At 59.6% G+C, this 115,343-nt stretch carries 81 protein-coding genes; 29 read left to right on the top strand and 52 right to left on the bottom strand.

From position 1 onward, the window contains the following. Positions 1-4: 4 nt before the first annotated feature. On the bottom strand, positions 5-277 hold the full coding sequence (locus tag K8U03_10390) for a WXG100 family type VII secretion target (GenBank protein ID MCE9605297.1): 273 nt from the start codon (positions 275-277) through the stop codon (positions 5-7). Between the two features lie 135 nt (positions 278-412). Continuing rightward, positions 413-787 carry a hypothetical protein gene (locus K8U03_10385; GenBank protein MCE9605296.1) on the bottom strand — a complete coding sequence of 125 codons (375 nt, stop codon included), beginning with the start codon at positions 785-787 and terminating at the stop codon, positions 413-415. Positions 788-1,231: 444 nt separating this feature from the next. On the opposite strand from K8U03_10385, the gene K8U03_10380 reads away from it, so the two are divergent. The 4 genes from K8U03_10380 to K8U03_10365 all read left to right on the top strand — a co-directional run bounded on the left by K8U03_10380 (position 1,232) and on the right by K8U03_10365 (position 5,263). After that, positions 1,232-2,434, top strand: a complete 1,203-nt coding sequence (locus K8U03_10380) for a PAS domain-containing protein (GenBank protein MCE9605295.1) — start codon at positions 1,232-1,234, stop codon at positions 2,432-2,434. A gap of 2 nt (positions 2,435-2,436) precedes the next feature. Beyond that, positions 2,437-3,069 carry a response regulator transcription factor gene (locus K8U03_10375; protein MCE9605294.1) on the top strand — a complete coding sequence of 211 codons (633 nt, stop codon included), beginning with the start codon at positions 2,437-2,439 and terminating at the stop codon, positions 3,067-3,069. Between the two features lie 151 nt (positions 3,070-3,220). Then, positions 3,221-4,585, top strand: a complete 1,365-nt coding sequence (locus K8U03_10370; protein MCE9605293.1) for a hypothetical protein — start codon at positions 3,221-3,223, stop codon at positions 4,583-4,585. A 405-nt stretch (positions 4,586-4,990) separates the two neighbouring features. Next, positions 4,991-5,263, top strand: a complete 273-nt coding sequence (locus K8U03_10365) for a BON domain-containing protein (protein ID MCE9605292.1) — start codon at positions 4,991-4,993, stop codon at positions 5,261-5,263. A gap of 153 nt (positions 5,264-5,416) precedes the next feature. Here K8U03_10365 and K8U03_10360 read toward each other — a convergent pair whose 3' ends face one another. The 4 genes from K8U03_10360 to K8U03_10345 form a co-directional block, all read right to left on the bottom strand. After that, positions 5,417-6,619, bottom strand: coding sequence for an amidohydrolase family protein (locus tag K8U03_10360; GenBank protein MCE9605291.1), 1,203 nt, complete (start codon positions 6,617-6,619; stop codon positions 5,417-5,419). Between the two features lie 94 nt (positions 6,620-6,713). After that, a complete protein-coding gene (locus tag K8U03_10355) occupies positions 6,714-7,457 on the bottom strand; it encodes a hypothetical protein (protein MCE9605290.1) in 744 nt (247 codons plus the stop codon). 211 nt (positions 7,458-7,668) lie between these two features. Further along, positions 7,669-8,601: a hypothetical protein gene (locus K8U03_10350; GenBank protein ID MCE9605289.1), complete on the bottom strand. Its 933-nt coding sequence runs from the start codon at positions 8,599-8,601 to the stop codon at positions 7,669-7,671. 70 nt (positions 8,602-8,671) lie between these two features. Further along, the gene (locus K8U03_10345) at positions 8,672-9,250 is read right to left on the bottom strand and encodes a sigma-70 family RNA polymerase sigma factor (GenBank protein MCE9605288.1); all 579 of its coding nucleotides are present in this window, start codon (positions 9,248-9,250) and stop codon (positions 8,672-8,674) included. A gap of 699 nt (positions 9,251-9,949) precedes the next feature. Between K8U03_10345 and K8U03_10340 the strand changes: the two genes are divergently transcribed. Next, positions 9,950-10,174, top strand: a complete 225-nt coding sequence (locus tag K8U03_10340) for a hypothetical protein (protein ID MCE9605287.1) — start codon at positions 9,950-9,952, stop codon at positions 10,172-10,174. 110 nt (positions 10,175-10,284) lie between these two features. Here the strand turns inward: K8U03_10340 and K8U03_10335 are convergent, their stop codons facing one another. Together K8U03_10335 and K8U03_10330 are read right to left on the bottom strand one after the other, a co-directional pair. Continuing rightward, positions 10,285-10,593, bottom strand: coding sequence for a hypothetical protein (locus tag K8U03_10335; GenBank protein MCE9605286.1), 309 nt, complete (start codon positions 10,591-10,593; stop codon positions 10,285-10,287). 286 nt (positions 10,594-10,879) lie between these two features. Beyond that, on the bottom strand, positions 10,880-11,179 hold the full coding sequence (locus K8U03_10330) for a hypothetical protein (protein MCE9605285.1): 300 nt from the start codon (positions 11,177-11,179) through the stop codon (positions 10,880-10,882). Positions 11,180-11,597: 418 nt separating this feature from the next. On the opposite strand from K8U03_10330, the gene rpsU reads away from it, so the two are divergent. Further along, the gene (rpsU, locus tag K8U03_10325) at positions 11,598-11,786 is read left to right on the top strand and encodes a 30S ribosomal protein S21 (protein ID MCE9605284.1); all 189 of its coding nucleotides are present in this window, start codon (positions 11,598-11,600) and stop codon (positions 11,784-11,786) included. Positions 11,787-11,885: 99 nt separating this feature from the next. Here the strand turns inward: rpsU and K8U03_10320 are convergent, their stop codons facing one another. The 17 genes from K8U03_10320 to K8U03_10240 all read right to left on the bottom strand — a co-directional run bounded on the left by K8U03_10320 (position 11,886) and on the right by K8U03_10240 (position 30,103). Further along, positions 11,886-13,082 carry a type II secretion system F family protein gene (locus tag K8U03_10320; protein ID MCE9605283.1) on the bottom strand — a complete coding sequence of 399 codons (1,197 nt, stop codon included), beginning with the start codon at positions 13,080-13,082 and terminating at the stop codon, positions 11,886-11,888. A 51-nt stretch (positions 13,083-13,133) separates the two neighbouring features. Next, positions 13,134-14,885, bottom strand: coding sequence for a Flp pilus assembly complex ATPase component TadA (gene tadA / locus K8U03_10315; protein ID MCE9605282.1), 1,752 nt, complete (start codon positions 14,883-14,885; stop codon positions 13,134-13,136). 67 nt (positions 14,886-14,952) lie between these two features. Then, positions 14,953-15,279 (bottom strand): STAS domain-containing protein, encoded by a 327-nt coding sequence (locus K8U03_10310; GenBank protein MCE9605281.1) that lies wholly within the window; start codon positions 15,277-15,279, stop codon positions 14,953-14,955. Further along, complete coding sequence (locus K8U03_10305) at positions 15,276-15,656, bottom strand: response regulator (GenBank protein MCE9605280.1); 381 nt, start codon at positions 15,654-15,656, stop codon at positions 15,276-15,278. The genes K8U03_10310 and K8U03_10305 overlap by 4 nt, the downstream gene beginning before the upstream one ends. 39 nt (positions 15,657-15,695) lie before the next feature. Continuing rightward, entirely contained in the window at positions 15,696-17,168 is a 1,473-nt protein-coding gene (locus K8U03_10300) for a cell wall metabolism sensor histidine kinase WalK (GenBank protein ID MCE9605279.1), read from the bottom strand. Positions 17,169-17,309: 141 nt separating this feature from the next. Next, a complete protein-coding gene (locus K8U03_10295; GenBank protein ID MCE9605278.1) occupies positions 17,310-19,082 on the bottom strand; it encodes a tetratricopeptide repeat protein in 1,773 nt (590 codons plus the stop codon). Further along, positions 19,066-21,519: a hypothetical protein gene (locus K8U03_10290; GenBank protein ID MCE9605277.1), complete on the bottom strand. Its 2,454-nt coding sequence runs from the start codon at positions 21,517-21,519 to the stop codon at positions 19,066-19,068. Before K8U03_10290 ends, K8U03_10295 begins: the two co-directional genes overlap by 17 nt. A gap of 41 nt (positions 21,520-21,560) precedes the next feature. Then, positions 21,561-22,391: a hypothetical protein gene (locus tag K8U03_10285; GenBank protein ID MCE9605276.1), complete on the bottom strand. Its 831-nt coding sequence runs from the start codon at positions 22,389-22,391 to the stop codon at positions 21,561-21,563. Between the two features lie 68 nt (positions 22,392-22,459). Further along, positions 22,460-23,008 (bottom strand): type II secretion system protein M, encoded by a 549-nt coding sequence (locus tag K8U03_10280; protein MCE9605275.1) that lies wholly within the window; start codon positions 23,006-23,008, stop codon positions 22,460-22,462. Beyond that, the gene (locus K8U03_10275; protein MCE9605274.1) at positions 23,005-23,826 is read right to left on the bottom strand and encodes a PilN domain-containing protein; all 822 of its coding nucleotides are present in this window, start codon (positions 23,824-23,826) and stop codon (positions 23,005-23,007) included. Before K8U03_10275 ends, K8U03_10280 begins: the two co-directional genes overlap by 4 nt. Before the next feature lie 11 nt (positions 23,827-23,837). After that, a complete protein-coding gene (gene pilM / locus K8U03_10270) occupies positions 23,838-24,902 on the bottom strand; it encodes a pilus assembly protein PilM (GenBank protein MCE9605273.1) in 1,065 nt (354 codons plus the stop codon). Between the two features lie 81 nt (positions 24,903-24,983). After that, entirely contained in the window at positions 24,984-25,577 is a 594-nt protein-coding gene (locus K8U03_10265; protein MCE9605272.1) for a type II secretion system GspH family protein, read from the bottom strand. 2 nt (positions 25,578-25,579) lie between these two features. Then, positions 25,580-25,831, bottom strand: coding sequence for a hypothetical protein (locus K8U03_10260; protein MCE9605271.1), 252 nt, complete (start codon positions 25,829-25,831; stop codon positions 25,580-25,582). A 15-nt stretch (positions 25,832-25,846) separates the two neighbouring features. Then, positions 25,847-27,397 (bottom strand): hypothetical protein, encoded by a 1,551-nt coding sequence (locus tag K8U03_10255; GenBank protein ID MCE9605270.1) that lies wholly within the window; start codon positions 27,395-27,397, stop codon positions 25,847-25,849. A 27-nt stretch (positions 27,398-27,424) separates the two neighbouring features. Further along, positions 27,425-28,228 carry a hypothetical protein gene (locus K8U03_10250; protein ID MCE9605269.1) on the bottom strand — a complete coding sequence of 268 codons (804 nt, stop codon included), beginning with the start codon at positions 28,226-28,228 and terminating at the stop codon, positions 27,425-27,427. A 64-nt stretch (positions 28,229-28,292) separates the two neighbouring features. Further along, positions 28,293-28,886 (bottom strand): hypothetical protein, encoded by a 594-nt coding sequence (locus tag K8U03_10245; protein ID MCE9605268.1) that lies wholly within the window; start codon positions 28,884-28,886, stop codon positions 28,293-28,295. A 257-nt stretch (positions 28,887-29,143) separates the two neighbouring features. After that, the gene (locus K8U03_10240; protein ID MCE9605267.1) at positions 29,144-30,103 is read right to left on the bottom strand and encodes a nicotinate-nucleotide diphosphorylase; all 960 of its coding nucleotides are present in this window, start codon (positions 30,101-30,103) and stop codon (positions 29,144-29,146) included. Positions 30,104-30,186: 83 nt separating this feature from the next. On the opposite strand from K8U03_10240, the gene K8U03_10235 reads away from it, so the two are divergent. Both K8U03_10235 and uvrB read left to right on the top strand, forming a co-directional pair. Next, positions 30,187-30,576, top strand: a complete 390-nt coding sequence (locus K8U03_10235) for a helix-hairpin-helix domain-containing protein (GenBank protein ID MCE9605266.1) — start codon at positions 30,187-30,189, stop codon at positions 30,574-30,576. Between the two features lie 101 nt (positions 30,577-30,677). Further along, positions 30,678-32,840 (top strand): excinuclease ABC subunit UvrB, encoded by a 2,163-nt coding sequence (gene uvrB, locus K8U03_10230; GenBank protein MCE9605265.1) that lies wholly within the window; start codon positions 30,678-30,680, stop codon positions 32,838-32,840. 33 nt (positions 32,841-32,873) lie between these two features. Here uvrB and K8U03_10225 read toward each other — a convergent pair whose 3' ends face one another. From K8U03_10225 to K8U03_10205, 5 genes are all read right to left on the bottom strand, one after another. Then, positions 32,874-35,075: a hypothetical protein gene (locus K8U03_10225; protein ID MCE9605264.1), complete on the bottom strand. Its 2,202-nt coding sequence runs from the start codon at positions 35,073-35,075 to the stop codon at positions 32,874-32,876. Position 35,076: 1 nt separating this feature from the next. Beyond that, positions 35,077-35,955, bottom strand: a complete 879-nt coding sequence (locus K8U03_10220; GenBank protein MCE9605263.1) for an efflux RND transporter periplasmic adaptor subunit — start codon at positions 35,953-35,955, stop codon at positions 35,077-35,079. A gap of 517 nt (positions 35,956-36,472) precedes the next feature. Beyond that, the gene (locus K8U03_10215) at positions 36,473-37,318 is read right to left on the bottom strand and encodes an efflux RND transporter periplasmic adaptor subunit (GenBank protein ID MCE9605262.1); all 846 of its coding nucleotides are present in this window, start codon (positions 37,316-37,318) and stop codon (positions 36,473-36,475) included. A gap of 40 nt (positions 37,319-37,358) precedes the next feature. Beyond that, the gene (locus K8U03_10210) at positions 37,359-39,149 is read right to left on the bottom strand and encodes a preprotein translocase subunit SecA (GenBank protein MCE9605261.1); all 1,791 of its coding nucleotides are present in this window, start codon (positions 39,147-39,149) and stop codon (positions 37,359-37,361) included. Next, positions 39,146-40,930, bottom strand: a complete 1,785-nt coding sequence (locus K8U03_10205; protein ID MCE9605260.1) for a TolC family protein — start codon at positions 40,928-40,930, stop codon at positions 39,146-39,148. The genes K8U03_10210 and K8U03_10205 overlap by 4 nt, the downstream gene beginning before the upstream one ends. A 275-nt stretch (positions 40,931-41,205) precedes the next feature. Here K8U03_10205 and K8U03_10200 point away from each other — a divergent pair, with 275 nt between their 5' ends. Then, entirely contained in the window at positions 41,206-45,147 is a 3,942-nt protein-coding gene (locus K8U03_10200; GenBank protein MCE9605259.1) for a cadherin repeat domain-containing protein, read from the top strand. 87 nt (positions 45,148-45,234) lie between these two features. Then, complete coding sequence (locus K8U03_10195) at positions 45,235-46,740, top strand: diguanylate cyclase (GenBank protein MCE9605258.1); 1,506 nt, start codon at positions 45,235-45,237, stop codon at positions 46,738-46,740. Positions 46,741-46,851: 111 nt separating this feature from the next. Here the strand turns inward: K8U03_10195 and K8U03_10190 are convergent, their stop codons facing one another. The 7 genes from K8U03_10190 to K8U03_10160 form a co-directional block, all read right to left on the bottom strand. Beyond that, positions 46,852-47,787: a GyrI-like domain-containing protein gene (locus tag K8U03_10190; GenBank protein ID MCE9605257.1), complete on the bottom strand. Its 936-nt coding sequence runs from the start codon at positions 47,785-47,787 to the stop codon at positions 46,852-46,854. Positions 47,788-47,886: 99 nt separating this feature from the next. After that, positions 47,887-48,294 (bottom strand): DoxX family protein, encoded by a 408-nt coding sequence (locus K8U03_10185; GenBank protein MCE9605256.1) that lies wholly within the window; start codon positions 48,292-48,294, stop codon positions 47,887-47,889. Between the two features lie 45 nt (positions 48,295-48,339). Then, positions 48,340-48,699: a YciI family protein gene (locus K8U03_10180; protein ID MCE9605255.1), complete on the bottom strand. Its 360-nt coding sequence runs from the start codon at positions 48,697-48,699 to the stop codon at positions 48,340-48,342. A 51-nt stretch (positions 48,700-48,750) separates the two neighbouring features. Further along, positions 48,751-49,230 carry a DUF1579 domain-containing protein gene (locus K8U03_10175; protein MCE9605254.1) on the bottom strand — a complete coding sequence of 160 codons (480 nt, stop codon included), beginning with the start codon at positions 49,228-49,230 and terminating at the stop codon, positions 48,751-48,753. 50 nt (positions 49,231-49,280) lie between these two features. After that, entirely contained in the window at positions 49,281-50,018 is a 738-nt protein-coding gene (locus K8U03_10170; protein ID MCE9605253.1) for a DUF899 domain-containing protein, read from the bottom strand. Between the two features lie 378 nt (positions 50,019-50,396). Continuing rightward, positions 50,397-51,641, bottom strand: coding sequence for an RNA polymerase sigma factor (locus K8U03_10165; protein MCE9605252.1), 1,245 nt, complete (start codon positions 51,639-51,641; stop codon positions 50,397-50,399). A 164-nt stretch (positions 51,642-51,805) separates the two neighbouring features. Continuing rightward, positions 51,806-53,989 carry a TolC family protein gene (locus K8U03_10160; GenBank protein MCE9605251.1) on the bottom strand — a complete coding sequence of 728 codons (2,184 nt, stop codon included), beginning with the start codon at positions 53,987-53,989 and terminating at the stop codon, positions 51,806-51,808. A 255-nt stretch (positions 53,990-54,244) separates the two neighbouring features. On the opposite strand from K8U03_10160, the gene K8U03_10155 reads away from it, so the two are divergent. Genes K8U03_10155 through K8U03_10145 form a run of 3 tightly spaced genes read left to right on the top strand, consistent with a single transcriptional unit; the run spans position 54,245 to position 59,504 of the window. Beyond that, positions 54,245-56,311: an efflux RND transporter periplasmic adaptor subunit gene (locus tag K8U03_10155; protein MCE9605250.1), complete on the top strand. Its 2,067-nt coding sequence runs from the start codon at positions 54,245-54,247 to the stop codon at positions 56,309-56,311. A 17-nt stretch (positions 56,312-56,328) separates the two neighbouring features. Next, positions 56,329-57,258 (top strand): efflux RND transporter periplasmic adaptor subunit, encoded by a 930-nt coding sequence (locus K8U03_10150; protein MCE9605249.1) that lies wholly within the window; start codon positions 56,329-56,331, stop codon positions 57,256-57,258. After that, entirely contained in the window at positions 57,255-59,504 is a 2,250-nt protein-coding gene (locus tag K8U03_10145; GenBank protein ID MCE9605248.1) for an HlyD family efflux transporter periplasmic adaptor subunit, read from the top strand. The genes K8U03_10150 and K8U03_10145 overlap by 4 nt, the downstream gene beginning before the upstream one ends. Here K8U03_10145 and K8U03_10140 read toward each other — a convergent pair. After that, a complete protein-coding gene (locus K8U03_10140) occupies positions 59,501-60,100 on the bottom strand; it encodes a hypothetical protein (GenBank protein MCE9605247.1) in 600 nt (199 codons plus the stop codon). The two genes, K8U03_10145 and K8U03_10140, sit on opposite strands and share 4 nt — an antisense overlap. A gap of 479 nt (positions 60,101-60,579) precedes the next feature. Here K8U03_10140 and K8U03_10135 point away from each other — a divergent pair, with 479 nt between their 5' ends. Further along, positions 60,580-67,230 (top strand): hypothetical protein, encoded by a 6,651-nt coding sequence (locus K8U03_10135; protein MCE9605246.1) that lies wholly within the window; start codon positions 60,580-60,582, stop codon positions 67,228-67,230. 54 nt (positions 67,231-67,284) lie between these two features. Beyond that, on the top strand, positions 67,285-72,387 hold the full coding sequence (locus K8U03_10130; protein ID MCE9605245.1) for a protein kinase: 5,103 nt from the start codon (positions 67,285-67,287) through the stop codon (positions 72,385-72,387). A 3-nt stretch (positions 72,388-72,390) separates the two neighbouring features. On the opposite strand, the gene K8U03_10125 is transcribed toward K8U03_10130, so the two are convergent. The 6 genes from K8U03_10125 to K8U03_10100 all read right to left on the bottom strand — a co-directional run bounded on the left by K8U03_10125 (position 72,391) and on the right by K8U03_10100 (position 83,353). Beyond that, positions 72,391-73,755 carry a DUF1501 domain-containing protein gene (locus tag K8U03_10125; GenBank protein ID MCE9605244.1) on the bottom strand — a complete coding sequence of 455 codons (1,365 nt, stop codon included), beginning with the start codon at positions 73,753-73,755 and terminating at the stop codon, positions 72,391-72,393. 78 nt (positions 73,756-73,833) lie between these two features. Then, positions 73,834-76,626 (bottom strand): PSD1 and planctomycete cytochrome C domain-containing protein, encoded by a 2,793-nt coding sequence (locus K8U03_10120; GenBank protein MCE9605243.1) that lies wholly within the window; start codon positions 76,624-76,626, stop codon positions 73,834-73,836. A 170-nt stretch (positions 76,627-76,796) separates the two neighbouring features. Next, on the bottom strand, positions 76,797-78,302 hold the full coding sequence (locus tag K8U03_10115) for a M81 family metallopeptidase (protein MCE9605242.1): 1,506 nt from the start codon (positions 78,300-78,302) through the stop codon (positions 76,797-76,799). An 18-nt stretch (positions 78,303-78,320) separates the two neighbouring features. Then, on the bottom strand, positions 78,321-79,655 hold the full coding sequence (locus K8U03_10110; protein MCE9605241.1) for an aspartate aminotransferase family protein: 1,335 nt from the start codon (positions 79,653-79,655) through the stop codon (positions 78,321-78,323). 45 nt (positions 79,656-79,700) lie between these two features. Further along, positions 79,701-81,041, bottom strand: coding sequence for a DUF1501 domain-containing protein (locus K8U03_10105; GenBank protein ID MCE9605240.1), 1,341 nt, complete (start codon positions 81,039-81,041; stop codon positions 79,701-79,703). Positions 81,042-81,100: 59 nt separating this feature from the next. Continuing rightward, positions 81,101-83,353, bottom strand: a complete 2,253-nt coding sequence (locus tag K8U03_10100) for a PSD1 and planctomycete cytochrome C domain-containing protein (protein ID MCE9605239.1) — start codon at positions 83,351-83,353, stop codon at positions 81,101-81,103. A 404-nt stretch (positions 83,354-83,757) separates the two neighbouring features. Here K8U03_10100 and K8U03_10095 point away from each other — a divergent pair, with 404 nt between their 5' ends. The 7 genes from K8U03_10095 to K8U03_10065 all read left to right on the top strand — a co-directional run bounded on the left by K8U03_10095 (position 83,758) and on the right by K8U03_10065 (position 95,134). Beyond that, positions 83,758-84,699: a LysR family transcriptional regulator gene (locus tag K8U03_10095; protein ID MCE9605238.1), complete on the top strand. Its 942-nt coding sequence runs from the start codon at positions 83,758-83,760 to the stop codon at positions 84,697-84,699. 69 nt (positions 84,700-84,768) lie between these two features. Further along, positions 84,769-86,964, top strand: a complete 2,196-nt coding sequence (locus K8U03_10090) for a caspase family protein (protein MCE9605237.1) — start codon at positions 84,769-84,771, stop codon at positions 86,962-86,964. Positions 86,965-87,169: 205 nt separating this feature from the next. After that, complete coding sequence (locus tag K8U03_10085; protein MCE9605236.1) at positions 87,170-89,080, top strand: hypothetical protein; 1,911 nt, start codon at positions 87,170-87,172, stop codon at positions 89,078-89,080. A 5-nt stretch (positions 89,081-89,085) separates the two neighbouring features. Continuing rightward, positions 89,086-90,567 carry a hypothetical protein gene (locus K8U03_10080; GenBank protein ID MCE9605235.1) on the top strand — a complete coding sequence of 494 codons (1,482 nt, stop codon included), beginning with the start codon at positions 89,086-89,088 and terminating at the stop codon, positions 90,565-90,567. Positions 90,568-90,630: 63 nt separating this feature from the next. Then, positions 90,631-91,755 carry a caspase family protein gene (locus tag K8U03_10075; GenBank protein ID MCE9605234.1) on the top strand — a complete coding sequence of 375 codons (1,125 nt, stop codon included), beginning with the start codon at positions 90,631-90,633 and terminating at the stop codon, positions 91,753-91,755. 13 nt (positions 91,756-91,768) lie between these two features. After that, complete coding sequence (locus K8U03_10070) at positions 91,769-93,886, top strand: alpha/beta hydrolase (GenBank protein MCE9605233.1); 2,118 nt, start codon at positions 91,769-91,771, stop codon at positions 93,884-93,886. 48 nt (positions 93,887-93,934) lie between these two features. Then, a complete protein-coding gene (locus K8U03_10065) occupies positions 93,935-95,134 on the top strand; it encodes a G protein-coupled receptor LGR4 (GenBank protein MCE9605232.1) in 1,200 nt (399 codons plus the stop codon). A gap of 49 nt (positions 95,135-95,183) precedes the next feature. Here K8U03_10065 and K8U03_10060 read toward each other — a convergent pair whose 3' ends face one another. Then, positions 95,184-95,675, bottom strand: a complete 492-nt coding sequence (locus K8U03_10060; GenBank protein MCE9605231.1) for a hypothetical protein — start codon at positions 95,673-95,675, stop codon at positions 95,184-95,186. 180 nt (positions 95,676-95,855) lie between these two features. Here K8U03_10060 and tgt point away from each other — a divergent pair, with 180 nt between their 5' ends. Beyond that, on the top strand, positions 95,856-97,040 hold the full coding sequence (gene tgt / locus K8U03_10055; GenBank protein ID MCE9605230.1) for a tRNA guanosine(34) transglycosylase Tgt: 1,185 nt from the start codon (positions 95,856-95,858) through the stop codon (positions 97,038-97,040). 282 nt (positions 97,041-97,322) lie between these two features. After that, complete coding sequence (gene yajC, locus K8U03_10050) at positions 97,323-97,697, top strand: preprotein translocase subunit YajC (protein MCE9605229.1); 375 nt, start codon at positions 97,323-97,325, stop codon at positions 97,695-97,697. A 192-nt stretch (positions 97,698-97,889) separates the two neighbouring features. On the opposite strand, the gene K8U03_10045 is transcribed toward yajC, so the two are convergent. Next, positions 97,890-98,651, bottom strand: coding sequence for a hypothetical protein (locus K8U03_10045; protein MCE9605228.1), 762 nt, complete (start codon positions 98,649-98,651; stop codon positions 97,890-97,892). A gap of 46 nt (positions 98,652-98,697) precedes the next feature. On the opposite strand from K8U03_10045, the gene secD reads away from it, so the two are divergent. Continuing rightward, the gene (gene secD / locus K8U03_10040) at positions 98,698-101,868 is read left to right on the top strand and encodes a protein translocase subunit SecD (protein ID MCE9605227.1); all 3,171 of its coding nucleotides are present in this window, start codon (positions 98,698-98,700) and stop codon (positions 101,866-101,868) included. Between the two features lie 249 nt (positions 101,869-102,117). Further along, complete coding sequence (locus K8U03_10035) at positions 102,118-103,188, top strand: tail protein X (GenBank protein MCE9605226.1); 1,071 nt, start codon at positions 102,118-102,120, stop codon at positions 103,186-103,188. Positions 103,189-103,255: 67 nt separating this feature from the next. Here K8U03_10035 and K8U03_10030 read toward each other — a convergent pair whose 3' ends face one another. Continuing rightward, on the bottom strand, positions 103,256-104,194 hold the full coding sequence (locus K8U03_10030) for a hypothetical protein (GenBank protein MCE9605225.1): 939 nt from the start codon (positions 104,192-104,194) through the stop codon (positions 103,256-103,258). A 276-nt stretch (positions 104,195-104,470) separates the two neighbouring features. Here K8U03_10030 and K8U03_10025 point away from each other — a divergent pair, with 276 nt between their 5' ends. Continuing rightward, entirely contained in the window at positions 104,471-106,492 is a 2,022-nt protein-coding gene (locus K8U03_10025) for a VWA domain-containing protein (protein MCE9605224.1), read from the top strand. A 78-nt stretch (positions 106,493-106,570) separates the two neighbouring features. Here the strand turns inward: K8U03_10025 and K8U03_10020 are convergent, their stop codons facing one another. The 3 genes from K8U03_10020 to rny all read right to left on the bottom strand — a co-directional run bounded on the left by K8U03_10020 (position 106,571) and on the right by rny (position 109,873). Then, positions 106,571-107,230 (bottom strand): hypothetical protein, encoded by a 660-nt coding sequence (locus K8U03_10020; protein ID MCE9605223.1) that lies wholly within the window; start codon positions 107,228-107,230, stop codon positions 106,571-106,573. A gap of 173 nt (positions 107,231-107,403) precedes the next feature. Further along, positions 107,404-108,243 (bottom strand): TIGR00282 family metallophosphoesterase, encoded by an 840-nt coding sequence (locus tag K8U03_10015; GenBank protein MCE9605222.1) that lies wholly within the window; start codon positions 108,241-108,243, stop codon positions 107,404-107,406. Between the two features lie 58 nt (positions 108,244-108,301). Continuing rightward, positions 108,302-109,873, bottom strand: a complete 1,572-nt coding sequence (rny, locus tag K8U03_10010) for a ribonuclease Y (protein ID MCE9605221.1) — start codon at positions 109,871-109,873, stop codon at positions 108,302-108,304. Positions 109,874-110,611: 738 nt separating this feature from the next. On the opposite strand from rny, the gene tilS reads away from it, so the two are divergent. Beyond that, a complete protein-coding gene (gene tilS, locus K8U03_10005; protein MCE9605220.1) occupies positions 110,612-111,622 on the top strand; it encodes a tRNA lysidine(34) synthetase TilS in 1,011 nt (336 codons plus the stop codon). A gap of 121 nt (positions 111,623-111,743) precedes the next feature. Here the strand turns inward: tilS and tnpA are convergent, their stop codons facing one another. After that, a complete protein-coding gene (gene tnpA, locus K8U03_10000) occupies positions 111,744-112,196 on the bottom strand; it encodes an IS200/IS605 family transposase (protein ID MCE9605219.1) in 453 nt (150 codons plus the stop codon). 157 nt (positions 112,197-112,353) lie between these two features. Next, complete coding sequence (locus K8U03_09995; GenBank protein MCE9605218.1) at positions 112,354-113,955, bottom strand: MFS transporter; 1,602 nt, start codon at positions 113,953-113,955, stop codon at positions 112,354-112,356. A gap of 274 nt (positions 113,956-114,229) precedes the next feature. On the opposite strand from K8U03_09995, the gene K8U03_09990 reads away from it, so the two are divergent. Further along, a partial coding sequence (locus tag K8U03_09990; protein ID MCE9605217.1) for a hypothetical protein occupies positions 114,230-115,343 on the top strand: 1,114 nt, incomplete at its 3' end.

Here is a 115,343-nt window from a genome sequence, read left to right as displayed (position 1 = left end):
GCGTCTACCGCTGTTGGAGATATTCTTCGACGCGCTCGGCTTTGCGGAGCAAAAACGGAATGTGTTGACTCGAAGACTCGAGGAAACGTCCGACGACCTGCATCGTCTGATCGAATTCCTGCACGAACTTTTCGTGCTCCTGGTCGCGCCACGTTTGCCCGAGGCTGCCCATTTGTGCTCGCAGCAACGAGGTTTGCGATTGGAGTTCGCTACAGAACACCTTCAAGTTATTGGCAAACCGGCGAACATCGGCCGGATTGACGATGGCTTGCGACATAAGCGCCTCGGTACCTAGTGGATTGTGTGAACGGCACGGATGACTAAGACGTGACCATTACGCACTCTATCCACATTCTATCGTAAGACTTGCGTCTGACGAAACGGGATCGTTGCTTTCGCCTTGGAGGTTGGCTTACGAGCCGAACTGCGAGCGAAGCTTGAAGTAATAACGCTGGATGTCGGCAGCGCAATTTCGCCCTTTGGCCGACATGGTGAGGCAGTGCGTATTCGCTGAATTCGCTTTGGCAACAGCGGCTTTCACTCGAGCAACGGTCCCTTCGCGGACGTCGTCGGCCACGTCGTCGGCGCTAAGTCCGAAGCAGCCACAGAGCGGGGCGTCGGAGTCTTTCGGCCACACCGAGCGCAGTAAATCGGTTGAGACGAGGAATCGCTCGAAGTCATCGAAATAGATCACTTCGCAGCGCGGAAACTCGCAGAAGTAGGCTGTTTCGGAGATTTCATGTCGCCTTTCAGTCTGAACGAATGCCGCGAGGGTAACTGCGGGCACACCTAACCCCAAGCTTCCGCAGCGAGGACAACGCCCCCCATTTCCTTCTGCCTCTTTAACGAATGCCTTATTCATCGTTCTCCGGACTTGACGGGGTGTTCCCCTCTAAGTGAGGGAGTGCATCGATATACCAATGGGCTATAATCTGACCGGGGGAGTAGAAGAGATCGATCCTATCCCGCGAGATATGGGGAAATCCACTTTTATAGGGCGTTGAATTATTGCTAAATCATAACCTATTTGAGCGGCCTAAAATGCGTTCACTTGGGTTCAATAGCAGCAACAAGGCGTAGTGTTTTTATACCATTGCTGTTTACTGCACTTTTCGGCGAGGGCGATGTCGCACAAGGCACTACCAATGACATCGTCGTCTAGCACGGCTTGCCCATGCCTGCCAACGGAACGAACGACCTGTCGAAATCTTCGATCGTGCGGAGCGCGAGCGTGAGTAGCACGTTGCCCACCGATTCTACGAAGCTTCATTCTCCGCCCATCGGCACGGCGTCCGTTTCGAGCGAAATAAAGCAGCTTAGCGACGCGAAGCAAGCCGACGATTCGCATTCTTCGGCAGCCCTGCAACGAAAAGCAGACCTGCTTCAATCGATCCTCGACAGTCTAGCCGATGGACTTGCGGCAGTCGATCAAACGGGTCGTTTCACGCAATTCAATCCGGCGGGCGAGCAGATTCTCGGCCGAGGAATTGCCGAAGGACAAGTCCCCGACCTTTCCGAGGCCTACGGCCTTTTCCTACCCGACGGTCAGACGCAGTTTCCGCACGACGAACTTCCGCTCATCCGCGCTATGTGGGGCTTCCGTTCGCGCGATGTCGAGATGATCGTCCGAAATGAAAGCATTCCCGAAGGGCGCTGGCTCAAGGTAACTGCCGCGCCCGTGAAGGATGAACGAGGCGGCTTGGCTGGTGGAGTCGTGTTGTTTCGCGACAACACGGCGACGAAGCAGATGCAACAAACGTTGGCTGCCGAACGGCTTTATTTACGCCACCTCATCGCCGTGCAAGATCGCGATCGAACACTCACGGCCTACGATCTGCACGACGGCATCGTGCAACTCATGACCGGAGCGCTCTTGCGGCTCGAAGCTTGCAACGCCCGCGACGTCGCTCAAGCCGACGCGAAACACGAAGACGTAACAACCGCCACGCAGCTATTGCGCGACGCTCTTGAAGAAGCCCGACGTCTCGTAGGCGGCTTAAGCCCTCCCGTGATCGATGAGTTGGGGGTCGTCGGTGCGATCGACTATTTGGTCGCGAATCACGAGGCCAAGGACGGTCTAGAGATCGAATTCACGCATCAACTCGAAGCCCGTCGTTTCCCGGCGGTGGTCGAATCGACGATTTTCCGCATCGTGCAGGAAGCTCTGAACAACGTCGTGCGACACGCGGCGACGAAGCGAGCCGCGGTGAAGCTCGAACAACGAGATCAGCAGTTGAGTTTGACGGTTCGCGACTGGGGTTGCGGTTTCGAAATCGGGAACCGGAAGGCGAAACGCTACGGTCTGCGAGGAATCGAAGAACGAACGCGACTATTGAACGGAACGATTCGCATCGAGAGCGAGACGGGACGGGGGACGTCGATCGACATCGTGTTGCCGACCAACCCCACGCCGTATGACACCAACGAAACGTAATCATGAGCATCAAAGTTCTCATCGTCGATGACCACGAAGTGGTTCGTTTAGGAATCGCCGGCTTGTTATCCCAATCGGATATCTCCGTCGTCGCCGATGTCGGCACCGGCGAACAAGCGATCGCCGCGGTGAAGAAATGGAAGCCGAACGTCGTGTTGCTCGACGTCCGCATTCCGGAAATGGACGGGCTCACCGTGCTGAGCCGGCTGCGGATCGACGACTCGCAAGTGAAGATCGTGATGCTCTCGACCTATGATAATCCGACCTATGTGGCTCGGGCCGTGGCATTGGGAGCGAACGGGTATCTCTTGAAATCAACCTCACGTCACGACCTGATCGCGGCCATTCGCAAGACTGCCGCCGGCGAAGACGTTTGGACGCGCGAAGAGTTGCGCCGAGTTACCGGCGCGCTTGCGACGCCGCGTATGGCTGGCGAAATCGAAGTGCCGCTGACGCAACGCGAATCGGAAGTGCTTCGGCAATTGGCGCATGGCCTCACGAACAAAGAAATCGGCCAAGCGCTCGGGATCAGCTACGAGACCGTGAAGGAACACGTGCAGCACATCCTGCGCAAGATCGGCGTGAACGATCGGACGCAAGCTGCGGTTTGGGCCGTGCGCAAAAATCTAGTTTAAGCGAATCGTTCGCTCCCTTTACGTTTTAACAAGGGCGCGGCATCGCCGGTTTCGCCGGCCTCTGCGATCGGCTAGAATTCGCGCCTCTTAAGCGTCGCACTTTTCGACGACGCTCCGAGTCGTCGTCTTTTTCCGAGTGCGGAGTGCAACCGTGTCGAAGCCTGCCGATATTCGCCTACTTTCCCTCGAGACGAAGGTAGAGCGATTTGCGTATCGTTCGCCGATCAAATTCGGCGGACGAGTCGTTACCGACGTGACATTATTCCACACGTTCGTCGATGTCGAGACGCGAGCCGGTAAGCGCGGTCGAGGGTTCGGCTCCATGCCGATGGGAAACGTATGGGCTTGGCCCGGCGCGGTTCCGGCACCGGACACCGAACGGGCGCTCGTCGAATTCGCGGAGCGGTTCGCGAAGCAGGCCGGCGGTTATCGCGAATTCGGCCATCCGCTCGATATCACGGTCGCTCTTAGTGAGTTGCATGCAAAGATCGCCGTAGAGGTCGTCAAAGATCTCGGACTCGCTGCACCGATGCCTCGCCTTGCGCAACTCGTCGCCGCAAGTCCGCTCGAAGCGGCGATCCACGATGCACAAGGCCGCACGCTCGGCGCGAATTCCTATAACCTGCTTGGGCCTGAGTTCATGTCGCACGACTTGGCGCATTATCTCACGCCTGAATTCGCCGGCGAGTATCTCGATCGCTATACGCTGCGCACGCCGAAACCGCAGATGCCGCTGTATCACTTGGTCGGCGCGTTGGATCCGTTGGCCGATTCCGACGTCGTGAATCGCCTCGACGACGGCTTGCCGAACTCGTTGCCGGAGTGGATCGCGTTCAACGGGTTGACGCACTTAAAGATCAAGCTCAACGGCGACGACTTGGATTGGGACGTAAGGCGAGTCGTTGAAGTCGAGAAGGTCTCAACTCCGGCACAAGCGGCACGGGGCTGCGATACTTGGCATTATTCTTTAGATTTCAACGAAAAGTGCGGCAACGTGCAATACATTCTCGACTTCCTGGCGCGAGTCGAAGCGGAGTCGCCGGCAGCTTTTCGTCGAGTGCATTACATCGAGCAACCGACGCACCGCGATCTTAAGGCGCATCCCGAAAATAAGATGCACGCGGCCGCGAAGATCAAGCCGGTCGTCATCGATGAGTCGCTACTCGATCTCGAAAGCTTGATGCTCTGTCGCGAACTCGGCTATTCCGGCGTGGCGCTCAAGGCGTGTAAGGGGCATACCGAAGCTCTGCTCATGGGAGCGGCTGCGCAGAAATACGGGATGTTTCTTTGCGTGCAAGATCTCTCTTGTCCCGGCGCTTCGTTCTTGCACTCGGCGAGCCTCTCGGCACGTATTCCATCCGTGCAAGCGATCGAGGGGAACGGCCGGCAATACTGCCCTAAGGCCAACGAAGGGTGGCGCGATCGCTATCCGTCGATGTTCAAGGTCACCGACGGGATGGTCGGTACGTCGTGTCTCACCGAGTCGGGACTGGGTTTTTCGTGGAGCGGCTCCTAAGAATTTTCCCGACGCACGGTGGTCGATTTCAAGCCGGCGATGGTTAATCGTCGATCGGTGAAGTCGTCCTCGGTAGTGGCGACGAAGACGACGTGAAATGTTTCGTCTGCGTAAGGTTTTACGGCAGACCCTCTTTCAATGCCGGCTGCCTCGCGCTCAGGCGGCCGATGCACTGGAATGGCGCAAACCCATGTCACCAAGAACTATTCATTTCCTAAGGTGAATTCAACAATCGGTTCCTAAGATGTTCGCTCGGCTTGCGATGCGAATAGGGCTTAAAAGGCCTGGATGGAAAACACCGCTTGCCCTCTCGGCTTGGTATGCACTTTGCATTTGACTAGGGCTCGCGTCTGCGGCACCGACGCCGGGACCGTTCGGTTCTTCGAGAATTAGGGAGTGTGAAAAGTGGTTTCATCAGACAGCAGTTCGATCGCCGGGGTGATTGCCGTAGCAGCAAACGAATCGGATCGTGACGTCGATCTGCGACGTCGAGTCGTCTCGTTTCTCACCGATAGCAATATGCCGGGGCTTCGCCAATTGCGAGTCGATGCGGTCGATGGAATCGTCACGCTCCGCGGCACCGTGCGGACTTATTACGAAAAGCAACTTTCGCAACAACGCTGCAAGCGGGTCGCCGGAGTCGTTCGGCTGATCGACCGTGTAGAAGTTGCAAACTAAGGTCGCAGTTTACAATTTTATAGAAATAGGCTGCTCGAATCGCTCATAGGATTTCGTTCGCTGAACTTGCGTCATCGTTTTCAAGAACGAAGTTGCAATAGATCACGACGAGGCCAAGAGCAGGTTCGAGCAGTTTTTTCGTTTACTGAGTTTTCAGCTTACTGAGCCGAAGAGAAGCTCTCCGCCGGCGATCGTCGCTTGCACCTTAAGCGAAAGGTTTGCTCCGGTCGTGCTTCCGCCGTCCAACGTGAAGAGCGCGAGATCGGCTCGATCGCCGGGGCGCAGTCCGCCGTGCGGAGCGTCGATGAGGCGGGCCGGACCTGTCGAGGCCATCGTCACCGCCGTCTGCAGATCTACTCCTGCGAACCGCATGACGTTCGCAATGCCGAACCCGATCGGAAGCGATGCGCCGGCCAGTAGTTGATCTTGCCCGGCGATGACGAGCCGGCCGTCGGCGAGAATCTCAAGCTCGCAGCCGCTTGATTGGTAGCGACCGGCTGGAAGCCCTGCGAGCCCTGAAACGTCGCTGACAAGAATGACGCGCTCGGGCGTCTTCGCGCGCACCATCGACTTCACGACCTCGCCCGGCAGGTGATGCCCATCGACGATAAGGCTCGCCGTCAGGCGATCTTCCGCGAGTTGGTCCCAGAGATAGTTGGGATGTCGTCGGAGCATGCGATGTGCGCCGTTTCCGAGATGCGTGCTGAGCTTCGCTCCCGCATCGACGGCGGCGCGGATCTGCGCCCCATCGGCGCCCGTATGGCCGATCGCCACGCAAACGCCGGTCTCGCTTACGCGCGCGATGAACTCTGCCGAGTCGGGGAACTCGCACGACATCGTGAGAATCCGAATCCGCCCGCCGGCCGCATCTTGCAGCCGACGAAAAGCGTCGAAGTCGGGATCGCGGCAATGTTCCTTCGGATGCGCGCCGCGCGGGCCGTCTTCGGTACAGAAGAACGGCCCTTCGAGATGGATGCCGACGACGTACCGAGCCACTTCCGGAATCGTTTCGCAGGCGGAATGGATCGTGCTTAGCCCATGCGCGAGGCAAGCGTAGCTTTGCGTCGTGAGTGTCGGGCAGTAGCCCGTAACGCCGAACGGATAATGCTCGCGCGTGACTGCGGCAACACGCTCCGGAGTGAGCTCGAAAGAGCTGAACTCTTGCCCTCCCCAACCGTTCACCTGCACGTCGACGAACCCGGGAGCGACCCACGGCAATCGTGCGGCTCGCGGCCCGAGGTTCGCAATTTGCTCGACAGTGAGCGGACGAACGCGGCTGATGCGGCCTCGATCGATCGAGACGGTGACGAACTCAAGCGTGTCGTAGCGACGAGCGGAGAATTCTAGCGGCGGCATAATCATCTCGACGTTGCGATGCGGCGAAAAGAATCGCCGAAGCGGAAACGCTTAAGATGAACTACCGACGCTCGGCCGGCAACTCCCGACGACTCTACCAAGTACCGATTCCGGAAACGCCCATGGCCGGAACTTGCCGAGCATCGATCGAGATGGCCGTCGTCGGCGTGCCGCCCCAGTAATAAGGGCGGCGCGAATTCGAAGCCCAGGTCGGCGAGTAGTGGTACATGTGCGGCGTCGTATACGCCATCGGACGCGAAGGGCTTACGCCGTACCATTCGCAGGAAGCGATACGCGCCTTGCGCTCTGCGGCGGCTCGCTCGGAGTTGCGGCGTACCTGTAGTTGCGGATTGTTATAATCTTGCCGCATTTGTTCGTAGAACCACATCTCAGGGGTCGGCGTCAGCGCCCCGAGCGACAACGGCACATGCTGTGTCGGCCCGAGGACGATCGGCGTCGTGGCCGTCTCGTGTGGTGGAAGCGTGTAAGTGTTCGTCGGAAGCGTCGTCGTTGGGCGCGTCTCGGTTACGATCCGTGAATTACTTACCGGAGTGCTCGGAGTCGGAGAACTTGGTGCCGGGGTGCTCACTACCGGGATGCTCGGCGCAGTGATCGTGGTCGGCGTCCCAGTAGGTAGAGTGCCCTTACTCGCCGTTCCCGTGCTCGCAGGCTTTGGGGTCGGCGTGGGAGCGGCCGAGCGGGCCGTCTTCACCTCGATCGTCGACTGCGCCATCGAAGGATAGCGGAGAGGTGTCGTGTTTGGGGTTTGCGCCAGCGACATCGGAAGCACGATCGCACCGACGACAAGCGACGCGAACAACGAGTAGACGACTTTCATCTGAGTTTCCCCCGAGATCGACCTGCCGACGTAAAGCTCTTTCGGCGCGGCCGTCGGTCGACGGGATACTCGCGCCTACAATCCGATTCGGCCGGCGCACCCGACAGGGTTGAGAAACTTTTCCGTTTATACCGGAAGTAACGAAGACGCGAGCCTTGCCGGCAAGGCCGTGCAACTAAGCCGCGGGCACGCGCGAAGCGTGCTTGCTACGTTAGGCGACGTCGCGGGGATGCGTGAGGAAGCCGCGGTAGCGTTCCGCGTCTCCTTCGACGACCAGCAGTTGGATCCGCTCCGCTTCGCGCCAGCCGGCCAACGTGAAGCCGCCGGTCGTGATAGGGTTTAACGGCTGATCCGGAAGAGACGGGATGTCGGGCGAGCCGCGTCGGCCTTCCGCAGCCAAGACGTAGAGCGTCGCCGACTTTTCATTCGGGCCCGCCAGTTCGTAAGCGACACCGGCGCGGCCCAGGAAACGGCCGTCAAGCTTCCGCCACCGCTGCACGCTTCTAAGACCGACGAGCAATCGGCTCATCGGAAATTCGGCCGGAGCGGGAACACGAGAAACGGGAACGGCCTCGCGGGGCTGTGCGTCGCTCGATTGATGGTAGGCAAGCGTCTGATCGAGTACATCTTCCAGCGTGAGGTCGGGCCGCTCCGTCGCTTGCCGCCACCACAAGAAACTTAGTCCGGCCGCGGTCGACGCGAGGGCGCCGCCGGCAATTCGTAGCCAACGACGTCGCGAAAGTTGCCGGTCGCCGTTCTCGGCAAGTTCTAGCGGTGCGGCAATTTCCCCAGCACCGATTTCAGCGGTACTACGCGCGGCGACCTGCTCGAACTCTTGCTCGGCTTGCTGCTGCGCGATTGCGGCGGTGAGCCGGTTCAACAAATTCGTGGGAACGGAGACGGCGCTGAATGCGGTAGCGACGACGTGGTCGAATTGCTGCAGCGAACGGTATTGCGCGGCTAGCTGTTCGTCCGCTCGCATCGCGGCTCGCACCGCTGCGGAAGTTTCCGGCGGTAGCTCGCGATCAAGATCTTCGGAGCCGGGACGACAAGCATCTAACGCTAGGTAAGCGGCGGCCGGCGACAACGATGGTGCCGACGTCAGCGGCGTATCGGAAGCGGATTGTTCGGGTCGGTCAGCCATCGTGCCCTTCGCGTTGCCTTAAGTATCGCGCGCTCTGGAGATCGTCGCTTAGTTCGCCATCGTTGGGTCGCTATCGTCGGGTCGTCAGTTCGTCTTCCACAAAGCGATCGGGGAGCCGGGGTTCGCTTGCTTTCAAGTTGCTTCGTTCGGTGGTTTCTTTCTCGCTCAGTTTTCGCCGCAGTTGCTCTTTCGCTCGGGAGAGCCGACTCATGACGGTGCCGATCGGCGTGTCGGTCGCTGCTGCAATCTCGCGATAGGAAAGATCCTCGAAGTAGAACATCGTCAGCATCAAACGCGCGTCGGCGGAAAGTTCGTTGAGCGCATTTTGCAATTGCTCGGCATCGATCTCGCTCTCCGGCGGAATGCTTGCCGCGCAAAGCTCGAGATCCAGATCGCAATGGTCGGCCGAAAGGGGACGACGTTTGCGATACGCCTTCAAAAAACAGCTGCGAAGAATCGCCATCAACCAACCGAGAGCGGCTCGCTGGTCGCGAAGCTGCCCTAGGCTGCGGTGAGCCGTGAGGAACGTCTGCTGCGTTAGGTCTTCCGCATCGGCAGTCGACCCTGAAAGTCGAAAAGCCGCGCGGTAGACCGCCGCATGATGTTCCGCGACCAGACGCGTGATATCGGCGCTCGTCGAACCGTCCAAAATGGCGATCCCTAAGGTAAGAGACTCGAGCGGGCTCGGTTATTCCGTAAGCCGGAATAATCGAACGAAATCATATTGGCAGACTGGATAAGGAAGAATTTCGGGAGGAATCGACTCCCCATACTTTGCGCGGGGTGCCGGCATCGCTAGACTGATGCCCATTGCTTGGCGGTCTTTAATACGTTCGCTACGCATCATAATTTATTTTGATTCTTCAGGGAATAATTCCCCGTACCTCGGGGATCATGTATTACGGCTTCCGCTAGCAGGATGGACCTGTCGGGCGAGCAGAGCCGTAGGGTCGATTAGGCGAAAGGTTAATTACTATGAAGAAGCTTGCCATGATTGCGTTGTTGGTTTGTCTCGGTGTCGCCGGTTGCAGCGAGCCTGCCAGGCCGACCGGTTCGGCTGCTGGTGGTAGCGCCGGTTCGGCCGCTGCTAAGCACTAGTCGTTGGAAGTCGCCGTTGATTTCATACACGCGGGGGATGCAGCATTTCAGCTTCATCCCCCGCTGTTTTTTTATCAGGGAATAAAACCGGGGCCATCTCGGCTCTTAATTCTAGATCGACGGATCTTCGACCTCGAGCGATGAACACGGTTACGGCGCTTTGACGCACTCCATCGTGTAGATCTTTCTCGACTTCAAGAAAACGATTTCAGCCGTCGCATCGCCCACTCTTTTCGAAAAGGATTTTAAGATGAAGAAGTTTGCTCTACTCGCCGCGTTGCTGTGCCTCGGGTTCACCGGTTGCGACGACAAGGCTGGAAAGCCGACCGGTACGGCCGCCAGCGCGACCACGAAGACGACCGAAACCAAGACCTCGACGAGCACGCCGGACGGCGGCTCTTCGAAGACGGAAGTCAAGACCGAGACCACGAAGCCTGCCGCCGTCGCTCCTTCGGCGACCGGAACCGGCAGCTAAGCTCAACACCTAAGCAAAGTGCTTTGGTTCGTTAAACGAAAACAGGGTGCGCGACATTCAAGTCGCGCACCCTGTTTCATTTACCGAATACTTCGTATCGAAGTCGGCGGCTACTTTTTCTTCTTCGTGATCGTCGGCTTCACGGCCGTATTCCTGACGCCCGTCGTTCTCGTCGCATCCGTGTTGTTCTTATTCTTGTTCATCCGGTCGTAGTATTGCTGTTCTTGTCGGCGGTAGGCTTCGAGCGTGCCCGGCATCAGGATCATGTCTTGATAGAAAACCGACTTCGGAATTAGGCCGTCGGGGGTCATCACGAACGGGCTTGGCGCCCCGCGCCCGCGAGCTTCCGCGGCTTGCGGTGCAATGAGCGAGAGCGCGATGGCCGAGACGATGAGCGAGCAAACGATGCGACTTTTCATGGGACGCTGTTCCTTTTGCGAATCCATCTTTTCGTGAGGCGATAATCGCGGCCTTCACGGTGCGGCGCGGTATTCGGCGGCACACGCTTTAGCTTCCCGCTAGAAGCAGAACGCCGAAAGCGCAATCCAGCGACGTTAACGCTTAGTAACCTCGAAAACGGCGACAGTCTTACGAACCTGAAAGAAGACCGAGCGCTGCGGATGCTACCGCAAATTTTCAGGTCAAAAAGCGGGCGATGAGTAGCCGCGCGCCACCGGATGAATGCTCGGCAAACGCTCGCGGCCGTTAAGCCGCTTTTTTCCGCCGCGAGCGCGCGATCTTCGGCTCTTCTTTCGAGGCCGCGTTTTCCGCGACGACTACGCGCGGTTCCGTCGCCGCGACATCGCCTTTGCCGAGTGGCGGGGCGACGAGCTGCTGCGCGACATGTTGCAGCGTACCTGATGCGATCGCCGGCTTGGCGGGAGCCAGCAGGTTTGCCAAGGCCTGCTTCGTCCGCTGCTCAAGTTCATCGAGTAGTCGCAATAATTCGTCTTGGCGTGTTTCTAAGTCGGCCAGAAGATTCGCGGAGTTCGATTCTTGCGTCACGAGGGAACCTCTGCCAAGGCGATGATGGAAGAGCGTCGCATGACCTGCCGATCAGCAGGAAGTGCGACACTCCGCGCGGGGTCTCTCTGAAAACCATCGACCGGATATTGCGGATTCTTCGCCCTGTTTCTCGTCTCCGGCGTTCGGCCCGTCGGGGGCTCGACGCCGCGTCATGCCGGCAGCCGGCAATGCAGAATTCCGACCTAGGGAGCTTGGCACCCCCTGCTCGGACCGAGAACGTCTCTTTTTCGGGGTTCGCCGGGGCATTCTCTAAGCGGTGGACACGGAACTGCCGAAGCGATAGACTGGCGAGTTCTTTCGGCTGATCTTGTTTTTACATAAGGTGTTTACCGACACATACTAGAATCGTTCCTAGTCGAGTGTGGGTGGCGTTTCGATCCGAGGCAAAGGAGGATTTGTGGTAAAGCTGACTGTTCGGGACAAAGAATCGATCCAGGAAGCGGTCCGTCGTTTCCGTAAGTTGGTAGAGCGCAGCGGGATCAAGAAGGAAATGCGCCGTAAGGAATATTACGAGAAGCCGAGCGAGACACGTCGCCGTGCCCGCCTCCGTTCGGAACGACGTGCGCGTCGTGCGATCACCGGATAAGCAGCGTCCGGTATCGAGAATTCAAGTGCGCGGCATCGCATGCGCTAGCCGTCGCACTTGAAAGCAGAGATCATCTCCAAACGCGTTCGCCGCGTTCGATTACGGCGCCTTGCTTAGCGAGAAGACAGGGAGCAAGAGCGCCAGGCCGATCGTGCCGACGACGACCCCCATGACGCTGATGAGAATCGGCTCGATCATGCCGGTGGCCGTCTTGATCGACGATTCCACTTCATGATCGTAGTAGTTGCTCACCTTTTCGAGCACCTGGCCGAGTTGCGCCGTTTGCTCGCCGGCCGAGATCATTTGCACGATCATCGGCGGGAAGAGGCTGCTAGTCCGAAGCGATTCGCAGATCTCGTTTCCTTGCGTTACTTCGTCGAGCACCTTCAGCCAGAGTTGTTCGTAGTAGTAATTGCCTGAAACTTCGGCCGTGAGCTTGAGTGCCTCGAGCATCGAGAGCCCGCTGTTGAGCATGGTGCCGAGCGTTCGCAACGACCGGCTGATGACGACTTTTCGCGTCACGCTACCGATGAGCGGCGCACTGATGACGAACGAGTCCCAAATCTTGCGGCCTTGCGGCGTGCGTCGTCCCCACACGTAGCAGACGATAAGTCCGACGATCCCGGCGATCCACCAATACCAATGGTGAATTAGCGCGTCGGAAAGAGCCATGCTGATCTTCGTCGGTCCGGGAAGCTTCATTCCCTTCTTCGCGAACAGCGGCGAGAACTGCGGCAAGATGTAGGTCAACAAAAAGATCGTCACGCTGATCGCAATGAACGCCATGATGGCGGGATATGCCATCGCCGACTTTACTTTGCTGCGCATCTCCATCTCTTTGCGAAGATAGAGCGCGACCCGTTCGAGCATTTCGGCCAGCGTTCCGGTCGCCTCGCCGACTTTGATCATCGAGACGTACGTCTTGTCGAAATACTTGGGATGCTTCGCGAGTGCCTCGGAGAAGTCACCGCCGGATTCGACCGACTTACGCATCTCGACGAGAATTTTACGCAGCGTCAGGTTTTTCTCTTGCTCGAGAATTCCTTGCAGTGCGGTCGATAGCGTGATGCCGGTGTCGACCATGATCGCGAGTTGGCACGTGAGATAGATGATGTCGGTGCGCTTGATGCCCGGCGCGAGGATACCTCCGCCGCCACCTTCCTCGATCTCGATCACTTGAAAACCGTCGCGTCGCAAAATCTGCACGGCGTCTTCTTGATTCTGCGCGTCGACGGTCCCTTCGTGCTCTTTGCCGAGGGCATCGCGAACGCGGTATTCAAATGTTGCAGCCGACACGAGCCATCTCCGAAACCAGCACTCTGAAAATCTTCACACGCCCCGCGATGATTACGTCGTGCCGCTCATGATTTCTCCGGCGTCGCGAATATCGCCGGCGATGTGCAACACCTCTTCGATCGTGGTAATTCCTTCGCGCACCTTGCGGAATCCGTCTTGCTTGAGCGTGACCATGCCCTTGCGGTTGGCGGCGGCTTGCACGGCCGCGACCGTGGGGTTCGTCACGACGATGTCGCGAATCTCGTCGTCGACCACGAGCAACTCATGCACGCCGATACGGCCGCTGTAACCGGTGTTGCGGCAGTTCTTGCAGCCGACCCCTTTGTAAAATTCGTCGATCTCGAAGCCCATCTTTTCGATCGCTTTGCGCATGGTGCGAGGCGGCTCGTACGCGGCTTTGCATTTCGGACAAATTCTCCGGAGCAGCCGTTGAGCCAGCACCATGTTTAATGCCGCACCGATCAAATACGATTCGACCCCCATGTTGATGAGCCGTGTGATCGACGAGCAGGCATCGTTCGTATGCAGCGTGCTGAACACCAAGTGGCCCGTTAGGGCGGCTTGAATTGCGGTTCGCGCGGTTTCCTCGTCGCGCACTTCACCGACCATGATCACATCCGGGTCTTGCCGCAACAGCGTACGCAAGGCCTTCGAGAACGTCAGCCCGACGCGCTCTTGAATCTGAAATTGATTGATCAGCGGCAAGTTGTATTCGATTGGGTCTTCGACCGTGCAGACGTTGTTCTCCATCGAGCTGATGTTGTTCAGCATCGCGTAGAGCGTCGTCGATTTTCCGCTGCCGGTCGGGCCGGTTACGAGGCCGATGCCGTTCGGCGCTTTGATCAATTGCGTCAGGCCTGAGAGAATGTCTTCCGAGAAGCCGAGGTCTTCGAGCACGAGCGACACGCTGCGCGTATCGAGCACGCGAATTACCGTCTTTTCGCCTCGATTCATCGGAAACGTACTGCAACGCAAGTCGATCTTTCGACCGTCGAGCATGACGTGGATCCGACCGTCTTGCGGAAGCCGACGTTCGCTGATGTCGAGCCCCGCCATGATTTTGATGCGACTCGTGAGCGCGCTGAGCAGCGTCACCGGCACTTCGAGCGACTTATACAGTCGGCCGTCGATCCGGTAGCGCACGCGCACACACTTTTCGGCCGGCTCGATATGAATATCGCTGGCACCTTCCCTCACCGCGTTGTAGATCACGTAGTTCACGAGCCGAATGACCGGCGATTGACCGGCCACTTCGGCCATATCGCTGATATCTTCGACGGCGTCTTCGATCAGCGTGACGTCGCCCGACTGGGATTCTTCGATGATGTCGTCGATGACGAACACCTTCGAGTTCGGCAGCGACGTAATCATTCGGCGAATGTCTTTCGCCGTCGCCACGACGGTCTGCACTCGCAAGCCGGTCAGCTTCTCGACTTCTTCAATCAAGAACAAGTTCGACGGTTCGGAGAGCGCGAGCGTGAGGATGTTCCGCACGACGAACAGCGGCATCACCAAGTTGTTTTCGATGAATTCGCGAGGCAACACTTCCACGATCTTCTGATCGCAAAGTCGAAGCTCGAGCTTCGCAAACGGCACTCCGTATTCCGCCGCGATGCATTCGGCGATCTGATCTTCCGAGCAAGCCGAGATATCGACGAGGATTTCGCCGAGCAACTTTCCTCGCCCATCCTTCTTCTGCTGATCGAGGGCTGCGCGCAGCCCGTCTTCGGTCAGATACCCGTGGCGCAGCAGCAAGTCGCCGAGCTTGACAGGAGCGGCACCGGGATGAAGAGAAGAACTCATAGGTTATGCCGTGCGAGCGTGGAGCGTGCGAACGTGGTTGCGAGGCGCGTCTGAACGATATCGGGGGTTAGCGGTAGCTCTTCACTGCGTCGATCACGCTCTCGAAGACTTCCAATTGCCGGTCGATACGCGTGATTTCCAATATCTTCCGATTCACGGCGCTGTCCGTCGCAATCTTCAAGTCGCCGCCGAGCGTACGAAGATGCTCCTGCGTCTCGACGAGTGCAGTGAGCCCGGAGCTGTCGATTTGCTCGACGTCGTCGATGTCGAGAATGATCTGAATTCGCTCGAGCGAGTGCAGGAAGTTCTGAAATCGTTCGGCTTGCTCGCGTCCCAGGTCTTGGGGCGCGTGAACGACCATGCAAGCGCCGAAAATTTCCGTCGTAAGGTTCATGTCGAGCTCGCAACGAAAAGGTTCTCGACGATTTTCAATACGTCGCGTGGGCTGAACGGCTTTGCGATGATTTCGATCACGCCGTACTTCGTCTGCAATTCTTCACGCGGTAATTCGTAGCCCTTGCCCGTGAGCATCATGATCGGCAAGTCGCACGTCGCTTCGTCTGCTCGCAGTCGGCGAATAAGCTCCAGCCCTCCCATGCGAGGCATTTGGCAATCCGAGATCAGCAAGTCGGGCTTGTCTCGTTGAATCGTCTCGAACGCCTCTTGGCCGTCGGAGCAGCAGGTGACGCGAAAGCCGGCACGTGTGAGTTTGATTTCCGCTGCGCGAATAATCGCGATCTCGTCGTCGCAAAGTAAAACGTGTCTGCTCATGACTTATCTCCTCTTGAAGATCGCTTCGGCAAACGGAAACTAAACGCTTCGTCCCACATTCGGAATCGCGATGCTGAACGTGCTTCCCACGCCGACCTTGCTGCGAACGGTAAGATGCCCGCTATGGACGTCTTCGACGATATGGCGTGCGAGCGGCAGACCGAGCCCCGTCCCTGCGGCCATGTTTTTGTCTTTGTCGACCCGATAGAACTTATCGAACACCTTCACACAATCTTCTTCGTTCAGGCCGACGCCGGTATCTTCGACTTCGATATGGATCTCTTGGTCGGCGAGTCGGCTGCGGAGCGTTACGCGACCTTTGCACGGCGTGTACTTCACGGCGTTCGACAGCAAGTTAATTACCGCTTGCATGAGCATGTCTCGATCGACGAGCGCTCCGAGATATAACGGGCTGAGGTCGGAGACCAGCGTAATATGCTTTGCATCGGCCGAGGGTTGTACGACGCCGATCGCTTCGTTCAGGATCTCGTTCACTCCCCGGCTTTGCTTGCTGACCTTCACGACCCCTGCTTCGATTCTGGCGATGTTCAGCAAGTTTTCGATCAAGCGTTGCAGGCGATCGGCTTGGTTGTTGATGACGCCGAGAAATTCTTCGCGCGAGCTTTCGTCTTCGGCATCGCCGTCGGCAAGGAGTTCGACGTAAGCCTTGATGCCGGCGAGCGGTGTTTTCATTTCATGGCTGGCGGCCGAAACGAACTCGGCGTGCTGTTGCTGCATGCCTCGCTGCACGCTGATGTCTCGCAGCAATACGACGACGCCCGAGCCTTGTTCGCTTGCCGTGACATCGGCCAGCAAGTTCGAGGCGGTCGCGCGATACCAGCGTTTGTTTCCATCGGCATCGTCGAGCTCGAAATCGTCGCAGCGTTGCGTCGGCACGTTGCGACGACGCACGTCGTTCACCATCGAGGTGAGCTTGCCGCACGGCAGGATCTTCGAGAGGGGGCGCTTCTCATCGCCGTCCGATAAATGCAGGAGCTTCTTCGCATGCTCGTTGGCGAGTTCGATTTCCTCGTAGGCGTTCATCGCGAACACTGGCTCGCCGATATTCGCCAGGACGGTCGACATGAGTTCGGCCTGCGCCGTGGTCCGTTGTAGACGGACTTCCAACGCCGAGCGAGTTGCATCCCAACCGGCTTGGCGTTCGTGAAACGAGGCGAGATAGTCGCGAATCTGCGTCAACGGCCGCATCCAGGTCGAATGTTCATCGACGGCCGGCAGCGCTTCCAGATTAATGATCGAGGCCAGAGCCGGATCGTCGCTGTGGACGAGAAGTTCCAGATAGCGGCGGGCGATCGCTTGCTCGCGACAGATGCGCCGAATCGTCCAGATGCAGATGCCGCCCGATGCCGCCGCGGCGATGACTGCGATCATCGAGAGGAGCAAGCCTGCTTGCGAATTCCTGAGCGTGCATGCCATTGCCACGGTCAGGCATGCAATCAGCGTAAAGCACGCGATAAGCCAAGCATACGGCGAGATGCGATTCTTATTCATAGTCGACGACGGTAGTGAAGGTTCCCTGGAAACCGCCGCTCGTTTCGCTCCGTTCCCAAGTCTTAAGCGATCAACCCCTCGGGTTCATCGCCCAGCTTCGGAAGCAAGCGCTTCGAGTTCGGCAGGGAATCTCCGTCGCGACTATTTTCGCACAGCGTATCGACGATCAAGTCGCGCCGCTTGGCGTAAATGCCGGTCCGCCGCCTCTTGGTTTCCCAGGCGGTCGTAGACGGAGCCCAGCAAAAAATAGGTCAGTGCTTGCGAGTTGTCCAAAGACAACGATTGTCGCAAAGCCGCCTCCGCCTCCAGGTGCCGCCCCAAGCGGAGCGCCGCGGTCCCCTCAATCCGGTGTAGACCCGCAGAATCGGGGAATTTCTTAACACCCTCCCGCGCAAGATCGAGCGCGAGCGCCGATTGTTCGTATCTTAACGGTGCTAGGGCCGCGGCCGATGCGGTTTTAACTACGCAAGAATTCGCGGAAATCGCCGCGGAGAGTTCTCGTTGGGCGTCGTCGAAGCGTCCGGCCTTAAGAAATACTTCTCCCTTGTCGAGTAATTGCTGAGCGCTCCGGCGCGGCACCGCACCGGTGTTGGTTAACCGATCGACGACCGAGTTGCGAACCGTTGATACCGTGGAAACGGTCGCTTTCACGGGCGCTTCGGGCTCATCTACTTCCAGACCCAAGATCGGCAGCGCCGGTGCGAGGGTGTCGGCGGCCAGGAGATTCGGCGGTTCGATGGTCGATGATTCCGATTGCAACGATTCCGTCGGCATCGGCGTCGCTTGCTGTAAGGTCTCGGAGATCGATACCACTTTGATGGAAGCGGGCTCGATGGAAGTCGGCTTGATTCGTTTTGCACGAGCCGAGATCGCGACCCTGGGAGCGTCTTCGATCGCGCCGAGTTCCAGAGTTTCCGCCGCTGCAAACGATGTGGCGGCACGTGCCGCGTCGCCCAACGCTTCATAGGCTAACGCGCAGGCTCGTCGGACTTGGGCATTTTGCGGATTGCGAATGGCGAGTCGTTCGATGCGCGCTCGGGCCTCGTCGCTGCGGCCGGCGTCGAGATCGAGTTCGACTTGCAAGATGTTCGCATCGATGTGCTTGGGATCGTGGGCGAGGATTTCGCCGACGGTTTTAGCGCAAGCTTCTTTGCGTCCCGCTTCCCAGTCGGCAACGGCCAACTCGATCGGCGACGACACGCTCGACGATGGTTTTGTCGAGCTTTGCGGATCGACCTCCAGCGGTGATTGGTTGGCGGTCAGCTGAATCGTCGGCTCGCTACCGGAATTGTCGGAAGTCTCGTTGTCGTCCGGCGTCGCCGGGGCTACTTTGCCGTCGGCGACTTGTTCGCCATCCTGAGCGGCTGATTGTTTGGCGTGCTCTTCCGCATGTTTGAAGACATCGGCGAATTTTTTTTCTTGCGGGGCGAGTTGAACCGCCATGTGGAAATGATGAAGCGCTTCCGAACTTTCTCCGGCCGATTCCAGCGCAAGGCCGAGCTTGTAGCTCATTTCTCCATCTTTCGGGTGCGCAGCAATTCCGCGCCGTAAGATGTCGACGGCGAGTTCCGGCTGGTCATGCTCGAGTTCCAACTCGGCGAGCAGAATGAGAGAGTCGCGATGCGCCGGATCGCGATACAGAATCTTGTCGATACCGTCGCGGCAAGCTTTGAAATTCCCCTGGCGCCATTCAGCCGCGGCGGCTTGATATTCGGCGGCGTTCCGTTCGACGTCGAACTTCTTCGCTGCCAACGATGCCCGCTCTTTGCGAATCGGATGCACGTCGGGAAGCGCCTCTTCGGTCTTCTCCGACTTCTTAAAAAGCGGCACGCCGCCGACCGCGCAGCCGCCGACGACAAGCGCCACGGCACCGCAGGCAAAGGTTCGTACGAAGCGATTATTTGCGCTTTTCATTTCGAAACACCTCGGGACGAACGACATCCGTGCGACGGCCGGGAACGCCCGGATCGCCTGGATGCTCGGGCAAGACGACACCTTCGCTACGACCTAAATCTTCCAACATCCACGCCGGCATCTCACCGTCGATCACGGGCTCTTCGCCCTCGCCGATCACGGCTTGGACGCCGAACCCTTGCGAGACGGCAGTCGCGCCCCCGGCCGTGTTGACGTCGTGCAACACACGGATCGCATCTCGATTGAGCGGATCGTAGTGCACGGCGAGTTTCGCATAGCGGAGTGCGAGGGCTCGGTTATTGTTCGCGAGCGCCGTGCGAGCACGATCGGTATAGTCGCGACCTAGGTGGGCTTGGCCGAGCGGTGTCATGCGATGGAACTTCGCGGTCTCCATGTTCTTGGCATCGGCCTCGAACTTGGCCCCTTCGGCTGCGATTTGCCCGTCGTTGACGATGCGCGGCGTAAGCAAGATAAGAATCTCGACTCGTTCGACGTTTTCCGTCTTACTGCGAAACAACGGCCCGACGCCGGGCAAGCTCCCCATGAACGGCACTTGCGTCGTCGTCGAACGAAGGTTCTCGCGCATCAAGCCGCCGAGGATTACGGTGCAACCGTCGGGACACATGACGTTGGTCGTTACTTCGGTCAACGTCTTTTGCGGCAACGTGAACCCGCCGTTGACGACGACCGAGCCTTCGGAAAGTTCCGGATGGACTTCGAGGCGGATCAGGCCGTCGCTGGAGATGAACGGTCGCAGACGCAGCTGAGCTCCGACTTCGAGAAACTCGACGTTCTGCGTGGAGAAGTTTTGCGTGACGGTGGTGCTGATGTAGCCGAGCTTTTGGCCGATCAAGATTTCCGCTTTCTGCTTATTCAAGCAAAGCAGCTTCGGCGACGCGATGACGTTGGCATCGCCGACCGTTTCGAGCGCGTTAAGAAACACGCCGAGGCTGTCGTCGAGAAACGCGAATTTAAGGCCGCCGGTGTCGAACTGGAACGAGCCGACTTGGCCGCCGGTCGTCGGATCGACCGTTCCGCCACCTTCGAGCGGAGCCTGTCGCGGACTTCCCCAACCGAAGCGGACGTTCTGCTTGTCGCGCAACACTTGGAAGTCGACCCCGAAGCTGTTGGCGTCGTTGAGCGTTACGCTGACGATCATCGCTTCGATCGAAACCTGAGCGGGCCGACGATCAAGATCCTTCACGACTTGGTCGATTTGCCCCAAAACGTTGTCGTAGTCTTGAATGACCAAGGCATCTTGTTGCGACATGGAATCGCCGCCGGCTTGTGCGGTATCGGAAGCGATGCCGATATGGGCCGGGGCCGTGATGCTGATCTTGCCGGTGACCGGAGTCAGTAGCGGAGTGAGCACCGTCGCCAATTCCTTCGCATTGATATAGTTGGGCCGATAGACGCGCGTGCTGATGCGGTCTTGCGCCTTCTCCATCGCCACGAAATCTTCCGAGGTGCCGATGTAGTAGAACTCACCGTCGCGGCGAGCAACGAAGCGAGTGAGCTTGAGAATGGCGTCGAGTGCATCTTCGACGCCGACATGCTGCAGATTAAGACTCACCGCACCAACCACGCTTTGACCGGCCAAGATGTTCAGGCCCGCTTGTTCGGCAAGTTGCTCAAGCAAAATCCGAATGTCGACGTCGCGGGCATTGATCGTGAGCCGGCCGTCTCCTTCGGAAGCGACCGCGCCGGGGGCATCGACCATCTCCCCCTTCGGACCTGGCGAGACGGTAATTTCGGCCGCTCGGCCTGTTGCATCGAGTTTGTTTTCAACGGTTTTGCTATCGGTCGGCAAAGCTTCTTCCAGCCGTGCCGGTGCGGGGGCCGCTGGTGGCGCGATCGGGGCACCCAATGCAGGCCCGTTGGCAGGCGGAGTCGCGGCCGGTGGTTTCAACCCTGCGGCTTGTGCCTGGAGCGCTTGGATTTCTTGGTTGTGTTGCTCGCTCCGATTCTGGATCATCTTCAACAGATCGAGAGTCTGTGTCGGCGAGATGCCCGGGCCGGCTTGGTTCTGGGGATTGGCTTGGCTCTGCTGGAGTACGTTAAGCAAGGCACCAAGGCCGGCGTTCGGATCCGTCGCCGGAGCTTGTGCTACATACTGCGGCGCTCGGGCTTCCGTCGGATTGCGTGTGTTGCGCGTCTCGGGCTGATACTCGGCAGCGACTCGAGGCTGGATCAACTCGAACCGTGGAACGCGTGCCGCTAAGCGCTGTGCGTTGGCCACGGCCTTGATGCGTTGCGATTCGGAGGCGCTCGGTGCCGTCGTCTCGATGTCGGTGGGCTTTTCAGTCGGCTGAGGCGCCGTAGAAGGAGCGGCGACGGCAGCGACTTCGGCTGGTCGCTTCGTAGCGAGATGGATGGCGATCAATACGCCGCCCGAGGCGCACAACGACAACAGTGCTAAGCGTAGTAGTGTCTTCATACGTCTTCCTTGACGTTGCTGTCGCTTCGAAAATGCCGACGCTACTGCGTCGGATTCACTACTTGATTCGAGCCGGTATCTTTCACGCCTGAATTCGAAAGGATGGCGCGAAACACATCTTCGCTCGTTTCCGTTTCACTCGACGAATCGCCGTTTTCTTCCGTGGCCTTCGTTTTCGCGTCATTTGTTTCGGAGTCGTCGCCGGCCACTCTTTCTCCCGGGCGTGGAATGCGTAGCTCGCGTCGAGCTCCGTTCCAAGCGACCGTTGCAGAGCGTGGGTCGACCGTTTCCAAAACCAGTTCTACCTCGTTGATTTGTCCGATCGCCGCTCCTTGCACGTAAGCCTTGCCGTTGATAACCGCGGTTCGAGCTCTCGGCCCGACCAACGTACTCGTCAGCGTCAAGGGATAGGTGTTCAAAGCGGCGGCACTCATCTTGATCGACGGAGCGGGTTTTTCCTCGTCGAAGAGTCCCGCAGCTGCGGCTTCTTCGAGCAAGGCGGCCACGTCGTCTTCACTCGTTTCTTCTTTCTTCTTCACGGCGGCACCGAACGGGTTTCGCAATTCATCGTTCGCCGACTTGCCCGGCACGCTCCGCATCAGCGGATCGGCTTGCAACCGACTCGATAAAACACGCCACTCCATTCGTGGTGTACCGGCAGTCGGCGACTGCGGTCCGGTAGGCGCCGTTGCAGTCGCTGCAACGGGCGCCGCTCCAACGGCAGGTGCCGGCTTCTTCGTTTCTTCCGACTTGAAGACGAGCGGGCCCCAAAAGTAAGCAGCCACGGCGCAGAGCAAGCCGAGCATTCCCGCCTTTTGCGGGTTCGCTTTCAGCTCACGCTTGAGTTGCTTCGATAGCTTGGCGACACTCATCGTTCATACCGGCGAACGGCGATCGTCCGACTCCGGCCCCTCATGTATCGGTAATTGGTAGGCTCGACCTAATCCGAAATCTCAAAATTATCGGCAAAGATTGCCAGTTTTAACTCGCACGTCACAGACTTCCCGTCCTGCCGGCTGCGTTCGATCGTTACGTCATCGACCCAGAGTCGCTGATTGAGCAACTCGATCGACGATAGCAATGTTTGCACCTGCTCCGGTGTCCCCCGGCAACCGAGGGTGAGCGGGATCCGTTCTAGCGTGGCATAGGCTTGTTTGGTCTCCGGGCGAAACGTGGTCGTGGCGACTCCCGAGGCTTTCGCCATATTCGAAAGCCGCCCGAACAACTCGGCGATATTGCTCGGCTTGTTCGAAACTCCCCGCCACTTTTCCAAATAGCGGTGCGCGTCGACGAATTCCTGATCGATCTGCTTCAATTGATCGGGAATCGCAGCGGCTACTTGAACGACGATTTCCTTCGTTTCCATTTCGCTGCGCATGCGGTGAATATCTTTCATGCCCGGCAGGAACACGAAGAACAGATAGACTCCGAATGCGGCCGTCAGTGGAACGATCGCTCCCCAGCCACCGGTGAGAAAAGATTTCTTCACGGTATTACCCTCCCACCGGCATCGATGTTCGGCCGTTGAAGCAATGCGGTATCCGCCACCCATGCTTTAGAGGCACTTTCTTTTTCGGCGACCGGATCAGCCGGCTTTTCTTCATCGGCAGGTTGCGCTTCCTCAGCGCTCGGGCCTCCGGGCATACCCCAGCCCGGTCGAACGACGATGCGCACCGCGAAGCGGACTTCGCCGCCGCTGGAGTCGCCGGTAACTGCTTCGATCGACGTTAGTTCCGCTTTCACGAACAATTTCGACGCCGCCAACGCTTGAAGATAAACGTGCAGAGCGGGTTGATCGAACGTGATCCCTTCGAGGGTCACGAGCAGATCGACGGCCTCGAGCGCCGTGCGCAGAGCCGTCAGATCCGATTCCGCATTCGCTATTTTTGGCGTCGTGCTCTCCACAGCGGCCGCGGCTTCGGCGACGCGCACTTTCGGACGCTCCGCGACATGGAGATGTAGTCGCTCGATCGTTACTTCCTGCGGGAGGTTCACAAGCGCTTCATGCACGATGCGCGAACGAGGCCAAGGGTGGCGCAGAAAGGTTGCCAACTCGGCACGATTGCGCAGCTCCGTGAGCTCGAGTTGTTTGTTTGCGACGAGCATCTGCTGGGCTTGCGCCGCGGCATGCAGAGCGTTGGTTTGTTCGTACCGGCCTCGTACATCGCGCTCGATCAGGAACAATCCACCGGCTGCTGCAGCAAAGGCTACGAGAAACAATACCGTGACGCCGAGCCGCCAATACGAAGTGCGTCTGCGCTTCGTCGCTTGGCGATAACGCTCCGGAAGAAAGTCGATTGTTTTCATGGGCGTCGCCTTTATTCGTCGAAACGACGCATCGCCATGCCGATGGCGACGTCCCATTGCGATTTACGACCCGTGCTCGCACCGGCGGCGGTCGGAAAGCTGCGGAACGGATCACCGAGTTCGCACTTCAGATCCAAGCGAGCGGCTAAGCGTTCGACGAGGTTTTGCGTTGCTTCTCCGCCGCCGAGCACCAATCGCACCAACGGTTGGCCTCGAAACGTCACGCTGTGATATCGAATGCAGAGCGAGACTTCATTCGCCAGTCGATCGACAACCGGACGAATCGATTCGTTCACGCTCCGTGCGATCTCGGCATCCTGCAATTCCGTGCGTCGATCGCCGTTGTTACGACGCAAGGCCCAAGCCGCAGGTAACTCCATTTTGAGCGTCCGGGCCACGGCTTCGTCGAAATGTTTGCCGCCGAGCTCGATGTATTTGATGAAGAGGATTTCATTCCCTTGCGCGATGACGACGGCCGTGTTCGTGTTGCCGACATGCACGACGATCGCCCGCTGATCGCGATCCTCATCACGACGATATTGAGCGCCGTAGCAACGCAGTATGGATTGCGGTTCCGCTTCGACCGCTACCGGCTTGAGGCCGGAATCGTCGAGCACCTGCATGAAGCGATTCAACTGCGGACGATGGCAACCGAGTACGATGACTTCGCGACGAATCGTGTCTCCTTGTCGAACGTCGGCCGCTTCTAGAAACCGTAGGTCGCTTTCGGCGATCGGATACGCGAAGCGATCGCCGATTTCTTTCAAAATCAGCGGTTCCAATTCTCCGGAAGCCGGTTTCGTGACGCGCACGTTCTGCACGGCGAGCTCGCGGGCACCTAAACAAACGACGACATCGCGCCCGCGAAACTTGCGGCCTTCGCGCGCATCGACCAGCGCCTTCGTCCAGCGACGTAGTTGTTCATCGGCGTCGACGGCCGGTTCGATCGGAAGATCCCAGCGAACCGATTCGAGGATGCGCGTACGATCGCCGTTCATCTGCACGAGCTTGATGGAACGGCTCCCCAAGTCGATGCCGATCGGGCCGACGCGTCGAAATCCTTGCAATGAAACCATACGAACGAACCTTTCCGACTCCCGCCTATTCGCGATTACTGCCGTGCCGCCGCCTGAGCGAACCGCGAGGAATGCGAAACTCTAGCTCCCGGAACCGGATCCGTACGGATAAATGCCGGTTATGTCGTCGACTCGGGCCAGTCCGGTAATCGGATCGACATGGATGCAGACGTAGCGAACTCCGTCTCCGGAGCCGGTCGAAAGCCAGATAAGCGTTTCAGCTGTTTGCACCGTCGCGCCTAAGGCGTCGAACTCAAGGGTCGTAATGCTTGTAGGAGAAGCAGCGGCGGCGACGACGGAATAGAGTTTAACGCTTGTGCCGAGTTGCGGCAGATCGTCGAGGTCGGTGTATCGGCGTGTGGTGGTATTCGATGCGTCGCGGTAAATCGTCGCGGGCAGAGTCGCGAGTGCGGCGTTCGTGCCCGAATATTCCAGATAGTAGCGGTTCTCTGCGAGATCGAACGTCAGGCGGTAGTTGCTGTTGTTCGAGACCGCTAAGTCACGTACTTGAGCAAGATCCGCGGCAATGATGCGACCCGTCGATTCGAGCTGAACCGCGACATTAGGTTGGAACAGCGGAATCGCCGCGCCGGCCATAATGCCCATGATCGAGATTGCGATCATAATCTCGACGAGCGTGTAGCCAGATCGAGATGTCCGGGCGGCTGAGTTCATGGCTATTTTTTCTTAGCGATGTCGATAACGACGTGCAACGTGCCGCTTTTCAGCAACGCGTTCTGTTCTTTCAATTGCTGATTAATCTCACGCAGTTCTTGAATCATTTCCGCTTGCTGCGCGACGCTGTTGGCAAACGGCTCGTGCGGAGGTTTCGGTTGCGCGGAGCCCGTCTGTTGAAAGCCTAGCACGCAACAAACGACTGCAATCGCGGTGCTGGGGATCGCGGCGGAAATAAACGGGTGCGTACGCATTCGTCGCTCCTTCGATTAAGGGATCTCTTTCATTCGCATTACGGACCATCTTAAACCGACATCACCGGTGCCCACGGCATAGAGCGGGCTACCGGCGGTGAACCATTGTTGCGTCGAGGAAGTCGTCGTCGGGGCGGCGATCGTGATTTGCGGCGCATAATGCATGCTCCAGCCTTGCATATAAACGGGCAAGTATTTTTGCGGGTTGGGGTCCGACAATTGATCGTTGTACCAACCCCAAGCCAGCGACCACCAGAAAGTTCCTAGATTCCACTCCGAGCGCGAAAGTACTTCGAGTTGCTTGCAGATCAACTTTCCTTGCAGATCGAACTTTGAACTTTCCGATCCACCCGAAGCGCTGAACTTTGTAAACGTCGCCACCGTGCCACGCACGGTGGCCGATGCTCCGTCGGACAAAACGATATCGCTCGTTGCGATGACGGCCGGCAGTTGGAACGTCGTCGAAGAGCCGTCGAGCGCAGGCAAGGTCGGTCCTTGTACGGAGACATTTACCCCGGTGAATTTCACTTTGCCGGTGCTGATGACCGTGCCGACGATCGTCGTGTTGTTACCTAGCGTCACATCTCCGTTCCGGAAGAAAAGTCCGGCCGGGTTGTCGCGTGGGTCGGGCTGTAGCGAAATACCGCTTACCGTCGTCGCCAGTGTCGGGATCGTATAAGCCCTGCCGCCGGGATAGAGTTGATACGTCGACATCGAACTCGGCGCATTCCAGCCCGTGCTCGACGACGACGCGAGATTAGTAACCGTTAAGCCGAGATTGCTCGTCAGCAGGCTGCGAATCGTCGTACTGGTGGATGCCGTCGGCAGGCTGATCGGTCCGGTAAACGGTCGATGATCGCCGTACCCTTTGGTGCGCATCAAATTGAGATCGGAGAGATACTGTGCGCGACAGGCGGTCGGCGAAGGATACGTGGTGCAGAAGTTCGTGAGGCTCCCTTGGAATCGAACCGGTCCATCGACTTTCAACGGCAGCTGAACCGATAAGTCGTCGGTGCCGGTTTGGTAGAGCACATACGATTGCATACCGGCCCATGGTGTCGGATTGGTTGCGACTTGTTTCGGAACCAAATCCACGACCGCTTGAACCTTGTAAGTCGTCGGCACCGTCGAAACGGATGTGTCGGTCGCATAGCCGGTCGATAAGATGGTTACGCGATACGGCCAATCGGCGGCTTGCGCATCGGTAACGGCGAGGCTATCGTCGCCGGTCGTGTAGGTTGCCGTATAAGTTTGACTCGAATTGATCGTGCCGGTGAGGGTCGAGTCGGCACCGCTCCAACTCGTTTGATTCATTTTTCGCAGTGCCGCTGAAAGTCCGCTCAGGGCCGCTTGTCGGGCATCGATGCGCAGTTCGCTGCCGGCGGAACTCTTCAACTGCGCCGTTTGCGAGCGGAGCATCGAATAAGAGACGGCCATCGTCATCGCGATCATTGCAAGCACCAGCACGATCGCAATACCGGACCGAGAGCCCGACACCGAACGACCGCGCGCGCGAGCGGACGTGTAGGCCGCTGGTTTCGACGTGTTGGAAAGTTCGAGAGGCATGCGAGTAGCCGAGGGTCGGCGAGACCGTTATTTGTTCAGATTGTAATAGTTGGTTGCCGAACCGAAGAACGGCAATACGGCCGTCGCGGCGGTATAAGTGCCGTCGAAACTCTTGTCTTGTCCCATTAATTGAATCTCGCTCCGTAGCCAAATCTGGCGTAATCCGAACGAGGAGCTGTAAATACTTTGCGGCCAGGAAAGGTCCGTCCAAGCCGTCGACCCGGCACGAAACGACGTCATTTCCGCCGTGGAAGGATGAAGTTCGCATTCGAATCGGATCGCCGCGCGCAACGAACTCGTCGTGTTACCACCCGTGGCTGTTGCGGCACTTGCGGTTTTTATTCGCGAGGTAATCTGAGTCTTCACGCTCGTGGTGGCCGTTTTAATGCCGGTGATGGTCGTACGTCCCGAGGTGGTGTTAAGTGAAGCGTCGTTGAGTTGGATCGTGCGCGTGTCGGTCGGAGCGGTGATCTCCAGCAGCAGGCCCGGATCGGTCGCGTCGGGACTGAAGATGACGAGTTCTTTGATGAGCGGCGGCCCCGCTGGATTTGCCGGCACGCCACCGGCCGGTCGCCAGATGACGACCGTATCCGGATAGCGATACGAGCCGACGGTCGTGTCGACGACCACCACGCCGGGATAAGTCTCCGTGGCATAAGCATCTGCCACGGCGCGCGAGATCCGTTGCATCGCGACTCGTCCATGCTGTACGGAATCGGACTGGCCTTGATTAAACTCGGCCGTTTGTCTCGTCGCCGACGCCAGGACGGAAAGCGAGCCTACCATGATCGCCGAGATCGACATCGCGAGCATCAACTCAAGCAACGTCATGGCACGACGTCGCGACGCTCGGTTTCGCGGCCGAATTCGCAACTGAATCGCGATGCGAGAAGGGTCAGCCTGCCGGGACATTGGCAACCACCCTTGATAAGTCGGCAAGCGTGGTGACGCTGCCGTCTGTTTCGGTAACGATAATCCGCACGCGAATCAAGCGATGATTCGACGAGCCGCTTGTGAGCACGGTCGAAAGATTCGAGTCGCTGACATAGCTGATGTCGACTTGCTGCTTCCAGCCGTTGAGAAACGTCGCAGGAATCTGAAAGTTGGTGTTACGCGTCGATTGTTTGCCGTCGTCCGTCCCGAGTCGTATTCCCCAACGATCGGTCGGTGGGGTCGTCGCGATGCCGTTATAGTCGTCGATGTCGTCGAACTGCTTACGTGCTCCGGCACTGATTTCCGGGCTGCCGGGCCCCATCGGCGTATCGTATTCCCCGCCGGGAGCTTCGACGTATTTCATTCCCGAGACTTCGTCGAGCAATTGCTGCGCGAGTCCGAGAGCGACGACGCGGTCGAGCGAATCTTGCGATGCTCCGGTCGTCGTGGCGAGGCTGGCAAGAATCGTTACACCGGCGACCGAAGCGAGCGTCAACGCCGTGACGGTCTCGATGAGCGTGAAGCCGATTCGCGTTTTGCGGTCGATTGGATGCATGGGAAGTTCTCGTGCGGCGTCCGGGCGTTCCGCAGACGCGGGAAATAAAAGAGGCACGGCGAGGTCCCCTCAAGCGTCATGCTCGTCCTCGCCGTGCCGTGCATCGGTCCCCTCCCCAAGGTTCCGACACATGCAAACCTAGGTCGTGGTGCAGCGATGTCAAAAGCAACGCCTAGGCAAAGCTGCCCGACGGTAGAAGAAGTAGGTACGCTTCGATGCGCACGAGCGGCTTGCGAGCGATTCGATCGCTACGATCGCTACAGCCAGTCGAGACCGACGTCCCACCAGTCGGCCGAATGCGTGAGTCCGCCGACGCTGATGCGCTCGACGCCCGTTTCGGCAGCGGCGCGAATCGTCGCAAGGTTGATTCCGCCCGAGGCTTCTAGTTCCACCGAGGGAGCTACGGCGTCGCGTCGTCGCACCGCTTCGGCAAGCATGGCCGGCGGCATGTTATCGAGCAGGACGATGTCGGGCAGTTCCGGCAACACGAGATCGAGCTGAGCGAGACTATCGACTTCGACTTCTACGAGCATCGCCTCCCAATAATCTTTCTCCAGCGGTAGCTCAAGCAATCGCTGCGTGATGAATTGCTTGGCACGTGCGACCGCTTCGGCCGGCGTGTAACGTTGTGCGCTCCCCTGCTCTGCTCCGACGTGCGCTCCTCCTTGAGCCAAATGGTTGTCTTTAATCAAAATGCCGTCGTACAATCCGACCCGATGATTGCAGCCCCCTCCCATGCGCACGGCATACTTCTCGACACGCCGCCAACCGAGCATCGTCTTACGGGTGTCGTAAACTCGGGCCTTCGTTCCGGCGACCGCATCGACGTAGCGGCGTGTCAGCGTGGCGATTCCGGAAAGGCGGCCGAGCAAGTTCAACATCGGACGCTCTGCCGTAAGCAAACTGCGCGCGGGGCCACGTAGTTCGGCCAGCGTCGTTCCCGCGACGACGTATGCGCCATCCTCGACCAGCGGCCGCCATTCGATCCGTCGGTCGTATTCCGCGAGCGTAATCGCTGCGCCGGGCAAACCCGCGACGATCCCCGGCTTGCGCGCCACGACCGCCGCGAAGCTCACGGCCTGCTCATCCACCAAGAGCGCCGTCGTCCAGTCGTGATGCCGATCGAGGTCTTCGCGCACGGCGAGACGTACGAGTTGCCGAAGATCGTCTTCGAGTTGGGCGTCCCAGCGAACGTCGCGGTAGTCTTTGCGAGGCATCGTTTCCTTACGCTCCTGTTCGGATAGAATACGTGGATCATAACCGCAGCAACGGAAGGCGTCATGTCGAGAGCGTCATCGTGATGTCGAGCGAAGGAAAAAGCGAAGTTCGAGGTCGACGTTTCCTGCGCCGCAGCGATCAAGCGGCTCTGGCGCTTTTACTCGTCGTTGCGATCGCAAGCTTGGGCATTCGCTGGTTCCGCGCCGGCGGCCCGACGGGACACTTAGTGAATGCCGACGAGCGGCTTGCGGCCAATCTTAGCCCGCGCGCCGTCCGCTTTGTCGTCGATATCAATACGGCTGATGTCGCCGAACTCGGCGAGTTGCCGCAGGTCGGCCCGATGCTGGCGCGGCGGTTGATCGAACACCGCGAACGAAATGGAAGATTTCGATCGTTCGACGACCTGCTGCAAGTGAAAGGGATCGGTCGCAAGACCTTGGAAGTGCTTCGTCCGCACGTAAGATTCGATTAGCGTCGACGCGCCATTTCTTAAAGCGGAATCGATGCGAATTTCCTTCCGCAATGCTTCGCGAAACTCCCCCTTCGCGCCGCACCGACGAATGCCGTATGCTGATGGGTCGGCACGGAGAAGGCCTGCGTCGAGAGAGGTCGTCGCCGGAGACCTCGGCAAGCGCCACGTTACGGAGAAAGACACTCGTGGACTTCAAACTGCATAGCCCGTTTCAGCCGGCAGGTGATCAGCCGCAAGCGATCGCATCGCTTATCGAGGGGCTACGTGCGGGCCGACGCGAGCAGGTGCTGATGGGTGTGACCGGCTCCGGCAAGACGTTCACGATGGCGAACGTCATTCAAGAGATCAGCCGCCCGACACTCGTCCTCTCGCACAATAAAACTCTCGCGGCGCAGCTATACGGCGAATTTAAGGAGTTCTTTCCGGAGAACGCCGTTCATTATTTCGTCAGCTATTACGACTATTATCAGCCCGAAGCCTACATCCCGCAGCGTGATATCTACATCGAAAAAGACGCGTCGATCAATCAGGCGATCGACCGCTTGCGACTGGCCGCGACAAGCGCACTCGTCAGTCGTAAAGATGTGATCATCGTGTCGAGCGTGTCGTCGATCTACGGCCTCGGCTCGCCCGAGGATTATAAAGCGATGATGGTCTCGCTCACGCGTGGGCAGCAAGTCGACCGCGATGAAATGTTGGGTCGGCTCGTCGAGATTCAGTACGAGCGCAACGACTACGCTTTCGAGCGAACGAAGTTTCGGGTTCGAGGCGATTGCGTGGAACTCTGGCCGGCGTACGAAGAGTTTGCCTACCGCATCGAGTTCTGGGGAGATGAGGTCGAATCGCTCTCGTATGTCGATCCCACGAGCGGCGAGACGATTCAGCAACAAAACGAAATCTTCATCTATCCCGCCAAGCACTTCGTCTTGCCCGAATCGAAGATCGAGCAAGCGATCGACGGGATTAAGGCCGAGCTTGAGATGCGGCTCGAGCAGCTTCGCAACACGGGGAAGCTCCTCGAAGCGCAGCGTCTGAACGCTCGCGCACGTTTCGACATCGAGATGATGATGGAAGTCGGCTACTGCCCGGGCATCGAGAACTACAGCCGACACCTAACGGGCCGGCCTGCCGGCGCCGCACCCGAAACGTTGTTCGATTACTTTCCGAAGGATTTTCTCCTCGTCGTTGACGAGTCGCACGTGACGGTGCCGCAGATTCGGGGCATGTTCGCCGGCGATCAAAGTCGTAAGACGACGCTGGTCGAACACGGTTTTCGTTTGCCGAGCGCCCTCGATAATCGCCCCCTCAAGTTCGAAGAATGGGAACAGAAGTTCCGACAAGGAGTTTACGTCTCGGCGACTCCCGGCCCTTACGAAATGCAGAAAACCGGCGGTGAAGTCGTCGAACAAGTCATTCGTCCGACCGGCTTGCTCGATCCCATCATCGAAGTGCTACCCGCGCGCGGGCAAGTGCCGCACTTGCTCGAGCAAATCAAGCTACGGTCTGCCGTCGACGAGCGCGTGCTTGTGACGACGTTGACGAAGCGTCTGGCGGAAGACCTGTCGTACTACCTCAATGAGCATGGCGTTAAGTGTAAATGGCTGCATAGCGAACTCGACGCATTCGAGCGTGTCGAGCATCTACGCGACCTGCGCGAGGGGCGTTTCGAAGCTTTGATCGGTGTCAATTTGTTGCGCGAAGGGCTCGACTTGCCCGAAGTGTCGATGGTCGCCATTCTCGATGCCGATAAAGAAGGTTTTCTTCGCAGCGAGACGAGCCTCATGCAAACGATCGGTCGTGCGGCACGTAACGTCAACGCGAAGGTGCTGCTGTATGCGGATAAGGTGACAGAGTCGATGCAGCGAGCGATCGAAGAAACCTCGCGCCGCCGAACGCTCCAGCATGAGTACAACATCGCCCACGGCATTACGCCGGAAACGGTGCGGAAATCGATTCGTCAAGGAATCGAATCGCTCCAGACGGCGCATGCGGAAGCCAATGCCGCGGTAGGTCGCACCGACGAGACGCAATACATTACGGAAGAATACATCGCGGAGTTGGAAGCCGAGATGCTTGCCGCCGCCGATGAGCTCGACTTCGAACGTGCAGCGAACATTCGAGACCGGATCGACAAGATGAAGGGGCATATGGGCAAGCCGGCTGCGATCATCTCCGAGACTGCGAGCGAGGGAAAAGGACGTCGCAAAGGAAAAGGCAAAGGGGGCGGCGGTGGCACCCGCATTCCACGACCGAAGCGTGGATGATCCTCTATTGCCGTCAGGCATATATGGAGGGCTTCATTCCGCTTGCGGATGATGCAGCCAAGCCGAGGAGCGCGACCAATAATCGTGGAGCGCGCTTCGCCATGGAATGCGAACCTTCACGATTGCCGTACGGCCGGCGGCCACATCTCGCAGCGTTTCTTCATCCGCTCGCGCCGTCATCTGAAAACAAGGTTCTACTGTTTCCGCGATCGTCGTATCGCGGCGGTTCCTTGATTTGCCTTCTCCGGCTTCGTCCGGCGTCGCTTCCCGCCGGCGTATGCTCAGCATGCCACCATGTTCCACGCTCATCGCCGGGTGGATCAAGCGCGTCGAGGCTTGAGGGTCGCACGTCGCCAAACGAATCGATACCGGTTTTCGATGTCCGTGAATCAGGACGTCCGCAGTGCGATCCTCGGCATTCGCGATCGCCGTCACCAAGCGTTGCGGCACGGCAATCTTAAGCGTTTTCGCTGAGTCGCCGGCGATCGAGGCGATCTCATCCCCTTTTTCCAACCGTAGCCCCACATAGCGATCGATGCCTCGCGAGACGATCGTTCCGTCCGTTGCGGCGACGATGGTCAGGCCTTCTCTTTGGTGATGAAGCTCCCGCAACTCCGTTTCGAGGACTTGGCGTTGCAATCGCTCCGTTTGCTCTTTCGAGGTTGTTTTAGCTTGCCGATGCATGCGCGAGCGAATCGTGGATTGTTCGATCGCGAGTTCGACTTGACCGATCTCGGCAAGCAATTCGGCGTTGTCTAATTCCGCGATCTTACGTCCCGCGAAGACTTGCTCGCCATCACATACGAAGACTTGTCGAACGAATCCGGCTGTGCCCGCTCGCACGACTTCGAGCGGTTCATAGTCGACCACCGCTGCGAGTTCCTTCGTGCTTGGATCTAAGCAGTAGAACAAGATCGCCGAGAGCAGCCCGAGTGCCGTGCAGGTCGCGGCTTGCCGTTGTCGATTCCTACCGACGTTTGCTCCACCTCGGATTAGGGAACGGCGGAGAGTTCGGCGCTTTGCTAACCAAGCGAGAAATAGAGGGATCGAAATAAAAATGGTTCCGAATGCTCCTAGCTTCGCGATCGCTAGTAGCAACAACGAGCCGAGAACGAACGTGCGCCACAGCATCGCCGCGATGCCGTACCAGGCAACCCAGGCGGGGCGACGTCCCTTGGCGGAGATCTCCGCTTCGTCGATACCGAACAAGAAACGTCGTAGAAGCCGCCATGATTCCTCTTGGCCGACGGCGGATAGGTTAGGCATCTCCATGGCATCCGAGAGTGCGAAGTACCCGTCGAATCGCATGAGCGGATTCAGGTTGAAAATCACCGATCCGATTCCTGCAGCCCAGACGACGGCGAGTGCTCCTTGCCTTACTAAGGGATCTTCAAAAGCACTCCAGGCGATCATCGCCAGCGCCGCTACGAAAATCTCGATGTAAATCCCTGCCAATGAGACGACGATCCGCTTCCACTTGTCGGGCACGCGGCAGATCGTCGATACGTCGACGAACGGCGACGGCATTCCCAGCACGAATGCGAGTCCCACGTTGCCGACGTTGCCGCCGAACCGTCGACAAGCGATCGCGTGTGCTAGTTCATGCAAAATCTTGAGGCCGCACCAAGCCGCGAAGAGCGACAAAGCACCTTGCCAACCCCAGTCGATGGGCGAGTTTTTCGCAAGCATCGGCCAAGCCGTTAACGCTTGCAGCAGCGCCGCTGCGAGAATCGCGAACCAGAGCACGAGAAATGTTCGCCCGAAGAGAAATCGACCGAACGGGTCCAGGGTTTCCAGCGCACGGTCGGGACTTCCCAGCGTGATCCGAAACGACCAAAGATTCCACCGGTCATGTCTTGTCGGGACTTGTGACATCGTCGGACTACGTGAGGCAAGACCGATGTCGCTCGATGCCAAGCCTGATCGTACAAGCCACTCCCCGAGCAAGACTGCTTCGTCTTGCGTGAGAGCTTGTGAGCCCGACGCCGATGCCGTGTGGGCCGCGGCTTCGGCCAGCGTTCGCGTTCCGTCCAGTGCTAAGAATAGCGCATGCTCCGCTTTTCCTAAGCGGAAGAATTTGTTTCGTAACGGATCTTCGACGAAGTAGAAAAGCTCGCCGCGATCGTGTCGAGTCGAAACCCTTAAGTCGCGACGAGCGGCGACGACGAGCCGTTCCGGATGAAGAATGTGAGTTTGCGTCGCAGGAGATGAGGGCGAACCGATTTTCATACTCACGTTACCAACTCATCCAAGCATATGTCGGCCAAAAGCGATCGGTGAATAGCTTCGCTATCGAACGAGTTTCCGTCTCCACGTAAACGTGTCCTTTCATGCCGGGTCGCAGGACGCGGTCGGGATTATCCAGTGTGATTTCGATGATAAAAACGTTCGCGTCGTCGTGAATCTCCGCTCGGGGATAGATGCGCTCGACCGTACCGGTATAGTTCTCGTAAGGCCGAGCATCTAGTACCACGGTAGCCGAGGAGCCCGGCCGCAGGCGTTCGATCTCGCCTTCGGCAACGAATGTCTCGACGACGATTCGATCTAGCGGCGCGATCTCATAGAGCACGGTTCCTTGCTTGATCGGGGCCCCTTCCGCGCGTTCCCATTCGCCACTCATCACGATTCCCGTAATCGGACTCTTCAATTCGATATTTTCCAGACGGCGCATGAGTAGAGACCTTCGTTCCTCGACACGTCGCACTTCCAAACGATCGATTTGTGCGGCAGCCGTTTTTCCGGCAGCGGCATTCACGTCGCTCGATTTAGCGGCTCGATCTCGATCGGCCGTCGCCGCAGCAAGTTCTCTCAGCAACTCGGACGAGTCGAGAAGACCGAGCGGTTGACCTTCCGTGACGAAATCGCCCGGTCGAACGTGGCTTTGCCGCCAAACGGCATTGAAAGGGGCCGCAACGACACGTTGTTGCTTGGGTTGTAGCTCGCAATCGCAACGGACGGTGAAAGGCAAGGGAGTGATCATCGTCGCGATCATTGCACAAACGACGATGGCCCAGCGTCGACGGCCGGAAATGGCATTGCCGATTCGTTTCAAGCTGACAACCAACGCCGAAGAGCGGCGCGCCTGCATCGCCGTAGCGAAGAGTGGACCGAGCACGTCGACGACCGTTCGTAGGTACGATCGATTTGCTGTGTCGTCGAGTGCCGTTGGAAGTACTATCGCACACGCACCGAAAACACGGCCATCGCCGGATTTCAGAGGAAGGCACCAAGGCCGTTCCTGAGTTCCGTCGACGGAAGTCATTGCCTCGGTTGCCGAATCCAGCCTGAAGTTGGCTGTTGTAGCGCATTCGGTAAGTGCCGCTTCCCAAGTTCGCACGTTCGGGGCATTCGACTCGATCGTCGCTATGCCGGAGATAGCGCGGAGCCTACATCGGGAGCCCGCAATTAAACCGATCGCTACGGATTCTAAATTCCCCAGCTCTTTCAAGCCTGTCGCCAAGCATCGGCAAGCCGTTTCATCGTCCGTGGCGATAACGAACTGCTTCGCAAGCTCCAAAAGCGCGGCTGAAGTGTCGTGGCTCCGGCGTAAGTCGTCGTTCGGTTGCTGAACTGCCGAATCGTGGCGTCGATCAGAACGAATAAAAGTCGGAATCATGATGTTCTGAGTCTGTTTAAGGATTCGCGATTTGCGGTGCGGTCGGTTGTTGCGCCGGCACTTCGTCGAGACGGAGCGTGCAACGTCGACCAGCCAGGCGTGTCTGATCGATGTTATCAATAAGGACTTTCACACGCACGGTGCCGCTATCCGCATCGATTACCGGCGCGATGAATTCCACTTTCCCCGGAACTCCTTCTTCTTCCTCGGGAAAATTCAGCACAACCGTCGCATCGGGCTTCAAAGCGCGAGCGGCCGACTGCGGTAGATTGAATACGGCACGAAGGGGATCGAGCTGTACGACCGTAACGATGGTCGGCGCGATGGGAGTGACGAACTCTCCGTGATCATAGTGAATGTGCGTGACGATGCCGTCGATCGGGCTCCGAACAAGTCGCCGTTCGATCATCGAGTCGATCTTCCGGACTTCGAGCCGGTCGACGATCGCCTGCTCTTCGAGCGACTGATGCTGTCCCTTTGCCGCTGTGTGCTCCATCTCCGCCCGTTGCGTTTCTTCGGAGGCGGCATGGCCTGAGCTGCGCAGCGTACGAATCTTGTCGAGTCGAGTCTTGCGCAATTCCGCTTCGGCTCGCGCCGCATCCTTGCGGCCCGTCGCATCGACCGACGCTTGGGCGATTTCGCGAGCGATCAACAGAACTTCCTTGTCGAGCGATGCCAGTACTTGACCTTTGCGGACACGATCTCCCTCGCGAACTTCGACGCGGGCGACGACTCCCGTCTCGGCGGGAGCGACGTCGATCGTTCGTGAAGGTTCCGTAAAACTCTCGAACGTCTCGGCATGAGCCTGCGCTGCTACAACCAACTGTAGCAAGAGAATCGTGTCGAAGAATCGTAGCGACATGCTTTGTTTCCTTAGTCTCATCATGATTGAACGAAACCTCTTATCCGAGCAGAATGGTCGTCGAGTCCGCTCGTCGTAAATACCGTTGTTCTATAGATGCTCGTCGCTTGAGAGCATCGAGCTCGACGACGCGCCTGCATTCGGTCCATTGCTGCTCGAAGTTGCCGTGAGCCTCGCCGTTTGCTTCGGCGGATTGAACCATCGAAGCGATCAGCTTCGGATCATTTGCGATCAACGAATCGGAAGCGGCGACGAAGTAGCGGCCCGAGCCGGGATCTCCTTGTCTTCCGGCACGACCTAGTAGTTGCCGATCGATGCGCGCCGAATCGTTGCGCTCGATGCCGATGACATGAAGGCCGCCGCAATCCTTCGCACTCTTACCAAGACGAATATCGGTCCCGCGACCGGCCATGTTCGTCGCGATGGTAACAATACCGCTCCGGCCGGCTTCGGCGATGATCGCCGCTTCCGCTTCGGTTTGCCGGCCATCGAGTACCCGATGCGAAATGCGTCGTCGTTTGAATTCTTCGGCAATTGCGGCGCTTTCCGCGATCGTACGACAGCCCACGAGCACTGGCCGACCGAGTCGTTGCATAGCCTCCGTCTCTAATGCCACGGCGCGACGTCGCGCTTCCGGAGTTGCGAAGTAGCGAGTCGGAAGTTCGATAAGACGCGAAGGAAGTCGCGGTGGGATCGCTTCGACCGTGAGTCCGAACGTCGAGCGAAGTTCACCGGCCGCTTCGATGAGAGTCCCGGAAATTCCCGCCATCGTGCGATAAGAGCGAAAAAAACAGGCACGCGTAATACTCGCAGATCCGATCGTCGGCTGCGAAAACGGGAGACGTTCCTTCCATTCAACGGCTTGCTGCAGTCCCTCGGACCAGCGTCGGTCGTCGAAGATGCGACCCGTCGTCGTGTCGACTAGGTGAATCCGATTGTCGAAGACGATATAGTCCACATCGCGTTGCAACAGGAGATGCGCGATAAGCGCATGTTCGACATACTGCCGCCACGGCCGGAGGAGCAAAAGCTCGGGCCGTGGTCTCAGCCGGTGTTCGATCGTATCGGCGCCATTCATCGTTAATGAGATGACGCGACTATGCGAATCTACGAGATAATCTCGCCCAAGATTAAGCTCCCGACAAGACTGTGCGGCCGATTCGGTGGCTGCGGCATCTTTGACATTTTGGTTCGTCGATTCGGCGAGCAATAGCGGAACGGACGCTTCGTCGAGCAACACCGAATCGGCTTCGTCGATAATGACGAAGTCGAGCGGCATCGGCATATCGTGCGTGTTGTCGATCCCGGATAAACGACGCACAAGCTCATCGCCGAGTCGCGACGAGTTTTGCCGCGCACGACGTTGCTGATCGCGCAGATAGTCGAACCCCAGATCGTAGCCCGTCGCGTAGACGATTTGCGAGCCGTAGGCTTGCCGTTTGATCTCCGAAGTCGCTCTGCCGTCGACTAGTCCGACGCTCAAGCCCATGCTACGCAAGACCGGCGCGAACGTATGGAAATCTCGGTCGGCAAGGTAGCGGTTGACGGTCGCAACATGCACGCTTCGGCCCGCAATGGCACGGGCGGCAGCTGCTGCGGCGACGGCGAGAGTCTTCCCTTCGCCGGTGCGCATCTCGACGGCACGACCTTGTGCAAGCAACGTAGCGGCGTGCAACTGGGAATCGAACGGCGTGATGCCGAGGTGTCGCTCGACCGCACACGAAAACGAGTGAAGTGTTTCCGCAACATCGAAAGCGGGCCGGCGACGTCGCTGAAACGTGCGGTTCCACCAAGTCGAAGGCATCGAAGTCGATGACAGCATCGGGTTCATCGTGGCACCTCGTTGCCGGCGGGCACGCCGTCGCCGAGTTGGGCCGCAATAGGAAGGTGAGCTTCCGATTTATCCAAGCGGACTTGCAACGTCGGGACGCCCCCTTGGCAAGCGTCGTCGATGCGGACTTGTTGCGTTTGCAGTAAGGTGCCGGTTGCTCGATTCAAGTTCACGAGCGAGACGTTGTAGGCCGCCTGAACCGCGACGAAGTCGAACTCAGCGTTGGCTCGTCGTTCTTGGGCCGATAAGAGATCGTCGAGCACGACGCCGGCCGTTTGCGGGTCGCCGATCATGAGGCTACGTCGCGATGTGAGATAGTCGATCTCGGCGGCGTTGGCTCGAATCGCATCACGTTTCGCGAGCATCTCGCGGTAGAGCGTCGATACCTCTCGCACCGCGATCTCGGTTTCGCTTCGTATATTGAGCATGGCGGCTTGCAAGCGGTTTGTCGCTTGGCGAAGTTCCACGCGGCGCTGCGTTAGGCGCGCATTAGCGCCTCGATTGAACAGCGGGTACTCGAATTGTAGTCCGGTCCAATAGGTCGGACGGCCGACGCTGAATTGATCGACCCAGGCTTGGCCGACATCGGAATTGCCTTGAAGTCCGGCAACGTAGGTTCCCAAGACGAGATTAAGGAGCGGCATGAGTTCGTTTTGCGAAACATCGGCTTGAATGCTCGCCGCCCGGACCTCGATAAATGCTTGTTGAATTTCCGGTCGATATTGCAAAGCGTCCGTCAGCGATTGCGCGACATTCGGCTCAGCAGGCTCCGACCACGGGCGATCGAACGGAATCAACTCTTGCGGAGGATTCAGTAGGTTCGGATCGTTCAACAGTGCACGCAGCCGTGTCGCGGCGTTGGCGACGTTGGTTCCGAAACGGATCACCGCGGCCTCGCGCGTAGCGGCGGCTGCTCTCGCTCGCACGATCTGGCTCTGCACGACGTCGAAATCGACGCGCGCCTCCAATTCGGCGACGACATCGATCGCTTGTTGCTTGAGGCGCGCTCTTTGCAGCAATGCGGCACGTTGCACGCGCAGATCCCAGTAGGCGCGATGCGATTCGATGATGATGTCTTGCAATTCCTTTTGCATCCGACCGACGGCTGCGCCGACGCCGAGCTCCGCTAAGTAGATCGAGCTGAGGTTGTAGGCTTTGCCCGAGCCGTTCAAGAGGGGTTGCGTGATCGTAAGCGTGATGCGCGAGGTGCCTTGGTTCGGTGGAATGAAGAATCGCGAGTTGCTGTCTTCGTAACCGAATTTCTGTGCGACCTCGGCCTTGGCGCCGGAAGCGAACGTTTGTCGCAAGCCGCCCGACGAAACGAAGTTTTGGTTGAGGTAGCGGCTCGCCCCGCCGGTGGTAAGTAAATTGCCGACCGGATCGCTCGTGTCGGTGAACTTCGAGTCGAGAAACGCGCGAGGATCGAAGCGCGACGCGGCATCGGTGACTTGAGCGCCGCGAATCACTGGCTCGTCGGCAACGATCCGCACGTGGGGAGAGAACATCAGCACGCGATTGACGACCGCTTCGAGCCCGATGGCTAGCGGGCACTCCGTGGCGTTGAGCGACGAGAGTAGCGCCGTGTCCCACCAGAGCTCGTTGTCGACGAGAGCGAGCTTGAAGTCCTCGGCTGGAAGAACAGGTTGCAATGTTTCGACACTCGTCTCCGCCGAGATCGGCGGGAGGGGCCGAATCGACTGCGCAACGACCCGCACTTCGCTCGCAGTCGCGAGGCAAAAGCAGAGCAGTTGAATCGTTCTAATTGCGAAGAGATAGGGCATCGCGAGATCGAGCTTGATAAAGCATGGGTTTCAGACGACGTCACCATGCCGGCGTTGCATGGGCGTTGCGTCGTTCGATCTCATCGACCGCTGCATTTCGTAAATCCATCTTGTCGACTCGCGACACTGCAATCCGTAACTGCCGTCTTTCCGCGGGTTCCGTCCATGTGGTGCTTGTCATCATCCGGCGTGGTGTTCCACATAAGCGCCGATCGCGTGAGCTAATTCTTTCTTAGAACATTCGGTCGGGTTGAGTTCGATCAGGGAGCGCAGTCATGGGTTCGCACATCATTCACCGCATCGGCAGTCGACTGCGCAAAATGCTGCGGCACGATCGTGCAACGCCTCTTCGCGCGATGCCGGGGACAATCCGCAGGCTCGATTGCGTCGAGTACGAAGATCGCATTTTGTTTAGCGCGACTCCGGCCGGCGGCGAGGTTCTCGTGAACACGGAGACGACGTCCGTGCAATCGATTCAAAACGAAACGCAGCAAGCCGTCGCCGCGGATCCCACGGGGGCCTTCGTCGTCGCTTGGGCAAGCGATAGCCAGGATGGAACCGGAACGGGGATCTACGCACAACGGTTCGATGCGACGGGCAACAAACAAGGGGCTGAGTTTCAAGTAAACACGACGATTCTCGGCGATCAGACGGAAGCTGCCGTTGCCAAGGCGGCCGATGGGACATTCGTCGTCGCATGGTCGGGCCCGATCCTCGATGTGCTTGGAATCACGATTCTCGGCGAAGGGATCTACTTTCAGCGCTACGATGCCGCGGGAAGCCGGATCGGTCCGGAACAGCAAGTCGCGCTGGCTCTGTTGGAAGACTTCCATGATCCTTCGATCGCGATCAATGCGGCGGGCGACTTCACGATTTCGTGGACGAGAGCTTTCGGCGACGGCAGCGGCGATGCCGTGTTCGCGCGACAGTTCCATGCGAACGGTTCCCCGGATGGGCTTGCGTTTCTCGTCAATACAGCGATGTCCGGCGATCAGAATCTCTCGACGGTTGCTTACGACGCTGCGGGAAACTTCATCGTCGTTTGGACGAGCGCTGCACAGGACGGCTCAGGCACCGGCGTGTACGGTCGGCGCTTCGATGCCGCCGGCAACCCTTTAGGTGCCGAGTTCCGAATTAATACGACCACCGCAGGAAATCAGACCGAAGCGGCGGTTGCTACGGATGGTGCCGGAAACTTCCTCGTCACATGGTCGAGCCAAGCTCAAGACGGAAGCGGATACGGAGTCTACGGACAACGGTTCGATTCAACGGGAGCAAAGGTCGGTGGTGAGACGGCGATGAACGTCACAACGGCGGGAGACCAACGTGAATCGCGCATCGCGATGGATGCTTCGGGGAGTTTCGTCGTCGCATGGACAAGCACTAATCAGGATGCCGCCGGCGGCGACGGCGTCTACTTTCGTCAATTCGACGCGACAGGGACTGCCATCTCATCGGAAACTCTCGTCAATCGGACGATAACGGGTTCGCAACAGTCGCCATCGGTTGCAATGCAAAGCTCGAACGGCTTCGTCGTCGCTTGGAGCGGCAACGGCGCCGGTGACGCCGACGGAGTATTTCTGCAACGATTCATCGATGGAACGAACGTAGCTCCGATCCACACGCTGCCGGGAACGCAAGCCACGCTTGAAGACACGCCGCTCGTGTTTAGTAGCGGCATGGGAAATGGGATCGGCATCGCCGATGCCGGAGCGGCGTCGAATCCGATTCGAGTGACCCTTACGACAACTTCCGGAACGACGACGCTCGGCAGCACATCCGGTCTTACGTTCTCGACCGGCGACGGAACGGCCGATGCCGTGATGACGTTCACGGGCATGATCGTCGATATTAATGCGGCCTTGAATGGGCTCACGTTCATGCCGACGCTCGATTTCGCCGGTACTGCAACGCTCGGAGTCGTAAGCAACGATCTCGGCTATAGCGGCACAGGGGGCCCACAAACGACTTCGAGCAACATCTCGATCACGGTCACTCCGGTAAACGATCACACGCCTACGATGACGAGCAATGGTGGCGGGGCATCAGCAAACGTGAGCGCGGCGGAAAATACGACTTCGGTAACTACGGTGGCGGCATCCGATGCCGATTTGCCGACCCCCTCGCTCAACTATTCGATCAGCGGCGGAACGGATGCCGGACGCTTTATGATCGACGGAGCGACCGGTGCGCTAAGCTTCGTCGTCGCTCCCGATTTCGAAGCCCCGGCCGATTCGGATGGGGACGACGTTTATCAGGTAATCGTCCGTGCGTCGGATGGGACGTTCTTCACGACGCAAACGATTTTCGTCACGGTAACGAACGTGAACGAGCCCGCGATCATCACGCTGCCGAGTGCGCAGGCGACGAACGAAGACACGGCATTGGTCTTTTCCACGGCGGGAGGGAATGCAATCGCGGTTGCCGATCCCGACGCTGCCGGGCTGCCGCTGCAAATGACTCTTGCCGGAACGAACGGTTCGATCTCGCTGAGCGGAACCAGTGGGCTGACGTTCTTGGTTGGCGACGGAACCGACGATGCCTTGATGATATTTCAAGGCACTTCCGCTGCAATGAATGCGGCGCTCAACGGAGCGGCATTCCATCCTACGGCGAACTTCTATGGCGCTGCGCAGTTGCAGGTCTCGGTCGATGATCTTGGGCATAATGGGTCGGGGCCGGCACAAATCACGACCGCTACGCTAAGTCTAGCCGTCGATTCCGTGAACGACGCGCCGAGTTTGACGCTGCCGGGTGCGCAAACGACGGCGTTTCAAACCGGGCTGATTTTCTCGACGGCGAACGGTCGGGCCATGGTCGTCGGCGATAACGATGCGGGCTCCGGCTCGATCGAGCTTACGCTCAACGCGAACCACGGCACATTGACGTTGGCGCAAACTGCCGGGCTCACCTTCGTCGTCGGTGACGGCACGAGCGACGACGCCATCACCGTTCGCGGCAGCTTGAGCAATTTGAACTCTGCGCTCGATGGCCTTCAGTTTAGCCCGAACGAGAGTTATCGCGGATCGACAGGCTTTGCAGTGTCGGTCGACGATCTCGGGCTAAATGGAGGAGGCGGGGCACGGACTGCCGCGGCGCAAGTCGCTGTGGTGGTGCAACCCACCGCGGATCGAATTCAATTGCGAAATCCGATCGCGCTTAGTGCCGATAACTATCTCGCCGTTTTTTCTCCGACTACGGGAAGCGGAATCACCATCGAAGATGCGTATGCCGAAGATCCGAGATTGACCGTAACTTTGACGGCTCACAACGGCACCGTCGCGCTTGCGCAAACGGCGGGGCTCACTTTCGTCGACGGCGCGGGCTCGAGCGGCGCGTTACTGGCGTTCAGCGGCACGCTTACGAATGTCAATGCGGCGCTTGCCGGACTGCGCTTTCGGGGAATTGCGACCAACGGCGAAGTCTCTCTGGTTGTGACCGACGAACCGCGCGACGGCATGAGTTCGCAAACCATTCAGACAACGATTGCGATCTCGCAAGCGGCAGTATTCCCGAGTCCACAGCCGGAAACTATGGATGATCACGGCGCAGGTGGCTCGAGCGTCGGCCGTTCGGAAGTCGCGTTGATTCCCGGCACATCATCGCATGACGTTGTATTTTGGCCGACGATTTCTCTTCCACGCCCGACGCTGCTCGGCATGTTGGAGAACGTACGTCAAATGTCAGGCTTCGACACGGCATCGTTACTTGATCGAGAGTCAAAAATAACACACGACGAGAGACCACCGGTACTCCCCTCCGAATCGATCGATGACGACACGCTCTATGCAGATCGGTGTGAGAACGTCGATTGGAGCAGTGTCTCGAGCGCGGGCAGTAAGGCGACTCACGGAGTGCGAACCGCGCTGCTGACGAAAGGGCCGGTGGCGGCTAAGACTTCCGAAGGTTGGTCGTCGCAAGAGGCGTCGATTCCTTGGCAGACGATCGTAGCGACGATCGAAGAGCAAGCCTACACGACCGTGGAGTGTTTGGTCGTCGGCACGGCGGGGATCACCGCTACCTTGACGGTCGGCTATCTCGTCTGGTCGCTTCAGGCCGGATCGTTGACCTCGATCTTGCTATCATCGTTGCCGACCTGGAAGGCCTTCGATCCATTGCCGGTATTGGAATACGAGCGACGTCGCAACCCGCGCATGCATGACGTCGACGAACTCGACAGCGTATTCGACACTCGCAGCGCGCTTGGTGCTCGATGATGCCGGAAAGATGGCTCGTAGTTTGAAAGCTCTACATTGAATTTCGTTTTTTAAAAAATAGTTCGCTCATCGCACCATAGGCCTTTCATGCGCATCAACGCAATTTTCCGCATCACATTAACGCTCGCGAGCGTAGTCGTCGGCGTGCTGTTGATCGGCCTTTCGTTACACTTCTTTCCACACCCTGACGAGCAGCGGGCACAGGCTCGCAAGACGCTCTGCGAAAGCGTGGCGATTCAATGCTGCCTCGCCGTCGAAAGAAGCGATGCCCTGATGATGACCGCGATTCTTCAATCCTTAAAGACTCGCAGCACCGACGTCGCTTCGGCAGGGATACGTCAAAGCGATGGGCGTATGCGCGCGTCGACAGGGGATCATGATCTTGTGTGGCGCGCAGTGGCGAGCGAGGAATTGACGAGGGCGGAAGTCCCGATCTTTAGCGGCAAGAAGCTTTGGGGAAAGCTCGAGGTCGCCTTCGTCGAGCTTGATGGGGCGAAATCGCTCATCGCCCATCTTTCGTCACCGGCTCGTTTCGTACTGTTCGCGGGCTGCTTAGTGTTTCTGTTGTTTCTCGTCTATCTCGGGCGCATGTTGCAATTTCTCAATCCGGCCGAAGTGGTGCCCGATCGTGTGCGTCAGGCGTTGGATACGCTCTCGGAAGGGGTCGTGATCGTCGATCGCAAGGAGCGGATCGTGCTTGCCAACAGCTCGTTTGCGTTGCATGTCGGCGAGCATGCGGAGAGTCTTCAAGGTCGAAGAATCAAGGGCTTCTCACGACTCACCGGTGACGACATCGCGGCGCAGAAGACGTTCCCGTGGTCGCAATCGTTGCTTACCGGGGAAGCCTATCGAGGCGTGCTTCTGAGAATGGTCGATAAGGACCACGGCCATAAGATGTTCGCGGTCAACAGTGCGCCGATCGTCGATGCCGACGGCCGAAGTCGGGGCGTGATGGCGACTTTCGACGACGTGTCGGAAATCGAACGTAAGAACAACCAACTTCGCAATACGCTCCAGGTGGTGAATCGTTCGCGCGACGAGATTCGTCGTCAGAACCGCGAGCTTGAAACCATGGCAACTTGCGACGCGCTGACCGGCTGCTTTAATCGCCGTTATCTCTTTACGCAGCTCGAAAAACTTAAGGACGATCTCGGCAATAAGAGTCGAGTGTCGGCCTGCATTTTGCTCGATATCGATCATTTCAAATCGATCAACGACACACATGGCCACGCGAAGGGAGACGAAGTCTTGCAAGGGGTCGCCGCGATTCTCCGCGGCAACGTCGGGCCGGATGTCGTCGTGTGCCGATACGGCGGCGAAGAGTTCTGCGCGCTGCTGCCGGGAAAGACACTCGAGCAGGCGCGGGGTGTCGCGGAGTTGCTGCGTGCCGCGATTTGCGCTGCGCCGATCGGAAGCGTTCCGGTCGCTTCGAGTTTCGGCGTGACGGATACGACGTGCGGGGCAGAGAAGCCCGCCGACTTAATGGAGCAAGCGGATCAGGCACTCTACTACTCGAAGCGCACCGGAAGAAATAGAGTGACCGGGTATCGCGATATTCCGGCCGATTTCAGCGCTGCCGCGGAGAAACACTAGCTTTGAGCCACGAAGCTCGCGTCCATGTAGATCAGTTCCCAAATGTGTCCGTCGAGATCTTGATAGCCGTGACCGTACATGAAGCCGTGGTTTCGACCGATACCGACGAGGTTAAGTCTTGATCGGGATCCAGATCTCGATGCTTCCGCGACCGGATGCGGCATCGAAATCTTCGGAGTAGCATTCGACGCACGGGGTCTCGACGCTGAGGCACCCGGAACTTGGGAACCATTGATTCCAGATGTAGTCGAAGGTGGCGGCGATGCCTGAGACGTTTCCGCGATGCGTAAAGACCGCATATCTTTGTTTCGGGATTCGGATCCGAGTGAGACCGTCGGGAAGTTCGCTATTCGGTTCGACTTCGACACCGCAAAGATAATCGAAGCGGCAACCGTCGAGAAAGTTCGAGCAGACTCCGAACGTCGATCGGCCGACTTGTCCGGGAATGCTGCGCTTATACGTCTCGAATCGGTCCCATTGTTGCGGGATGTTTTTTCGGGTCTCTCGATCATACGTGGCGCTCAAGCCGGCGATCCGCATTTCGGAACCTTGTTCGAAGCGCGGTGGATCGAGTCTGCCGGTCGAAGAGGAGCTCTTCTCGGGAGTGGTCGATTCGGCACTCCCCGCCAAGTGTTGCGATGCGGCGAGAATCCGTGCTTCTTGATCGCGCAGTTCAGGGGTAAGAATCTCGCCGAAATCTTCGGCCGAGAATATCGGGCGAATCTCGATCTCGGAATCGCTCAGCATCGGATTCGGGCAACGCTTGACCCACGCAATCGCTTCGTCCAGAGACTTTACTTGCCATATCCAGAAGCCGGCGACCAGTTCCTTCGTCTCCGCGAAAGGCCCATCGATCACGGTTCGATTCGAGCCCGAGAAGCGGACTCGCGCCCCTTTTGAACTCGGATGCAGCCCTTCGCCCGCGAGCATAATGCCGGCCTTTACTAGTTCTTCGTTAAAGTTCCCCATCGCGGTAAGAAGCTCTTGGGTCGGCATCACGCCGGCTTCCGATTCGGGACTGGCTTTGACGAATACGATCACTTTCATCGCTGATCCTTTTTCGCTATCCGATAGAGCAAACATCTCATCGTCGAACGGCGCGAGTTGAAATCGACGAGCCGACGGAATCTTTTAGAAAACAGCCGCCTAAGTACGTCGCCAAGGAAGGATGACTTCCAAGCGTTTCTCGCGCAGCACGAGCCCGCCCCAAAGGATCATGCCGAAGATGACGGGAAACGTGATCTCGAACGCACCGTGGCCTGCGCGGACATGCGTGACGACGGCACCGCCGAGATATCCGGTCAGCAAGATCGCGCCGATCACGGAAGTCGCCGGAATCAGATAGAAGATCACGCTCACCAGCAGTGCGATGCCCATGCCCGTGATCGAGCTTTCCGGGAAGCCGAGCGCAATTGTCCCTTCGACAACCTGCGGCGGTTTCACGAATTTCATCACGGCATCGACAAGCAAGAGCAGCGCCGGCAAGAAGCTCATCACGCGACCGCCCCAAAGCCTCAATGCGGAGATCGATGTAGGGTTGCTATCCGTTGGCATGGGTCTTTCCTTTTCTTGGTCTCGTTATCGTTCTAGGTTCGTAATTTAACGGGCAAGAGGGAGGCCGGAAAGCTCCACGACCGGTCGGACTTCGACGGTCCCTTTGCGAGCACCGGGGATTCTGCCGGCAATGTCGATCGCTTCGTTGAGGTCTTTGGCCTCGACGAGATAGTAGCCCCCGAGTTGCTCGCGCGTCTCTGCGAAAGGACCGTCCGTAATCAGTCGCTTCCCTTCGCGCACGCGGACGCTCGTCGCCGACGAAATCGATTGTAAAGGCGCGGCAGCAAGAAACTGCCCTCGGGAACTAAGTTCGTGGCTCAACTCCGTCGATTCGACGTAGCACTTTTCCCGCTCGCCGTCCGACCAGACTTTCTCATCGGTATAGATCAGCAGCATGTAGCGCATTCTGTTTCTCCGATAAACGCGAGGACCACGATCGTGCTTGAATCACATTCGTTATTTTTGCCGTCGATAATGGGCGGTCATAAACTGATTCCAGCGGCCATCCTCGCTGCGGAATTGCGACGTTAGAATGTGATGATCCTCGTCAACCCAAGTGATGATATCTTGATACTTCGCTAGGCCGTCTTGCGTGAAGTTCGGGCCTTCGGTATCGAGAGTTAGGATCTTTTCATCCGCATCGAGCGAGCCGTTATAGATCCACAAGAAGGTCATCATCGAGCCGATGAACGATCCCACGTAACGATCTTGCAACGGATCGTAGCCGAGCGTGATCAACGTCTTGCCGATGTCGCCGCCGGGCATCTCCCCTTCTCCTTCCCCGAGAATCCATACTCCGCCGAGCGAACGAGTGACGAGAGTTCCCGAAAACTTTCCGGGTGGTTGGTCGGGGCCCATGTTGCATTCGGATTCGAAGCTCCACTTGCCGGTGAGCTTGTGTAACCAGTCATGTTGCTTTTGTGGTTCGGTATGCATGGGAAATTCCTTGAGCTGCGCTGCGAAATGTAGAACGCTTCCACTGCGTGTTACGATCCGTAGGTCGGCTTTTGCGGCCATCCGGCGGGAGAGTCTTCGAAATCTTCTTGCCTGCCGTAAGGCGTGACATCCAAAAGGCGATAAGCATCGGTGAGGCTTTCGCAACCTCGGGCATAAGTTGAGTAGGTGTGATAAACGGTGTCGTCGAGCCGGAAGAAAACGCTTAGGCCGTGACTTTCACCTTCCATGAAATAGGGCTCTTCCTTTTGCCGCGATTCCATCTCTGCGGCATCGCGGTAATTGTATTGAAGCGGGACGACCTTTTTATTCTGCGTGACGTGGAAATCGTAGTTGAAGTCGCTGTCGAACGATGAGACCCAGGTTCGATTCCAACCGTGCTTCTTTTTATATCCTTCGAGTTTCTCCAACGGTGCGCGAGAAATGAGCACGTAAGTGGTCTGTCGTTTTTCGAGCATGCTCAGATCGCCGAGCGCGTTCACGAGGCCGGTGCAGCCAGGACATCCTTCGTCCCAAGCCGGATCGAACATAAAATGGTAAACGATCAATTGCCGTCGGCCGTCGAATAAGTCGAGCAGGCTCCTCTTGCCGTGGGGACCATCGAAGACATACTTTTTTTCCAGTTCGACCATCGGCAACCTGCGGCGTTGCGCGTTGACCTGATCGCGGTGCTTCGTGACTTCCTTCTCGGCCGCTAGAAGTTCTTTACGATCACTCGTCCAGGTATCGCGAGCGACGATTTCAGGATGCGCAACAATGGTCTTTTCCATCTTCGGTCCTTTCATTCAGGCGTTCTTTCCTACCACGGTTTTATCTCTCAAGAGGGCTTGGATGAAGTGCGCTGCGGAAGAGGATCCATCACGCTTAACGAATGGATCGCTCTTAGTCGGCGAACCGTAGCATGGCCTCGCGTTGTCGTGTTGCCTCGGAGATGTAAGTTCGAAAAGTTGCATAGCAGTCTTAACGTTCAAGATGCCGGCACTCGATGGCTTTACCCTTCGAGTGAGGGCGAATGTTTCGCAGTCCGCTTCGAGGAAAAACCGACTAATTAACGCTGTTTCCGCTCTGTAGTCGAGCGGCCGGCTCGCAATTCGACAAGCGACACGGAATTTCATCGGCCGGCGAAATATTTCGCTACGGAATCGCTTTTAGCCCAATTCGTTGAGTCGCATCTGCAGGAAGCGGCGTTCCGGTTCCTGCAGTGCCAGCGCGAGGGCTCGTTCGTACGATGCTCGGGCCTCGGTCTTGCGGTCGAGTCGTCGGCATAAATCGGCTCGGGCGGCGTGGGCCAAGTGATACCCCGCCAACTCCCCCCGTGTGAGAATGGCATCGATCAATTCTAAGCCCCGCTGCGGACCTTCATGCATCGCCACGGCTACGGCGCGGTTCAGTTCCACGACCGGCGACGGATTGAAGCGCGCGAGCGCATCGTATAAAGCCACGATTTGTCCCCAATCGGTCTCGCGGGTGCTCGAGGCTTCCGCATGTACGGCCGCAATGCCCGCTTGAATCGAATAGACGCCGAACTTTTTCGATGCTAACGCCTTCTCGACCAGGGCGATTCCTTCGGCGATATACCGGCGATTCCAAACAGAGCGATCTTGAGCTTCCAGAAGAATCAAGTCGCCGTTCGGTGCAATGCGCGCCGTCCGTCGCGATTCTTGCAGCAGCATCAGCGCGAGAAGCCCGATTGCTTCGGTATCGGGAAGCAGTTCGATCAACAGTCGTCCTAAGCGAATGGCTTCGCTGGAGAGATCCGCTCGAGTTACCGAATCGCCCGACGACGCGGAGTATCCTTCGTTGAAGACAAGATATATGACCGAGAGAACCGCCTCGAGTCGCTCAGGCAAGTCGACGACGGTAGGAACTTCGTAGGGGATTCCGGCATCGCGAATCTTCGCTTTGCCTCGGACGATCCGTTGTGCGATCGTCGAAGGAGAGGTGAGAAAAGCCCTCGCGATTTCCTCCGTCGTCAGGCCGCAAACCTCACGCAGAGTGAGCGCCACTTGGGTCTCGGTCGCGAGTGCCGGATGGCAGCAAGTGAAGATGAGCCTGAGTTGGTCGTCCTCGACTTCGTCGTCGTTGGGCGCATTGTCGCTCCCGGCGGAATGCAGACGATCGGCCAGTTCCGAAAGCGACGCACTGAAGCGTGCGCGGCGTCGAATCGTATCGATCGCCTTGAACCGTCCGGCGGAAACAAGCCAAGCGCGAGGATTTGCGGGTATTCCGTCACGCAGCCAGCTTTCCATGGCCGAGGTAAACGCATCATGTAGCGCTTCCTCAGCCAGTTCGAAATCTCCCAGCAAGCGAATCAAAGTCGCAAAGACGCGCCGCGACTCGGAGCGGTAAACGTCGTCTACCAGTGCGCGTATACGATCGGGCTCGGTCTCCATCGTCATACTGTCGGCATATCCGTCTTGCTTCACAACGAGGTGGCAGGAAAGCACCTACGATAGTTCGCGAGGTGGTGCGCTGCCAAGCCTCGATCTATCACAAGAAACGGAGAATGCGAGGATCACGTCTGCTTTTCGTGAGAATCACGAAAACGAAAAACGGCTTACGGAACGACGCGCGTCGTCGGCGGAACCGGTGCCGCGTCGGGGAACAGATTCAACGATCTCGGCTCGCCTGCGGGGATGACCGACGGAGACGTAGGCGGATTCGTTGACGGCGCATTATTGCCCGCAGGGGCTATGGGAACGATGGCCGACGGTGCTTCGCTTGAGGGAGCTGCGCTTGGTGCAACTTCGACCGATGCCTCGGTATTCGGTTTCGTAGCGATCGCCGGCATGATCATCGATGGTGGAGCGTTGGCCGGCAGCGTCGTTACGCGGCGTCCCGGCGAAAGAATGTAGCTCAGCGGTCCGGCGAGTAGTTGCGTGCGTGCGTTGCGAGCGATGTCGCGATCGGCAGATGGTGTCCAAGGGCTCTCCGCCATGTGGACACCGTTGTATTCCAGTAACGAGCCCTTCTCGAATTGCACGTTCTTCAGCGCGATCGCGTATTCGACTTGAGCGCGTTGATGCCGGACGTCGGCATCGGCCAGCAAGCGTTGCGACTCCAGCAGAAAGTCGAGCGTAGCTTGGTCGGCTTCAAATGCTGCTTGCGCCGCCGAGGCTTGTTGGAATGTCGCCAGTCGACGATTGTACGTCGTCTGTACGACGAGGAATGCACGTTCGGCCTCGGCGACCGAAGTGCCGAGATCGTGAACGACTTGCCGCTCGAGTTCGTGCAAGAGCGAGCGCTCGCGAGTCAGGTTCCATTCCGCATTGCGTACCGCAGCGTGTCCTTTTCGGAATCCGAGCGGAACGGAGAACTCCGCTCCGAGTTGCCATTCCTGGAATTTGCCGTCGAAGAGCGTGCCCGTCGCGCTGCTGAAAGGGCCTCCCGGGCCACCGATCAGGTCGTTGCCGAACCCGCGCCAGCGATAACGCCCCACGGTATCGAGTTGCGGCAGTGTGAAGTTTCGCGAGGCCGAGAGTTCCAATTCGCGACGCTTCACCAACCAGCGTTGCCGTCGCAATTCCACTCTTCGGCTCAGCGATTCCGCGAGCAACGGTTGCCAATCGAACGCCACAGGCGCGGGACGCGGCTCGTCGGTCGGTCGAAGGAGCTCGCCGTCGACGATCGGCAGCCCGATCAACAGCCGCAATCGTCGATCCGCGGTCATCACGCCGCCGTTGCCGCGAAACGTTCCACCGCTGCTTCCGTTGTAGGTTCGCGTGCCGTCGAGAGGTTGGCCCGCCAATGCATTTTGTACTTCTTCTTCATAACGAAAATACTGCTCTCGGGCCTGGGCTTCTTTTTCGGCTTCGCCGCCGCGCCTGCCGGTGATATAGAGCGAATGGACTTTACGCCAAGTTTCCAAGGCGGTGTCGCGCGCCGCCATCTTCGCGTGCAGATCGCGATAGGCGAAATAGAGATCCCAGTAAGCGTTCTCGACGTCGCTGAGAAGCGTGCGAACTCCGACCTCGAGCTCCGCAATGCTTACGTCGGTATTGATGCGCGCGATCAGCACGCCGGTATAGACGCCGGCCGATCCGCCGGGACCGGCGATTCGGTTGTAGTCGACTCCGCCCCCTTGCAGTAACGGGTGTCGAAACTCCGTTTCGATGTTCGAGTTCCACGCGCTCGGAAAGGCATTGCCCGGCGCATTGTTGGCGTCGTAATCGGTGATGTTCCGCAACGTATATTGCGTGCCGGATGCGCCGCGCTTGGTCAATTGGTTTTGAAACACATAGGCGTCTTGTTGCAACTGTCGCGTACCGCCCCCGAAGAACTGGTTGTTCAGCGCGCGATCGTTCTTTTCGAAATAGGCCGTGCTCGAAAAAAGGGCATCGAACGCGCTCAGCGCGGCGTCGATACCGAAGCGAGGATCGGTTTCCGAGATGGCCGGGTTGTAAACCGTCGCGGCGTTTTGCGGCGCGCGTAAGAGTTGGCCGCCGAGGTCGCGTAGGATCCGAGCATTTGCCAACGCTAATCGTGTCGCTTGTTCCAGCGAGATCTCGTGAAACGAGGAAGGCCGGCTGCGGATCAGCGACAACGGCGGCGGCGTCGACAGCAAGTCGCCGGAGATCGGCGCGGCGACGTTCGGATAGTCGATCTCGGTCGCCGACTGACGGTAGAAACTTTGCGACGGATCGATCCGTTTCGCTTCATGGCGCGCGCCGCAGCCCAGCGTGCATGCCGATATCAGGCAAACAAGCAGAAGAGTAGCGGTTAAACGGCGACCACAACGCACGGAACTTCACCTAGCTGATCTTGGCTGAAAAACGTCCTCGGGGATCTTCGCTTTGCCCGTCGCCTTCGGGCTTCGCGCAGACCTATCGGGAGCGCAGTCTGCGCCGCTCCCTGCATGGAGCTATCGGAACGGTACGACCCGGATATCAGGCAATTCAGTTACAACCGGACTAGACGACGTAAATTGCCCATCCTCTTTACGGCGAAGAGACATGAAATGCGTGACGGCTTAAAACGGTAGATATACTGGGAGGTTATGAACCCTCCGCCAGTGCCGGCATTCGGCCCAACTCTCGACGCTTGGGACGTCATCGATCAATCGATCGACGAATTGGCGCAGCTTGCGCGCGAGCCGATTGCGGCGCCGACGTTTTATACAGAGTTCCTTCGTCGCACGATCGAAGCTCTCGCTGCCCGACGTGGGACCGTTTGGGAACATGAATCGGCATGGGCGGTCACGAAAACGGCGCTCAGCGAGTTCGAGCAAGCAACGCTGCCGGTTACCGCAGAGATACTTCAATCGCGAGCCGATTTGGTAGCTTGGGCCGCGACGCGCAACGAACCTTCCTGTTTGCTCCCGGACTCTGCTGCGGGCAATGATGATTCGCTCGTCAATCCGACCGACGCCGTATTGCTGCTTTGTCCGTGGATGATCGACGGCGTAACGCGCGGGGTCTTGGAGATCGAGTTGCGCGCCGCGACATCGCCCGAGGCGCGACAAGGGGCCTTGCGCCTGCTTACGACTTTCACGCAAATCGCTGCCGATTACGAGCGCAATCGGCAGCGCGGCGTTTGGAAAGACCAAGCCGACGCGTCCCAAGAACTCGAAGCCGTGCTCGCGAGCATCTACGCCGATACCGATCTGCGAGCCACCGCTTATACGATCGCGAACGAAGGCCGCCGCTGGACGGGATGCGATCGAGTTGCCATACTCCGGTTCGACGGCAAACGCTCGCAAACGCTCGCGATCAGCGGTGTCGATACCATCGACCGTCGGGCCGATGGAGTGCAAAGTCTCGAACGGCTCGCGACGCATGTCGCTATGAGCCGCACCGATTTGCAACCCGATAATTCTTCGACATCGCAACTGCCGCAGATCGAACGTGCATTAGCGGAGCATATCGAGATTGCCGAAGCACGCGAGGTTGTCGTGTTGTTGCTTCGCGAGTCCGGTGACTCATCTGCAAAAGATGGTTCTCCGCACGGAACGGAATCCTTAGACCAAGATGCTCGCGTTGTCGGCGCACTGGTCTGCGAGCGATTCACCGGATCTTCGCCCAGCGAAGTCGCCTGGGTGCGGATGTCGATTCTCCAGCGGCATGCGGGACCTGCGATCGCGCATGCCGCGGAGTTCGAGAGAATTCCGTTAAGCCGCTTCTGGCGTCGCTTGTCGCGAAAACACACCGAGCGTCGACGACGTTGGGCGAAAATCGGCATCGGGTTCGCGCTCACAACGATTGCCTTCGCGATTCCGTTTTTCATTCCTTCACCGTTCACCGTCGAAGCCCGAGGCACTTTGGAACCTCGCGACCGGCGCGAGCTCTTCGCTCCGGCTTCGGGGATCGTTCGTGAGGTTCTCGTCGAGCATGGGCAAAAAGTAGCTCAGGGGGACTTGCTCGTCGCTTTACGAAAGCCGGAGCTCGAAGTCGAACTGGCGAGGCTTCTCGGCGAGATGCAAACGGCCGAGCGTCGGCTATCGGCCTTGCGAGCTAATCGAACGACTGCCTTACCCGCCGATGCCGCGGCTCGCCGACATCAACAGGAACTTCTCGCGGAAGAAGAGCAACTGCAAGTTCGTTTAAGCTCTCTCCGGCAAGAGCAGGCACTTCTCGTTGCGCAAGAAAAGGAACTGCAAGTCCTCGCTCCGACCGACGGCAACATCACTACTTGGGACGTTCGTCGGTTATTGAACGGCAAGCCGGTCGATCGCGGGCAACCGTTGTTGAGCATCGCGGAGCTAAGCGGTCCTTGGGTCTTGGAGCTTCGAATTCCCGATCGGCACTTCGCCGAAGTCTCGCAGGCCCGCAAGGCTCTCGGCGAACGACTTGAAGTGGAATTCATCGCCTCTGCCGATCCGGAAACGCGCTTTACCGGGCATCTCACACGAATCGCCGATACGGCTAGGACGGATACAAGGCATGGAACCACGGTGGCGGCCACGGTCGAAATCGGCGATGGGCGAACACGCGACGATCTGATCCGAGAGGAGTTGCGACGCCCGGGAGCTTCCGTAATCGCCAAGATTCATTGCGGCCGCAAATCGCTCGGAACGATTTGGACTGCCGACTTCATTCACTATCTTCGTACGCGTTGGCTCTTTTAATGGCTTGCTGGAAACCTATGCGAACGATCCTCCATTGTCTCGCGATCTGTCTTTGCGTCGATCTGGGATCGATCGTCGTTTGCGCTCATGCCGACGATGCGGGCCTGCTGCGACTTGATAACGCCGTCGTTACGTTGATCGAACAAGTGGATATTCCTGCCCGTTCGGCCGGAGTGCTCGCCGAGCTCACGGTTCGCGAAGGAGACAAGGTAGTCAAAGGAAAGCTGGCCGGAAGAATCGACGACGCCGAGGCTCGATTGAAAGCCGAGCATGTCGAGTTGGAATTGATCGCGGCACGTACCGAAGCCGGCAACGAACTCAAGTTGCTTGCCATGCAAAAAGGGGCCGAAGCGGCCCAAGCCGAGCTGCAGCGTGCCGTCGATTCGCAAGCGAAATACGACAAAAGCATCTCGAAAACGGAACTGTCGCGGCTTCGATTGTCGGCTGAGAAGGGAGAATTGGAGTTTCGCCAATCACGCCATGAAATCGAAGTTGCCAAGATCGCGGTTCGCGTGAAGGAGAACGAACTCGCCGCCGCCCGAGAAGCCTGCGAGCGCCATCAACTCACGACTCCGATCGACGGCGTCGTCGTCGAAGTCCGCCGACGCGCCGGAGAATGGGTCGAGCCCGGAATGCCGGTGTTGCGAATCGTTCGGATGGATCGGCTGCGCGTCGAAGCGTTTCTCGATGCCGGGCGTGTGCCCGAGCGGCTCGCGGGTCGAGAAGTCGAGCTCAGAGTCGCAGACTCGAATAAGAAAAGCCATTCGTATACAGGACGGATCACGTTCGTGAGCCCGGAAGTGAATCCGGTGAACGGACAGATTCGCATCTGTGCGGAAATAGAAAATTCTGTCGGTAGCTTGCGGCCCGGGATACAAGGAACTTTGTTCGTTTCGTCGACGGACGAGCCGAAAGCGAAGACCGAGTCGACGGGTGTCGTTCGATGATCGACGCGCTCGGCATGTCGGATCAAGGTCGCGTGCTGCCGCTACGACGACGGCCCGATCTGAAGCTCGTTTCTTCGCCGCACGAGGATGCGCGCAACGAATTGGTCAAAGATCCCGTTGCTCTGCGCTATTACGAATTGCGTGAAGAAGAGGCGTTTCTGCTGCGACAGTTCGATGGCTCGACAAGCCGCGAGGAAATTCGTCTTCGTTTCGAAAGCCGATTCGCGCCTCGTCGCTTAGACGCGGAACAACTCGACCGATTCATCGCACAGCTCTTTCGACAAGGGTTGCTCATCACCGATCGGGCCCGGCAGGGAGCCGTATTGTTGGAGCGAGCTTCCGAGCAAAAGGCCGAAAGGTTCCGGCGGCGGTTGCTGAATCCGCTGGCGATCACGTTGCCGGGCATCGATCCACGGCCGATTCTCGACCGCTTGATGCCGCTGATCGGTTGGATTTTCACGCCGGCGTTCGTCGTTTTCGGGATCGCGCTAGGAGTCGCCGCTCTAGCAATTGCCCTGCTGCGAGGGGAAGTGCTCGTCGCGGAAATCGGCACTTTTGCGGGCTCGCTTTCAGTCGACGGGCTCGCGACTGCGGCCATCGTGATCGCCGGCGTTAAGGTCGTCCACGAACTCGCGCATGCCGCGGCGTGTCGCAAGTTCGGCGGCGAATGCCGGGAGATCGGTATCTTGCTGCTGGTCGGCATTCCGTCGCTCTATTGCGACGTTACGGGAACTTGGATGGTTCGTCGGCGTTGGCAGCGTGTCGTCGTCGGCGCGGCGGGCATGATGGCGGAGTTGTTGTTGGCGTCGATTTCGCTGTTGCTATGGAACGGCAGCGAGCCTGGTTTCTTTCACTCGCTCTGTCTGCAGATCACGGTCGTCTGCTCGGTTGCAACGGTGCTATTCAACGGCAATCCCCTGCTCCGTTACGACGGCTATTTTATCTTGAGCGACTTCGTCGGCATCACCAATCTTGGCGAACAAGCCGATGCCGCTTTGCAAAATCGACTTTCGAATTGGTTCTTCGGCCCCTCGCCGCTCGACGACGAACGCTTGTTGCCCCCGCGACGCCGCGCTTGGTTGCCATGGTACGCAGCAATTTCCGCGATTTATAAAATCATAGTGACGATCGGCATCCTGTGGTTGCTGCGACCGCTGCTGGCGCCGCATGGTTTGACGATCGTCGCCGATCTCCTGGCGGTTGCCGTTATGTTTTCCGCCGTGGTCGTGCCGACGGTTCGTGGGGCGAAGCGAATCCGCGCTCGCGTGCGAAATCAACAGTTCGACGGGCGCCGGTTCTTCGTTCGTGCCGGTGGGTGTGCGGTCGTGATCGGTGGGCTGATGCTTTGGCCTTGGACGTACCGTGTCTCCGCGCCGGCGATCGTTCGCTGGGAAGATGCGCGGACGATTCTCGTCACGACGCCGGGTCGACTCGTGGAAGCGGCGACTGAAGGGGCATTCGTGCGCCATGGAGCGACGATCGCGAAGCTTGAAAACCTTGAAATCGAGCGAGAAATCGTGCAGCTGCGCGGAGATCTGCGTTTGAAGACCCAAATGATCGAACATTTGGAGCGGCGCCGTGTCGATGATCCCGCGGCGGGAGAGCAACTCCCGGCGGCGCGCGAGGTTCTCGAAGCCGTCACGCGTCGGTTGCGACTCCGCGAAACGGAAGCAAGTCGATTAACAATCACGGCCCCGGTCGATGGATTCGTCCTTTCGCTTCCCGCGGCGCAAACGCAACCCGAGCTTCCGAAACTCGATGCGACGGCCGATGCCGTACCCGATTCTTACGACTCGCCGTTGGATCGGAAACGACGGGGCCGATACATCGGCGTCGGAGCCGCTCTTTGCGCTGTAGGGGATGCGCAGCACGTCGAAGCATCGCTTATGGTCGATGAGCGCGACATCGAGTTCGTGCGGTCGGGCGATCCCGTTCGGTTACAGTTCGACGCTAGCGGTTCCGCGGTTCTCGAAGGAAGCGTCGTCGAGATCGCCGAGCGAACTCTTGAAGATGCGCCGGCAGAGTTGCTTGCCGCAGGCCGGCTTCCGATGGATACCGATTCCACCGGCAAAAGACGGACGACGGCCACTTATTTTCAAGTCCGAGTTCGGCTCGATCCGGCAGGGCCACGGCCTCCGCTCGACGCAATCGGTCAGGCCAAAATCGAGACTGCTCCCCAGTCATTCCTCCGTCGCTCGCTCCGGTGGTTGAGCGGTACGTTCCGTTTGCCTGCTCAAGAGAATTAGCGGCAAGCTCTCGAACCGACTTTCGCGCCCCGTGGAACCGGAACTCCGGTGCTTCCCGGTCGTCCGTAGCCGACCGTATAGACGCATTCGTTCGGGCAGCGAACCAAGGCCTTGACCGGCAGCAAAGGGACATCGCCGAGGAACTGCACGCCGGAAACGATCGGCTGTAGGCAACCGTAGTTGTAGCCGTAGCGCTCGACGTAGGCTTGTTGGAAATAGAGCGGTCGATGCGCCATGTTCGACGCTTGCCAGAAGTAGAGCGTATCGTCCCAGCCACGCTCGATCGGATTCATTTCGGGCGGAGCCAAGTAATGGTCCGCGGCAGCCGTATTGGGAGGCGCCTCGCCGACGGGACGAATGTCGATCGACAGCGCACTTAGCGGAAGTTGCGGCGGCGGCTCGGTCGGTCCTGCCGCGACCATGGTTTCTTGCGTCGGTGCGGTGGGGCCGGGCAACGTTTCACCGGACGACGCAGAGCGAAACGGGGCGATCGACGGGCGCGGCTCGGCGGCATCGACTGCTAAGGAAGCCTGTAAGGTCGCTATCGAGCAACCACAGAGAGCGGCTTGCAGTAATCTGGTAGCGAAGCAAGTCATTGTTAGCGTTCGGCAAAAGCTCTTCGTTTTCATAACGGCGAAGGCTACTCGCTCCGACGGAGCATCCTTCGCGATCCTGTTTTGATGATCCTGCTCGATCTTCCGGTTCTTCCCGATGGTCGTTGCCTACCGACGATATCGACTTTGGCTCATCTGCGGATGACATGGCTTGCGCGGCCCGCTAAATGCCGAATTCGCCGCATAGCCGCGCCAACTGCTATAAAGTGAACCGGCCGAAAAAGAAGGGACTTTCAACCTGCCGGCATGTCAGAGAAAACCGTGGTTTCCTAACAATTACTCCGATTACGGCCGTCTCCGTTGATAAAGATTGACGCCCTGAAATAGGGTGAGGATAATTGCAATTCGCCCCGTAAGTGCCGCCGAAATGCGGTTTCTTCGGTTTGCTGCAACTCCTTACTCATCAAAGCCTACGGTCGCGAACTGCCTCGCCGTTCGACCGTGGCCGGGACGACCTCTCGATGCCCCTTCCCGACTGGTTGGCTCGCTTCCTCACTCCGGAACCAACGGCCACGTTGCTACGTGCGAAACGCCGCACCGCGTCGGCTGCCCCGAGTCTGTTTCTGCGGCGGCTTGAAGACCGGCGCGTCTTGACTGCCACGCCGATGACGGTGGCTCTCACCGGGACGGATGCGACGCTTGCGATTACCGGCGGGCATCTGACGGTTACGCAAAACGGGACGGCGTTGCTCGATGTGCCTAAAGAAGATGTGCTGTCGCTCACCATCAACGGCACGTCGGCGGCGAATACACTGACGATCGATTTCAGAAACGGCAATCCAATCCCCACCGGTGGTCTCACTTTCGACGGCAAGGACCCAGCCACATCGCCCGGCGATGCGCTCGTGCTCATCGGAGGGACCTTCGCTAAAGCCGTTTACACCTACACCTCGGCCCACGACGGAACTATTGCGCTGACGCAAACGCCGGCGCAAGGCGGGGCTACGTCGACGATTACTTATCGCAATTTAGAACCCATTCTGAATACCGGCTCGGCAACCGATATCGAGCTTGTGTTGAGCGCTAGCGCCGATCAAGCGGTGCTCGAAGATGTCGGTGGCGGACAACTGCGCTTACGCAACGTTAACAGCGCGAGCCCGACTTTCGAGACGACCACGTTTACTGCGCCGACGGGATCGCTCAAGATTCTCGGTGGAGCCGGCAACGATTCGTTTACCGTCACTCCATTGAGCATTCCGTTGAGCGGTTCGTATACGCTTACGATCGATGGCGAGACGGGCACCAACACGCTCATCGTCGATCAAATCAATCCGTCGGTCATTTCCTCGAATCAGTTTCGCTTCGCCGGTTTCACGTTCGACCAAGCCAACACACCCGATATTGCCGTTGCCCTTCCCGTAAGTCCTACGCCTTTGGACCCGACCGGCGTCGTCATCAATTCCGCCGTCGGAGCGGCAACCGGCACGGCGAGTTTTCCGGAGACCTCGTCGGGCTTCAACTCCGCGTTGAGCGTAGGCAGATTGATCAATCCTTCGCTGACGTCGGGAACGTTGGCGTTGAATATGCCGAACCTGAACGACGGCACGTCGAAGCGGAGCGGCATCGAGCTTTCGTGGTCCGGCGGAAGAACCCTCACGAACGAAAGCGGTGCCGATCTCGTGATCTACGAGTCGTCGAGCAGCGTCGGCACACAGGATGCCGCGATGATTCAAGTCCACGTCTTCGGGGGTGGCTGGACGAAATGGTATTACCAGCCGAAGGACGCTCGCCAGAATTACGTCGGCGATGCAACGCAAGGAGCCTATGCGACGGCGATCGATCTGACGAATCTCGGCGTTGCAGCCGGGACCAAAATCGATAAGATTCGCTACGTCAATATGATCGCGACCGATCGCATGGAAGGGCCCGGAACCGAGAAGGTCGACGGAAGCGGCATCTTGGTCGCTTCGGGCTTCGTCATTCCGGGGGAAGCGCATCCGACGAGCAACGTGCTCCCCGATCCCGGCTCCGATGCGAATTACAATTACTTCGGTTCCACGACCTTAGATCCCGATCCGCTATATTTCGGCGTGCTTCATCCCCTCGGCTCACTGCTCACGATCCCGCCGGGAAACGATACCGTCACGGTCAATGACACGAGTGTCGCGATCACGACCGATGGAACCCCGCGCACGACGGTTCGCTACGCGTCGATGTCGACGTTGCAAGTTCTCACTCGCGATGGGACGGATAACATCTCCGTCTCGTTGCAAGCCACGCTGCCGACGAACATTTTGCTCAACGGAGGAAGTAGCTCCGATCAGGTGAGGCTCATCGGCACGACCGGTGCGCAAACGATCGCTTTAAGCGGTGCGACGGCGAAAGTCGACGGCCGTACGATCACGTTCTCGAACATCGAAGGGCTCACCGTCGACACGGCGATCGCGGGCACCGGAGATTCCGTCACGGTCGATAGTTCGTTTCGCTTAAGCGGCAGCACGCCGACGTTGAACGTCGTCGGAGGGGGGGCGACGACGCAAAACGACTCGCTCACGGTTTCCTCGGCGCCGCAGAACTTTACGGTCGCGAACGTTACCTTCGATCAGACGGCGACTCCGAACCTCTATTCCGATCTTCCGATCGGTACGCTACTCGGCGGAAACGGCGTCGTGGTGAATACGATTCCGGATAAGAATCAGACGACCGGCACGACTTCGCTTGCCACGGGCTTTCCCGCGGCAAGTTCCGGATTCGATAATTCGCTTTCCCTCGGTGCGCTATTGGAGCGCAATGCGAGTCCGGCGACGTTTCGCTATATGGCGCTGCCCGATATCGGAAACGTAGGAACGACTAAACGGAGCGGGTTCACGCTTTCTTGGAGCAACGATCGTGTCTTGAGAAACTCGTCCGACGCCGCAGGCGAGTTTGTGTTTTACGAATCCGGTAGCGCGGGGACACCGGAGCCCGTGATGGTGCAAGTGCATAATGCGCAGACGGGCGTTTGGAGCAATTGGATCTATAAACCGGCGACCTCCTCCGGCGTGACGAGCGTGGGCGTGGCGTTCGCCACCGTCTACGATCTCTCCGATTTCGGACTCGCTGTGGGCGACACCGTCGATGCCGTTCGGGTCGTCAATATCATCGATGCCGATCGGATGCAATCGTCGACCGGAGTCGGGATCGTGCTTCCCGGAGAAACTCGCCCCGGCGATGTTTTCCCCGGCCAGCCGGTCCCCATCAGCACGACCAGGCCCTACGCAGGGACGCTCGCTTCATCTCCCACCTATAATTCGGCGACCGGTTTGGATCCCGACCCGATGTACTTCGGCGCCCTGCATGGGACCGTCGTCAACGTGTCGCTCGACCCGGACAGCGTCGACATCGTCGGCTTCATGCCGATCGGCTACACGGGGCTCGCTAAAGTCACGCTCGAAACGGGCGGCGATGTCGATCAGCTTTCGATTACTCCGAGCACCGTGACCCAGTACGTCGTACGGGGCGGCAATCCGCCGATCACGACCAATCCCGGCGACAAAGCCTCATTGATTCTCGCAGGAGTTGTCGATCCGACCTTCTACGTCACCGGCATCGGCACCGGCACGTTCACGTCAGCGACGCACAAATCGATCCAGTTCACCGGCATCGACCGCTTCACGCCCGATAGGGCGATCGACGTCGTCGTCGATTCGACCTCGAACGAATCCGTTGGAGCCGATACTTTCCTTGTGAAGCGCAACGGCAGCGACGATGAGCTGTTCGTCAACAATCAGATCGTTTTTCGTGCCGACATCACGGCGATCGATAACTTGCTCGTCAATGGTTCGGCCGATGCAGATCAACTAACGGTCGATCGCACGGCCGGCAATCCGGTTCCGACCGGAGGAATCAGCTTCGCGGCCGGTTCCGGGAACGACACGCTTCGAGTGCTAGGCCTGAGTGCGACGAACATCACGCACACGGTCTCCGGTGCAACGGCCGGCGCACTCAATCTCGATGGCTCGATGATCGACTATACGGGCACGGAAACGGTTATCGATACGGTCGCCGCAGCGATGCGAAGTTTCGCGTTTACCGGCAGCGGAAATGTGCTGTCGTTGGCGGATGACGTGGCCGTCGTTGCGGGGCTCATGGAATTCTCCGGCAACCACACGCCGCTGATTCGTTTTACGATCCCCGACAAAAAGCTTTCTATCGCCACGGGCTCGGGCAACGATACCTTGACGGTCGCAAGCGTCGATGCCGCGTATCGCGCCGCCCTTGCGATCGACGGGCAACTCGGTGTCGACACGATCGTGTTTAACGCAGCCCTTACGCTCGGCTCCGCTCTTTCCACGGGCGATCTTTCCATCGCAGCGGATAAGATCACACTCAACAAGCCGGTCGATACGACGCTCGGAACCGTCGGCAACGTAACGTTCACGGTCGACGACCTTCTGACGGTGGTCGGCATTGCGGATATCAATGCGAAAGGAAACGTGGTCGTCGAAGGAGGCTCGATGCAAACCTCCGGCGATATCACGACGTCCCTCGGCGATATCACGATCAAGAGCCACACGTTGTTGACCGGCAATGTTGCGCTCGTCGCGTCTACCGGCGATGTTAGCTTTTCCGGCCTGAACGCGACTATCGACGGGACGAACGGCATCCCCTACGGCATTTCGATCTCCGCACCTCTCGGCGCGGTTACGTTCGATGCCGATGCGGGAGTTTCCGAAGCGTTGGGGATTGTTTCCATCAACGCCGGGTTGGTCGTCGTGAACGGTCTTGTGCGATCCGACCTCGGTACCCCTGGTTCCGGCACGATCAACATCGCCGCGGATGAAATCGAACTCAACCTCGGCGGCGGGCTCGATGTGGTCGGCGGAACCGTCACGCTGGTTTCACTTACGAACGATCGCCCACTCACGCTCGGCGGCAATACGGCGTCGAGTCCCGGCAATCCTTCGAGCCTCGGCCTTGCTGCCGACGAGTTGACGCGCATCTTCGCAAAGACGCTTCGCTTCGGGGATAATCGTGCCGGAGCGATCTCAGTGGTGGGGGCTCCGTCGTTGCAGAACGTCCAGACGTTGCATCTTAGGACGCAGCGCGGGGTGGCCGGCGTCGGCGTCATTACGGTCACGAATCTTGCGATTACGAGCGTCGACGATGTGTCACTCACCGGGTTGAACGAGGTCGGCACGCTCGCCGCAAAAGTCACAGGCGCAGGAAGCGACCTTTCGTTTCGCGATGCCGATAGCTTAGATCTCAGCAAGGTGGATGGCATCCGTGGTCTGAGCACGAACGGTGGATCGACGACCTTGACCACCGGTGCCGTTCTGTATCAGAACCCCGACGGCGATATCACCACGGATGATTTGCACTTAGCCGGTACGGGATTTTTCGTACTATTCGACGGCAGTAATCATGTCCAGGTGCTCACGGCTTCCATCTCCGGTTCATTGGCCTATCGGGATGTCGACGGCTTGAGCATCGGCTCGCTTACGAATGCGGACGGCATCGTGACGAACGGCGGCTCCGTCGTGATTTATGCCGGTCGAACGCTGAATCTGTTCCGCCCGATCGATGCCGGAATCGGCGACGTGTTGTTAGTATCCGACCGCAACATCGAGGACATCGGTCCGGCTACGACGAAAGTCAAAGCCCATGCGCTCGATTTAGGGGCCATTACCGGGATCGGGACGACACGCGCACTCGAAACGTCGGTCGAATATATCTCGGCGATTAATCTTGCTACGGGCGTTATCGCCATCGACGACACGTCGGGCACGTTGCTGACGATCTATGCCGGCGGTTTCTCGAACGATGGCGATATTTCAGTGAGCCATCTCGGCGCGCTTAAGGTCGCCGCACTGGTCTCCGGCAATCGTGGCGGCATCGCACTCACGACGTTCGCCAACGGCGGCGACGACGACGACCTTGTCGTCAATGCTCCGATTTCGATCTCCGACGGTGCGGGAAATATCGAGTTGCAAGCCGCCACCGATCTTGTCGTCAACGCTCCGATTTCGATCGTCGACGGCTCAGGGAATATCATGTTGCATGCCGCAACCGATCTCCTTGTTAACGATACGTTCGATCCCGGTTACGACATCAGCACGTCGGGTTCCGGAAGCATCGTCGGCACGGCCGGTCGCGATGTTACGATCGGTCCGGGGGTGATCATTAGTAGCGCAACGGGAAAGATTACCGGTATCCCTCCGCTGCTGACGAACGTCGCGGGGCCACAGGTCGCCAACACGGGCCGAGCTTCGGTCTCCTTCGACTACGGCCGGCTGGCTGAGTTTCATTTTACCGCTACGGTCGATTGGGCCGACGGAGTCGTCGACTCGCTCGGGCTCGCTAATCCGGGCAGCTCAGGCGCAACGCACGTCTACACGGGCAACCCGAATCTGTCCGACCCGGCCGCACCGATTCCGATCACCGTGATACTTCGTAGCGACGACAGAATTCGTTTCACCGGCTACGAAACGACGACGGTCGTGATCTTAGTTACGTTTCCCGGCGATGGCGTGCGCAACGTGCGCATCGATACCACGGCGAAAGTGCCGCAACTAACGTCGCCGCCGCCGACTCGCATCACCGACATACCGCGAACGGTCGCGACGAACATTTCGCGCAGCACGGTGACCGGCGCCGCCGGGCTCGTCGGCGGAGCCGATAAATCCGCCGAGCGCGTCGTGATCTTGCGTGAAGTGTTTCCCGACGGTCGTGAGGGGAGCTCGGTACGTTTCAACCAAGATGCGTTGAAAGACATGACGAAGATTTTCGCCAAGCTTCGCAACGGCCGCTATCGCTTGTATCTGTACGAGCCCGACGCGCAAAAGCTCCGGCTCGTCGTCGATGTTTACGTTCGCGACGGCAAGCCGGCTGCGGCCGGCGATGCTCGTGAGCTGCCGCAAGATCGTCCCGACGGTTCGCGCCTCGATCCACCTAGCCGGAACATCCCGGCGGATTCTTCGACAGTGCTTTCCGACGTGTCCGATGAAGCTCCCGATGCGGAACCGAAATCGCCGGCGAAGGTATCGCTTGCGGCCGGCGCGGCCGTCGTCGGAGCGGGATTGGTCGTCGAGGCCGATCGACCTTGGCATGAACGCGTCGATGCCGCACTTTCGAAGCTTCGTACTTATTCCCGAATTCGCTCGCGCAAAGCTACGCGTCGTCCCCCTCGTTGATTTTCAACTCTCGATCGAATCTTTATGTCTCTCTGCGCTCGTTGCGGAACCGTTTTGACGCCGTCCGACCTCACGGCCGGATGCTGCGCGAAGTGCGGTCTCGCCTGCACTCCCGAACACGCCGTCGACCCTCGCAATGATTCGGAACGGGCGAACTCGGCGACGTCCGATCACTTCGAGCCGGTCGTCGTTCCACGAACCGATAAAACGATCGCTGACGTCCGGATCGATCGCACGATCGATCTTTCGTCTCCGCTCGTCGATCCGAACGATTCACCATTTAAGACGACTCCGGGCCTCGATATCGGTCAAGGCACCATCGAATTCGACGTGCCGAACGGCGCCGAGCCGAAGTCCGGCACCGTTCATGAGCGAGCCGAGTTTCGGACGATGGAGTTCGAGATCGACGAAGGGCCGGTAACGAAAGATCCCTCGAAAACGAAGGCTCCCGGCTTCGCCACTCACGACCCGCGAAATATCGCCGCGACGTACGATTCCGATCATTTCGGCACGCGGCTCGTCGACCAACTTGCGGCTGCTTGGGGGCCCGAGGCCGAGCGCCCGGGGAATCCCGGCGTTTCCCTGAAAGGAAGCTCCCCTTCGTCGTCGCGCACCGATCAGACGATCGTCGTCAATCAGCGCGCGGTCGTTGCGGTCAGTAAGAAAGATCCGCAGGCCTCGCAACCGGCCGACTATGAGCTGTTGCATCTGCTCGGCGAAGGAGGCATGGGCATCGTTTACTCGGCGCGGCAAACCTCGATCGATCGCACGGTCGCGGTGAAGATGCTGAAGCCGAACGTCGCGAAAAGTCGCGAAATGCAGCAGAAGTTCTTGTCCGAGGCCGTCGTGACCGGCGATCTCGACCATCCGAATATCGTGCCGATGTACGATCTCGGCAAGAACGAAGCCGGCGATCTCTTCTATGCCATGAAGCGCGTGCAAGGCACGCCGTGGTCGAAGGCGATCGGCAAGAGGACGCAGCCGGAGAACATCGAGATCTTGCTCAAGGTCGCCGATGCGGTGGCGTTTGCGCATGCGCGCGGTGTGATCCATCGCGATCTCAAGCCCGAGAACGTCATGCTCGGGGAATTCGGCGAAGTCTTGCTGATGGACTGGGGGCTCGCGTATTCGACGGCCGAGTTTCGCAAGTCGGCCAGCATCACGCAGACGCACAGCATGGGAGGAAGCCCGGCGTATATGGCGCCGGAAATGGCGACCGGGCCGATCGAGCGGATCAACATCGCGAGCGATGTCTACTTGCTTGGCGCGATCCTTTACGAAGTCCTTACGGGCAAGGCTCCGCACGCCGGCACGAACGTATCGAAATGCTTGATCGCCGCCGCACGCAATGATATCTTGCCGACCGATAAAACCGGCGAGCTCGTCGATGTAGCGCGTCGTGCAATGGCTACGGAACAGCGTGATCGCTACGCTTCGGTGCGCGATCTACAAGCCGCGGTGCGCGAATGTTTGGCGCATTCCGAGAGCATCTCGCTCGCGGCGCGGGCCGATCAAGAGTTGGCGAAGGCCGGCGAAACATCCGATTACCGCGCATTTTCTCGCTCCGTCTTCGGCTTCGAAGAAGCCTTGGCGTTATGGGCCGGCAACGAGCATGCCGCGGCCCGGCGGTTCGATGCCCGACTCGCCTATGCTTCGTGTGCGTACGAGAAGGGAGATTATGATCTCGCGGCAGGCTTGTTGGATCGGAACATCGCCGCGCATGCCGCCTTAGCCGAGAAAATCGAAGCCGCGAATGCGGAACGGGAAGCGCGGCGAGTACGCTTGCGACGCGCGAAGAAGGCGATGTTCGCTTCCATCTTTGCGCTGTTTGCGATCGGCGCTTCCGCCTACTACGGCATTCGGGCCCAGCGCGATCGGGCCATGCAAGCCGAAGAACAAGCGCGGCAAGATCGCGACCGAGCCGTGGCGGCCGAATCGACGACGGCCGTCGAGCGCGATCGCGCGATCGCCGCCGAAACGAAAGCCGCCGCCGATCGAGACCGCGCCGTCGCAGCGGAGGCGAAAACATCGATCGAGCGAGACCGCGCTCTCGCGGCCGAGAAGAAATCGGACGCTGAGCGCGATCGTGCCGTCACTGCGGAAATGACGGCGAAGCTGGACCGCGATCGCGCGCTGAAGGCCGAAGGAGAAGCACGCCGCGATCGAGACTTGGCGAAGCAAGCCGAAGCCGCCGAGCAATATGAAGCCTACACGGCTCGCATCGGACTTGCCGCGGCGCGCATCGAAGAGAACGCGTTTAATAGCGCCGTCGAATTGCTTGAAACCAGCACGCCGGAGATGCGGAATTGGGAATGGGGACGGCTGCAATACTTGTGCGGCCGCAGTGCGCTGTCGATCGATGCCGGGCCGCCGGTCGAGAGCGTGGCTGTCGACTTCGCTCGGCAGCGTTTCGCAAGCGGGGGTTGGAACGGCAGGCTGTGCCTTTGGGATGCGTCGCGCGGCGGACTGCTCGCCGAACTGCCTTATGCAGGAAGCTTCGTGAAGGCCGTTTCTTTTTCGAACGACGGTCGCTACCTCGCAGTAGGAGGAAGCGATAAAAACGCTTATGTGCAAGTTTGGGATCTCGCGGAGAAGAAAGTCGCGCAAACGTACGTCGGCCACAAAGGGCCGGTGGTGTCCGTAAGCTTCGATCGGAGCGGCGCGCGGCTGCTGACCGCCTCGAACGACGGCACCGCGCGGCTTTGGAATCGCGACGACGGCCGATTGCTCCGTACGTTTCAAGGACACTCGTCGGCCGTATTGTCGGCGGCGCTTTCGCCGGATGAAAAACAAATCGTCACGACGGGGCACGACGGCGTTGCCATCGTCTGGTCGCTCGAAGAGAAGGCCACGACGTCGGCGAAGGGGGACGCACCGGCCGAAATTCGAGCTTTCTTAGGGCATAAAGGGCCGGTCCGAAGCGTGGCATTCGCTCCCGACGGTTCGACGGTCGCCACCTGCGGCGACGACAAACGCGTGTTGCTGTGGCATCCTCAGGACGTGCGTCCCTATCGCTTGGCCGAAGTCTTCGCGGAGCAACCGCCGCCGTCTCCACCGGTTCGCGAACTGCTCGGGCATCGCTCGGCCGTCGCTACGGTTTCTTTTTCCGCCGATGGACGCCGTCTGGTGAGCGGTGGCTTAGACAACGCGATGATCGTGTGGAACGTTGCGTCGGCCGTGGCGGAAAAGTCGTTGCGAGGACACGCCGGGCAAGTTCGTTCGTGTCGTATTTCCGGCGACGGCAAGTCGGTCGTTTCCGGCTCCTACGACGGAACGCTCAAGGTCTGGAACGTCGACGACTATCATGAGTCGATCGTCGTGAAGCCGAGCTTGCTGACCGGACACGTCGATGCCGTGCTCGCGGCCGATTTCTCGTCCGATGAAACACGGATCGTGACGGCCGGTCTCGATCGAACCGCCATGCTGTGGGATGTGCGCACCCTCCGCCGGACGGCAAAGCTGGCCGAGGGGCACGAATATCTCGCCTCGACCGCGATCTTCACGGCCGATGGTTCACGACTCATTACCGCCGCCGTCGACGGTACGACGCGCGTGTGGGACGCGGCGCTCGGTACGCAACTCGTGCAGTTACTCGATACCGGTCGGAGCGCGGCGCTCGCAGTGTCGCACGACGGGCGATTTGCGCTCACCGGCGACGGCTCGCGCGGAGCGCAGCTTTGGGAACTCGCCGGCGGCAAGCTCGTGCATTCCTTTCCGACCCATCGGAGCGAAGTCTCCGCGGCGGCATTTTCGCCCGACGGCAAGCTCCTCTTCACCGGCGAAGCGAGCGGCCGAACGAACGTGTGGGACGCCGCCACGCGACAACCGCTTTGGAGCGAACTACATCATTCGCGCAAGATCACGGCCGCGGTCTTCACGCCGGACTCGCAGAAGCTGCTGACGGCGGCGCTCGACAACACGGTCGGGCATTGGGATGCCGTCGCCGGACGAGAGCGCACGGAGTTGGTTTGGAAACATCCGGCCGGCGTGACGGCGCTCGCGCTCGTCGGGGGCTACGGCGCGGCGACCGCGTGCGAAGACGGCAAGGTCCGCCTGTGGTCTTTCGCCGAGGTTAAGCCTGGGAGCGAAGTTGCGTTCGCTCCGGGAAAATACGCCTCGGTTGCCGCCTCGAACGACGGCAACTTGCTGGCCGCGATCGATCAAGAGCAGAGCGCCGTGCGCATTTGGGACCGTAAGCTTGGCCGCGAACTTGCGCCGGCGGGCATCGACGGGGCGAATTCCGGCAGCGCTCCGTGGCTGGCCGGGCAGTCGCGCGGCCTCGTGGTGTGGAACGCCGTGTTTGCACCCGACGGCAAGAGTCTGGTGACGATCGGCGGCAACGAAGCTCGCCGCTGGACCGTGGCGGACGTTCGCGAAACGCAAACCTATCGTCCGCACGGCGCGATCGCGGGCGTGGCGTTTTCGCCCGATGGTCGATTCGTCGCGACCGCGGGTTGGGACGACGCAGTGAAGATTTGGGACGTCAACGAAGGTCGAGCGGTGCGAAAGTTCGCCGGCCGTCACGTCGGCGGCATCAACAGCGTCGTTTATAGTCGCGACGGAAAATTTCTCCTGACGGCCGGCGACGACCGAACGGCCGTCGTCTGGCGCGTCGAAGACGGTGAGGCGGTGAAAACACTCAAAGGGCACGCCGATCGCGTACTGCATGCCGCCTTCTCGCCCGATGGTAAACAGGTCGTGACGTCGAGCGCCGATAAGACGGCCCGCTTATGGAGCGTCGACGATGGGAAGCTGCTTCACGAATTGAAGGGGCACGAATGGGCCGTGCTCTGGGCCGAATACTCGGCCGACGGAGCACGCGTCGTGACGACCGCCGCCGACGACGTCGCCAAGATTTGGGACGCGAATACCGGAAAGTTGCAACTCACGCTCGCCGGCCATACCGCGGCGGTGAACTCCGCTTCGTTCTCGCTCGACGGCAAACGCCTCGTCACCGGCTCGCGTGATTCCGGCGTGAAACTTTGGGACACGACCGACGGCAAGGAATTGATGATGCTGAAAGGGCACACGCAGGAAGTCACCTCGGTGCGGTTCTCGCCGAGCGGCCGTTCGATCCTCACCACTTCGCGCGACGGCCGGGCGATCCTCTGGCCGACGATCGAGTGGCGGGTGCCGAAGGAGCCGGAGGCGAAATGATCGTTACGCTAAGATCGGGCGCACGACATGGCCGTGGACGTCGGTCAGGCGGAAGTCGCGGCCGGAGTAGCGGTAGGTGAGCTTCTCGTGGTCGAGGCCCATGAGGTGCAAGATCGTGGCGTGCAGATCGTGGACGTGGACTTTGTTTTCGACGGCGGCGAAGCCGAACTCATCGGTGCTGCCGTAGGTCATCCCGCCGCGGACGCCGCCGCCGGCCATCCAGACGGTGAAGCCGTGGTTGTTGTGGTCGCGGCCTTTGGCCCCTTCCGACGACGGCGTTCGTCCGAACTCTCCCCCCCAGACGACGAGCGTTTCATCGAGCAAGCCGTGCGACTTGAGGTCTTTCAGCAAGCCGGCGATCGCTTGATCGGTATCGAGGGCTTTCTTGGCGTGGTCGGCGATGTTGCCGTGGTCGTCCCACGGTTGTCCGCCGCCGGTATAAATCTGTACCATGCGCACGCCGCGCTCGACTAAGCGCCGCGCCGAAAGGCAAGCGTCGGCGAACTGTCCTTGGCCGTAGAGTGCTCGGACGCTTTGCGATTCCTGCTTCAAGTCGAACACCTCTTGCGCCTCGGTCTGCATGCGGAACGCCATCTCCATCGACGCGATTCGCGTCTCGAGTGCGCCATCGACGCCGCCGCGGCCGGCGAGATGCCGATCGTTCATCTGCTTAATGAACGAGAGTTGCTCGCGCTGCGACGTAGCGGTGAGATATTCGTTGCTGACGTGCTGAATGACTTTCTGCGGAGTGAGGTTCGAGTTGTTGATGTGGGCCCCTTGATAGATGCCCGGCAGAAAACTGCTGCTCCATAATTGCGGACCGACGACCGGCTTCCCGGGGCACAGTACTACGAAACCCGGCAGGTTCAGATTCTCCGAGCCGAGACCATAGAGCAACCAAGAACCGAGGCTGGGGCGGGTCGGTTGTTGTTCGCCGCTGTTCATCATCAACAGCGACGGCTCATGATTCGGCACGTTCGTATGCATCGAACGAATGACGCAGATGTCGTCGATGCAGCCGCCGACATGGGGATAAATATCGCTGACCTCGATTCCCGATTGCCCTCGCTTCGTGAACTTAAACGGAGACTTCATCAAGTTGCCGGTGCGCCGCTCGGTCTTCTTGTCGGCGCCGGGAGGTCGTTGTCCGTCGAACTTCGCAAGCGCCGGCTTCGGATCGAACGTATCGACTTGCGACGGCCCGCCGTTCATAAACAAGTGGATGACGTGCTTCGCCCGGGGAGCGAAGTGGGGGAGTTTGCCGGCGAGCGGGTTGCCGGTCTTGATCGGCGCGGCTCGAGCGGCTTCGTCGGCCAAGAGCGCCGCGAGCCCGAGGCTGCCGAAGCCGGTGCCGACGCGGGCCAGCATTTCGCGTCGCGACAGAGACGACGGAATTCGGTATTGAGAATGCGCGGTCATAGCTTTCCCGATCGTTCGCGGCGGGGACTAATCGATGTACATGAATTCATTGGCGCTCAAGAGCGCCTGTGCCAATCGCTCCCAGCGATTCAGCTTGTTCTTTTTCGCGTCGTCGGGCGAGTCGCTCGCGGCGAGGTATGCGACGGCCGCCGTCACCTCGGCTTCGTCCGCCTCGCGACCGTAGGCGAGTTGGAAAGCTCGGCGCACGCGCAGCGCATCGCCCTGCCGAGGCCCGGCTTTCTGCGACCCGTCCGTCGACGTTTCTTTCGTTAGTCGAGCGGCAAACGCCTTGGCCTGCTCGACCATGAAAGGACTGTTCAGCACGAATAATTGCTGCTGCGGCACCGTGGTTTCGCTGCGCGTGTCGCTGGTGATGTTAGCGTCGGGAAAGTCGAACAGCCGGAGCAAGCCGTCGAGTTCGTGGCGACTGATCTTGCCGTAGACCGTGCGACGGACGTTCGTCGGCGAGCCCAGGTCGGTCGATGCACCGCCGAGTTGCCGATCGAGTCGGCCCGAGACGGCGAGCAAGGAATCGCGCCACGCTTCGACGTCGAGCCGGCGGCGGTCCATGCGCCACAACATCCGATTGTCGGCGTCGCGTTGTTCGTTCTCGGCATGGCTTACGGAGCTGAGTCGATACACGGCCGAAAGCATGATTTCGCGATGCACGGCTTTCAGGCTCCAGCCCTGTTCGACGAGTCGCACGGCGAGATAATCCAGCAGTTCGGGATGCGTAGGTCGATCTCCGAGAAGACCGAAGTTGCTCGGCGTGTTGACGATTCCTCGACCGAAGTGTCGCTGCCAAAGTCGATTGACGATCACCCGGCTCGTAAGCGGATTATCGGCGGCCGCGATCTCTTCCGCCAACTCGCGGCGTCCGCTGCCTTCAGTAAATGCTTTGGGTGCGTCGCCGGCCAGGATGCGTAAGAAGCGACGGGGCGCAAGGTCGCCCGTTCGGGCCGGATTACCACGAATGAAGATCTTCATATCGACCGGCTTCGCGTCCACGATCGTATGAGCCAGCGGATAGATCGGCGGCGCGGCTTTCTTCGCGGCGTCGACTTCGAGCTTCGCCGCCGTCCATTGCTCTTTGCTCTTCGTCGGCATGCGACGTTCGAGCTCGCCGTCGTTCGGCGTGAAGATTCCTCTTTCGCCGAAGACTGCCTCGAGTAGTTCTTTATTTTCCGGAGTTTCGGGACTCTTCTTGGCTCGCCTGGCGGCCAAGGCCGCTTGCAATCGCTGCTCCAGCGACACGGCTGCCGAGACGACGGTCGGTGGCACGGCCATCGTTTTCACGTCGAGCGGTTTGGATTCACCGCCGGTCGACGTCGCGCAAAGGTTGCGCATTTCATCGAGGGCCGGAAGCTTGCCGCGGCTTTTCGGATCGACTAGTTCGACCCATTTGTTCAACGTCGGCTCGTGGAGCTCGAAACGCTTGGCGAGCTCAGGCATCGCTTTCGAGCCGGCATCGACACGGCGCGCAACGTGGGCTCGCCAAGCCGCTTCGACGTACTTGCCGACGCGCGAAACTTCCGCTTCGGACGCGAGCGATTTCTGATCGGCGACGAACTTCTTGAGATCGGATTCCGCCGTCCGGATGCGTGTTTGGCCGGCGTTATAAGTCGCGATTTCTTCGGCCGACGCCAGCGGTGTGTTGTTCAGCGTGCAGCTTTGAAACACGCCGGCCAGCGAATAGTAGTCTTGCGTAGGGATCGGATCGAACTTGTGATCATGACATCGGGCGCACGAAACCGTGAGCCCGAGAAAGCCGCGGCTCAACGTATCGACACGGTCGTCGAGTTCGTCGGCCGAGGCCTTGGCGGCGTCGCTGTTCTTGTAGTATTGCGCGCCGAGCCCGAAGAAACCGAGTGCGGCGATGTTCTTGAGAGAGTCCGGCTTCGGTTTGTCGTCGCTCGTGCCGTCGATCTTGTCCGCGGCGATCTGCAGCTTTACGAAGCGGTCGTACGGCATGTCGTCGTTCAAAGCCGACACGACCCAATCGCGATAGCGATAGCCGCTGTCGTTCGGCTTCGTCCCGAACGTATGCGCCTGATCTTCCGCGTAGCGAGCTACATCGAGCCAATGCCGGCCCCAGCGTTCGCCGTAGTGAGGCGAAGCGAGCAGCCGGTCGACGACCTTAGAGAAGGCTTGCGGCGATGCATCGGCCCCGAACGCCTCGACTTCTTCCGGCGTCGGCGGCAAGCCGATGAGGTCGAACGTTGCGCGTCGCAGCAACTCGCGCTTCGTCGCCGGGGCGACCGGTTGCAATCCTTCTGCTTCGAGTTTCGCGAGGATAAAGTAATCGATTTCGGTTTGCGGCCACTGGGCATTGCGCACCGTGGGGCGAGCGGCGCGCACCGGCGGTTGAAACGCCCAATGCTTGCGCGCTGCGGCGAAGTCGATCGCCGGCTTCGCCGTGTCGCTTGCGCCGCCGGCTTCCTTGCGTGGGTCAGCCGCGCCGCGGTCGATCCAAACGGCGAAATCGGCAACGACTTTCTCCGAAAGCTTTCCATCGGGGGGCATTTCGTAGCCGTCGTAACGAAGCGCCTTAAACAGTAGGCTCTCCTTCGACTTGCCGGGCACTACGGCCGGTCCGCTGTCGCCTCCCTTGAGCAGCCCTTGTGCCGAATCGACGAAGAGTCCGCCCTTCAACTTATTCAGCGCGGCCGCCGCTTGCGAATGGCAGGCATAGCAGCGTTCGACGAGAACCGGCCGAATCTTCTGCTCGAACCAATGCAGGTCTTCAGCCGACGGACCTTCGGCCCTGGCTTCTAACGGAAGCGCAAAGATCAACGCCAGAATAAGCGAAGCCGGTTTCATCGGATTCCGCGCAGCAGGAGGGAACGACCGCGAGGCGGGGCGAGCAATGGGAGGCGATGCAGTCGGAAGGCGGGGAGTGCGGGAGGGCTAATCCCCATTAAACATCGGCAGCTTCCGATCCGCAATGGAAGTCGAAACCGCCGCGATGTTAAAGCCGAACCGAGCGACGCCTATCCGAGGGGTTCGGGAGCGCGCCATTCAAACTCTTCCCAGGGCCAAAGGGGGGCCGGGCGTTGCGTATAGGGATAATTCTGAAAATCGGCCGGCGCGCAGCCGGGAGCTTGCAAGCTGAAGATTTTCGCCGCTCGCGCAGCGTAGACGGCCCGAAATCCGCACGGACTCTTCGCGATCAGCACGCGCGCCGCGAAGGGATCCAGGCCCGCGGCGCGAAACAACTCGGGTGCGAAGTGAGGCCCGCTCCGTTCCGTGACTACGAGCCGAACGTCGCCGACGCGCAGCACCACGGCCCGCCCCATGTCGATCGGCAAGTTGACTCCGAGATGTCCGCTAAGCACGAACTTCGCCGCGAAAACTCGTTCGACGACCGCCGTGATCTCGACCGGTGTGCTGAAATGCGAATCGCGCCGGCCGCCGATCGATGTCTTAAGCGTGGTTTCGATACCGAGCGCTGCGGCGCGCTCGACGACTTCCGGAGCGACGAACGTCACTAGCGCTCCACCGTTTGGCCAGTCGCGCTTGAGCAACTCCTTCAAACACCAAGTCGAATCGCCGGGAGCACCGGAAGTGGTCGCGTCGGCGGCATCGCTCAAGACGACGAGCCCTGTGGTGCAGGCATGTGCTTCACGCACCCCTTCCGCAACGGAGACGAGCGTCGGTAGGTAATCGCGACGAGCAGCCCAAACGTCGTTCGCCAGGGCGGCGGCTTCTCGTTCGGCGAGTTGGTGATCGCCGGTGGTCGTGACCAGGACGGCCGTTCCGAGTTCCGGAATGTCGAGCCATGGCTGCACGGTCGCGAGGCTTGCCGTCAGTATCTCCGGACGCGCTTCGAGGGCTTGAAGCCGTTGACGAAAGGCGAAGCTGACGCTGGCCGAGTCTTGCGTATTCGCCCGCTCGGCGGGCACGACCATCGGAATCTTGATGAACGTCGTCGTGGGGCGAGCGCCGTCGATCATGATCTTCCGCAGAACCGCTGCCCCGCGCTTGCCCGTCTCGACGACGTCGATATGCGGTGCGGTATGGAAGCCGACCAGCGCCTCGACGTTGCGAACCATGCGATCCGTGAGATTGGCATGTAAATCATACGTTGCGACGAGCGGCGTCTGCGGTCCGATGCGACGTCGCACTTCCTCTAACACTTCTCCTTCGACGTCCGGGTGTCCGTCGGCGACGAGCGCGCCGTGCAACGCGAACAAGACTCCGTCGAGCGGGCCTGCTTTATCGAGCGCCGAACCAATCTCGGCGAGGATCCAATCGAACGTTTCCGCCGTCGCCCGTCCGCTTGGCCACGCCGGCAGACGAACGAGCCCGACGATCTCCGGCCGCTCCGGCCAAGCGCGGAGCGATTGGATGAAGCCTCCCGGCTCGTTCGTTTCGGCGAGTTGCTCGACGAGCTGAGCACCGCGCATGACGCCGAACGCTTCGAAGTCGCTCCGGGTCGTCGACATCGGATTGAACGTATTCGATTCTTGCCACAACTGCAGAATGCCGATGCGCATCGCGAGGCTCCTGGATCGCTACCTTGCCGTGGCTGCAAAAGGCTCACCGACGAGCGATGCGATCGCACGGTCGATTCGTTCGAGCACGAGATCGACATCGGCCAAAGTCATTGCGGAGCAGAACCCGTGATGGCAGGGAGCGCCGCCGTAATCGTGGAAGTACACGCCATGCTCGATCGCCGCCTTGATGAAGCGGAGCATCATCGGCTTATCGTGACGGACGGCGGCGCGGTAGTTTTCCAAATCGCCGACGTCGCCGAAATAGACGCCGAACCGAGCTCCTAAGCCTTCGACACGGCCCGGCACGCCGTGACGTCGGAAGGCGGCATTCAGCCCTGCGAAGAGCTTCGTGCCGACGGCGCGAATGTGGTCGTAGAAGCCGGGCGAGCGGTAGATGTTCAGGGCCGTGATGGCCGCGGCGACCGACATCGGATGGCCGTTGTAGGTGCCGCTATGTTGGCAATCGCCGGTCGGCATGAGCCGTTCCATGATCTCGCGCTTCCCGCCGAACACGCTCAGCGGGTGCCCGCCGCCGACCGCCTTACCGAGCGTGCATAAGTCGGGCGTTACGCCGAGATATTCTTGCGCGCCGCCGGGGCCCATGCGGAACGCCGACAACACTTCGTCGAAGATCAGCAGAACGCCGTGGCGACGCGGTTCGTCGCGCAAGGCGGCCAAGAACTCCGCCGACGGACGAATGCAACCGGCGTTGAAGTAGATCGGTTCGCAGATTACGGCGGCGATCTCGTGGGCATGCTTGCGCAATGCTTCGATCAGCAGGTCGGGCCGGTTGTACGGAACCAGAATCAAGTTCTCCGCCATGCCCGGCGCGATGCCGGTCGAACCGGGCCACAACGTCGGCGCGGTCTCGGAGCCGAGCTTATCTGCGGGCGTGCCGATCGAGAACATGACTTGGTCGTGGTAGCCGTGGAAGTTTCCTTCGATCTTCAGCAGCTTCGGCTTACCGGTGTAAGCACGAGCCAAGCGGATCGTGTGCATCGTCGCTTCGGTGCCGGAACCGACGAAGCGCACCCGCTCGCAGGCCGGAACCATCGAGCAAACGAGTTCCGCCAATTCGGTTTGGAGTTCGTTTTCGTAGGAGCAAGCGGCGCCGGTCGCCAACACACGCTCGACCGCGGCGCGAATTCGTGCGTCGCCGTGACCGATGAGCGTTGCGCCGTGGCTGCAGCAGAGGTCGATGTAGTCGTTGCCGTCGAGATCCCAAAGTCGGCAGCCGTCGGCGCGCTGAAAGTACAACGGATGACCGAGCGCGCGATTGACGCGCGTCGAAGAGGAGACGCCGCCGGCAAGCGAGCGACTTGCGCGCTCGTAAAGTTCCGTAACTTTCGACATCGAATTCATTTCCTTCAAGGGTTACGTTGGTTTGTCTTCAATGGATTAGGCGACGATTTCTTTGACGATGCGGCCATGCACGTCGGTGAGTCGGAAATCGCGGCCTGAATAGCGATAGGTCAACTTCTCGTGATCGAAGCCGAGCAGATACAGCATCGTGGCGTGCAGATCGTGGACGTGTACTTTGTCGTGGACGGCGCGGAAGCCGAAGTCGTCGGTCTCGCCGTAGGTCATGCCGCCGCGCACGCCGCCGCCGGCCATCCACATCGTGAAGCCGTAATGATTGTGATCGCGACCGTCGCCGTTTTCCGAAGTCGGCGTCCGGCCGAACTCGCCGCCCCAAACGACGAGCGTGTCGTCGAGCAGGCCGCGCTGCTTGAGATCGGTCAGGAGCGCCGCGATCGGTTGATCGATCGACCGCGCAAGGCCTCGGACCGAGTCATAGTGCTTGTTGTGCGTGTCCCATGGTTGCCCGTTGCCGTAATAAATTTGCGTGAAGCGAACGCCCCGCTCCGCCAGGCGGCGCGAGAGCAAGCACGCGTCGGCGAACGGCCCTGCGCCGTAAGCGGCGCGGGTGATCGCCGTTTCGCGATTCAAGTCAAACGCTTCGGCCGCTTCCGTTTGCATCCGAAATGCCGACTCCAAAGCTTTGATGCGCGTGTCGAGCATGTCGTCGGCGCCGCGTTCTTCGAGATGCTCGCGATTGAGAGCCTGCATGAGGTCGAGTTGCCGTCGCTGGTCTTCCGGATGCGCAGCCCCGTTCTTCAAATACGGGATCATCTTCTGAGGATCGAGATTCGAGTGGTCGACGTAAGTTCCTTGAAACTCGGCCGGCAGGAACGCGCTGTTCCAAAGCTCGGCGAAGCGGACCGGTCGGCCGGGGCATAGCACCACGTAGCCCGGCAGGTTTTGGTTCTCGGTGCCGAGGCCGTAGAGCGTCCACGAACCCATGCTCGGACGCTTCGGCGTGATCGTGCCGTTGTTCATCTGATAGAGCGCGGGCCCGTGATTCGGATTGTCGGAGTGGAGCGATCGGATGACGCAAATGTCGTCGATGCATGAGCCGATGTGCGGCAGCAACTCGCTCACAGGCACTCCGCTTCGACCTCGCCGCGTAAACCCGAACGGCGACGCTAAGAGTCCGGCGGTGGCGCGCTCCGTGCGCAGATCGACTTCTTTCGGACGCTGGCCGGCGAATTTCTTCAGCATCGGCTTCGGGTCGAAGAAGTCTCCTTGATACGGTCCGCCGTTCATAAAGAGATGGATCACGCGCTTGGCGCGCGGAGCGAAGTGCAGCTTAGGCGTCGTCGCAGCTTCGGCCGAACTTTCGGCAAGCAAGGAGCCGAGCCCGATCGCGCCCAAGCCGCCGCCGAGACGGCCGATCATGCGGCGTCGGGAAAGTGCTTCAGGTTTCGGTAGCGGGTTCATGGCGAGTGTCCTGCGAACTAATCGACGAACGAAAATTCATTGCTTCCCAACAGCGCTTGCGCGTACTCTTGCACCGTCTCCGGCGAAAGCTTCTTTCCGGAATCTCCGGTCGTGAGAAAATCGATGCCCAAGCGAAGCTCATTGTCGCTCGGTAGGCGTGCGAACAGCAAGCGGTAAGCGCGGCGCACGATCGCCGGTGCATCTTGAGGCGATTCCGCGGCCAGCCGCTTCGCGAGCGTCGCCGCTTGGCTCACGATGAATGGGCTATTCAGCACGAACAGCTGCTGCAAGGCCGTCGTCGTCGGGATGCGGCTTGGCGCATGCGAGCCGGTGTCGGGAAAGTCGAATAACCGCAGCATGTCGTCTACGTCGGAGCGATCGATCTTGCCGTACATCGTACGCCGATGATTGTCGAGCGAGGTGAGCGCGACCGATGGCCCGCCGAGCGTCCGATCGAGATTGCCGCATGAAGCCAAGACGGAGTCGCGCCACGCTTCGATGTCGAGGCGTTGCCGATTCATGCGCCACAGTAGCCGGTTGTCGGGATCGGCGGCGAACTTTTTCGGATCGTAGGTCGAAGCTTGTCGGTAAGCGGCCGACTTCATGATCTCACGATGCAGCCACTTGAGCGACCAGCCGTTTTCGATGAAGCGTAGCGTGAGATCGTCGAGCAATTCGGGATGCGATGGACGTTCGCCTTGAGTGCCGAAATCGCTCAAGGTGTCGACGAGCCCACGACCGAAATGATGCGCCCAAACCCGATTCACGATCACGCGGCCCGAGAGCGGTGCCGCTTGTCCGACGATCGCTTGCGCGAGATCGAGTCGCCCGCTGCCTCGTCGAAACGGCTGCGGCGTCTCGGAGGAAAGCACCGTCAGAAAACGTCGCGGAACGACATGCCCCGGCTTCATCGGATTGCCGCGGATCTGAAGCGGCAGATCGATCGCCTCGTTCGGCTTGTAAACGAGTTTGGTGTTGTCCGGTCCGTTCGGTTCGACGAAGAGTGCCGCATCGTCGACGACATGCGCCATTGCCGAATCGTAGCGCGGCGTACCGCGTTCGATTTCCTTGATGCGGCTTTCCAATTCGGCGATCTTCGCCTTATCCTCGACGGATGGCATCTTCATCGCTTTAAGCGGTTTGATTTGTGCTTCGAGCTTCAGCACTTCTTCGCGCGCTTTTTGCACGACAACCGCTTCGGCGTCGGGCACGATCCAGCGATCCATCAGCCGCGTACTCGCCAATATTCCGGCCAGCGCATAATAGTCGTCGGCACCGATCGGATCGAATTTATGATCGTGGCATCGCGCGCAGGCCACGGAGAGCCCGAGAAAGGTTCGACCTAAGGCATCGATCCGCTCTTCCCATTCGTCGGCGACGATCGACTTGATCACGGTCGGCGAAAGTTTCAATTCTTTGAAATACTCGGGACTCACCCCCAAGAAACCGAGCGCTGCGAGATCGGCCGGTTGGTTGCCCGGAAGTTGATCGCCGGCAAGTTGTCGAACGACGAACTCATCGTACGGAACGTCGCGATTCAACGCGCCGACGATCCAATCGCGATAGAGCCACGCGCGATCGCGCACTTCGAGCGATGTTTTGTTGGCGTCGGCATAGCGTGAGAGATCGAGCCAGTAGCGGCCCCAGCGTTCGCCGTAGTGCGGCGAGGCGAGAAGTCGATCGATCAATTTGTCGTAAGCGGACGGCGATTTTGCGTCGGCCGGTTCGCGCGCCGTTTCCTGAACGAACTGCTCCGTCTCTTCCGGCGTCGGCGGTAGGCCGACGAGATCGAATGTGGCGCGGCGGATAAGCGTTCGCGCATCGGCCTGCGCAGTCGGCTCCAGGCCGCGCTGCTCTAAGGCGCCGAGCATGAACACATCGATCGGGCCTCGCGCTCTGCTTGCATCTCGCAGTTGCGGAGGTGCTGTTTTACGAAGCGGTTGGAACGACCAGAACTTTCGTCCGGCTGCGAAGTCGATCCCTTGCTTCGTTACGGTTGCCGAGCCGTCGGCCGGAAGGGGCGCGCCGCGACGAACCCATTCTTCTAGGAGTGCGATCTCTTTCGGCTCGAGCTTGCCGTCGGGAGGCATTTGGGTGTCGCCGTCGTAGCGGACGGCTTCGAGTAGCGGACTTTCCTCCGGCTTGTCGGTCTTGATGATCGGGCCGTTGTCGCCTCCGGCCAAAATGCCTGCGCGTGTGTCGAGCGAAAGGCCGGCTTCCTGTTTCTTCACGCCACGCGAATGGCATGCGTAGCAATGCTCGGTCAACAAAGGACGAATCTTGCGTTCGTAGAATTCGATCCCCTGCCCTGAGGTCGCTGGGCTTGTTGCTGCTTGGCCTGTTGCCCCTGGGTTTATCTCGGCTGCGAAAGCCGGGACATGGGCAATCGCAACCGAGAACGCGATGCAAATTCGTACTGCCCACGTTCCGTTCCGAAGCGTCGCCAGCGAGCGTTGGCTCGGAGTCGGCGACTTGAAGGGTGCGGCGAGGAGCATAAGCTGGTCGAGTGGACAGGAAGGAACTCGCGGATCAGAACCGGTCGCGGAGTTGAGACGGTCGTTGGGGCGGGATATCTACCAGTTTGCAGTGGCCGGAGGCTATTTAGCAAGTGTAGTATGAATAACGATTTATCTTCATGCTATGTAGGCCAAGCCAACACATAGGACGGAAAGCCGTGCCACGTCCCCCGTTGCGAAGCCGCCCCTATAAAGAACTCACGCTGCAACAACTCCGCAGTTTCAGCGAAACGGCCCGGCTAGGGAGTTATTTCGCCGCGGCGAAGTCGCTCGGGCTCACTCACCCGACGGTGCGCGAGCAGGTCTTGGCGTTGCAACGTGAATTCCGCTTGAAGCTGATCGAAACGCACGGCCGAGGCTGCCGTCTTACGACCGAGGGGCGGCTGTTAGCGGAGATGGTTACGCCGCTCGTCTCGGGTGCCGCGACGTTAAAGCCGCGCTTCGAGTCGGCGCGCAAGCAAGCGAAGATCCGACTCACTGTCAGTGGCCCGCCGCGCGTGATTCAAGAAGATTTGCCGGCGGCCGTTTCGGCGCTGCTCGAAGATAATCCGAACTTGAACTTAGTGTTCTTAGAACTGCGCGACGATCAAGTCGTGCCTTCGGTCGAGTCGGGCGCGGCCGACATCGGCCTAACGACACGCGCCGTTCCCGATGCGGCTCCGATCGGCGTGAGCTTCGAGACCGCTTATGAATTAGAGACGCTGCTGCTCACCGCCAAGAGCCATCCGCTGGCGCGGCGCAGTCGCGTAACGCCCGCCGATCTTAGGAAGTATCCCCTGCTCTCTTCGCGTTATACGCTTTCCGATCAGCCCGAACTGGCTGCGATGCTCGATCGGAATCGGGTCTTCGACGGGCCGACACCGCGTGTCGAACCGTTCCTCGCCGGTACGGTGCGTCGTTACGTCGAACAAAACTTAGGAATTGCCCTGGTCTACGGCCTCAGGCCGGGCGGCGGCAAGTCGCTGTTGCACGAACGGTCGATGAGTCGATACTTCGGCCGCGGACTTGTCCGTTTCGTCTTCCGAAACGGCTCGGTGCATGAAGACGCCGCGCGAGCGTTTGCGGCTCAGGTTCGTTTGCAGAATCAAATTCAAAGCTAGCTCCGGCCGGCTCGTGTTCTTTACAATGACGATGATTCGCGATTCGATTCTTTCGGGCTCGATCGTGTCATGAACTCTCATCTCCGCCTCGTCGTTGCATGCTTCTGTTTCGGATGGATGTGCGCGGCATCGGCGCAAGAAGCTGGATTGCATACGAAGCCCGAGCAAACGCAAGGCCGCCGGCGAGCGCTGCTTGTCGGTTGCACCGAGTATCCGACGCTGGGGCCGAAATTCGCGCTCCAAGGGCCGGCGAACGATGTGGAATTATTCGATCGCTTGCTGCGTGAACGATTTCAGTTCGGCGAGGCCGACATCGTTCGTCTGGTGCATGTGAATGCTCTCGAAGGCCGACCCTTGCGTGCGAACATCGTCAAGGCGATGGAGCGACTCATTGCCGAAGCACGGGCAGGCGACGAGATCTTGATCTTGTTTTCCGGTCACGGAAGCCAGCAGCCCGACGAAGCGAGCGGTGGCGATGAAGCCGATGGTCTCGATGAAGTTTTCTTGCCGGAAGACGTCCGTTCGCAAGCTTCGCCGGAAGCTCGTGTGGCCGGAATTAGCGACGATGAAATCGAGCGCTGGCTTACGGCGCTTCGCGAGCGCGGAGCGTTCGTCTTCTTTATCGCCGATGCTTGTCATTCGGGCACCATGTCGCGCAGCTCGGAAGAGAGCGAATCGAACGAAACGTTTCGGTTCGTGCCCGCGGACGTTTTGACGCCGACGAAGGTCCTGCAAGATGCGGCGTTGCATGCCCAGCAGCGAGCGGATCGGTCGGAGTCGAAGCCCGAAGGCGCTTCGAGTGTGGCGAGTCTTACGATGCCGACGACGGTCGGAGGACTCGCGGCGCTCTATGCGGTGCCGCCGCAGGCATTGGAGCGAGAGCATCCGATGCCGCCGCCCCGCAACGGTCGCAACGATCCTCGTTACGGAAGGTTGAGCTATGCACTGAATCAAGTGCTGCTCCGTGCGGAAAGGCCGCTTACCTATCGCGAATTGGCGCAGCAGATTACGTGGCAGTATCGATGCTGGAATTGGTTTCCCGGGCCTTTGCTCGAGGCGTCGTCGGTTGATCGCGAAGTGCTGAACAAGCGCGAATGGCATGCTCGCTCGGCACTGATGCTGACTCGTTCCGTCGACGGCACGCTCATGGTCGATCAAGGCCTCGCGCACGGGTTGACGATCGGCAGCGTCTTGAAAGTCTTCGGGACGAATGCAGAGACGGGATTCGTGCGCGTGACGAGCGCCACTCCGTTCAGCGCGATCGTAGAGCCGACTACCTTCGAAGGGAGTGCGACGTTGCCTGCCGAGAAGTTCGAGTCGCCGAGCCGTTGCGAAGTCGTCGAAGTCGACTACGGGCAACTGCGCGTTTCGGTGCGCGTACGACAACTGCGAGAAAAGCCGGACTCCAAGCCGTCGCAATCGTTCGCTCAAGTGCAGGAATTCATCGTCGAAACTTCAAGACGGAAAGATTCGATCGTTCGGCCGGCGGCAATGGACGAAGTCGAAGATGTTACGTTGCTGGTAGGCGAGAACGCCATGGCGCTCCGACGGCGCGGCCCTGACGAAGAGCCATCGGCAGCGATGACGCAAGAATCGTTCGGGCCCTATCCTCTCGACGATGAGTTGTCGGCGGCGCTTGCTCGCGATCTGCGCCAGATTGCGCTCGTGCGGAACTTGTTGCGGCTCGCCGATAACGCTCCGCAACCAGACGCGCGTGAGGGGAAATCACCGTTCGGCTTGAAGATCCAAGTCGAACGCGCAAGCGTCGGTGGGGGCGATTGGACGGCAGTCGACGATGTTGCCGATGCCCGATTTACGAACGGCGATTTACTCCGACTCCGCTTGCAGAACACGGGCCTTGCTCCGCTCGACGCGACGGTCGTGTATATCGACAGCCGGTGCAAGATTCAAAACCAGTACCCAACGCTCCGCGCGGCACAAGCGGGAACGTACAACACGATCGAGCCTCGCAAGTCGCACGAGGTCGTCATAAAGATCAACGACGGCACGATCGGTTGGGAAGATGTTTTGGTGTTCGCGGTTTTGCATGCGCCGCCGATCTCGGCGCACTTCGCGTTTCTGGAACAGCCCGGTCTTACGCCCGCCGACTTGCGAACTATGCGCGGCGGGGCTCGTTCGCCGCTCGATGAATTGCTTGCCGCAGCGCTCGGTGGGGCGCGAGCAGCGAGCCGCAAAGATCGTCCGCCGACGTTCGCCGTGCGACGAATTCCGATCGAAGTTTTTAAGTCGCCTCGACAGCCGTAAGCCGCGGGCGGAAAGCGCGAGTAATCGATGCGCGGCAAAATTTCCGGCGTCGAGAAATGCTTTGCACCCTCAAATTAAGCCGATTACAATCGCCTGCGCGACGCGCGTATCAGCCGTGGCGGAATCGCCGACGTGCCGTTCTTGCGTCGTGTCTTCGGATGGATCCAGACCGCACGTCTCACTTCATTCCCATCCGTAAATCCTCATGTCTATCTTTAGTACGCCGTGGCGCGACTTACGACGCGTGTTCGACAACCGCCTTGGTCGACGCGTTGCTTATGGTTCTGCATTGTTGCTCGCACTCACCATCTACGGCGACTTGCCGGCAAGCGAAAGCTTGCGGCAGCCGGCGGAGATCGCCACTTCATCGGTCGAACCGGAGGTGTCGGACGACGACTGGGCAAAGCAAATGAAGGGCCGGCTCGGCCCCTTCTCCGCCGAAACCATACGGCAATCGCAACTACAAGCGGCGGCGACGTTGCTCGCGCTTCAAACGCAAACCGCCGATCTGCCCGACGGCGAAATCTGGCGCAAGACATGGCTCTTGAATCAACTCGGCGAGCAACTCGCGAATCCGAAGCCCGACGTGGCCGCGGTTCGTGCGACTGCGAAATCTCTGACGGCGGCAGGGCCCACGGCGTTGGAACCGGCTCGGCGCACGTTGATGTACCAACTCGGGGCCTGGGCCGGCATGGCGAGCGCGACGCCCGACGCCATGGACCGCGTGAAGAAAAACATCGCCGTGCTGACGCGCGCGGCTCATCGTAAGACGCTGGCATTGGAGGCCCGCGATGAAGAAGCGGTGCGTCACGCCTTTCGCGAACTCGCATCGCTGCGCCGTTTCGATGATCTGCTTGCGGAGTATCGAGGCTCGTACTCGTCGTTTAATTATCGAACGCATCTGAGCGACTCCTACATCGAAGATCAGGCGCGACGCCAGTTTCAGATTCCCGTCGATCTCCAGACCACGGCCGGCGGCATGCGGATTCATGTGCGCGGCACGGCGGTCGCCGAGGCGACGGTTGAGGTGGTGCCGAATCCGACGCAGGGGGAATTGCGCGTCGATGTCGCCTCGGTCGGCCGCTTTGCCTTGACGGGCCACAAGAAAAAACTGACTCTGAGTGCCGACAGTACGCAACGGCTGAAGTCGTCGCAGCCGATCTATTTGAATCCGGCGACCGTCGAATCGCCGGGGCCGACCGTGCGCGATAGGAGTTGCACTTCGCTGAATTGGATTCAGGTTTGCACGCGGATCCCCGTCGTCGGGCGGATCGTGTCGCGCATCGCACGCCCGATCGTCGAGTGTAAGCTCGCGGAGCAAGATCCCGTGATCGCGCGCAAGGTGGAAGAGCAAGTGCGCGAGCGCGTGTCCGAAGAAGGGTTCGATATTGCGTATCGTATCAACGGCCGATTCGGCGCGCTCGGTTCCGAGTTTTTCCCGAGCGACGGCGACAAGCCCCGCTTGACGATCCGCAGCGCAAGCGACGGCATCGTTTGGTCGGCGCTCTATGCCGACGGCGATTCGCTGGGAGCCTTGAGCCCGCCGCCGGAGGATACCGCTGCCGAGTTCGACGTGCGGCATTGGGCGCATGAGTCGGCCGTCAATAATTGGGGGACTCGGCTGAACGGCAAGTTTCTCGATGAAGCGACTTTTCATAGTTTGTTGAAGGAGGACTTCCACTTCTTCAGTAAAGACTTCGAGGCTTTCGAGTCGCTTCGTTCGCCGGCGATCTTGCTCTTTGCAGCGGACGAACCGTTAGCCGTGCGGTTTCACGATCAGGCCGTCGAACTGACGCTTCGTCTACAAGGCTACGCTTTAGGTCGCGAAGTGAATTGGAAGGCGCCGCGCGTCGTGAAGGTCCGCTATCGCGCCGTGGCCGACGCCGGCGGCATGCGGCTCGTTCGCGATGCGGAAGACTTTTCTAAAGATGCGGGCTGGAATAAGGCACTCCTCCATTTTCTTCCCGCGGTTTACGAACCATTGCCACGGTTTCAAAATTCGAGTTTCAAGACTCGCTTGACGCTCGGGATGTTGCGAATATCCGAAGGGTGGCTCACCACCGGTTCCCGTCGCGTTACCGAAACTTCGGTCGCTCCGAATCTTGCCCAGGATTGATGCGTATGTGGAAACATCGATTGGTATTCGTATTAGCGGCGTGCTTAAGCTTGCTCGAAGCGTCTGCTCCATCGCGCGCCGTTACCGCGGAGCCCGTCGCGCGACTGCCCATTGAGCGACTTTCCGACGAGGAGCGACGTCGGTTTTCGGAAATCGAACTGTTGTTCTGCTTTCAAGGAAAAGGTTCATGTCTGCCGTACGATGCCGGGGTACTGCATGAAGCTTATGCACGCATTCCGGCGCTGCGGAACAATCGCGTGATCGTGGCGGGAAACAGCAGCGGCTCGATCGCCGCGGCCTTCTTTAGCTGCTTTGGGTTCTCCGACGCCAACGTGCGGCATGCCGAGCAGCGTCTGACGGAAGGGAATCGCGATGCCGTGCGCAACATGGAGAATCCACATACGAAGTTCGGGAAGATGGTTCGTGGCAAGCCGACCGAAATCGGACACGAACAACTTCGCGAATACGTTGCCTTTGCGTTGGGGGTAGAACGTTGGCGCGATGCGAAAACGCTCGAGGAAATAGCCGGGCGTAGTACGGCCCGGCCGCGATTTCCGTTGCTGATCGTCAGTTGCAACAAAGAAACGCTGGAAGACGGCGATGCGACCGATGGTCGGGACTCAGCGCGGTTCAAAGAGCTTGATCCGGAAACCATGACGGTCTCCTGGCGGAAGGAGGTGTACGATTTCTATCGCGCGCATCCCGACCGCTTCGCCCAGGAACATCCGAACCTCAAGCTGGGGCCCGATCGTCGTATCGGTCGAGGCGTTACGTTCTTCGTCGATCGTTCGATGTATGATTTGCTCCGACAAATTCCGGCCGCAGAGCGGCAAGCCGATCTGCGACTCGTCGAGACGGCAGCCGACGTGGCCTTCGCCATCAAAGCTTCGGTCTCGGAGCCGACGTACTTTCAACCGGTCGTCGATCCGTCGCCGGAAAAGATCCTCGTCGACTCACGGCTCGGCGAACTCGGCAACGTCCGACAACGGTCGTACTACGGCGGGTACATCATGGCGCTTCCGGCGCAAGACGTGCGACGGATGTTGCCGGGCATTCGGACGTTCGGCACCGGCTTCCGGCATTTCGATTTGCTTTCCCGTTCGGCTGTTCGAGATTGGCTATTGGCCGACACCGAGCCGGTTATGCAGCGGATGGAATGGTGGGCGGATCTGCAAACGACCCCCGACGCGGAGTTCGAAAGCCATATGGACAACCGCGATCTTACGGCCCGACAGGAGTTCGAATTCGGTCGCCGACGGGCACGGGAATGTTTCGTAGCGGATCAGGAAAAGCCGACGTTTACCGCACGGCCGAAGTTCGGCGATGCGGCTGCGGCGGCTGTGACGCCGGCGTTCGTCGACGACCGAATGTTCGAAAAGTCGGCCGACAAAAGTGCGCCGCGAACGCTAAAATCGAGTCGAGGTCTCGGGCGGCTCCTCGCTTCGCCGACCGATTCGCCTGCGCCGGGGAAAGCCGGCGGTCGCTGATCGAGGCCGGCAGATCGAAGCGAACGAGTTGATCTACTCTGCGCGCGTTCAAGGAGGCTTTAGATGAAAACGTTGCGACACGTCTTATTCTCGGTCTCTTGCGTTTTGCTTTGCGCAGCATCGGCTTCCGCTCAGAAGTTCCATGCGTTGCTCGTCGCCGATATTTCGCCGGCCGCGAAATGGGGCGAGTATCGGCCGAACCTGGTCGACGATGTCGGCAACATGCACATGATGCTGCAGCGCGGCTGCCCGGAAAATTTACTCAAGACATCGTTCCTGATGCTTGAGGAAGACGAACAGGCGACGCCCACGAAACTGCTCGAGGCGATCGAGCAACTGCGGTCGAACCGCAACGACACGATTCTTTTTTACTACACCGGACACGGCGGCATCGACGATCGAGGAAGCTATTTCGATCTTGCCGGCGGAAAGCTCTATCGCGAACAGGTCGTGAATGCCGCGAAAACGCATGGCTCGCGGCTCGTCGTGCTTGTTACCGATTGTTGTAACGCGCGCGACGACGGACTCTCGCAAAGCTTTCCTCGCGCCGCGTACATTCCCTCGCCGGAAGCTTACACACCTTTGTTTCAATCGTTATTTATCGAGCCGACCGGAGTGGTCGACGTCAACGCTTGCGGGCCCGGCGAGAGCGCTTTCTTTTCTCTCCCTCCGAAAGAATTGAGCGAGGAATATGGATCGCTCTTTACGAAAGCACTGACGAAATGGGCCGAGGAAAAGAACGATCGCCGCTCGACTTGGGATGAGCTGTTGATGGATGTCGGTGTGCGGGTTCATCTCATGTTTCGTGAAGCGTATCCCGACGGCATCGCGGTCGCCAAAGGTGCAGCGATGCAGACGGACCAGAACGTGTTCGCTCGGAACTACCCGGGCATGCCGAAAGACCGCGGAATTCGCCTGGGGATCGCCGTGCGCGACGACAACGAAGGTCGCGGGGCGATGATCGTCGAGATCGTCGATGGTTCGCCGGCGACCAAAGCTTTCGACATCGAACGAGAAAGCTACGGCCCCCTTGCGAAAGGAAGGCGGATCACGACGATGAACGGTCGCAAGATCTCCGGCCCTAAAGAGTTCGAAGCCGCTATCAAAAGCTCGCCGCAGATCATGCGACTGACGGTGGAAGGCTCGGATCTCGCAGGGCATGAATTTCTCGTGCGCCTGAGCTATTAAAGGAAGGGAGTCTATGAGCGGTCGCAGCGTAGGACGTTTCGTCGATGCCGAGCGCCACGGCCGCTTCCTGTTCGCCTTGGTCGGCTGGTTCGTCGTTTGTCCGACCGGGGGCTTCGCGCAATCTCCGAAGCCGACACCGAGCGCCACTCCGAAAGCTACGGCCGTTCCGGCAGTGTCTCCCACGGCCACGGCCGAAAAGTCTTCCGTCGTCGTCGAAGGGGCGAAGCCTGCGAATCCGATCGACGATTGGGCGACGCAAGTTCTGAAAGAAGATCCACTTTCGAAGAAGACGAAGATCTCGGCCGCCGATCTGCGCGCAGCCCTTGCCGATCCGAAGACGAGCGACTTCGTCTTCGAGCGGCATTTCGCTCGGGCCGAGCTTTCGACCGGCGAGCGTGAAGCGTTGCTTAGGGAATCTCTGACCCATAAGTCGGCCGTGGTCCGCCGCCAAGCGGCGCGCGCATTGAGCGCACTGAAATTGCTCGACTCCGCCGTGGCGGATCAGTTGCTGGAGATCGCGAAGAACGGCGACCGGGATGCGCAAAGGAGCGTGGTGATCGCGCTGGCGAACGTCGAACTCCCCTGGAGCAAGGTTTCGGGGGCTTATTGGAAGGCGATTCTCGAAGCGCTCGCGTCGGCCGATGCCAAGGCTTCCGCAGCGGCGCTGCAGCAGATCGAACGCTGGGGACCGGATGCGGTGCCGAGCTTAATGGACATCTTGAAGAACGGCGACGCCGCGGCGCGCCAAGCGGCGGCACAGGCACTCAGTCGGATCGTCGGCAGCGCGCCGAAGTCGTCCGACGTCCCCCCGGCTACTCCCTCGCCGACGACGCGCGTCGCGACGGGAACGGTCGCCAAAGGGATGCCGCGTGAAACCGCGCCGCTGCATCTCGAGCGTAAGCTCGACGAAGAGCATCCGGAAACGGTGCGCGTGTATTACGGCACTAATCGCGAGATCCTGCGGACCACGGCCGATCCGCGTTATCTGCTGTACGGACTTCCGGCCTTGTTTTTGTTCTTGCTCTACCGCGTGTTTCGACGCGCGCAGCGCAGCGCGCGCGAGCGGACGGCACGCAGCATTTTGCGAGGAGCACTCGCCGCGGTCGTCTTGGTCGGCGCTTCGTTTTGGATCGTCATCGTGTGGAATCAGGCGCTGCGAGATTATCTGAGCGAAACGACCGGCGTGGTCTATGGTTCGCATCGCGCGCGTAACGGCGGCGTCCATTACGGGTTTTGCGACGTCTCCATTCCGCAGGCGCACAAGGCCGGCGAAGTCGAGCGGCCGTTGATCGGTACGGAAGACGAAACGCATCACGTCATGCTCCGTCGCAACGAGGAGCTGAAAGAAGATGCGTTTTTCGAGCAAGTCCGCAGTTCGCTAGCCGACCGCGAAGTCGATCGCCGCAATTGCTTTATCTTCGTGCATGGCTACAACGTCTCGTTCGAGAAGGCGGCGCTCCGCACGGCGCAGATCCATTACGATCTGAAGTTCGCCGGGGTGCCGATGTTTTACAGTTGGCCGTCGAGAGCTAACTTGCGGAGTTACTTCTCCGATCGGAACGAGATCGGCTACAGCTACGAACACGTCATGAAGTTTCTGCTCGACACGGCGAAGCGAACCGACGCGAAGCGAATCCATGTCATCGCGCATAGCATGGGGGCCGACGCCGTCGGGCGGGCCGTTCTCGCGATGGGGGATCGAGGTAAGATTTTCGATCAGATCGTACTGGCCGCGCCCGACGTCGACGCCGACGTCTTCCGCGAGCAGATCGCGCCACGGTTGCAGAAGATCGCCAATCGGACGACCCTCTATTGCTCGCGCAACGATTGGGCCTTGCATGCCTCGTATGCCTTCAACGACAGTCCTCGACTCGGCGATTCGAGCCGAGGAATCATGGTGCTGGAAGGGCTCGACACGGTCGACGCCTCGGACATCGATACCGATCTGTTGGGCCATTCCTACTACGGCGACTGCATGATGATGCTCGGCGACGTGCAGCTGTTGATGGACAAGAATCTTCCCCCGCTCGAAAGGCGGCTGTCGTCGCACCTGAGCGAGAAGCTAAACTACTGGACGTTCGGAAAAGCGAACGCCGAAACGAACGGAAAAGCAGAGCCAAGCGGGGGCTGACGTCTCGCCTTCGCAGTTACTTCGCATACCCCAACTGGAAATCTCTCGATGACTTCGATATTCGCCCGGCGTTATTTGTGTGGAATTCTCTTCGCCGGGTTGGCGATTTGCCGGGTCGCAGCGGCGGCCGATTCCCTGGCTGAGATCAAAACGAAGGAAGATTTCGACGCACTTGTCGCGCGCTCGGAAGGAACGAAGAGAGAAGCCCTGACGGCCTCCGCTGCGGAAATTCTCGCGGCGGTGAAGCGGAAGGCGCATGTCGACTTCGTCGTCGCCGCGTTGGAGAAAGCGCCGGGCAAGTTCGAGCGAGTCAACGTTACGCCGGAAGCGTTGAAGTCGGCGTTCGGTTCCGCGAGCGCTCCGTTTTCCAGCCCGTTGTTCGATAGCTTGAAATCGGTCGACTTGGGAAGTGCGGCGTTGAACGTCAAGCAGAAGCGCGAAGTCGATCCTTTCGATCAAGCGTTCTACGAGCACCTCGGCGAGATCGACACGCTGGAGTCGCTCGTCATCATTCACACCAACTCCGAGAACGCTTGGCTGAAGCCGGTCGGCAAACTCACGTCGCTCAAGGTGCTCAACATCGTCAACCAAGGGAAGCTCACCGACGAAGGCTTGGCCCACCTTGCCGGCCTTAAGAATCTCGAACGCTTCGCCTACATCGGCACGCAGTTGAAGGGGCATCCGTTCAAAGATTTCAAGGGCTGGACGAACTTGAAGAGCTCCAGTTTCCGCGGCTCGAAGCTAGACGACGTCGGCATCCAGGCGATGTGCGAAGCGTTTCCCAACTACGAGACGCTGAGCCTAGCCCACGCCCATTTCACCGATGCCGGGGCCGTGCATCTGGCGAGCCTCAAGAAGCTTAAGGGCCTAGAGATCGCCTCGCGCGAAGCGACCCCGAAGTGTTTGGTGCATATCACGGCCTTGCCTTTGGAATACCTGCAACTCGGCGACGGGCTCGATAAGTCGGAAGGGATTGCGATCGTCAAGGAGATGTCGACGCTGAAGAAGTTCGTCATCACCGGCGCGCAAACCACGAGCGATGCCGATCTGGCGATCGTGGCCGGCATGAAACACCTGGAACACTTGGAGCTCTCGGAATTCGAAATCACCGAAGCCCGCTTGCCGGCCCTCAAGGAGTTCGCCTTCTTAAAGTCGATGCGCATCGTCCGCCGGAGCAAGCCGAACACGCCGGAGCTGCAAGCGAAGGTGAAGGAATTGCTGTCTAAGACGGATGTGAAGTTCGAGTGAGGCCGCCGCTTGAGTCGCGGTCGACAAATCTCCATGTGCGACGCGTGCTTCAACGCGAATGGGTATATACGTAGCACCGGCCGCTCCGTCGATCGAAGCCGCAGTACACGCCGCGGTCTTCTTCCCTCCATTCGTAACGATGCCCGTCGACGATGTGAATCGGCTCGTCTTCGCCGCCGGGAATAAATGCTCTGTAGCGCCGCACATTGTAGCCGGCCGGCCCGATCGGTTGCGTCGGCCAGCCGCGTGCAGAGGCCCACTGCTTGAAGTCTGCTTCCGGGACCGTGAATTCGTAGGCCTTGTTCGGGTGCAGCGCTGGAGGAAAGTAGAAGCTCACATCCGTCGCCGATGCCGGTAGCGAGATCGGACACTCGTCGCGAGAGACATGCTCACGGATGTTCGGGGGCTGATTGACGATGTAGTCGGCGAATCCCGCAGACAGAATTACGAGCAAGATGAGGCCCAGCCAAATCTTCACCGCCAAATGTAGAAACCACCAGAGACGCGACGAAGTTTCAGGAGGCGAGTTCGTCGTGGGCATTTTGCGGCATCGTGCGACGGAGCGAGATGAAATATTCCAATCAACGTTATGGTAGCGCCCGAATTCCATGTTTGCACGCTGTTTGGGCTATGAACCCTGTGGAATGCCATAAAATGGCGATTCGTCCTGCCGTTGTCGTTCATCGGTAAAAAAACTCGCTCCTTGCATCTCATGCCGCGTATGAGCAACTCTCCATTTTCGTTCGACTTATTAGCGACAGATCCCGCGAGCTCCGCGCGGCGAGGTCGTTTTCATACGCCGCATGGCGCGCTTGAAACACCGGCGTTCATGCCGGTCGGGACGCAAGGAACCGTGAAGGGGTTGACGACCGATCAGCTGCGCGCCACCGGGGCGCAGATGGTACTCGGCAACACCTACCATCTTGCGCTTCGCCCCGGCGAAGAGACGGTGCGGCTCCTCGGCGGCTTGCATAAGTTCATGCTTTGGGACGGCCCGATCTTGACCGATAGCGGCGGCTTTCAGCTCTTCAGCCTCGCCAAGATGACGAAGATCACCGAAGAGCAGGCGACCTTCCGTTCGCACATCGACGGGAGCTTGCTGCAGCTTTCGCCCGAGCGCGCCGTGGCGATTCAAGAGGCGCTCGGCAGCGATGTGGCGATGGTGCTCGACCACGTCGTCGCGTTGCCGGCGACCGACGCCGTGATCGACGATGCGATGGAGCGTACCATCCGTTGGGCCGAGCGCTGCAAACGGGCCGCGACGCGCGACGACCAGGCGCAGTTCGCGATCGTGCAAGGGGGGCTCGATCCCGTGCGGCGCGTTCGTTGTGCCGAGCGGCTCGCCGAACTCGACTTTCCCGGTTACGCGATCGGCGGGCTCAGCGTCGGGGAAACTCCGGCCGAGATGTATACGTGCCTCGATGCCGTGATGCCGGCGATGCCGCGCGAGAAGCCTCGCTACCTGATGGGAGTCGGAACGCCGATCGATCTGTTGGAAGCGATTCGTCGCGGGGTCGATATGTTCGATTGCGTCATGCCGACGCGCAACGGTCGGAATGCTCTGGCCTTTACCGATGAAGGACAGGTTCGGCTGCGCAATAAAGTCCACGAGCGCGACCCTCGGCCGCTTGAGGAAGGCTGCCCCTGCCCTGCGTGTCGACATAGTCGGGGGTATCTGCGGCATTTAGTGATGGCGAAGGAGATGCTCGGAGCGACGCTCCTCTCGATTCACAACATCACGTATTACCAGCGCCTCGTCGCGGGGGCTCGCGCGGCGATCGAAGCCGGCCGGTACGACGAATACTACGCGGCGAAGAAGGCGGGCTGGCTGCGCGCCGCGGCAGCGAGCGACCGAGAGCATTCGGGCCCGATGATTGAGGAAGCCGATTTCCCTCCCGGCGATTGACCGTCGGCCGCAGCTTGCGGTTCCCCTTGCTCGTTACGGCATAGGGCTTTATGATACCCGGCTACGAATTAGGAAGTCCGGGGGGATGGTCTAGCCCGAGGGGGCGGTCGGTCTGCAAAGATCGCCGGTTTTATCTCGGTTGCCGGCCGTGGTCGAACGACCTCTCGCCCGACGTTCTTTCCGTTCGTAAGCCTGCCGTGCGATCGTCGCCGTCCGGTGCGATTGTTCGGCTGTTTCTATTTACGGTCTCCAAGGTTTCACGGCCTTTAAGGTTACGCTGCGATGACGCTGCTTGCTTCCGGTTTTTCGTTCGTATGGCTGCTGGCGCAAGATCCCGGCGGCGCCGCGAACAGTCTGTCGATGGTGTTTCCGATCGCGATGATCGGCATTCTGTTCTTCTTCATGGTGCTTCGTCCGCAGCAGCGCGAACAGCGCAAGCGCGACGAGTTGCTCAAAGCGATCAAGAAGAACGATCGCGTCCTCACGACCGGCGGCATCTTCGGCGTCGTGACCAACGTGCAATCGGAAGCGAACGAAGTGACGATTCGCGTCGACGAGAAAAACGATACCAAGCTTCGGTTGCAGCTCAGCTCCATCGCCCGCGTGTTGGCCGAAGGAGATGCGAGCGACTCGAAGACCGAAGTTAACAAAAACTAAACGCCCATTCATTCATCCGCCATCTGCGCCCGGCCGACGATTCATGATCGCTTCGTCGGTTCGTTTGAGGAGAGAGAAGTCCATGATCGCCCCCCTTTCCGTTTATCGGAAGCCGAAGCTCGCCGCGGTTCTCCCCTATGTTGCCGCTTTAGTGATGTCGACCCTCGTCGGGTTCGTGCCGACCGTCTCGGCTCAACCGGCGCCGAGTGCAACCCCTTCGGCCACGGCCAAGCCCTCGGCAACGCCTAGCGCGACCCCTAGTGCGACTTCGGCCGCCACGCCGAAGCCCTCGGCGACCGCCGCTCCGGCAGCGACGCCGACTCCGACTCCTGCCCCATCTGCGAGCGCGACGCCGACTCCTTCTCCCTCTGCCACGGCAGCGAAGCCGACCCCCTCGGCAACTCCGAGCGCGACCGCACGCCCGTTGGCGACGGCGACTCCTTCCGCGACGGCAACTCCCGCTGCCGTGGCTGCACCGACGCCGAGCGCGACTCGGCCGCTCGCCGTCCCTGCGGCAACCGTCGCAATGCCGGCCGCCACGGCGACTCCCGTCGCTACGGCAGCACCCTCTCCAAGTGCGACCCGACCGGTTGCGATTCCCACGGCCACGCCGACCGCAACCGTCGCGACGGCAGCCCCGTCCCCGAGTGCGACCCGTTCGTTGGCGGCTCCTTCGGCAACACCGAGCGCCACGGTAGCCACGGCAATTCCGACTGCGACTCCTTCCGCCACGGCTCCGATGACGGTTGCCGCGCCGACCGCGACCGCCGTGCCGACTCCTACTGCCGTTCCGACCGCAACGACCATCGCTACTCCCACGGCTACCGCAACGTCGACGGTAGCGACGACGCCGGCCCCCACGGCTACGCCGACGGCATCGGCCGCCGTGGTTCCTGCGGCGACTGGCCCTACTGCGACGGCCGTGGCCCTGCCCGCCCCGAAGCCGAGCAGCACCTCACTTTCCGCCGATAGTATTAAAGTGACGACGAAGAAGGTCGGAATGTCTTTGTTTGCGAAGCTGCTGCTGATCGCCGGGGTCTTCGCCGTGCCGATCGTCTTAGCGAATATCTTGAGCAAGTCCTTGCGTCTGCCGGATCAGACGATGCGCTTTTTCGTCGTCATCTTCGCCGTCGTCGCCAGCTTGGCGATCGTCCTCTTCGGCGGACAGCCGAAGCTCGGAATCGATCTTCGCGGCGGCGTGATCCTCGTCTATGAGTTGCTGCCGAATAAAGACGGGGCATTGCCGTCGAATGAGACGATGGACAAGCTCGTCGGCACGGTGAAGCGACGCGTCGATCCGGGCAACGTGATGGAAATCACGGTTCGTCCTTACGGCACCGACAAGATCGAAGTGATCGTGCCGAGCCCGACCGAAGCGAAGACCGTCGCGGAAGCCGGCGACGATCAAGAGGAACTCCGGCGGATCAAGTACAAGATCAGCACCTCGGGAGCGTTGGAATTCCGCATGACGGCCAACGCGCACAAGTATCAACGAATCATCGATCGGGCTCGCGACCAACAACGCATTGAAGACTCGAAAAAGAGTCTCCGCAGCAACGTCGTGCTCGGTCCGCCGGTCGACGGCGTCGCTCCGATCATCGGTCGCTGGATTCCGATCGCCAACAACCCCAAGGCGCTGCGCGAACTGACCGGGCCGGATTACGAGACGCGCGTCGTCCCCCGCGGCTCGCTCGGGGATGAAGCGCAAGTTCTCGTCGTGCTCGACAACTACAACGTGACGGGAGATTATCTCTCGAGCGCGTCGTCGGGCCTCGATGAGAAGGGAAAGCCGGCGGTGTTCTTCAGCTTCAACTCCGATGGGGCGCAGCGCTTCGAGCGGCTGACGAGCAGCAACTTGCCGGAGAACAATCAATACAACCACTTGGGGATCATCCTCGACGGTACGATGCAATCGGCTCCGCGGATCATCACGACGATTTCCGATCGCGGCCAAATCACCGGCAGCGGTGAATCCGAACAAGAGAGCAAGGATCTTGCCGAGATTCTCACCGCCGGCGGCTTGCCTGCCGCGTTGAACAAGATGCCGGTCAGCGAGCAAGTCGTCAGCGCGACGCTCGGACGCGACACGATCCAAGCGGGTGTTTATTCGATGCTCGTCGCCACGCTCGTCGTGGTCGTGTTCATGCTGATTTACTATCGCTTCGCGGGGCTCGTCGCCAACTTGGCGCTGCTGCTCAACGTGCTCCTGATCGTCGCGTTTATGATCATGTTCAACGCCGCGTTCACGCTGTCGGGCCTCGCCGGCTTGGCTCTCACCGTCGGTATGGCGGTCGATGCCAACGTGCTGATCTACGAGCGAATGCGCGAAGAATTGAATCGGGGCGCTACGCTCCGCATGGCGATTCGTAACGGCTTCGATCGCGCAACCGTGACGATCGTCGATGCCAACGTGACGACGCTGATCACGGCGATCGTGCTCTACGTCATCGGCACCGACCAAATCAAGGGCTTCGCCGTGACGCTCACGGTCGGCATCCTGATGAACTTGTTCACCGCCATCACTTGCACGCGATTGATGTTCGACGTCGCCGAACGGAATCGTTGGGTGAGCAACTTGAAGTTCATGCAGATCATGAGCAACACCAACTACGACTTCATCGGCAAGCGCTTCGCCTGCTACACCGCCTCGATTCTGTTTCTCAGCGCAGGCCTGATCGGGGCGGCGATCCGCGGATCGGATTTGCTCAATATCGATTTCACCGGCGGAACTTCGGTTACGACGGTCTTCGATACGCCTCCTGCCGGCGGCATCGCCGAAGTTCGTGAAAAGGTCGAGTCGGTTCTGCCGGAAGCAACCGTGCAGGAAGTGACCTCGCAAGAGTTCACCGCGGGCACCGGCTACAAGATCGTTACGGCGGAGCCGAATCGCGCCGACGTCGAAGGGAAGCTTAAGACGCTATTCGGCCAGCAACTCAAGCGTTATCGTTTGGAATATGGAGCGCTCGTTCGTCTCGACGAGGCGGCCGCTCCCGCCGGCGCACCGGCGACCGGCCCTGCCTTAACCCCGCCGGCGAACAACCGCTCGGACAGCGCCGCGCCGGTTGAAGGTTTGGCCGCCGACTCGATCGACGCGTCCGGCTTGGACGAAGAAGTCGACTCGTCGTGCCAACCGGCTCCGACTGCGACGCCGAGCGCCACAGCTGTACCGAGCTCGACTACAACGAGCCCGGCTGCAACGGCTCCTCTGACGACAACACCGACGGCACCCGACGTTTCTCCGTTCCCGTCGCTTCCCGTCTTCAACACCCCGTCAACGTCCAACATCGTGGCCCCGGTCGATCCATTCGCCGGCGGGACTTTGGTCGAGCTGAACTTCACGCCGAAGTTGAATCAACGTCGCTTGGAAGAACTCGTCAAGCCGGCCGTGCAGCCGGATGAAAAGATTGCGGGGGTCCTCTATGAGCTCTCGGCTCCCGAACTCGAGGTCGGTAGCTCGCAGTCGCTCAAGACGTGGCGGTTCCGCGTGGCGGCATCGCCCGAGCAGACGAAGGAGATTCTCACTCGCCTCGAAAACCAACTCGCTTCGTCGCCGTTCTTCCCCTCTTCCGAATCGGTCGGAGCGGCGGTCGCCGGCGGCGCCAAGCAATCGGCCATCTATGCGATGCTCGTCAGCTTGTTCTTGGTCATGCTCTATGTTTGGTTCCGGTTCCAAGACCTTTCGTTCGGCTTCGCGGCCATTCTCGCTCTCGTACACGACGTGCTCTTCACGGTCGGGTGCTTGGCGCTCAGCAAGTGGCTCGCGCCGTATATGGGCTTCGCTTTGGTCGATCCGTTCAAGATCGATCTCACGATCGTCGCCGCCTTGTTGACGATCATCGGTTACTCGCTCAACGATACGATCGTGATTTTCGATCGGATCCGAGAAGTGCGAGGGAAGAGCCCGGCGATGACGGGCGAAGTGATCAACACTTGCGTCAACCAAACGCTCAGCCGGACGATCCTCACGTCGTTGACGGTATTCTTGGTCGTCGTGATCCTCTACTTCTGGGGCGGACCGGGCATTCACGGCTTCGCGTTCGCGATGGTCGTCGGTACGATCTCCGGAACGTACAGCACGATCTACGTCGCATCGCCGATCTTGCTCTGGCTCTTCCGCAAGCAGAACGCCCTCGCCGCGGCGAAGGGTGGAACGGCCCCGGCGATCGTGTAACGGCATCGGCCGGCCGACGCGAAGTTCGCATCGAATCGTTTGCTGCATATAAGACGACGCCGGTTCTTCGGAGCCGGCGTCGTCTTGCTTTGCGCCGTCGTCAAAGTCGGTGCCCCCGCGATCGCAAACATGGTGCGACCACTACGCTTTACGCAGTGCGCCGGCTCAAGAATTATTCGCCGATCGCCGAGATGCTCCGCCGCGTAGATAACGGTGTGGCACACTTGAGTAGAGCGAGAGAGGTTCGTCATGCAGCGAGAATCGAACGTGAACGCCGGTACGAAACTTCTGACCGCGGGCGTCGTGATGACCCTCGGGGTCGGCGGCGCTTTGCTGTTCCGCCAAGCCCCGGTCGAGCCGGCCCGCGCCGAATCGGTAGCCGACGATCTCCTCGTGCGGCGTTCCAATCTGCCGCAGGCCGCTACGGGCTTCGTCGGGCAGGCGCCGGAAGCGGGCATCCCGTCGGGCAGCGGCGGCGCGGCGCAGTTCACCGGCACGATCGACCCCTTTAGAAACCGAGGCACTCCCGCCGGCTCGGAGCGCCGCGTCGCTTCGGAATACGTGCGGGCCGAAGCCGATCGACCCGTTGCCGCGGTCGCGGCGGTTCCCGGAATATCCTCTTACGGTTCTCCCCCACCGCAACTCGGCTCGCCGTACTTCGTGGGCGACCCGCTGAATGAAGCGGAGCGGACTCCGATGCACAACATTACGTCGAACCCGCAATTGCCGGCGGAGTATCCCGCACCGACCGCGACTGACGTCACATCGGCAGCGGCTCCGGCAACGCAGCCTTTATCGACGACGACGTCGTCGACCACGTCGCCGTTCGGGCCGCCGCTGGCGATCTCGTCGCCGCTCGGTGCGGATAAGGCCCGATCGCAGTTCACCGGCGTCGGCGTGAATTCGGTCGGGAATGCCGACGGGGGCTCGCGCGTCGTCATGCCGACGCTTCGTGCCGGCTCCGGTGCCGATGCGCGTTCTCAGCCGCTCCCGGCGGCATCGCAAGCCCATGCCGGACAGGTAACGCCGCCGCCTGAACAATCGCGCGTGAAAGCATCCAAGCCCAAACGCCATCGGGTGCGCGACGGCGAGACTCTCGCGTCGCTCGCCGAGCGGTACTACGGCAATGCCGAACGCTATATCGCGATATACGATGCCAATCGAGGCGTGTTATCGAATCCGGATCTCTTGCCGATCGGCGTCGAGCTCGCTATTCCCCCGGCCGATCAAGCGGCTGCATCCGCCGCGGCAGCGGATGTTGCAACTCCGCCGACGGCTCGATTGTTGCCTCGCGTACAAATCCGCCCGCTCGGCGAATAGCTGCGGCGAGCGGCGACTTCCTTGAGTCGCGGCGTTACAGCGTCGCGGGGTCTCCGGCGTCGCGAAGTTACGGGGCCATCCGTTCCTTCCAAACGTATGTCGTCGGGGCCACCAATCGCAGTTCGATGAACTGAGCGATCAACTCTTCGATCGCCAAGCTCTTCTCGCCGAGCAACTTCGTGCCGACGAGCTTCGTCTTCAACGTGTCTTCAAGGAAGAGTGTTTTGTCTTCGATCTTTTCCGGCTTCGGGCGGATCCGTGCGTACGTTTGTTCGATCCGTCGGGCATCGGCCACGCTCGGTTTGTCTTCCGCGCCCGTGATCAGCAGCAGCGAGATCTTGTCTCGAATCGGCGATTGCGGGTTGGTGATCGCCATGGACATGTTCAACGTCTTGAATGCCATCTGAGGCGAGAGTAGCACGAGCGCCTTGACGTCTTGGCCTTGCTTCAGAGTCGGAAGCACCGGCCACGACCAGTCGTCGACCGTCCAATTGACCGCGACCGGCACGCTCATCTCGGCGGCGATGATGCCGAGCCGTTCGATATTGAGTTTGCCTTCGTTGTTCTGGGCGATCAGAAACTTCTTAATCGCTTCCAAGTCGTTCGACATCAGCTTCATCTCAACCGGCTTCATCGTCGAGGCATCGAACTTTCGATCGACGCCTTCCACGTTCACGGTCGTGCTATCTCCATGACCGCGAAGGTCGGGCATGACCACGGCGACGTCTTGCTTCTGGAGATACGCGCCGAGCGATGCCATGTCGCGGCGGTTTCCCTTGAACATGTGCAGCAAGATCACGACCGCGGCATCTTTCCCTTTCGTGCTCGCTAGATAAGTCGCCGCGATCTTGACGCCGTCCTTCGTGACGACGGAGATTTCCTCCGGCATCGGCAGCTTGTCGGCCGCCGTCGCTTGTCCGTAAGCCGGCGGAGCGCTCGCGGTAAAACCGAGAGAAATTAAGGCAAATACCGACAGAACAAAACCGGCGCGATGCGAAAACGGCATGGACGAAATCCTCGAAGCGGCGGACGGAGGGGGGCGGCTAGGGAGCGGATGGTCGAACGGACGACCCGTGGCGACGGCGTGAATATCGCTCCAGGTCATAGTAAATGGGTGGCCGGGAGGCGTCAACGAACCAAGCTTGAGCGAAAACTTTTCGTTTTTCGAACTTCCGACTTGCCCTGCCGCCGGCGAATGTCGACAATTTCCGAATAGTGCAGTACCCAATCTTGCGGGCATCTGCGGAAACCGTCGGAACAGGGTTTTTCCGTGGAGTGATATATGAGCGGGTCGTCCGGCGATGCGCGCTGGTGGAACGAGTTTGCGCACGAATTAAAAGGGGCCTTCTCGAATGAAGTCCCCGCCTGGATCGGCAGCATGTTCTTGCACATGCTCTTGATCATCGGGCTCGGCACGCTTTTCATGCCGCCGATTCCGAAGCCGGTCGTAGCGACGCTCGAAGCTTTCGTCGCGCCGGAGGAGAAAAAAGCTCCGCTCGAAATCCGCAAGCAAGAGTTCTTGTTGCGACCGAGCGAGTTGCCGAACGTCGGCTCCGTGCGCACGGCCGGTGTCGAGGTCGAGGTTTCGACCGCTCTGAAGGTTGCCGAGTCGATCGAGCTGCCTCGTCGGCCGCCGCAAACTCGCATGCTCACGGAAGTGCGCGTGCCGCTGCTCGAAGACCTGATTACGGCGCCGAACAAAGGGACGCGCATCCAGATCAAAGGCATTGCTGGCGATGGTGCGACAGGCACGCTCGGCGCTCTCGATCGTATTACGCAAGAAATCCTCCTCTCGCTCGAACGAGGGCCGACGCTCGTCGTCTGGTTCTTCGATCAGTCGGGCAGCATGCAGATTCAGCGTGAAGCGGTCGCCGAGCGATTCGACCGCATCTATAAGGAGCTCGGCCTCAGTAAGGCGGTCGCACCGAAAGGCCCGACCGATCGGCCGTTGTTGTCTTCGGTCGTGGCATTCGGAAAAGATATTACCTTTCTCACCGACAAGCCGACGGACGACATCAACCTGATTCGCAGCGCCGTCGCCAGCATCCCCAACGACGACTCCGGTGTGGAGATGACGTTCACCGCCATCGGCGCAGCGGCGCAGAAGTACGAGAACTTCCGTTTCTCGCAACCCCGTCGCCGTGTCATGATGGTCGTCTTCACGGATGAAGTAGGCGAAGACGAGAATCGGTTGGAAGACTGCGTGGCCGTTTGCAAGCGGAACCAGATGCCGGTCTTCGTCGTCGGAGTTCCTGCGCCGTTCGGGCGTCCGAATATCGAAATCAAGTACGTCGATCCCGATCCCAACTACGATCAATCGGTCCAGTGGATTCCGGTGCGGCAAGGAGCCGAGACGTTTCTGCCCGAGCAAGTGCAGCTCAATTTCTCGGGCAAAGCGAATCGCGACGACGGTATGTATCGGCTCGATTCCGGATTCGGCCCTTATTGCCTCACGCGGCTGTGCTACGAGACGGGCGGGATCTTTTTCGCCGTTCACGGCAATCGCGAACGGATCGACGGCTTCGTTACCTCGCGCGAGACTCCCGTTTTTCAAGCCCGGTTGAATTACTTCTTCGACCCGCTGGTGATGAAGCCGTATCGGCCCGATTACCTCCCGACGCAAGATTACGTGAAAAGCGTTTCGAAGAATAAAGCCAAGATGGCGCTCGTCGAGGCGGCGAAGCAATCGATCGTCGATCCGATGCAGAATCCGGTGCTCGTCTTCCGTAAGACAGGCGAAGACGATTCGTCGATGAAGGCGGCGCTGGATGAAGCGCAAAAGAAAGCCGCGATTCTCGGACCGAGAATCGATAACCTCTACACGATCATCAAGGCGGGAGAGAAGGATCGTGAGAAGCTGGTCGAGCCGCGCTGGCGAGCCGGCTTCGATCTTGCTTACGGCCGCGTCTTGGCCGTGAAAGTTCGTACCGAGGCTTACAACCAGATGTTGGCCCGCGCGAAAGGGGGCATGAAGCTCGCCGATCCGAAGACGAACGTGTTGACGCTCGTTCCCGTCGATGAAGTCTCGTCGAACAGCCAACTCGACAAGATGGGCAAGCTCGCTCGCGAACTACTGGAGCGCGTCGCGCAAGAACACCGCGGCACGCCTTGGGCCATGATGGCAGAAGCGGAATTGAACGACCCGATCGGTTGGAAATGGAAGGAGAGCTACGACCCTCCACCCCCGCCCCCTAGTGCGCGACCGCCGCAAGTTCCCGTGGCGAACAACGGCAACAACATGAATCGGCCGCAGCCTCCGCGGCGCGAGACACCGAAGCCGATGCGCCAGAACGTGAAGCTTTAGAGAGAACACTCCAGAGAAACGTGAAGCTCTAAGAGTTCGGCCTGTGCGGCGACGATGAATCGTTGCGGCGACAACTTCTTAGAGTGCCGTGCTATCCACGGCGTAGTCTTTGCGGTGATCGTAGCCGTAGAACAATCGGCCGACTTGCTCGGCCACGACGCCGATGAACTGGCGACGGAATTCTTCTTCCGGTTTCTCTGAAGTCGGAATGCCGGCCTGCGGCGGATAAACGATTTCGGGCAGGTTCTTCTCGTAAACCAATTCGCCGTCCTTGCTCATGTCGTGCACGGTGACGTGGACGCGAGCCCGGCCTTGGTAGATCGTCTGTCCTTGATAGAGCTTGAATTCTTCGATCTCGATCCCGACGACGTAATCGCTCTTCACGGCCTTGCCGACTTCGGAAAATTCCTGCCATTCATGTTCGTCGGTCCATTGCTCGATCTTCTGAGCGCCGATCAATTCGATCTTCTTCACCTTCTTCTTCAGCAATAGCGACACCGTACCTGCCAGACGCTGCGCAGCGCTCGAACTCGAATATTGCAATTCCACCAGCGGACGACAGACCACGGCGGTCTTCTTCCCCTTCAACTCCTTGAACTCGGCGGGAGTCTCGACCCCCTTCGTCAAATAGATGCCGGTAATCAACGCTTGCGTACAACCGCAAGCCAAGGGAACGCATAACGCCGACGCCAAAGCGACGAGTTTGATTTGCATCCGCAGGGAAAATGGCGACGACATGCGACGTCCTCGAAGGTATGAGCGTTCTCGCTGAAACGACCGGAGCGATCCATCGCCGGCGGCGCCGGGAAGACCGAGTCGTTCGTGAAAGGCGCGGCAAAGTACCGGCTTACCGTTCCCGCTTCAAGGCCAATAGCGAGCCGCCGCTGCCGGCATGCTCGTTTCGTTCGGCGTTACAGCGCTCGCGGCGCTGCGGCTGCCGGCGCGAGCGAGGCCGCCAGCCGGTCGGCTTCGGCCATGTCGATCCGAATCCGCCGAATCGCCGTGGCGCGGCCGGTTGCCGAGTCGATCTCGACGATCGACCCGCACATCCTGATATCGTCGAGGGCGACGTCGAACTGAGTCGGCGTAAAGCTAAGGGTCGTCTCCATCACTCGGCTAATTTCCCGGCCGAGGATGCTGCGATAGGGGCCCGTCATGCCGACATCGCATTGAAAGGCGGTGCCGCCCGGAAAGATTTCTTCGTCGGCGGTCGGAACATGCGTATGCGTGCCGAGCACCGCCGCGACGCGGCCGTCGAGATAGCGCCCCATCACTTGCTTATCGCTCGTCGCTTCGGCATGAAAGTCGACGAAGACCGTCTTCACGTCCGGCGGCAGCAGCGCCAACACGCGATCGATCGCGGCCCACGGGCAATCGACCGGCCGCATAAACACTCGGCCGAGCAGACTCACCACGGCTACCTGCGTTCCGTCGCGTGTTTTCAAGAGCGCGAACTCGCGCCCGGGGGACTTAGCGGGGAAGTTCGCCGGCTTGACGATGTTTTTCTCGCGCTCGAGCGTCGGAATGATCTCGCGGCGTTTGTAGATGTGATCGCCGAGCGTGATGCAGTCGACTCCGGCGTCGATCAGCTCCCGATGAATATCAGGCGTGATTCCGCTGCCGGCCGCCGAGTTTTCACCGTTCGCGATGACAAAATCGAGCTTTTCGCGAGCGATCAAGCCTCGCATCGCCCGAGCGACGATCTTCCGCCCCGGCTTGCCGACGATATCGCCGATGAATAGCAGTCGCACTCGTCGCTCCTCCGTCCTCTTCGCTCGTCCAGCCGTTTTGTCGCTTAGCGCCTTTCGGCTATTTCGCCGTTTCGGTGAATCGCACTTCGCGCAGCACCGTTACTTTGATTTCGCCCGGATACGTGAGTTGCTCCTCGAAAGCATTGGCGATATCGCGTGCGATCTTCGCCGCCGATACATCGTTCGTATCACGCGAACTTGCGATCACGCGCAACTCGCGCCCCGCTTGAATCGCAAACGCTTGCTCTACGCCGGGGAAGCCGCCGGCGATCGTTTCGAGCTCTTCCATCCGTTTGATATAGCGATCGAGCGACTCACGCCGGGCGCCGGGCCGAGCCGCGCTGGCCGCGTCCGCCGCGGCGACGAGCACCGTGTATGGGTTGTCGATCCTGAGGTCGTCGTGATGCCCGAGCGCGGCATGCACCACTTCCGGTTTCTCGCCGGCTCGCTTGAGGATGTCGGCGCCGATCTTCGGGTGGCCCCCTTCGGCTTCGTGATCGGCTGCCTTGCCGATGTCGTGCAACAAGCCGGCGCGGCGTGCGAGCTTGCCGTCGAGCCCAAGCTCTTCGGCCATCATGCCGGTGAGGTAGGCGACTTCGATCGAATGTCGCAGCACGTTCTGGCTGTAGCTCGTGCGGAAGTGCAATCGGCCGAGCAGATGGATCACCTTCTCGTTCAGGCCCGGCACGTCGGCTTCTTCGGCCGCTTCTTCGCCGAGGCGCTGGAGATGCGTTTCGAGTTCTTTCTGCGTCTCCGCGGCGACTTCCTCGATGCGGGCCGGATGAATTCGACCGTCTGCGATGAGTTTCGCCAGCGCGAGTCGCGCCGTCTCGCGACGAACCGGATCGAAGCAGCTGACGATCACGACACCCGGCGTGTCGTCGATGATGACGTCGACGCCGGTCGCTTTCTCGAAGGCGCGAATGTTCCGTCCTTCGCGACCGATGATGCGTCCCTTCATGTCGTCGCTTGGAATGTCGACGGTGCTCGTCGTCGATTCGGCGGTATGGGCCGAGGCGTAGCGTTGGATGGCGGTAATGAGAATCTCGCGCGACTTCTCCTCCGCCATTTCCGCCATCCGTTTTTCGTGCTTATGGATGCGCGTGCCGATCTCGTTGGCAAGCTCTTGGTCGAGCATTTCGAGCAACCGGTGGGTCGCGTCTTCCTTGCTTAAGCCGCTGAGTTGGTGGAGCGTTTGGCGCTGAACATCGAGCAATTTGCCGAGTTCTTCGTGCCGGCGATTCGTGTCTTCGAGCCGTTCCATGAGTTTGCGCTGCGTCGACTCGACCATCTTCTCTTGCTTGCGAAGTTGATCCCCCTGCTCTTCCAAAGCGTCCTGGCGCTTGTCGAGCACGCGGTCGCGCTCGTGAAGTTCTTGCCGCTGCTTCTGGAGATCTTTTTCAAACTCGCTTTTGCGGCGCAAGGCCTCTTCCTTGATCGCCAACTCCGCTTCTTTGCGGCGGTTGTCGATCTCGCGCTCGGCCTGCGTGATGATCTCTTTCGCTTTTCCTTCCGCGTCGGTCAGGCGCAGCTTGTCGAGCACTTTCATTAAGACGAAAGTCAACACGGCCGCGAGCGGCGCCGTGATCAGCACGACTGTGATCGGATTATCCAAGGGTTCGCTCCTCAAGGGCGTAATTTTTTATGGAGGAGCGATCGCACGCTGAATGATTCAAGTCATGCGACCGGATGCGTTGCCCGGCAACCGTTAGGTTGCGAGGCTGCGAACATCGAAGTCGAATGTCTTGGCTCACCGAGCCCGTTCATCAAGCCGAACTAAGAAGAGGCGGCGATGCGCTAGGCGCGCACCTCGGGCGAGAAAATTCCGACTGCAGCCGCAAATGCGGCAAACGCCGAAAACGAAGACGAGATTTCCGGACGGCCGACGCCGAGGCATGTCGTGCTCAAGACCGCGACGGCAAGGTGCGCCGCGTTGCGTCCTGAACGCCGAACAAACGAGAATCGGTTCTCGTTTCCTGCTTGCCTTCGGAATTCCGTCGACTCATAGAATATCGACGTTCGACCTGGTGGGTCGCTCGTCGACACGAAAGCCTGACGATCGGGCGAAGCCTTGGCAGTCGGCTGTCGCACGGGGATCGGTACAGGTTGCGGTTGCGGCTCGTTCAGAAGCCGGCTAAGCAGATACTGCAAGAAAATCGCAAGCAGATGCATCGCCTAAGCTCCCGAACCGGCTGGTTCTAGTATCTTGATCCGGGTAAAGTCGTCTTTCTCGCGCCGTCGCTCTCCTTGGGTCGCCTCGCTAGGGGGGCTCCGCGGACGATCGCTGGCAATTCAAGTTTCTTATCCTAACAGAGTCCGACGCGAACGCAACCGCCGGAACTGCAAGCATTTATCGGCATTACGCGGCATGAACGGGCCTGCCCAGCTGGAACTGCGGATCGCCGCCGGATGGCCCTTAAGCCGCTGGACGGACGAGACCGTCGTCGTAGCCGTGAGCGGCGGGGCCGATAGTGTTGCTCTACTCCGCGCTCTCGCCGCGCTGCGACCCCCGGCGGCCGGCGGCCGACTCATTGCCGCTCATTTAAACCATGGCTTGCGCGGTGAAGAATCCGACGGCGATGCACGCTTCGTCGCCGAACTTGCTGCGCGGCTCGGGATCGAAAGCGTTGTCTCGAACGGCGACGTTGCGCTCTCGGCTCGCGAGCGCGGCGACGGCGTCGAAGAAGCGGCCCGTGAGTTGCGCTATCGATTCCTCGTCGACACGGCGCGGAGTCGCGGAGCCCGCTATATCGCGACGGCCCACACGCGCGATGATCAGGCCGAGACCTTGCTGCAGCGCATCGTGCGCGGCACGGGGCTTGCCGGTCTCGGCGGTATCCCGCGCGTCCGCCCCCTCGACGGCGACACCATCGGGCTGATCCGCCCGATGCTCATGCTGCGGCGCTGCGAGATCGTCGAGTATCTCGAATCGATCGGGCAGCCGTATCGAATCGACTCGTCGAACGTCGATCGAGCGTATACGCGCAATCGAGTGCGACACGATTTGTTGCCTCTCTTGGCGCAAGAGTACAACCCGCAAGTCGTCGATGCGCTGTCGCGGCTCGCGATACAGGCCGAGGAATTACGCGACTTCGCAGCGGCGTTGGTTGAGCCGTTGTTGCGAGCGGCCGTAACTCGCTCGGAGCGCGGCGCGTTCGAACTCGATTGCACGGCACTGGCGAATCAACCGAGGTATCTCGTGCGCGAAGTCCTCACGACGGCCTGGAACGCCGCCGGCCTGCCGCTCCAAGCAATGGGCTTCGACGAATGGGAAGCCCTCGCCGATCTTGCCTTGAACGGCAACACCGCCGCGAAACGAATGTTTCCCGGCGGTGTGATGGTCGAACGGGTTGGAGCACGCTTGGTCATACGGCAGTAGTAGTCGCCCTGTAGTCGCGTAGCGACGACCACGATGGTAGCCGTGGGTTTCAACCCACGGAATGCGAAATCGCGGCAAACGTGATGCGTCGCGTAGCGACGCTTGCCATCATCGCACCCGATCAATCGAACACATGTCGCGGATCGAAACTCAACTCATGTTTGCGCAAAAACGCGAGATATTCTTCCTCGAACGTCTGCACGCGATGATGATCACGTTGCCCGCGGATATATTCTTCCGTCGCTTCGATTTGCGAGCGACCGACCGTGAACGCGCCATAGCCGTCTTGCCAACCGAATTCCAAGAGCTGCGGAAAAGTCTCGTGGAACCATTTCGACGAGCCTCCCTTGAGATATTTCACGGCGTCGCTTACGGCGAGCTTCGGCGGGATGCCGAGCAAGAGATGCACATGGTCGTCCACACCGCCGATCGCAAGCGGTTGCATGCCGTTCCGTTCGGCAATTCCACCGAGATAGGACCAAACTCGCTCTTCGATCTCGGGAGCGATCCAGCGTTTTCGCTGTTTGGTACTGAAGGCGATGTGGTATCGCAGCGACGTGAACGTGTTCGCCATCGTGATGCGATTCCTAGGCATACGATACGCAGATCAAGCGTCGCTACGCGACGCCGATCTAGTCGCGTGGCCCCGGTAACCGTGGGTTTCAACCCACGGCTACCATCAGTTGGTCGCTACGCGACCGGACTCTCGCTCATCGCTTCTTCGGCCGGTTTCAAGCTTCCATCGGGCCGGTCGTGCCGCCAGTGAGTTCTTCGGCGAAGTGTACCGGCTTGTAACCGCCGATCGTCTTGAAGTAGAGGAACAGCAACAAGTAGATGGCCGCCATCGCCGCCGGGATGTAAGAGTCGGCCTTCAGCGTGCGGCGGTCGCCGCGCTGGTCGGCTTCGACGACCAACTTCTGTGCCGGCGTCATTTTCTCTTTTGCATCTTTGGCTTCGCCCAGTTTCTTGCCGTCGAGGCCGACAGCTGCGGTGCTTTCGATATTCAGGAACTTCGACGGCGAGGCCGCTTTATATTCTTCGTAGAGAGCGGAGTCGGACGCCTTTAACTCTTCGCCGGCGAAGCGATCTTTGCCGTAACCGAGGCCGGGTCCGCCGATGAGTCCGGCCGAGAGCATGCCGATGCCTCCCATGATCGACATCGCGACCGCGCCCGTTTGCGGAAAGCGATCGCCGATGACGGCGAGCATGGTCGGCCAGAAAAACGTCTTACCCACGGCATAGATGCCTAGTGCGAGAAGCGCCATGGAGAACGTGGTCATCGTGCTGGATAAGTTCAGACCGATACAGGCGATTACCGAGCAGACGAAAAGGAGCCCGATCGGCGACAGTTTAAGCGAGTGTTCGATGAAGTGCGCACAGAACCGCAGGCCGAACATGATGGCGGACGTCCAAATAAACAGATACTTACCTTGTTCGGACGTGAATAAATTACCGGTGATGTTTTGGATCCAACCATCGGTTCCCAATTCGACGGCACCGACGAGTGCATGGGTGATGAACAGGACGAACAGCAAGATCGAGCCGATGGAGAATTTCGTCACCACGCCTACGGCAATCAACAGCGCTCCACCAATGGCGTAGCCGATCAAGTCGGCCTGGGGGGACGACTTGAAAATGTCGGCAAAAAACTTCGAGAGGAGAAAGCAAGCGACTGCCGCGCCGAGCAATCCAACCGGCTTCAACATTTCGGAGAAGCTCGCACCCTTCTCGGCCGCTTCCGACTTCGGAAATTTCTGCCCCATAAACATGATGCCGTAAATGATCGTGGGGACGAGATAAAGAGCGAGTTGGTACTTCCAGCCGATCTTCATCGCGTCGTCGAGCACCCAACCGGCAACGGCGCCGAGCACCATGCCTGCCGGCCAACTCGCATGAAGGATGTTGAGGTAGTGCGTGCGATTCTTCGGATAGAGCGTGGCAACGAGCGGATTCGCGACGGCTTCGAGCGTGCCGTTGGCATACGCAAAGATGAACATGCCCCAGAACAAATAGTCATAGGCGTTTTCCGGCGTGCTTGCCGCGAAGGTAACGACGGCGGAGAGGATATGGCAAACGAGCGCCAGCTCGACGAGCTTGCCGTAGCCGATCTTGTCGACGATGACGCCGCCGAAAATGATGCCGAAGCAAAATCCGGAGAAGCCAGCGCCGCCGATGGCGCCGAGTTGCGATGCGGTGAAGCCGTATTCGGCACCCCAGTTGTCGAAAATGCCGCCTCGAATCGCGAAGCCGACGCCGGCGGCGAGAATCGCCATGAAGCCGGCCCAGAGAAGTCGACCAGCGTTATCTGCGATGCCTTCAGTTTTTGCCGACATGAAAAACGGTCCCTAGATGCGGGGTGTGTGTGGAGTGTCGAAAACGCAAGCGGCGGGTCAGAGAAACGCGGGACCGGATCTAGGATAAAACCGAATCGCCGGCACAGCTGGCGGATTTACTAAGCCTCGCAGTATACCTAGGAGTAAGCGAAATACCACCCTTTTCGGATTCGCTTCTCTCCGGCCGGCGACGTCAAAGCCGGCCTGGCTTGCCCGACCGGCAGCCGGCCGCGCCGGCACGCGGGGAACCTCGCTTGACCCCCGACCCCAAACGATGGAACATGCCGCGCATTTCTCTCGTTTCTCACCGGCGCGGCAGGACGCTCGCCGGGGCTTTCCCGAAGGAGTCGGGATCATTTTTCGACTGTTCGTCGATTTCGTTTGGATGTTGATTAAGTGGACGGCAGCGCTCGCGCTGTGCGTGGCGATCGCGCTCGGCTTCTACTTTTATCATCGCATCGACGACGAAGTACGTCGCACGGTCGAAGCCAAGCTCGGCTCGCAATATCCGAAGCTCAAAGTCACGGTACGCGAAGCGCAACTCGTACGCGGCGAAGGGATTCGCGTGCGCGGCTTGTCGATCGTCGAGCCGAACCGCTCGGGCCCTCAAGACGAGTTGCTGTTCGTCGACGAACTCTTCGTGCATTGCGGCACCGATCCGCGCGACCTAATCCATGCGAAACTCCAAGTCTCGAAGCTCACGCTGCGCAAGCCGATCTTGCGCGTCGCACGTAGGTCCGATGGTTCTTGGTCTGCCGGTAAGCTCTTGCCGATTCCGAAGTTCGGCGAAGGAACTCCGACCGGCGTCATCGAGTCGGGCATTATCGAAATCGTCGATCCGAGCGGCGCAGCGCCGTCGAAGCTGGTGCTGCGCGATGCGCAAGCGCGCTGGGCGGTTGCGGAAGGAGACTTCCCGCCGGGGACGCGCCGACCGATTCGTTTCGAGGGGCATCTCGACGGCGATCATGTGCGCAATCTTGCGCTCGAAGCGACATTCGATCCGGCCGGCGGCGGCGCGTGGTCGATGTCGGGCACGATCGACTCGCTGGATATTTGCCCTGAGCTCAGGCAAAGCCTGCCGAGTGCGGCGGCAGCCGGACTTGAGAAACTTGCGGCACTCCGCGCGAAAGCGCAATTGCAATTTCGTTTGACGAACACGCCGGCAGTTGTGAGCGACCTTCCGACCGCAGAGGGAAGTACGCCTCCCGCATCCACGCTCGACTATCAAATCGACGGCAAATTGCTGCAAGGACGCTTAGAAGACCCGCGGCTGGTGTATCCGCTGACGGATCTCGCCGGCAAGTTCTCGCTGAATCGCGACCGCGTGAGCATCACGGAGCTGACGGCACTGCATGGCGCAGCGACGTTGAACATCGATTGCGAACGGG

The sequence above is a fragment of the Planctomycetia bacterium genome (genome assembly GCA_021413845.1).
Taxonomy (GTDB): domain Bacteria; phylum Planctomycetota; class Planctomycetia; order Pirellulales; family PNKZ01; genus PNKZ01.
This window is presented reverse-complemented; position numbering and strand designations above follow the sequence as displayed.

What these genes read in the sequence shown, in the direction of transcription:
- K8U03_10390 (MCE9605297.1), bottom strand. Translation starts at nt 277, where the DNA reads ATGTCGCAAGCCATCGTCAATCCGGCCGATGTTCGCCGGTTTGCCAAT.
- K8U03_10375 (MCE9605294.1), top strand. Translation starts at nt 2,437, where the DNA reads ATGAGCATCAAAGTTCTCATCGTCGATGACCACGAAGTGGTTCGTTTA.
- K8U03_10360 (MCE9605291.1), bottom strand. Translation starts at nt 6,619, where the DNA reads ATGCCGCCGCTAGAATTCTCCGCTCGTCGCTACGACACGCTTGAGTTC.
- K8U03_10355 (MCE9605290.1), bottom strand. Translation starts at nt 7,457, where the DNA reads ATGAAAGTCGTCTACTCGTTGTTCGCGTCGCTTGTCGTCGGTGCGATC.
- K8U03_10350 (MCE9605289.1), bottom strand. Translation starts at nt 8,601, where the DNA reads ATGGCTGACCGACCCGAACAATCCGCTTCCGATACGCCGCTGACGTCG.
- K8U03_10340 (MCE9605287.1), top strand. Translation starts at nt 9,950, where the DNA reads ATGAAGAAGTTTGCTCTACTCGCCGCGTTGCTGTGCCTCGGGTTCACC.
- K8U03_10335 (MCE9605286.1), bottom strand. Translation starts at nt 10,593, where the DNA reads ATGAAAAGTCGCATCGTTTGCTCGCTCATCGTCTCGGCCATCGCGCTC.
- tadA (MCE9605282.1), bottom strand. Translation starts at nt 14,885, where the DNA reads ATGAGTTCTTCTCTTCATCCCGGTGCCGCTCCTGTCAAGCTCGGCGAC.
- K8U03_10310 (MCE9605281.1), bottom strand. Translation starts at nt 15,279, where the DNA reads ATGAACCTTACGACGGAAATTTTCGGCGCTTGCATGGTCGTTCACGCG.
- K8U03_10305 (MCE9605280.1), bottom strand. Translation starts at nt 15,656, where the DNA reads ATGAGCAGACACGTTTTACTTTGCGACGACGAGATCGCGATTATTCGC.
- K8U03_10300 (MCE9605279.1), bottom strand. Translation starts at nt 17,168, where the DNA reads ATGAATAAGAATCGCATCTCGCCGTATGCTTGGCTTATCGCGTGCTTT.
- K8U03_10295 (MCE9605278.1), bottom strand. Translation starts at nt 19,082, where the DNA reads ATGAAAAGCGCAAATAATCGCTTCGTACGAACCTTTGCCTGCGGTGCC.
- K8U03_10290 (MCE9605277.1), bottom strand. Translation starts at nt 21,519, where the DNA reads ATGAAGACACTACTACGCTTAGCACTGTTGTCGTTGTGCGCCTCGGGC.
- K8U03_10285 (MCE9605276.1), bottom strand. Translation starts at nt 22,391, where the DNA reads ATGAGTGTCGCCAAGCTATCGAAGCAACTCAAGCGTGAGCTGAAAGCG.
- K8U03_10275 (MCE9605274.1), bottom strand. Translation starts at nt 23,826, where the DNA reads ATGAAAACAATCGACTTTCTTCCGGAGCGTTATCGCCAAGCGACGAAG.
- pilM (MCE9605273.1), bottom strand. Translation starts at nt 24,902, where the DNA reads ATGGTTTCATTGCAAGGATTTCGACGCGTCGGCCCGATCGGCATCGAC.
- K8U03_10265 (MCE9605272.1), bottom strand. Translation starts at nt 25,577, where the DNA reads ATGAACTCAGCCGCCCGGACATCTCGATCTGGCTACACGCTCGTCGAG.
- K8U03_10260 (MCE9605271.1), bottom strand. Translation starts at nt 25,831, where the DNA reads ATGCGTACGCACCCGTTTATTTCCGCCGCGATCCCCAGCACCGCGATT.
- K8U03_10255 (MCE9605270.1), bottom strand. Translation starts at nt 27,397, where the DNA reads ATGCCTCTCGAACTTTCCAACACGTCGAAACCAGCGGCCTACACGTCC.
- K8U03_10250 (MCE9605269.1), bottom strand. Translation starts at nt 28,228, where the DNA reads ATGACGTTGCTTGAGTTGATGCTCGCGATGTCGATCTCGGCGATCATG.
- K8U03_10245 (MCE9605268.1), bottom strand. Translation starts at nt 28,886, where the DNA reads ATGCATCCAATCGACCGCAAAACGCGAATCGGCTTCACGCTCATCGAG.
- K8U03_10240 (MCE9605267.1), bottom strand. Translation starts at nt 30,103, where the DNA reads ATGCCTCGCAAAGACTACCGCGACGTTCGCTGGGACGCCCAACTCGAA.
- K8U03_10235 (MCE9605266.1), top strand. Translation starts at nt 30,187, where the DNA reads ATGTCGAGCGAAGGAAAAAGCGAAGTTCGAGGTCGACGTTTCCTGCGC.
- uvrB (MCE9605265.1), top strand. Translation starts at nt 30,678, where the DNA reads ATGGGTCGGCACGGAGAAGGCCTGCGTCGAGAGAGGTCGTCGCCGGAG.
- K8U03_10215 (MCE9605262.1), bottom strand. Translation starts at nt 37,318, where the DNA reads ATGTCGCTACGATTCTTCGACACGATTCTCTTGCTACAGTTGGTTGTA.
- K8U03_10210 (MCE9605261.1), bottom strand. Translation starts at nt 39,149, where the DNA reads ATGAACCCGATGCTGTCATCGACTTCGATGCCTTCGACTTGGTGGAAC.
- K8U03_10205 (MCE9605260.1), bottom strand. Translation starts at nt 40,930, where the DNA reads ATGCCCTATCTCTTCGCAATTAGAACGATTCAACTGCTCTGCTTTTGC.
- K8U03_10200 (MCE9605259.1), top strand. Translation starts at nt 41,206, where the DNA reads ATGGGTTCGCACATCATTCACCGCATCGGCAGTCGACTGCGCAAAATG.
- K8U03_10195 (MCE9605258.1), top strand. Translation starts at nt 45,235, where the DNA reads ATGCGCATCAACGCAATTTTCCGCATCACATTAACGCTCGCGAGCGTA.
- K8U03_10190 (MCE9605257.1), bottom strand. Translation starts at nt 47,787, where the DNA reads ATGAAAGTGATCGTATTCGTCAAAGCCAGTCCCGAATCGGAAGCCGGC.
- K8U03_10185 (MCE9605256.1), bottom strand. Translation starts at nt 48,294, where the DNA reads ATGCCAACGGATAGCAACCCTACATCGATCTCCGCATTGAGGCTTTGG.
- K8U03_10180 (MCE9605255.1), bottom strand. Translation starts at nt 48,699, where the DNA reads ATGCGCTACATGCTGCTGATCTATACCGATGAGAAAGTCTGGTCGGAC.
- K8U03_10175 (MCE9605254.1), bottom strand. Translation starts at nt 49,230, where the DNA reads ATGCATACCGAACCACAAAAGCAACATGACTGGTTACACAAGCTCACC.
- K8U03_10170 (MCE9605253.1), bottom strand. Translation starts at nt 50,018, where the DNA reads ATGGAAAAGACCATTGTTGCGCATCCTGAAATCGTCGCTCGCGATACC.
- K8U03_10165 (MCE9605252.1), bottom strand. Translation starts at nt 51,641, where the DNA reads ATGGAGACCGAGCCCGATCGTATACGCGCACTGGTAGACGACGTTTAC.
- K8U03_10155 (MCE9605250.1), top strand. Translation starts at nt 54,245, where the DNA reads ATGAACCCTCCGCCAGTGCCGGCATTCGGCCCAACTCTCGACGCTTGG.
- K8U03_10150 (MCE9605249.1), top strand. Translation starts at nt 56,329, where the DNA reads ATGCGAACGATCCTCCATTGTCTCGCGATCTGTCTTTGCGTCGATCTG.
- K8U03_10145 (MCE9605248.1), top strand. Translation starts at nt 57,255, where the DNA reads ATGATCGACGCGCTCGGCATGTCGGATCAAGGTCGCGTGCTGCCGCTA.
- K8U03_10140 (MCE9605247.1), bottom strand. Translation starts at nt 60,100, where the DNA reads ATGACTTGCTTCGCTACCAGATTACTGCAAGCCGCTCTCTGTGGTTGC.
- K8U03_10135 (MCE9605246.1), top strand. Translation starts at nt 60,580, where the DNA reads ATGCCCCTTCCCGACTGGTTGGCTCGCTTCCTCACTCCGGAACCAACG.
- K8U03_10125 (MCE9605244.1), bottom strand. Translation starts at nt 73,755, where the DNA reads ATGCTGGCCCGCGTCGGCACCGGCTTCGGCAGCCTCGGGCTCGCGGCG.
- K8U03_10120 (MCE9605243.1), bottom strand. Translation starts at nt 76,626, where the DNA reads ATGAAACCGGCTTCGCTTATTCTGGCGTTGATCTTTGCGCTTCCGTTA.
- K8U03_10115 (MCE9605242.1), bottom strand. Translation starts at nt 78,302, where the DNA reads ATGCGCATCGGCATTCTGCAGTTGTGGCAAGAATCGAATACGTTCAAT.
- K8U03_10110 (MCE9605241.1), bottom strand. Translation starts at nt 79,655, where the DNA reads ATGTCGAAAGTTACGGAACTTTACGAGCGCGCAAGTCGCTCGCTTGCC.
- K8U03_10105 (MCE9605240.1), bottom strand. Translation starts at nt 81,041, where the DNA reads ATGATCGGCCGTCTCGGCGGCGGCTTGGGCGCGATCGGGCTCGGCTCC.
- K8U03_10090 (MCE9605237.1), top strand. Translation starts at nt 84,769, where the DNA reads ATGAACTCTCATCTCCGCCTCGTCGTTGCATGCTTCTGTTTCGGATGG.
- K8U03_10085 (MCE9605236.1), top strand. Translation starts at nt 87,170, where the DNA reads ATGTCTATCTTTAGTACGCCGTGGCGCGACTTACGACGCGTGTTCGAC.
- K8U03_10080 (MCE9605235.1), top strand. Translation starts at nt 89,086, where the DNA reads ATGTGGAAACATCGATTGGTATTCGTATTAGCGGCGTGCTTAAGCTTG.
- K8U03_10075 (MCE9605234.1), top strand. Translation starts at nt 90,631, where the DNA reads ATGAAAACGTTGCGACACGTCTTATTCTCGGTCTCTTGCGTTTTGCTT.
- K8U03_10070 (MCE9605233.1), top strand. Translation starts at nt 91,769, where the DNA reads ATGAGCGGTCGCAGCGTAGGACGTTTCGTCGATGCCGAGCGCCACGGC.
- K8U03_10065 (MCE9605232.1), top strand. Translation starts at nt 93,935, where the DNA reads ATGACTTCGATATTCGCCCGGCGTTATTTGTGTGGAATTCTCTTCGCC.
- K8U03_10060 (MCE9605231.1), bottom strand. Translation starts at nt 95,675, where the DNA reads ATGCCCACGACGAACTCGCCTCCTGAAACTTCGTCGCGTCTCTGGTGG.
- tgt (MCE9605230.1), top strand. Translation starts at nt 95,856, where the DNA reads ATGAGCAACTCTCCATTTTCGTTCGACTTATTAGCGACAGATCCCGCG.
- yajC (MCE9605229.1), top strand. Translation starts at nt 97,323, where the DNA reads ATGACGCTGCTTGCTTCCGGTTTTTCGTTCGTATGGCTGCTGGCGCAA.
- secD (MCE9605227.1), top strand. Translation starts at nt 98,698, where the DNA reads ATGTCTTTGTTTGCGAAGCTGCTGCTGATCGCCGGGGTCTTCGCCGTG.
- K8U03_10035 (MCE9605226.1), top strand. Translation starts at nt 102,118, where the DNA reads ATGCAGCGAGAATCGAACGTGAACGCCGGTACGAAACTTCTGACCGCG.
- K8U03_10030 (MCE9605225.1), bottom strand. Translation starts at nt 104,194, where the DNA reads ATGCCGTTTTCGCATCGCGCCGGTTTTGTTCTGTCGGTATTTGCCTTA.
- K8U03_10025 (MCE9605224.1), top strand. Translation starts at nt 104,471, where the DNA reads ATGAGCGGGTCGTCCGGCGATGCGCGCTGGTGGAACGAGTTTGCGCAC.
- K8U03_10020 (MCE9605223.1), bottom strand. Translation starts at nt 107,230, where the DNA reads ATGTCGTCGCCATTTTCCCTGCGGATGCAAATCAAACTCGTCGCTTTG.
- tilS (MCE9605220.1), top strand. Translation starts at nt 110,612, where the DNA reads ATGAACGGGCCTGCCCAGCTGGAACTGCGGATCGCCGCCGGATGGCCC.
- tnpA (MCE9605219.1), bottom strand. Translation starts at nt 112,196, where the DNA reads ATGGCGAACACGTTCACGTCGCTGCGATACCACATCGCCTTCAGTACC.
- K8U03_09995 (MCE9605218.1), bottom strand. Translation starts at nt 113,955, where the DNA reads ATGTCGGCAAAAACTGAAGGCATCGCAGATAACGCTGGTCGACTTCTC.